104 protein-coding genes (1 of these 104 only partly in view) are annotated in these 114913 nt (G+C 74.2%); 46 read left to right on the top strand and 58 right to left on the bottom strand.

Annotated features, from left to right (window positions below; genetic code table 11):
- The first annotated feature begins 78 nt into the window (after positions 1–78).
- The 8 genes from ACLQ22_RS06900 (at position 79) to ACLQ22_RS06935 (ending at position 9149) form a co-directional block, all read left to right on the top strand.
- Positions 79–1227, top strand: coding sequence for an exonuclease SbcCD subunit D (locus ACLQ22_RS06900; protein WP_425691519.1), 1149 nt, complete (start codon positions 79–81; stop codon positions 1225–1227).
- Positions 1227–3701 carry an AAA family ATPase gene (locus tag ACLQ22_RS06905; RefSeq protein WP_425691520.1) on the top strand — a complete coding sequence of 825 codons (2475 nt, stop codon included), beginning with the start codon at positions 1227–1229 and terminating at the stop codon, positions 3699–3701. The genes ACLQ22_RS06900 and ACLQ22_RS06905 overlap by 1 nt, the downstream gene beginning before the upstream one ends.
- Before the next feature lie 37 nt (positions 3702–3738).
- Positions 3739–4701: a hypothetical protein gene (locus ACLQ22_RS06910; RefSeq protein ID WP_425691521.1), complete on the top strand. Its 963-nt coding sequence runs from the start codon at positions 3739–3741 to the stop codon at positions 4699–4701.
- Positions 4701–5558 (top strand): spermidine synthase, encoded by an 858-nt coding sequence (locus ACLQ22_RS06915; RefSeq protein WP_425691522.1) that lies wholly within the window; start codon positions 4701–4703, stop codon positions 5556–5558. Before ACLQ22_RS06910 ends, ACLQ22_RS06915 begins: the two co-directional genes overlap by 1 nt.
- A 178-nt stretch (positions 5559–5736) precedes the next feature.
- The gene (locus ACLQ22_RS06920) at positions 5737–6432 is read left to right on the top strand and encodes a sigma-70 family RNA polymerase sigma factor (protein WP_425691523.1); all 696 of its coding nucleotides are present in this window, start codon (positions 5737–5739) and stop codon (positions 6430–6432) included.
- Positions 6429–7208 carry an anti-sigma factor family protein gene (locus tag ACLQ22_RS06925; RefSeq protein WP_425691524.1) on the top strand — a complete coding sequence of 260 codons (780 nt, stop codon included), beginning with the start codon at positions 6429–6431 and terminating at the stop codon, positions 7206–7208. Before ACLQ22_RS06920 ends, ACLQ22_RS06925 begins: the two co-directional genes overlap by 4 nt.
- 221 nt (positions 7209–7429) lie before the next feature.
- Positions 7430–8059, top strand: coding sequence for a hypothetical protein (locus tag ACLQ22_RS06930; RefSeq protein WP_425691525.1), 630 nt, complete (start codon positions 7430–7432; stop codon positions 8057–8059).
- Between the two features lie 169 nt (positions 8060–8228).
- Positions 8229–9149, top strand: coding sequence for a DNA-3-methyladenine glycosylase family protein (locus ACLQ22_RS06935; protein WP_425691526.1), 921 nt, complete (start codon positions 8229–8231; stop codon positions 9147–9149).
- Positions 9150–9260: 111 nt separating this feature from the next.
- On the opposite strand, the gene ACLQ22_RS06940 is transcribed toward ACLQ22_RS06935, so the two are convergent.
- On the bottom strand, positions 9261–9764 hold the full coding sequence (locus ACLQ22_RS06940; protein WP_425691527.1) for a DUF1990 family protein: 504 nt from the start codon (positions 9762–9764) through the stop codon (positions 9261–9263).
- 85 nt (positions 9765–9849) lie between these two features.
- Between ACLQ22_RS06940 and ACLQ22_RS06945 the strand changes: the two genes are divergently transcribed.
- Positions 9850–10341, top strand: a complete 492-nt coding sequence (locus tag ACLQ22_RS06945; protein ID WP_425691528.1) for a GNAT family N-acetyltransferase — start codon at positions 9850–9852, stop codon at positions 10339–10341.
- Here ACLQ22_RS06945 and ACLQ22_RS06950 read toward each other — a convergent pair.
- A complete protein-coding gene (locus tag ACLQ22_RS06950; protein WP_425691529.1) occupies positions 10316–10738 on the bottom strand; it encodes an SRPBCC family protein in 423 nt (140 codons plus the stop codon). The two genes, ACLQ22_RS06945 and ACLQ22_RS06950, sit on opposite strands and share 26 nt — an antisense overlap.
- A 157-nt stretch (positions 10739–10895) precedes the next feature.
- Positions 10896–11108 carry a hypothetical protein gene (locus ACLQ22_RS06955; protein ID WP_121395905.1) on the bottom strand — a complete coding sequence of 71 codons (213 nt, stop codon included), beginning with the start codon at positions 11106–11108 and terminating at the stop codon, positions 10896–10898.
- A 135-nt stretch (positions 11109–11243) separates the two neighbouring features.
- Between ACLQ22_RS06955 and ACLQ22_RS06960 the strand changes: the two genes are divergently transcribed.
- A complete protein-coding gene (locus tag ACLQ22_RS06960; RefSeq protein ID WP_425691530.1) occupies positions 11244–12356 on the top strand; it encodes an ATP-dependent DNA ligase in 1113 nt (370 codons plus the stop codon).
- Positions 12357–12388: 32 nt separating this feature from the next.
- Positions 12389–13978 (top strand): alpha/beta hydrolase, encoded by a 1590-nt coding sequence (locus ACLQ22_RS06965; RefSeq protein WP_425691531.1) that lies wholly within the window; start codon positions 12389–12391, stop codon positions 13976–13978.
- Here ACLQ22_RS06965 and ACLQ22_RS06970 read toward each other — a convergent pair.
- A complete protein-coding gene (locus ACLQ22_RS06970) occupies positions 13905–14417 on the bottom strand; it encodes an ion channel (RefSeq protein WP_425691532.1) in 513 nt (170 codons plus the stop codon). The genes ACLQ22_RS06965 and ACLQ22_RS06970 overlap by 74 nt on opposite strands.
- Positions 14418–14491: 74 nt before the next feature.
- Between ACLQ22_RS06970 and ACLQ22_RS06975 the strand changes: the two genes are divergently transcribed.
- The gene (locus ACLQ22_RS06975) at positions 14492–14944 is read left to right on the top strand and encodes a GNAT family N-acetyltransferase (protein ID WP_425691533.1); all 453 of its coding nucleotides are present in this window, start codon (positions 14492–14494) and stop codon (positions 14942–14944) included.
- 556 nt (positions 14945–15500) lie between these two features.
- Here the strand turns inward: ACLQ22_RS06975 and ACLQ22_RS06980 are convergent.
- The 4 genes from ACLQ22_RS06980 to ACLQ22_RS06995 form a co-directional block, all read right to left on the bottom strand.
- A complete protein-coding gene (locus ACLQ22_RS06980; RefSeq protein ID WP_425691534.1) occupies positions 15501–16241 on the bottom strand; it encodes an ABC transporter ATP-binding protein in 741 nt (246 codons plus the stop codon).
- A 166-nt stretch (positions 16242–16407) separates the two neighbouring features.
- Complete coding sequence (locus ACLQ22_RS06985) at positions 16408–17406, bottom strand: ABC transporter ATP-binding protein (protein ID WP_425691535.1); 999 nt, start codon at positions 17404–17406, stop codon at positions 16408–16410.
- 2 nt (positions 17407–17408) lie between these two features.
- Positions 17409–20120, bottom strand: coding sequence for an FtsX-like permease family protein (locus tag ACLQ22_RS06990; RefSeq protein WP_425691536.1), 2712 nt, complete (start codon positions 20118–20120; stop codon positions 17409–17411).
- Between the two features lie 37 nt (positions 20121–20157).
- A complete protein-coding gene (locus ACLQ22_RS06995) occupies positions 20158–23352 on the bottom strand; it encodes an FtsX-like permease family protein (RefSeq protein ID WP_425691537.1) in 3195 nt (1064 codons plus the stop codon).
- A 171-nt stretch (positions 23353–23523) separates the two neighbouring features.
- Here ACLQ22_RS06995 and ACLQ22_RS07000 point away from each other — a divergent pair, with 171 nt between their 5' ends.
- A complete protein-coding gene (locus tag ACLQ22_RS07000) occupies positions 23524–23817 on the top strand; it encodes a hypothetical protein (RefSeq protein WP_425691538.1) in 294 nt (97 codons plus the stop codon).
- Positions 23818–23830: 13 nt separating this feature from the next.
- Here ACLQ22_RS07000 and ligD read toward each other — a convergent pair whose 3' ends face one another.
- Positions 23831–24856 carry a non-homologous end-joining DNA ligase gene (ligD, locus tag ACLQ22_RS07005; protein ID WP_425691539.1) on the bottom strand — a complete coding sequence of 342 codons (1026 nt, stop codon included), beginning with the start codon at positions 24854–24856 and terminating at the stop codon, positions 23831–23833.
- Positions 24857–24903: 47 nt separating this feature from the next.
- Here ligD and msrB point away from each other — a divergent pair, with 47 nt between their 5' ends.
- On the top strand, positions 24904–25317 hold the full coding sequence (msrB, locus tag ACLQ22_RS07010) for a peptide-methionine (R)-S-oxide reductase MsrB (protein WP_101414752.1): 414 nt from the start codon (positions 24904–24906) through the stop codon (positions 25315–25317).
- An 87-nt stretch (positions 25318–25404) separates the two neighbouring features.
- Here the strand turns inward: msrB and ACLQ22_RS07015 are convergent, their stop codons facing one another.
- The 3 genes from ACLQ22_RS07015 to ACLQ22_RS07025 all read right to left on the bottom strand — a co-directional run bounded on the left by ACLQ22_RS07015 (position 25405) and on the right by ACLQ22_RS07025 (position 27200).
- Positions 25405–25989 (bottom strand): DUF305 domain-containing protein, encoded by a 585-nt coding sequence (locus ACLQ22_RS07015; protein ID WP_425691540.1) that lies wholly within the window; start codon positions 25987–25989, stop codon positions 25405–25407.
- Positions 25990–26057: 68 nt separating this feature from the next.
- Positions 26058–26804 (bottom strand): lytic polysaccharide monooxygenase, encoded by a 747-nt coding sequence (locus tag ACLQ22_RS07020; protein WP_425691541.1) that lies wholly within the window; start codon positions 26802–26804, stop codon positions 26058–26060.
- A 120-nt stretch (positions 26805–26924) separates the two neighbouring features.
- On the bottom strand, positions 26925–27200 hold the full coding sequence (locus tag ACLQ22_RS07025) for an isoamylase early set domain-containing protein (RefSeq protein WP_366638651.1): 276 nt from the start codon (positions 27198–27200) through the stop codon (positions 26925–26927).
- A 162-nt stretch (positions 27201–27362) separates the two neighbouring features.
- Here ACLQ22_RS07025 and ACLQ22_RS07030 point away from each other — a divergent pair, with 162 nt between their 5' ends.
- The 3 genes from ACLQ22_RS07030 to ACLQ22_RS07040 all read left to right on the top strand — a co-directional run bounded on the left by ACLQ22_RS07030 (position 27363) and on the right by ACLQ22_RS07040 (position 29353).
- Positions 27363–27623, top strand: coding sequence for a Prokaryotic metallothionein (locus ACLQ22_RS07030; protein WP_425691542.1), 261 nt, complete (start codon positions 27363–27365; stop codon positions 27621–27623).
- A gap of 81 nt (positions 27624–27704) precedes the next feature.
- Entirely contained in the window at positions 27705–28154 is a 450-nt protein-coding gene (locus tag ACLQ22_RS07035; protein ID WP_425691786.1) for a GNAT family N-acetyltransferase, read from the top strand.
- A 110-nt stretch (positions 28155–28264) separates the two neighbouring features.
- Positions 28265–29353, top strand: a complete 1089-nt coding sequence (locus tag ACLQ22_RS07040; RefSeq protein ID WP_425691543.1) for a lytic polysaccharide monooxygenase auxiliary activity family 9 protein — start codon at positions 28265–28267, stop codon at positions 29351–29353.
- A 136-nt stretch (positions 29354–29489) separates the two neighbouring features.
- Here ACLQ22_RS07040 and hemQ read toward each other — a convergent pair whose 3' ends face one another.
- From hemQ to hemE, 3 genes are read right to left on the bottom strand one after another with little or no spacing between them, the layout of a single operon-like run.
- On the bottom strand, positions 29490–30191 hold the full coding sequence (gene hemQ / locus ACLQ22_RS07045; protein ID WP_425691544.1) for a hydrogen peroxide-dependent heme synthase: 702 nt from the start codon (positions 30189–30191) through the stop codon (positions 29490–29492).
- Positions 30188–31597 carry a protoporphyrinogen oxidase gene (gene hemG / locus ACLQ22_RS07050; RefSeq protein WP_425691545.1) on the bottom strand — a complete coding sequence of 470 codons (1410 nt, stop codon included), beginning with the start codon at positions 31595–31597 and terminating at the stop codon, positions 30188–30190. The genes hemQ and hemG overlap by 4 nt, the downstream gene beginning before the upstream one ends.
- Before the next feature lie 5 nt (positions 31598–31602).
- Positions 31603–32700 (bottom strand): uroporphyrinogen decarboxylase, encoded by a 1098-nt coding sequence (hemE, locus tag ACLQ22_RS07055; protein WP_425691546.1) that lies wholly within the window; start codon positions 32698–32700, stop codon positions 31603–31605.
- Between the two features lie 182 nt (positions 32701–32882).
- On the opposite strand from hemE, the gene ACLQ22_RS07060 reads away from it, so the two are divergent.
- The gene (locus tag ACLQ22_RS07060; protein WP_334605751.1) at positions 32883–33455 is read left to right on the top strand and encodes a DUF3000 domain-containing protein; all 573 of its coding nucleotides are present in this window, start codon (positions 32883–32885) and stop codon (positions 33453–33455) included.
- A gap of 17 nt (positions 33456–33472) precedes the next feature.
- Here ACLQ22_RS07060 and ACLQ22_RS07065 read toward each other — a convergent pair whose 3' ends face one another.
- Together ACLQ22_RS07065 and ACLQ22_RS07070 are read right to left on the bottom strand one after the other, a co-directional pair.
- Positions 33473–34345, bottom strand: coding sequence for a hypothetical protein (locus tag ACLQ22_RS07065; RefSeq protein ID WP_425691547.1), 873 nt, complete (start codon positions 34343–34345; stop codon positions 33473–33475).
- Positions 34346–34419: 74 nt separating this feature from the next.
- Complete coding sequence (locus ACLQ22_RS07070; RefSeq protein WP_425691548.1) at positions 34420–35649, bottom strand: S1C family serine protease; 1230 nt, start codon at positions 35647–35649, stop codon at positions 34420–34422.
- 209 nt (positions 35650–35858) lie between these two features.
- Here ACLQ22_RS07070 and ACLQ22_RS07075 point away from each other — a divergent pair, with 209 nt between their 5' ends.
- From ACLQ22_RS07075 to ACLQ22_RS07095, 5 genes are all read left to right on the top strand, one after another.
- Positions 35859–37187, top strand: a complete 1329-nt coding sequence (locus ACLQ22_RS07075; protein ID WP_425691549.1) for a ribonuclease D — start codon at positions 35859–35861, stop codon at positions 37185–37187.
- Positions 37188–37342: 155 nt separating this feature from the next.
- Positions 37343–38536: a thiolase family protein gene (locus ACLQ22_RS07080; RefSeq protein ID WP_416605325.1), complete on the top strand. Its 1194-nt coding sequence runs from the start codon at positions 37343–37345 to the stop codon at positions 38534–38536.
- Positions 38533–40602: a 3-hydroxyacyl-CoA dehydrogenase NAD-binding domain-containing protein gene (locus tag ACLQ22_RS07085; RefSeq protein ID WP_425691550.1), complete on the top strand. Its 2070-nt coding sequence runs from the start codon at positions 38533–38535 to the stop codon at positions 40600–40602. The genes ACLQ22_RS07080 and ACLQ22_RS07085 overlap by 4 nt, the downstream gene beginning before the upstream one ends.
- A gap of 159 nt (positions 40603–40761) precedes the next feature.
- The gene (locus tag ACLQ22_RS07090) at positions 40762–41868 is read left to right on the top strand and encodes a hypothetical protein (RefSeq protein ID WP_425691551.1); all 1107 of its coding nucleotides are present in this window, start codon (positions 40762–40764) and stop codon (positions 41866–41868) included.
- 101 nt (positions 41869–41969) lie between these two features.
- A complete protein-coding gene (locus ACLQ22_RS07095; protein WP_425691552.1) occupies positions 41970–42866 on the top strand; it encodes a hypothetical protein in 897 nt (298 codons plus the stop codon).
- Positions 42867–42920: 54 nt separating this feature from the next.
- Here ACLQ22_RS07095 and ACLQ22_RS07100 read toward each other — a convergent pair whose 3' ends face one another.
- From ACLQ22_RS07100 to ACLQ22_RS07115, 4 genes are all read right to left on the bottom strand, one after another.
- On the bottom strand, positions 42921–43307 hold the full coding sequence (locus ACLQ22_RS07100) for a VOC family protein (RefSeq protein WP_425691553.1): 387 nt from the start codon (positions 43305–43307) through the stop codon (positions 42921–42923).
- Positions 43304–43606: a hypothetical protein gene (locus ACLQ22_RS07105; RefSeq protein WP_425691554.1), complete on the bottom strand. Its 303-nt coding sequence runs from the start codon at positions 43604–43606 to the stop codon at positions 43304–43306. The genes ACLQ22_RS07100 and ACLQ22_RS07105 overlap by 4 nt, the downstream gene beginning before the upstream one ends.
- A gap of 169 nt (positions 43607–43775) precedes the next feature.
- A complete protein-coding gene (locus tag ACLQ22_RS07110; RefSeq protein WP_425691555.1) occupies positions 43776–44999 on the bottom strand; it encodes a sensor histidine kinase in 1224 nt (407 codons plus the stop codon).
- A gap of 79 nt (positions 45000–45078) precedes the next feature.
- Positions 45079–45747 carry a response regulator transcription factor gene (locus ACLQ22_RS07115; protein ID WP_425691556.1) on the bottom strand — a complete coding sequence of 223 codons (669 nt, stop codon included), beginning with the start codon at positions 45745–45747 and terminating at the stop codon, positions 45079–45081.
- Between the two features lie 149 nt (positions 45748–45896).
- Between ACLQ22_RS07115 and ACLQ22_RS07120 the strand changes: the two genes are divergently transcribed.
- Positions 45897–47192 (top strand): C39 family peptidase, encoded by a 1296-nt coding sequence (locus tag ACLQ22_RS07120; protein WP_425691557.1) that lies wholly within the window; start codon positions 45897–45899, stop codon positions 47190–47192.
- A 40-nt stretch (positions 47193–47232) separates the two neighbouring features.
- Here ACLQ22_RS07120 and ACLQ22_RS07125 read toward each other — a convergent pair whose 3' ends face one another.
- Genes ACLQ22_RS07125 through ACLQ22_RS07135 form a run of 3 tightly spaced genes read right to left on the bottom strand, consistent with a single transcriptional unit; the run spans position 47233 to position 49816 of the window.
- Entirely contained in the window at positions 47233–48015 is a 783-nt protein-coding gene (locus ACLQ22_RS07125; RefSeq protein ID WP_425691558.1) for a PQQ-binding-like beta-propeller repeat protein, read from the bottom strand.
- Positions 48015–48518, bottom strand: a complete 504-nt coding sequence (locus ACLQ22_RS07130) for a hypothetical protein (protein WP_425691559.1) — start codon at positions 48516–48518, stop codon at positions 48015–48017. The genes ACLQ22_RS07125 and ACLQ22_RS07130 overlap by 1 nt, the downstream gene beginning before the upstream one ends.
- Positions 48515–49816 carry a PQQ-binding-like beta-propeller repeat protein gene (locus ACLQ22_RS07135; protein WP_425691560.1) on the bottom strand — a complete coding sequence of 434 codons (1302 nt, stop codon included), beginning with the start codon at positions 49814–49816 and terminating at the stop codon, positions 48515–48517. Before ACLQ22_RS07135 ends, ACLQ22_RS07130 begins: the two co-directional genes overlap by 4 nt.
- A gap of 106 nt (positions 49817–49922) precedes the next feature.
- Between ACLQ22_RS07135 and ACLQ22_RS07140 the strand changes: the two genes are divergently transcribed.
- Positions 49923–51776 (top strand): hypothetical protein, encoded by a 1854-nt coding sequence (locus ACLQ22_RS07140; RefSeq protein WP_425691561.1) that lies wholly within the window; start codon positions 49923–49925, stop codon positions 51774–51776.
- Positions 51777–51858: 82 nt separating this feature from the next.
- Here ACLQ22_RS07140 and ACLQ22_RS07145 read toward each other — a convergent pair whose 3' ends face one another.
- Positions 51859–53649, bottom strand: a complete 1791-nt coding sequence (locus ACLQ22_RS07145; protein WP_425691562.1) for a hypothetical protein — start codon at positions 53647–53649, stop codon at positions 51859–51861.
- Entirely contained in the window at positions 53649–55616 is a 1968-nt protein-coding gene (locus tag ACLQ22_RS07150) for a hypothetical protein (protein WP_425691563.1), read from the bottom strand. The genes ACLQ22_RS07145 and ACLQ22_RS07150 overlap by 1 nt, the downstream gene beginning before the upstream one ends.
- Positions 55617–55805: 189 nt before the next feature.
- Here ACLQ22_RS07150 and ACLQ22_RS07155 point away from each other — a divergent pair, with 189 nt between their 5' ends.
- On the top strand, positions 55806–56999 hold the full coding sequence (locus ACLQ22_RS07155) for a hypothetical protein (protein WP_425691564.1): 1194 nt from the start codon (positions 55806–55808) through the stop codon (positions 56997–56999).
- Between the two features lie 68 nt (positions 57000–57067).
- Here the strand turns inward: ACLQ22_RS07155 and dxs are convergent, their stop codons facing one another.
- The 4 genes from dxs to ACLQ22_RS07175 all read right to left on the bottom strand — a co-directional run bounded on the left by dxs (position 57068) and on the right by ACLQ22_RS07175 (position 63651).
- Positions 57068–59020 carry a 1-deoxy-D-xylulose-5-phosphate synthase gene (dxs, locus tag ACLQ22_RS07160; RefSeq protein WP_416605343.1) on the bottom strand — a complete coding sequence of 651 codons (1953 nt, stop codon included), beginning with the start codon at positions 59018–59020 and terminating at the stop codon, positions 57068–57070.
- A gap of 126 nt (positions 59021–59146) precedes the next feature.
- Positions 59147–60316 (bottom strand): anhydro-N-acetylmuramic acid kinase, encoded by a 1170-nt coding sequence (locus ACLQ22_RS07165; RefSeq protein ID WP_425691565.1) that lies wholly within the window; start codon positions 60314–60316, stop codon positions 59147–59149.
- A gap of 9 nt (positions 60317–60325) precedes the next feature.
- A complete protein-coding gene (locus ACLQ22_RS07170) occupies positions 60326–61579 on the bottom strand; it encodes a class I SAM-dependent RNA methyltransferase (protein WP_425691566.1) in 1254 nt (417 codons plus the stop codon).
- Positions 61576–63651, bottom strand: a complete 2076-nt coding sequence (locus ACLQ22_RS07175; protein ID WP_425691567.1) for an APC family permease — start codon at positions 63649–63651, stop codon at positions 61576–61578. The genes ACLQ22_RS07170 and ACLQ22_RS07175 overlap by 4 nt, the downstream gene beginning before the upstream one ends.
- A gap of 163 nt (positions 63652–63814) precedes the next feature.
- Here ACLQ22_RS07175 and ACLQ22_RS07180 point away from each other — a divergent pair, with 163 nt between their 5' ends.
- Positions 63815–64480, top strand: a complete 666-nt coding sequence (locus ACLQ22_RS07180) for a potassium channel family protein (RefSeq protein WP_425691568.1) — start codon at positions 63815–63817, stop codon at positions 64478–64480.
- 2 nt (positions 64481–64482) lie between these two features.
- A complete protein-coding gene (locus tag ACLQ22_RS07185; protein WP_334563545.1) occupies positions 64483–65172 on the top strand; it encodes a potassium channel family protein in 690 nt (229 codons plus the stop codon).
- A gap of 64 nt (positions 65173–65236) precedes the next feature.
- On the opposite strand, the gene ACLQ22_RS07190 is transcribed toward ACLQ22_RS07185, so the two are convergent.
- From ACLQ22_RS07190 to dut, 4 genes are all read right to left on the bottom strand, one after another.
- A complete protein-coding gene (locus ACLQ22_RS07190; protein ID WP_425691569.1) occupies positions 65237–65920 on the bottom strand; it encodes a DUF3159 domain-containing protein in 684 nt (227 codons plus the stop codon).
- A gap of 31 nt (positions 65921–65951) precedes the next feature.
- Entirely contained in the window at positions 65952–66332 is a 381-nt protein-coding gene (locus ACLQ22_RS07195) for an OB-fold nucleic acid binding domain-containing protein (protein ID WP_121395948.1), read from the bottom strand.
- Between the two features lie 127 nt (positions 66333–66459).
- A complete protein-coding gene (locus tag ACLQ22_RS07200) occupies positions 66460–67128 on the bottom strand; it encodes a DUF3710 domain-containing protein (RefSeq protein WP_366638610.1) in 669 nt (222 codons plus the stop codon).
- Positions 67129–67153: 25 nt separating this feature from the next.
- Complete coding sequence (dut, locus tag ACLQ22_RS07205; protein ID WP_425691570.1) at positions 67154–67741, bottom strand: dUTP diphosphatase; 588 nt, start codon at positions 67739–67741, stop codon at positions 67154–67156.
- A 91-nt stretch (positions 67742–67832) separates the two neighbouring features.
- Between dut and ACLQ22_RS07210 the strand changes: the two genes are divergently transcribed.
- Positions 67833–68333, top strand: coding sequence for a DUF3093 domain-containing protein (locus ACLQ22_RS07210; protein WP_425691787.1), 501 nt, complete (start codon positions 67833–67835; stop codon positions 68331–68333).
- A gap of 46 nt (positions 68334–68379) precedes the next feature.
- Here the strand turns inward: ACLQ22_RS07210 and ACLQ22_RS07215 are convergent, their stop codons facing one another.
- On the bottom strand, positions 68380–69249 hold the full coding sequence (locus ACLQ22_RS07215) for a hypothetical protein (protein ID WP_425691571.1): 870 nt from the start codon (positions 69247–69249) through the stop codon (positions 68380–68382).
- 139 nt (positions 69250–69388) lie between these two features.
- A complete protein-coding gene (locus ACLQ22_RS07220) occupies positions 69389–69685 on the bottom strand; it encodes a DUF4193 domain-containing protein (RefSeq protein ID WP_013284790.1) in 297 nt (98 codons plus the stop codon).
- A 435-nt stretch (positions 69686–70120) separates the two neighbouring features.
- Between ACLQ22_RS07220 and ACLQ22_RS07225 the strand changes: the two genes are divergently transcribed.
- A complete protein-coding gene (locus tag ACLQ22_RS07225) occupies positions 70121–70636 on the top strand; it encodes a LytR C-terminal domain-containing protein (RefSeq protein WP_425691572.1) in 516 nt (171 codons plus the stop codon).
- Positions 70637–70680: 44 nt separating this feature from the next.
- Here the strand turns inward: ACLQ22_RS07225 and ACLQ22_RS07230 are convergent, their stop codons facing one another.
- Entirely contained in the window at positions 70681–71496 is an 816-nt protein-coding gene (locus ACLQ22_RS07230) for an inositol monophosphatase family protein (RefSeq protein ID WP_425691573.1), read from the bottom strand.
- Positions 71497–71783: 287 nt separating this feature from the next.
- Here ACLQ22_RS07230 and ACLQ22_RS07235 point away from each other — a divergent pair, with 287 nt between their 5' ends.
- Together ACLQ22_RS07235 and ACLQ22_RS07240 are read left to right on the top strand one after the other, a co-directional pair.
- Positions 71784–73394 (top strand): RNA polymerase sigma factor, encoded by a 1611-nt coding sequence (locus ACLQ22_RS07235; protein ID WP_366638602.1) that lies wholly within the window; start codon positions 71784–71786, stop codon positions 73392–73394.
- A gap of 244 nt (positions 73395–73638) precedes the next feature.
- A complete protein-coding gene (locus ACLQ22_RS07240; RefSeq protein WP_074474066.1) occupies positions 73639–73872 on the top strand; it encodes a DUF7455 domain-containing protein in 234 nt (77 codons plus the stop codon).
- A 116-nt stretch (positions 73873–73988) separates the two neighbouring features.
- Here the strand turns inward: ACLQ22_RS07240 and ACLQ22_RS07245 are convergent, their stop codons facing one another.
- The 3 genes from ACLQ22_RS07245 to ACLQ22_RS07255 form a co-directional block, all read right to left on the bottom strand.
- A complete protein-coding gene (locus ACLQ22_RS07245; RefSeq protein ID WP_425691574.1) occupies positions 73989–75719 on the bottom strand; it encodes a DEAD/DEAH box helicase in 1731 nt (576 codons plus the stop codon).
- 168 nt (positions 75720–75887) lie between these two features.
- Complete coding sequence (locus tag ACLQ22_RS07250; protein ID WP_121395954.1) at positions 75888–76538, bottom strand: trimeric intracellular cation channel family protein; 651 nt, start codon at positions 76536–76538, stop codon at positions 75888–75890.
- Between the two features lie 40 nt (positions 76539–76578).
- Positions 76579–76797: a DUF3039 domain-containing protein gene (locus tag ACLQ22_RS07255; protein WP_089001394.1), complete on the bottom strand. Its 219-nt coding sequence runs from the start codon at positions 76795–76797 to the stop codon at positions 76579–76581.
- An 86-nt stretch (positions 76798–76883) separates the two neighbouring features.
- Between ACLQ22_RS07255 and ACLQ22_RS07260 the strand changes: the two genes are divergently transcribed.
- Positions 76884–77813, top strand: a complete 930-nt coding sequence (locus ACLQ22_RS07260; RefSeq protein ID WP_425691575.1) for a pseudouridine-5'-phosphate glycosidase — start codon at positions 76884–76886, stop codon at positions 77811–77813.
- Positions 77810–78706 carry a carbohydrate kinase family protein gene (locus ACLQ22_RS07265; protein WP_425691576.1) on the top strand — a complete coding sequence of 299 codons (897 nt, stop codon included), beginning with the start codon at positions 77810–77812 and terminating at the stop codon, positions 78704–78706. Before ACLQ22_RS07260 ends, ACLQ22_RS07265 begins: the two co-directional genes overlap by 4 nt.
- Positions 78707–78725: 19 nt before the next feature.
- Here ACLQ22_RS07265 and ACLQ22_RS07270 read toward each other — a convergent pair whose 3' ends face one another.
- Positions 78726–79085, bottom strand: coding sequence for a DUF3099 domain-containing protein (locus tag ACLQ22_RS07270; protein ID WP_425691577.1), 360 nt, complete (start codon positions 79083–79085; stop codon positions 78726–78728).
- A 103-nt stretch (positions 79086–79188) separates the two neighbouring features.
- Between ACLQ22_RS07270 and ACLQ22_RS07275 the strand changes: the two genes are divergently transcribed.
- Both ACLQ22_RS07275 and ACLQ22_RS07280 read left to right on the top strand, forming a co-directional pair.
- The gene (locus tag ACLQ22_RS07275) at positions 79189–79476 is read left to right on the top strand and encodes a hypothetical protein (protein WP_225851882.1); all 288 of its coding nucleotides are present in this window, start codon (positions 79189–79191) and stop codon (positions 79474–79476) included.
- A gap of 13 nt (positions 79477–79489) precedes the next feature.
- Positions 79490–79801, top strand: coding sequence for a hypothetical protein (locus tag ACLQ22_RS07280; protein WP_121398970.1), 312 nt, complete (start codon positions 79490–79492; stop codon positions 79799–79801).
- Positions 79802–79810: 9 nt separating this feature from the next.
- Here the strand turns inward: ACLQ22_RS07280 and ACLQ22_RS07285 are convergent, their stop codons facing one another.
- Positions 79811–81049, bottom strand: coding sequence for a low temperature requirement protein A (locus tag ACLQ22_RS07285; protein ID WP_425691578.1), 1239 nt, complete (start codon positions 81047–81049; stop codon positions 79811–79813).
- A 56-nt stretch (positions 81050–81105) separates the two neighbouring features.
- Entirely contained in the window at positions 81106–81687 is a 582-nt protein-coding gene (locus ACLQ22_RS07290) for an HhH-GPD-type base excision DNA repair protein (protein ID WP_425691579.1), read from the bottom strand.
- Positions 81688–81819: 132 nt separating this feature from the next.
- Here ACLQ22_RS07290 and ACLQ22_RS07295 point away from each other — a divergent pair, with 132 nt between their 5' ends.
- The 4 genes from ACLQ22_RS07295 (at position 81820) to ACLQ22_RS07310 (ending at position 88634) form a co-directional block, all read left to right on the top strand.
- On the top strand, positions 81820–83304 hold the full coding sequence (locus ACLQ22_RS07295; RefSeq protein WP_425691580.1) for a DUF7059 domain-containing protein: 1485 nt from the start codon (positions 81820–81822) through the stop codon (positions 83302–83304).
- Positions 83304–83726 (top strand): D-aminoacyl-tRNA deacylase, encoded by a 423-nt coding sequence (dtd, locus tag ACLQ22_RS07300; protein ID WP_121395959.1) that lies wholly within the window; start codon positions 83304–83306, stop codon positions 83724–83726. The genes ACLQ22_RS07295 and dtd overlap by 1 nt, the downstream gene beginning before the upstream one ends.
- Positions 83727–83814: 88 nt before the next feature.
- Entirely contained in the window at positions 83815–87510 is a 3696-nt protein-coding gene (locus ACLQ22_RS07305) for a S8 family serine peptidase (protein ID WP_425691581.1), read from the top strand.
- Positions 87511–87647: 137 nt separating this feature from the next.
- Positions 87648–88634 (top strand): transcriptional regulator TrmB, encoded by a 987-nt coding sequence (locus tag ACLQ22_RS07310; RefSeq protein ID WP_425691582.1) that lies wholly within the window; start codon positions 87648–87650, stop codon positions 88632–88634.
- A gap of 19 nt (positions 88635–88653) precedes the next feature.
- Here the strand turns inward: ACLQ22_RS07310 and ACLQ22_RS07315 are convergent, their stop codons facing one another.
- Positions 88654–89442, bottom strand: coding sequence for a sporulation protein (locus tag ACLQ22_RS07315; protein ID WP_425691788.1), 789 nt, complete (start codon positions 89440–89442; stop codon positions 88654–88656).
- A 258-nt stretch (positions 89443–89700) separates the two neighbouring features.
- On the opposite strand from ACLQ22_RS07315, the gene sigB reads away from it, so the two are divergent.
- Together sigB and ACLQ22_RS07325 are read left to right on the top strand one after the other, a co-directional pair.
- Positions 89701–90717, top strand: a complete 1017-nt coding sequence (sigB, locus tag ACLQ22_RS07320; protein ID WP_425691583.1) for an RNA polymerase sigma factor SigB — start codon at positions 89701–89703, stop codon at positions 90715–90717.
- A 99-nt stretch (positions 90718–90816) separates the two neighbouring features.
- On the top strand, positions 90817–91224 hold the full coding sequence (locus tag ACLQ22_RS07325; RefSeq protein WP_425691584.1) for a VOC family protein: 408 nt from the start codon (positions 90817–90819) through the stop codon (positions 91222–91224).
- 52 nt (positions 91225–91276) lie between these two features.
- On the opposite strand, the gene ACLQ22_RS07330 is transcribed toward ACLQ22_RS07325, so the two are convergent.
- The 3 genes from ACLQ22_RS07330 to ACLQ22_RS07340 all read right to left on the bottom strand — a co-directional run bounded on the left by ACLQ22_RS07330 (position 91277) and on the right by ACLQ22_RS07340 (position 96040).
- Positions 91277–93832 (bottom strand): GNAT family N-acetyltransferase, encoded by a 2556-nt coding sequence (locus tag ACLQ22_RS07330; RefSeq protein ID WP_425691585.1) that lies wholly within the window; start codon positions 93830–93832, stop codon positions 91277–91279.
- Positions 93833–93858: 26 nt separating this feature from the next.
- On the bottom strand, positions 93859–95040 hold the full coding sequence (locus tag ACLQ22_RS07335; RefSeq protein ID WP_425691586.1) for an acetoin utilization protein AcuC: 1182 nt from the start codon (positions 95038–95040) through the stop codon (positions 93859–93861).
- Between the two features lie 142 nt (positions 95041–95182).
- Entirely contained in the window at positions 95183–96040 is an 858-nt protein-coding gene (locus ACLQ22_RS07340) for a sulfurtransferase (protein WP_425691587.1), read from the bottom strand.
- 97 nt (positions 96041–96137) lie between these two features.
- On the opposite strand from ACLQ22_RS07340, the gene ACLQ22_RS07345 reads away from it, so the two are divergent.
- Positions 96138–96824, top strand: a complete 687-nt coding sequence (locus ACLQ22_RS07345) for a metal-dependent transcriptional regulator (RefSeq protein WP_366638573.1) — start codon at positions 96138–96140, stop codon at positions 96822–96824.
- Between the two features lie 27 nt (positions 96825–96851).
- On the opposite strand, the gene ACLQ22_RS07350 is transcribed toward ACLQ22_RS07345, so the two are convergent.
- The 7 genes from ACLQ22_RS07350 to ACLQ22_RS07380 form a co-directional block, all read right to left on the bottom strand.
- Entirely contained in the window at positions 96852–97400 is a 549-nt protein-coding gene (locus tag ACLQ22_RS07350) for a hypothetical protein (protein ID WP_425691588.1), read from the bottom strand.
- A gap of 333 nt (positions 97401–97733) precedes the next feature.
- Positions 97734–99215 carry an ABC transporter substrate-binding protein gene (locus ACLQ22_RS07355; RefSeq protein WP_425691589.1) on the bottom strand — a complete coding sequence of 494 codons (1482 nt, stop codon included), beginning with the start codon at positions 99213–99215 and terminating at the stop codon, positions 97734–97736.
- A gap of 32 nt (positions 99216–99247) precedes the next feature.
- Positions 99248–100147, bottom strand: a complete 900-nt coding sequence (locus tag ACLQ22_RS07360; protein ID WP_358116984.1) for an ATP-binding cassette domain-containing protein — start codon at positions 100145–100147, stop codon at positions 99248–99250.
- On the bottom strand, positions 100144–101847 hold the full coding sequence (locus tag ACLQ22_RS07365) for a dipeptide/oligopeptide/nickel ABC transporter permease/ATP-binding protein (RefSeq protein WP_425691590.1): 1704 nt from the start codon (positions 101845–101847) through the stop codon (positions 100144–100146). Before ACLQ22_RS07365 ends, ACLQ22_RS07360 begins: the two co-directional genes overlap by 4 nt.
- Positions 101848–101887: 40 nt before the next feature.
- The gene (locus ACLQ22_RS07370) at positions 101888–102874 is read right to left on the bottom strand and encodes an ABC transporter permease (RefSeq protein WP_425691591.1); all 987 of its coding nucleotides are present in this window, start codon (positions 102872–102874) and stop codon (positions 101888–101890) included.
- Positions 102875–102925: 51 nt separating this feature from the next.
- A complete protein-coding gene (locus ACLQ22_RS07375) occupies positions 102926–104410 on the bottom strand; it encodes an ABC transporter substrate-binding protein (protein WP_425691592.1) in 1485 nt (494 codons plus the stop codon).
- 27 nt (positions 104411–104437) lie between these two features.
- A complete protein-coding gene (locus ACLQ22_RS07380) occupies positions 104438–106234 on the bottom strand; it encodes an ABC transporter family substrate-binding protein (RefSeq protein ID WP_425691593.1) in 1797 nt (598 codons plus the stop codon).
- Between the two features lie 253 nt (positions 106235–106487).
- Here ACLQ22_RS07380 and ACLQ22_RS07385 point away from each other — a divergent pair, with 253 nt between their 5' ends.
- On the top strand, positions 106488–107879 hold the full coding sequence (locus ACLQ22_RS07385) for an aminotransferase class I/II-fold pyridoxal phosphate-dependent enzyme (protein ID WP_425691594.1): 1392 nt from the start codon (positions 106488–106490) through the stop codon (positions 107877–107879).
- A gap of 40 nt (positions 107880–107919) precedes the next feature.
- Here the strand turns inward: ACLQ22_RS07385 and ACLQ22_RS07390 are convergent, their stop codons facing one another.
- Positions 107920–108162, bottom strand: a complete 243-nt coding sequence (locus tag ACLQ22_RS07390) for a DUF5522 domain-containing protein (protein WP_151452428.1) — start codon at positions 108160–108162, stop codon at positions 107920–107922.
- Positions 108163–108488: 326 nt separating this feature from the next.
- Between ACLQ22_RS07390 and ACLQ22_RS07395 the strand changes: the two genes are divergently transcribed.
- Together ACLQ22_RS07395 and ACLQ22_RS07400 are read left to right on the top strand one after the other, a co-directional pair.
- Entirely contained in the window at positions 108489–109760 is a 1272-nt protein-coding gene (locus tag ACLQ22_RS07395; RefSeq protein ID WP_425691595.1) for an MFS transporter, read from the top strand.
- A 414-nt stretch (positions 109761–110174) separates the two neighbouring features.
- On the top strand, positions 110175–110492 hold the full coding sequence (locus tag ACLQ22_RS07400; RefSeq protein ID WP_425691596.1) for a TraR/DksA family transcriptional regulator: 318 nt from the start codon (positions 110175–110177) through the stop codon (positions 110490–110492).
- Positions 110493–110539: 47 nt separating this feature from the next.
- On the opposite strand, the gene ACLQ22_RS07405 is transcribed toward ACLQ22_RS07400, so the two are convergent.
- The 3 genes from ACLQ22_RS07405 to nrdR all read right to left on the bottom strand — a co-directional run.
- Entirely contained in the window at positions 110540–111475 is a 936-nt protein-coding gene (locus ACLQ22_RS07405; protein ID WP_425691597.1) for a DUF2332 domain-containing protein, read from the bottom strand.
- A gap of 137 nt (positions 111476–111612) precedes the next feature.
- Positions 111613–114486 carry a vitamin B12-dependent ribonucleotide reductase gene (locus tag ACLQ22_RS07410; protein WP_425691598.1) on the bottom strand — a complete coding sequence of 958 codons (2874 nt, stop codon included), beginning with the start codon at positions 114484–114486 and terminating at the stop codon, positions 111613–111615.
- Positions 114487–114555: 69 nt separating this feature from the next.
- Positions 114556–114913 carry the 3' portion of a transcriptional regulator NrdR gene (gene nrdR, locus ACLQ22_RS07415; protein ID WP_121395973.1) on the bottom strand. Its footprint extends 143 nt past the window's final position, so 358 of the gene's 501 nt are visible here — the last part of the coding sequence; its start codon lies off the right edge, out of view; the stop codon is at positions 114556–114558.

The raw sequence follows: 114913 nt of genomic DNA on the forward strand, positions 1-114913 counted from the left end.
CGCGAACGAAAGGCTGGCACTGGTGAGCGCGAGGAGTGAGCTTGCGAGCCCCGCAGTCGCGAACGAAAGGCTGGCACCGTGAAGATCCTGCACACCTCCGACTGGCACGTCGGCAAGGTCCTCAAGGGGCAGTCGCGGGCCGAGGAGCACAAGCGGGTCCTGGCCGGCGTGATCGACGTCGCCCGCGCCGAGGCGCCCGACCTGGTCATCGTCGCCGGTGACCTCTACGACACCGCCGCCCCGACGCCCGAGGCCACCCGGCTGGTCACCCGGGCCCTGACCGCGCTGCGCCGCACCGGCGCCGACGTGGTGGCCATCGGCGGCAACCACGACAACGGCCAGGCCCTCGACGCGCTGCGGCCCTGGGCCGAGGCCGCCGGCATCACCCTGCGCGGCGGGGTCCGGGACAACCCGGACGAGCACGTCATCGACGGCACCACCGCCGGCGGTGAGCGCTGGCGGCTGGCCGCGCTGCCGTTCCTCTCCCAGCGCTACGCCATCCGCGCCGTGGAGATGTACGAGCTGACCGCCGCCGAGACCACCCAGACGTACGCCGACCACCTGGGCCGGGTGCTGGGCCGGCTGACCGAGAGCTTCACCGAACCGGACCGGGTGCACCTGGTCACCGCCCACCTGACCGTGGTGGGCGCGACCACCGGCGGCGGGGAGCGCGACGCGCACACCGTGCTGGGCTACGCGGTGCCGGCAACCGTGTTCCCGGGCACCGCGCACTACGTGGCGCTGGGTCACCTGCACCGCTCGCAGCGGGTGCAGGGCCCCTGCCCGATCCGCTACAGCGGCAGCCCGCTGGCGGTCGACTTCGGCGAGCAGGAGAACGTGCCGTCGGTGACCGTCGTCGAGGTCACCGCGACCACGGCGGCGCAGGTGCGGGAGGTGCCGGTGACCGCCGCCACCACGCTGCGCACGGTCCGGGGCACCCTGGCCCAGCTCGCCGAGATGCAGGTGCCGGACGCCTGGCTGCGGGTGTTCGTCCGGGAGCAGCCGCGCGCCGGGCTGCGCGAGGAGGTGCAGGAACTGCTCCCCGGAGCCCTGGAGATCCGGATCGACCCGGAGCTGGTGCCCGCCCCGGGCAGCGGCGCCCGGACGGCGCAGCGGGCGGGCCGCTCGCCCCGGCAGCTCTTCGCCGACTACCTGGACAGCCGGGGGCACACCGACGACGGGGTGCGGGATCTCTTCGACGAGCTCTTCGAGGAGGTCGATCACTGATGCGGCCGATGCGGCTGGACATGGCGGGCTTCACCGTCTTCCGCGACGAGACCACTGTCGACTTCACCGACGCCGACTTCTTCGCGCTGGTGGGGCCGACCGGCTCCGGCAAGTCGACGGTGCTGGACGCCATCTGTTTCGCCCTCTACGGCACGGTGCCCCGCTGGGGTGGGGCCCGGGGCCTGTCCAACGCCCTGGCCCCGTCGGCCACCGAGGCGCGGGTCCGGCTGGTCTTCGAGTCCGCCGGTTCCCGCTACGTGGCGACGCGGGTGGTCCGCCGGGACGGTCGGGGCAACGTCAAGACAGCCAACGCCGGGTTGCAGCTGATGCCGGCCGGCTTCGACGTGACCAAGCTCGACACCGGGTTGAGCCCGGACGACCTCGGCGAGGCGGTGGCCGGCACCCCCGCCGAGATGGAGCAGGCGGTGCTGGAGGCGGTCGGGCTGCCGTACGAGCAGTTCACCAGCTGCGTGGTGTTGCCGCAGGGGCAGTTCGCGGACTTCCTGCACGCCAAGCCGGCGACCCGGCAGCAGATCCTGGTCAACCTGCTCGGCCTCGGCGTCTACGAGGACGTGCAGAAGCGGGCGACCGCGCGGGCCGCGCAGGCCGAGGCGAAGCTGGAGGCGGTCGACCAGGCCCTCGCCGGGCTCACCGACGTCGACGACGCCGCACTGGAGGCGGCGACCGGGCGGGTCGACCGGATGCGGGAGCTGGCCGGGGCGGTGGCGAGCGCCGTACCGGAGCTGGAGGCGGCCCGGGCGACGGCGCGGGAGGCGGGCGCGGCCCTGGCGGCCCTCGACGCCGACCTGGCGGTGCTGGCCGCCGTGCGCGCGCCGGACGGGGTGGCGGAGGTGGCCCGGGCGGTCGCCTCGGCGCGGGCCGGCGCGGACGAGGCGGCGACGGCGGTGTCGCTGGCCGAGGAGCGGGAGGAGAAGCTGCGCGGCGAGCTGGCCGCCGCCGGCGACGAGAGCGCGCTGCGGCTGCTGCTGCGGGCGTACAACGATCGGGAGAAGCTGGCCGGCGAGGCGGCGGCGGTGCGCGCGGCGGTGACCGGGGCGCAGGCCGAACACGGCGCGGCGGTGGCGGCGCTGGCCGAGGCGCGGGCGGCGGCCGAGCGGGCCGAGGCGGAGCTGGAGGCGGCGTTCCGCGCCCACGAGGAGGCGAAGGCGACCGACCAGGCGGTGGCGTTGCGCGCGCACCTGCGCGACGGGGCCACCTGCCCGGTCTGCGAGCAGACCGTCGCGGCGGTGCCGGCGGTGCCGGCCGACTCGGCGGTGGCCGCCGCGACGGCGGCGGGACGGGCGGCGCGGGCCGCCAGCAAGGCCGCCCAGGCGGTGGTGCAGGAGCGCGACGGCGCGGCCCGGGAGCTGGAGCGGGTGCTGCTGCGCGCGCGGGCCCGACAGGACCAGGTGCAGGCCCGCCTGGCCGAGCTGGACGACCAGCTGGCCGGGGCGGCCGAGCCGGCGGTGCTGCGCCGCGAGCTGGACGAGCACGCGCGGCTGCGCCGGGCGCTGGAGGAGTCGGCGGCGGCGGTGCGGGCCGGCCGGGACGCCGCCCGGCGGGCCCGGGCGGCGGTGGACGCCGCCGAGGAGCGGCTGCGGGCGACCTGGCGGGCGTTCGACGCGGCCCGCGACGGGCTGGCCCGGTTCGGGCCGCCGTCGGCGGACCGGGAGGACCTGGGCGCCGCGTGGGCCGCCCTGACCGGGTGGGCCGGCGAGGAGGCGGCGCGCCGCCGCGCGGAGCGGGCCGGGCGGGCCGCGGCGGTGACGCAGGCCGAGGCGGTGGCCGCCGGCGTCGGCGAGCGCATCGCGGGCGTCCTCGCCACCGCCGGGCTGCCGCCCGCCGACGATCCGCTACGCGCCACCGACCGCGCCCTGGAGCGGGCCGAGGCCGACCTGCGCGAGCTGGAGCGGCGCCGGGAGCAGGCGGGTGACCTGCGCGAGCAGCGAGCCGGCTACGAGCGCGAGGCGCAGGTGGCGCGGGCCCTCGCGGGGCACCTGCGGGCCAACAACTTCGAGCGGTGGCTGCTCGCCGAGGCGTTGGACCTGCTGGTCGACGGCGCCTCGGGCATCCTGCGGGAGCTCTCCGGCGGGCAGTACGACCTGGTGCACGACAAGGGCGAGTTCTTCGTGGTCGACCACCACGACGCGGGGCTGCGCCGGGGCGTGCGCACCCTCTCGGGCGGCGAGACGTTCCAGGCGTCGCTGGCGCTGGCGCTGGCGCTCTCCGAGCAGCTCGCCGGAATGTCCACGACGGCGGCGAGCCTGGAGTCGATCGTGCTGGACGAGGGCTTCGGCACGCTCGACGCGGCCACCCTCGACACGGTGGCCGCCACGCTGGAGAACCTGGCCGCCCGGGGCGACCGGATGGTGGGGGTGGTCACCCACGTGCCGGCCCTGGCCGAACGCATCCCGGTCCGCTTCGAGGTCAGCAAGGACGCCCGGTCGGCGCGCGTGGAACGGACCGGCCGGTGAGCGGGGCCCCGGCGCGCGCGACGGGAGGTCCGCTGCGGTGACCGATCCCCGGTTCTTCGTCGACGCGTGGGATCCGGCGTACGGCGCCTCGTTCGAGGCGGCGGGCGGCGGCGGTCCCGCCGCGCCGAGCAGCGCCCAGGTCGACCCGGACGCCGAGCTGCCGGCGGTCGACTGGCGGGCGATCGGGCCGCGTCCCGGCGTACGGGCCCCCGACGTGGTGCTGCTCGTCGACGGGGTGCGCCGGATCGACGCGAGCGTGTGGACGGCGGAGGAGGACGGGGCGTCCTTCCCCGGCCTGGCCGCGTCGTACGCCGCGGGGGTGGTCCGGTGCGACCTGGAGCGCGGCGCGGCGCAGCTGGCCGGCGCGCGGGTCGGTCGGGGGCTGTTCACCGCCAGCCCCTCGGCGGTGGACGTGGTGGCCGGCAGCGTCCGCTACCCGGTGCACCGGGTCAGCGGCACGGGCGAGCTGAACAAGCTCCCGGCCGCCGTGCAGGGGCCGCTGACCGCGCTCGAGGTGGAGGTCTCGGGGGCGGCCCGCACGGACGGCGACCTGCTGGTGGTCGACGGCCCGCTGCGCAACCGGCGGCAGCTGCCGCGCACGGTCGGCTACATCAAGACGCAGCACAGCCAGTACCTGGACGCCCGGCTGACCGCCGTGGTCACCGGGTTGGCGGCCGGCGAGCGCTCCCCGGTGTTCAAGCTCGGCACGGCCTGGGGCGGCTGGTCGTGGTATCTGCGGCTGCCGGTGGCCCTCGGCGCGCCGTGGGCGGGCATCGTCCGGATGGAGTGCTCCGCCGAGCTGAGCGTGGACGAGGCGGTGGGTTTGGCCGACCTGTCGCTGGTCACGCTGCCCCGGTTCGCCTCCACCCCCTACAAGGACCCGCGCGCGCCGCAGAACCTGATCCCGATCGCCGGCCTGGAGCGCCGGCTGCGGGCGCTGCTCGGCGACGCGCGGCTGCTGCACCGGGTGCTCACCGCCGCCGCCCGGGGCAGGCGCTGATGGGCCGCAAGCGGGCGGCCGACACCGTGGCCGCGCGGGTGGACACCGGCCAGGCCGAGCTGGTGCCCGATCCGGACCGGCCGGGGTCGTGGACGCTGCTGCTGGACGGCGCCCCGCAGTCGCACGTGGACCTGGCCGATCCCACGCACCTGGAGTTCGAGTACGTCCGGCGGCTCGCCGCCGCGATCGACCTGGTGGCGCCGGCCGGCGCGCCGCTGCGGGTGCTGCACCTCGGCGGCGGCGCGCTGACCCTGCCCCGCTACGTGTCGGCCACCCGGCCCGGCTCCACCCAGCGCGTGGTCGAGGTGGACGGCGCGCTGGTGGAGCTGGTCCGGCAGGCCCTGCCGTGGCAGCCGGATCCCCGGCTCAAGGTACGGGTGGCCGACGCCCGCGCGGTGCTCGCCGCCAGCCGGGACGCCAGCTACGACGTCGTGGTGGCCGACGTCTTCGCCGGTGCCCGCACCCCGGCCCACCTGACCTCGGCGGAGTACGCCGCCGAGGTGGCCCGGGTGCTGCGGCCCACCGGGTTCCACCTGGCCAACGTGGCCGACGGCCCGCCGCTGCGCCACGCCCGGGGGCAGGTCGCCACGGTCCGGTCGGTGCTGCCCCGGGCCTGCCTGGTCGGCGACGCGGCGGTGCTGCGCGGGCGGCGGTACGGCAACCTGGTGCTGGTGGCCGGCCGCGTCGAGCCGCCGGTGCCGGAGCTGACCCGGCGCGCCGCCGGTGACTGGTTCCCCGGCCGGGTGCTGGCCGGCGAGGAACTCGACCGCTTCGCGAGCGGGGCACCGGTCGTCCGCGACGCCGACGCCACCGACTCGACCCCGCCGCCGCCCGGGATCTTCTCCGTGCGCCGTTGAACGGAGTCTCCTGCTCCGCGCGCCGTCGAACGGGGTAGGCGCGCCGGCGACCGGCGCGGCGGGTGCGGAAGCGGAATCTTTTCCGCGCGCCGTTGATCCGTTCGTCCGGGCGCTGCGTACCAACGGGCGGCCGTGCCCGTGGGAGGCGGCCGATGTCCTCGGACACCCGGAGGTCTGCATGCACGCGGTGGCGGCCGGTTGGCACGGCGACAGGGCGCGACCGGACTGGATGTCCGCGCGGTCCCAGTCCCGGCCGGGCGCGGCGGCACGCGGGGTCGACGCCCGCCAGACGCCTCGCCAGAATGGGCCGGTGACGCCGAAATCCGCCCCGGGGCGCCACCAGGCGGCACCGTCCACCGAGGCGGGTCACTCGGATCGGCTGATCCGGCTGCTCTACGCCGAGCACGCCGGGCCGCTGCTGGCGTTCGTCATGCGGCTCACCGGCGGCGACCGGCAGCGGGCGGAGGACATCGTCCAGGAGACGCTGCTGCGGGCGTGGCGCAACGCGCACCGGCTGGGTGTGCAGGGGCAGGGCTCGCTGCGACCGTGGCTGGTCACGGTGGCCCGGCGGATCGCCATCGACGAGCACCGCAGCGAGCAGGCCCGGCCGGCCGAGACGTACGACCGGGACCTGACCGCGTTCGCCGAGGCGGACAGCACCGACCGGGTGCTGCGCACGATGACGGTGGCGGACGCGCTGCGTACGCTGAGCCAGTCGCACCGGGAGATCCTGGTGGCCACGTACTTCCGGGGTCGGACGGTGCCGGAGGCGGCCGAGGAGCTGGGCCTTCCGCTCGGCACCGCCAAGTCGCGGGTCTACTACGCGCTGCGCGCGCTGCGCACGGCTCTGCAGGAACGGGGGGTGACGGAATGAGCCGGGCGGACCACATGGACGTCGCGGCGTACGCGCTCGGCGTGCTGGACGAGCGCGACACGGAACGGTTCGAGGAGCACCTCGCCACCTGCTGGGCGTGCGCCGCCGAGCTGGAGACGATGGTGCCGGTCGTGGGCCTGCTCTCCGACATCGACGGCGAGACGATGGCCGCGCTGGAGCAGACCCGCACCGACCCGGCCCTGCTGGACCGGACGCTGGTCGCGGTCCGCGCCCACCGGCGGCGCAACCGGTTCCGGCAGCTGCTCGCCACGGCGGCGGCGGTGCTGGTCCTCGGTGGCGCGACCGGGCTCGGCTTCGCCAGCATCGCCGGCGACAGCGCCCCCGAGGTGGTGGCCGAGCCGACCGCCACCGCGCCGGTCGTCCCGCCGACGGCCAGCCGTTCCAGCGATCCGAACGACCCGGACATCGGCGGGACGTTGCCGGAGGGCGACCCGGTCAACGTCGTCGACGCGACCACCGGCGTCGAGGCGACCTTCTTCGTCGTGTCGAAGGACTTCGGCACGGGTGTGGACTTCATCCTCGCCAAGCTGCCCGGGCCCCGGACGTGCCGGCTCGTCGTGGTGCGGAAGAACAACAGCACCGAGGTGATCTCCACGTGGTCGGTGCCCGGCACCGGGTACGGCACCAACGCCCGCCCCGACAAGCTGAGCCTGTCGGCGTCGACGTCGACGCGGCTCGATGACATCAAGCAGTTCCAGGTGCAGTCGGTGGACGCCGGCGGGGTGGCGAGCCCGCTGGTCACGGTGCAGATGTAGCACCCGCTGCGGGATCGGCGCCGGCCAGTACGACGACCGGCGCCGATCCCGTGTGCCGTTTCCGGAATCGTATCGGCGCAATTGCGTCTCGTCGCGGGAAACGGATTCCGGGCCCTTTCGGTTCAACGGTTTTCCGTGACATCGACCACGGTTACGAATTAAACCTTGACAACGCCCCCTCCGTATCAACCGGTGAACGACGCCATAAACGAGGAGGGCACGTGGCACAGATGAAGCGAACCGTCATCGTCGCGAGCGCGATGGTCGCGTTGACGGCCTGCGCTCCCGCGGGTTACGAGGGGGCGAACCCGGGCGCGGCCGAGCCGGTCGCCGTGACCGCCGCCGAGTCCACCGCGGCGCCCGGGCCGGAGGCCTCGCCGTCCCCGGCCGCGCCGCCCGCCGACGCGGACCTGACCGAGGAGCTGAACGGCCGGAGGGTCGCCCGGATGGGCAGCGTGGTCACCGACCAGGACGGGTGGATCCTCTACCGCTTCGACAAGGACACCAACGACCCGCCCTCGTCGAACTGTGTCGACAAGTGCGCGCAGGTGTGGCCCCCGGCGCTGACCGACGGCAACCCGGAGCTCAACGGCGTCTCCGACGACAAGGTCGGCACCGTCACCCGCCAGGACGGCAGGCGGCAGCTCACCCTCGACGGCTGGCCGCTCTACCGCTACGTCGGGGACAGGAAGCCCGGCCAGTGGAAGGGCCAGGGCGTCGGAGGCACCTGGTTCGTGGTGGCCCCGGACGGCAAGAAGAACCTCAGCTGCCTGCCGACGGGCACCCCGAAACCGGTCGCCCCGCCGTCCGACGAGAAGGCCGGGCAGGGCGACTCGAACTACTCGTACTGACCACCGGACCCGGTGGCCGGTCGTGACCGGGGAGGGCGCGGCCGGTGCCCGCTTCGTGACCGGCCCACGACGCCGGACCGGCCAGGACATCGGACCGGCGACACCGCCGGACCGCCCCGCGCCCGGCGGTGTCGCCGGTCACGGGGCGGGGACGTGACAGCATGTGCGGGTGACCGGGACCGAACCCACCGCGCGTCGGGAGCTGCGCCCGCCCGCCGGGTACCGGTTGGCCGCGTCGGTCCAGGCGTTGACCTTCAGCCCGTACGACCCCTGCGCGCGCGTCGCGGCCGGCACCTTCTGGTGGGCCGCCCGCACCCCGGACGGTCCGGCCACCCTCGCCCTGCGGCCGGCCGGCGGCGCCCTGCTCGCCGAGGGCTACGGTCCCGGGGCCGACCGGGTGGTGGAGTCGGCGGACGCGGTCGCCGGGCTCCGGGACGACGTGGGCGGGTTCGCGGCGCTCGCCGCCGCCCACCCCGTGGTGGCGCGGCTCGCGGCCCAGCACCGGGGGCTGCGCATGCCGGCCACCGGGCAGGTCTTCCCCCGGCTGCTGCGGGCGGTCTTCGAGCAGAAGGTGACCGGCAAGGAGGCGTACCGGGCGTACGCGGCGACGGTGCGGCACTTCGCCGAGGCGGCGCCCGGGCCGATGCAGCCGCTGCTGCTGCCGCCGGACCCGGCGGCGGTGGCCGCCACCCCGTACTGGGTGTTCCACCCGTTCGGCGTGGAGCAGCGCCGGGCCGAGACGCTGCGCCGCGCGGCGGCCGTCGCCGACCGGCTGGAGCGCTGCGCGGACTCCGCCGAGGCCACCCGCCGGCTGACCGCCGTCGCCGGCATCGGCCCGTGGACCGCCGCCGAGGTGGTGCGCGTCGCGTACGGGGACCCGGACGCGGTCAGCGTCGGCGACTTCCACGTGCCGAACACGGTGGCCTGGGCCCTGGCGGGCGAGCCGCGCGGCGACGACGCCCGGATGCTGGCCCTGCTGGAGCCGTTCCGGGGGCACCGGGGGCGGGTCTGCGTGCTGCTGGCGGCCGGTGGCGTGCAGGCGCCGAAGTACGGCCCGCGGATGCCGATCCGCTCCTTTGCCCGGTTCTGACCGGTCCCGCCCGTCGGGCTGCGCGCCGGGGTGCCGCCGCTGCACAACGCGGTGACGGCCGGCATGCGGGTCGTCGTGGCGGGCCGCGACGACGGCCGGCGACGGTGCGGGTCAGGGGCGCGCGCAGAGGCGGCGCAGGGTGCGGCCGAGCCACCGGGCGTACGCCCGCTGGAAGGCCCGGCCGGCGGGCCCGGCGGCGCGCATGACCCAGCGGTCCGGCCGGCTGAACGCGACCACCTCGAACCAGACGTGGCCGGCGGCGTCGCGGCTGACCACGAACGCCTCCTCGCCGCGCGCCGGGTGCCCGGGCAGCGTGCCGTACCCGAAGCCGGCCCGCCGCCCGTCGTCGACGGCCCAGACCACCTCGCAGGGCGCGGCCAGCCGCAGCGGGCCGACGCCCAGCCCGGAGACCACCCGGACCCCGGGCGCGGCCCGCTCGGCGGCGGCGTCGATCCGGATGCCGGCCGCCCGGTGCAGGCGCCAGCCGAGCACGGCGTCCCCGGCCGCCGGGAAGCAGGAGTCGGGCAGCCGGACCCGGTGCCGCACGTGCCGCCAGCCGGCCGGCAGCTCGCCGGTCTCGGTGGCGCCCACGTGCGGATAGGTCAGTGCCGGCACGGCGCACCCCCACGGCTCGACGGGACACCGCCAGCGTACGGGCGGTGCGGGCGGCCCGCCCGGCGGCCTGTGGTTGGCTGTCGGAGTGATCATCGAGCCGCGCATCGCCCCCGCCGTCGTCACGGACGCCGGCGAGATCCTCACCGTGCAGCGCGCCGCGTACGTCACCGAGGCCCAGCGCTACGCCGACCCGTTCCTGCCCCCGCTGACCGAGACGCTGGACGAGGTGCGGACCGCGCTGGCGGGCCCGGCGACGGTGCTCACCGCCCGGCTCGGCGACCGGCTGGTCGGCTCCGTGCGGGCACACGTCGACGGCGACACCGCGCACGTCGGCCGGCTCTCCGTCGCCCCGGACCAGCAGGGCCGGGGCGTCGGCGGGCGGCTGCTGCGCGCGGTGGAGGCGGCCTGCGCCGCCCGGGTGCGCCGCTTCGCGCTCTTCACGGGCGCCGACAGCGCGCAGAACCTGCGCCTGTACCAGCGGCACGGCTACCGGGTGGTCGGGCACCGGCCGGACCCGAACGGCATCCGGCTCGCCCTGCTGGAGAAGGCGGTCAGTCCCGCTCGCAGCGACGCCTGAGCCCGTCTGCCTCCAGCCGCAGGTAGCGACGCATCAGGTCGCCGTAGAGCCAGCCGACGGGCCCGGCGAGCGGCCCGGACTGCGTGAGGGCCAACTCGACGCGGCTGCGCCCGTCGGGCAGCGGCAGCACCCGGTGCTCGCCGAGCGTGCGCACCCCCGGGCTGCCCGACACCCACGAGAACGACCGGCCCTCGGTCAGCTCGGTGACCCGCCACACCGCCGGTCGCAGCTTCGGCTGCTCCAGCCGGGCGGTGGCGCCCAGCGCGAGCGGTCCCGCCTCCCCCCGTAGCGCCCGCCGCACCGAGGGCGTCCACTCCGGCCACCGCTCGACGTCGACCAGCACCGCCCAGACCCGTCCCGCCTCGGCGGCCACCTCCGTACCGGCCTCGAACCGCATCGCGCCCCCTCCCCGTGTCGGCGCCCGGCGGCGCCGCTGCCAGTCTCGACGACGCCGGCTGGGGAATCGTGACGGGGCGTCCGCCGGCCGGCCCGCCCCGTCGGCCCGGCGGGCCGACGGGCCGCCGGGGTGTCCGCCGGGCTCGGCCGCCGCCGGGTCAGGCGGCCTCGCGCAGGTCGGCCAGCCCGAGGGGGGTACGCCGGCGCAGCAGTTCCTCCAGCTCCGCCACCGTGCCGGCCTCGCCGAGCACGTCCTTGCCCCCGCCGAACTGGCGGGGATAGCGGCGCACCAGCCGGTACCGGTAGCGGCCCCGGATCAGCTCGACGCTCACCCGCCACCGCCCGCAGCACCCGCACACCCACTCCGACACCCCGCGAAGGTAGCTCTGACCTGGGCTTTTGTGATTCGCCCGGTGCGGCACGAGCGGCGCGCGGCCGGACACGCCGCCCGCTGGCGGAACGTGTTCTGCCTCACGACTGTCGGTGCGGTCTGGTTGACTGTCGCCGTGAAGCTGCCGATCAGTCCGCCGGTCGAGCCGATGCTGGCCAAGAGCGTCCCGCGGATCCCCACCGCGCCCGGGATGACCTACGAGCCGAAGTGGGACGGCTTCCGGTGCATCGTGTTCCGCGACGGCGACGAGGTGGAACTGGCCAGCCGCGGCGGCAAGTCGATGACCCGATACTTCCCCGAGGTGGTCGAGCAGGCCCGCCGCCAGCTGCCCGCGCGGTGCGCGGTCGACGGCGAGCTGATCGTGATCCGGCGCGACGGCCCGGGTGGGCAGCCCCGGCTCGACTTCGAGCTGCTCGCCCAGCGCATCCACCCGGCCGCGTCCCGGGTCAGGCTGCTGGCCGAGACGACCCCGGCCGACTTCGTCGCCTTCGACCTGCTCGCCCTCGACGACGAGACGCTGCTCGACGAGCCCTACCCCCGGCGTCGGGCCCGGCTGGAGTCGGCGCTGGCCGGGGTGCGCCCGCCGGTGCACGTCACCCAGGTGACCACCGACGTCGACACCGCACACCGCTGGTTCGACGTCTTCGAGGGCGCCGGCCTCGACGGCCTGATCGCCAAGCCGGCCGACCTGCCCTACGAGCCGGGCAAGCGGCTCATGTTCAAGGTCAAGCACGCCCGCACGGCCGACGTGGTGGTGGCGGGCTTCCGCTGGCACAAGTCCGGCCCGGTGGTCGGCTCGCTCCTGCTCGGCCTGCACGACGACGACGGGGTCCTGCACCACGTCGGGGTGAGCGCGTCGTTCACCATGGCCCGCCGCGCCGAGCTGCTGGAGGAGCTGGAGCCCTACCGTGACGTCGGCGCCGACCACCCGTGGGTGCACGGCGACCACGAACGCGGCCAGCGCCTCCCCGGCGGGGTGAGCCGCTGGACGGGCGCCCGCAACCTCGAGTGGGAGCCGCTGCGCCCCGAGCTGGTGGTCGAGGTCGGCTACGACGCCATGGAGGGCGACCGGTTCCGGCACACCGCCCGGTTCGTCCGCTGGCGGCCCGACCGTGATCCCCGCTCCTGCCGCTACGACCAGCTCGACCGGCCCGTACGGTTCGATGTGGACCAGGTGCTGCGCGGCGATCCCACGGTGACCGTGGGGTCCGCCAACGGTCCGGCGTAGCCTGGCCGTCGACCCGACACGGAGGCCCGCTCGTGACCCGCACCCCCGACCGGATCCGCCGGTTCCGGCTCACCCTCGCCGGGCTGGCCGCCGCCGCGCTGGTCGCCGCCGGCTGCACCATCCCGGCGATCGCCCCTCGGACGGAGGCCGGCGGCGAGGCCGCCGCCCCGGGCACGGCGCCCACCTGGCGGGCCTGCCCGGAGGTGGCCGAGGAGCTGGTCGGGCGCGGCGCGCCGAACATCCGCTACGAGTGCGCGCGGATCAAGGTGCCGCGCGACTGGGGCACGGGCCCGGGCGGCGGGGCCACCGCCGGGCCGGGCGCCGGGCAGACCTTCGAGATCGCGCTGCTGCGGGCCCGGTCGACCAAGCAGCGCGACCGGATCGGCTCGCTGGTGATCAACCCGGGCGGGCCGGGCGGCTCCGGCGTGGACACGGCCGTCTACCTCTCCTTCGGCCCGGCGTTCGGCGGCCTGCCCGCCTCGATCACCGACCGGTTCGACATCGTCGGCTTCGACCCGCGCGGGGTGTCCCGTTCCAGCCCGGTCAAGTGCATCCCCGACGCCGACCTGGACGCCAGCTTCGGCTACGACCCCGACCCGGAGAGCCAGGAGTCGTTCGACGGGTTCGTCGCGCTCAGCCAGCGGATCGGGCGCGGCTGCGGCGACCGCTACGGCGACCAACTGCCGCTCTACGGCACCGAGCAGGCCGCCCGGGACATGGACGCGGTCCGCGCCGCCGTCGGCGACGACAAGCTGACCTATCTCGGCTACTCCTACGGCACCCTGCTCGGGGCCACCTACGCCCAGCTCTTCCCGCAGCGGGTACGGGCCCTGGTCCTCGACGGCGCGGTCGACCCGAAGCAGGACCTGATCGCCGGCTCGGAGGGCCAGGCCAAGGGCTTCGAGCGGGCCTTCGGCAACTTCACCACGTGGTGCGCGGCCAACGCCGGGCGCTGCCCGATCGCCCCCGACGCCCGGGCGGCGGTCACCTCGGCGATCGAGAAGGCGCGGGTGTCCCCGGTGCGCGGCGACGACGGCCGGGAGGCGACCGCGGGCTGGGTCTTCTACGCGATCATCTCGTCGCTCTACACCGAGTCGGGGTGGCAGGAGCTGGCCCGCGCCATCGACAAGCTGGAGGGCGGCGACCCGGCAGACGTGTTCCGCCTCGCCGACGCGTACGCCGACCGGGACTCCGACGGGCACTACTCGAACATGTTCGACGCCAACCTGGCGGTCAACTGCGCCGACGAGGAGCAGAAGCCGAGCCGGGAACGCATCCGGCAGCTCCAGTCGCAGTGGCGGGCGAAGTACCCGCTGTTCGGGCCGGCCCTGGCCGTCGGCCTGCTCTCCTGCGCCGAGTGGCCCGGGGGGCGCGACCCGTACCCGACCGGCCCGGCCGCCGGGGCGCCGCCGATCCTGGTGGTGGGCACCACCGGCGACCCCGCGACGCCCTACGAGCAGACCCCGGCGCTGGCCGCGATGCTGGGCGTGGGCCGGGTGCTCACCTGGGAGGGCGAGGGGCACACCGCGTACCCGCAGACCTCCTGCGTCACCCGGGCGGTCGACGCCTACCTGATCGACCTGGTCGTGCCCAGGGAAGGGCTGCGCTGCCCGGCCCGCTGACCGGTCGCTCCGGCGGCAGGTCGGGCAGGTCGATGCCCTGCCGGGCCGCGATCTCCTCCAGCAGCGCCCGCATCCGGCGCACGTCGGCCTTGAGCTGCTCCTGCTCCTCGTGCTCGAAGGCGTCGTCGTCGACGATGAGCTGACTGGCGAAGTGCGCGGTGATCAGCGGGATGACCAGCAGCACCATGGTCGAGATGAGCAGCGCGGCCAGGGTACGGCCCTGCCAGCTCACCGGGGAGATGTCGCCGTAGCCGACGGTGGACGCAGTCACCACCGCCCACCAGACGGCGTCCGCCGGGCTGCGCTTCTCCACATGGCCGTAGATCACGCCGGCCACCACGATCATCAGCAGGTAGGAAATGATCAACGTACGGGGCGAGTTGGCGAACCAGACCAGCCCCCGGTAGATCAACCGGAACGGCAACAGCAGGACGTCCATGAACAGTCATGTTGCCCCCCGTACGCGAGCGCTGCCCGCCCATCGGTCCGGCTCACTGTGCCACGCTGAGCGGCATGAGTGACGTGATCTTCCGCGAGGCCGTCCGAGCCGACCTGCCCGCCGTGATCGCCCTGCTCGCCGACGACGTGCTCGGCAGGAACCGCGACTTCACGGAGGTCGACGCCCGGTACGAGAAGGCGTTCGCCGACATCGACGCCGACCCGCGCAACCAGCTGATCGTGGCCGACGCGGACGGTGAGCTGCTCGGTTGCATGCAGCTCACCTACATCCCCGGCCTGGGCCGGCACGGCGCGGAGCGGCAGCTGATCGAGGCGGTCCGGGTCCGCTCCGACCTACGCGGGCGGGGCCTCGGCCGGCAGATGATCACCTGGGCGGTCGACCAGGCGAAGCAGCGTGGCTGCGCCCTGGTCCAGCTCACCACCGACAAGACCCGCCACGACGCCCACCGCTTCTACCTCAACCTCGGCTTCCTCCCCTCCCACGAGGGCATGAAACTCCCCCTCTAACCCGCTCCCCGCTCCCCTCTCCCGCCCCGCCCAGCGCCATCCCTGTCGCCCCCACACACAGCCCGCCGCCCCACGGCCGCCGCCTTACGGCCGCCGCCTTACGGCCGCCGCCCACGGCCCGCAGCCCCACAGCCCGCCGCCCCACAGCCCACAGCCCACGGCCCACGGCCCCACAGCCCGCCGCCCCACAGCCCACGGCCCACGGCCCACAGCCCCACAGCCCGCCGCCCCACAGCCCACAGCCCACGGCCCCACAGCCCGCCGCCCCACAGCCCACGGCCCACAGCCCCACAGCCCGCCGCCCCACAGCCCACGGCCCACGGCCCACGGCCCGCCGCCCCACGGCCCGTCGATCACGCGGTTGTGGTGCTAGACAAAAGGGATGAAGTAGCGGGGAACTCCCACCACAACTGCATGATCGACGCAGACGGGGCCGGGGCGACGCGGGTGGGGCCGAGCGACGCGGACGGGGGCGGGCGGCGCGGGCAGGGCGGGCACGGCTGGGCTGGGCGGGCAGCGAGCGGGCGGAAGGCGTGGAGGGGTGGTGGGAGTGGTTTCAGGTGGGGAGGAGGTGGCCGTCGCGGAGGGTGAGGACGCGGTCGGCGAGGTCGATCAGGGCCGGATCGTGGGTGGCGACCAGCGCGGTCATGCCTCGGGCATGCACGACCGCCCGGAGCAGGTCCATGATCGACCGGCCGGTCTCGGAGTCGAGTTGACCGGTCGGCTCGTCGGCGATCAGCAGGTCCGGCTCGTTGGCCAGGGCCCGCGCCACCGCCACCCGCTGCTGCTGCCCGCCCGAGAGCTCGTACGGGCGCTGGCCCGCGTGCCCGCCGAGGCCCACCAGCTCGAGCAGCACCGCCACCCGCTCCTCCCGCTCGGCCGCGGGGACCCGCGCCAGCCGGAGCGGTACGCCGACGTTCTCGGCGGCGGACAGGATCGGCACCAGCCCGAAGGTCTGGAACACGAAGCCGACCGTGCCGCGGCGCAGCTCCAGCAGCTCCTTCTCACCGGCGCCGGTGACGTCGTGCCCGGCGACCACCACCCGGCCCGAGTCGGGCCGGTCCAGCCCGCCGACCAGGTTCAGCAGGGTCGTCTTGCCCGCACCGGAGCGACCCCGCACGGCCACCAGCTCGCCCCGCCCGGCCGAGAACGACACGTCCCGTACGGCGTGCACCGCGTGCTCGCCGCGACCGAACGTGCGGCTGACCCCCTCCACCCGGACCACCTCGTCGGTGACCGTGGCGCCCGCCACCGCCCCGCCCGACCGTCCGTCCCGCGTCACGTCGCGCTCGCTCATGATCCCGCCCCGCTGTGCTCGGCGCGGTCGACCGGGTCGACCACGCGGTACCGACTGATGCCCCACCCGCGCACGGCGACGGCCTTCCACCCGCCCACCGCACGGGCTTCCCGCCCGCCCGGCGCGGCAGCTTCCCGCCCGCTCACCGCCACGACGACCCGCCCACTCACTGCGGCGTCTCCCGCTCGTCCCGCGGCCGGTCGCCCGGGCGCACCTCCACGTGGTCCGGCTCCAGGTTGAGCCGCACCCGGTCGCGCAGCGACAACGCGTCCACGAACGGCGCCGGCAGCTGCATCCGGCCGCTGCGGTCGAGCACGGCGTACTCCTCGCTGACCAGTTCGGTGCTGCCGTCCGCGCCGATCCGCGCGGTCCGGCGTACCTCGGAGGCGGTCCGGCCGTCGCGGATCGCGACGGTCCGGCGGACCTGGTCGGCCACGGCGTGGTCGTGGGTGACCACCACGATGGTGACGCCGAGTTCGGCGTTGATGGTGCGCAGCGCCGCGAAGACGTCGGCTCCGGTCGCCTCGTCCAGCTCACCGGTCGGCTCGTCGGCGAAGAGGACCTCGGGATCGTTGGCCACCGCCACCGCCACCGCGCAGCGCTGCTGCTCGCCGCCGCTGAGCTGCCCGGGCCGCCGGTCGGCGCAGTGACTGACCCCGACCATGTCGAGCAGTTCCCGGGCCCGCTCGCGGTGGGCCCGGCGGCCGCCACGCCGCCCGGCGAGCCGCATGGGCAGCTCGACGTTCTCCAGCGCGGTCAGGTACGGCAGCAGGTTGCGGCCGGTCTGCTGCCAGACGAATCCGACCATGTTCCGCCGGTAGCTCAGTCGCCGCCGGGTGGAGAGGTTGAGCAGGTCGTACTCCCCCACGCGGGCGATGCCGGCGGTGGGCGTGTCCAGCCCGGAGAGGATGTTCAGCAGTGTCGACTTCCCGGAACCCGAGGCGCCGACGATCGCCACCAGCTCACCCCGGTCGATGACCAGGTCGAGCCCCTGCAACGCGACGACCTCCACCCCCTCGGTCTTGAAGATCCGGACCAGCCCGTCGCAGACGATGTGCCCGCGCAACCGGTCCCGGCCGCCGGCCCGCTCGGCCGCACGCTGGGCGGCCCGCTGTTGCAGGGCGGCCAGGTCCGGCACGGCGGTGGTCTCCGCGGTAGCGGTCATTGTCAGTTCTCCTCTCCGAGCCGGAGCACCTCGCCGAGGCGCATCCGGCGGTTGTTCAGGGCCTCGACGGCGACCGCGAAGCCGAGGGCGAGCGCACCGAGCGCGACGACCGCGGCCGCCAGGCCGGGCTCGAACGCGACCCGGACCTCGACGCCGTCGGTGAAGGCGGACAGTCCGAGCACCGGGGTGAGCAACAGCGGCAGGGCCGTGCCGACCAACGCACCGGTCACCACCGAGACGCCCACCAACGGAACCAGCTCCACCAGCAGCAGCCCGCGCCACTGGCGTCGCGACAGGCCGAGGGTGCGCAGCCGGGAGAGCACCTGGCCGCGCTCGCGGGCACCGGCGAGCACCGTGAAGGCGATCGCGAGCAGGCCGAGCGCCGTCCCGCCGGCCGCGCCGGCGGTGAAGCCGAAGGCGAGCACCCCGTTCGCGCCGCCCTCGCCCACCTGCCGGCGGGTGTCCGCGAAGGTCAGCACCTCCACGCCGCGCGGGCGCTCCCGGCCGGTGACCGCCCCGCCGGTCTGGAAGCGGGACTGCCCCGCGTCGCCGGCCCGGCGCAGCGCGTCGCCGTCCAGGTCGTCGCCCGCCACGAGGAAGCCGGTCGGCACGGCGGCGTAGTCCCGCCGGGGCAGGGACTGCCAGGGCAGGACGACGAACCGGCTGCTGTCGGCGCGCAGCAGCGGAAAGCTCTCCGCCTGCCCGGCGACCCGGAACTCGTACCGCTGGCCCTGGGCGCTGACGAAGGCGGAGCCGTCGAGGCCGGCGTCGGCCAGCTCGGCGGCGACCGTCGGGGAGACCACCGCGGGCAGCGGGCCGCCTCCCCCGGCGGGGGCGAGCAGCGCCGCCGGCACCGTCACGTCGACGCCGGACTCGCGGACGATCCGGGCCAGGGCCGGACCGTCGACCATGAGGACAGTCACCCCGCCGAGCCGGGTCTCGGTGCCGACCGCGTCCTTCGCCAGGCGTTGGCCCGCCTCGTACAGCACGGGGCTCGCGGCGCGGACCCCCGGCAGCCGCTCCAGCTCGGCGCCCGTGTCCGGGGCGATCCGGTCCCCCAGGATCAGGGCGTCGGCGGGGACCACCCGGCTGGCGGCCCGGTCCCGGCTCGCCTCGATCCCGGCGGCCGTCACCGCGCAGAACGCCGCGGTCGCGATGGCCAGCACGACGACCACCAGCGGCACGGCGACGACGGAGCGGCCGGCCCGGGCCGTGCCCAGGAAGGCGACGCTGCCCCGGGCCCGGGCCGCGAGCCGGCTGACCAGCCGCAGCGGCCACGGGTACAACCGCATCGCGACCACCGCCGCGGCGACGGCCAGCAGCACCGGCACCGAGACCAGCAGCGGGTCGACCTCCCCGGGGGTGAGGCCGCGGCGGCGCAGCAGCACGACCGCGAGGCCCGCGAGGACCAGCAGTCCCGCCTCCACCGTGAGGCGACGCGCGGAGGGGCGCGACCGGACCAGGTCGCGCCGACCGGCACCGCCCCTGGACGCGGCGAGGGTGGCCACCGGCAGCGCGAACGCCACCAGGACGGTCGCGGCGACGGCGAGCCACAGGGTCTCCCCCGCTGCCCCCGGGGCGAGGCCACCGACCAGCCAGCCGAGCGCGCCGGCGGGTGGCACCACCAGCAGCGCCTCGGTCAGGCTGCGGCCCGCGCTCGTGGTGGCCGCCCCGCCCCGGGCACGCAGCAGCGTGAACTCCGAGCGGCGGCGGCGCACCAGCAGCCCGGCGGCCAGCACGACGAGCCCGGTCAGCGTGGCCAGTACGCCCGCGGCGATGACCCCGAGCACCGTCCGCGCGCTGTCCACCTCGGCGGAGAACTGCCGCAGCGGGATGTCCAACCCCTGGACGAGGTTGCGGCCGCCCGCCTCCCGGGTCATCTGCTGGAGGCCGTCGATCACCTGGTCCAGCTCGCGGGCGTCGACGCCGTCGGCGCCCAGGCGGTAGCGCCAGCTGAACGTCAGCGGCCAGCCGGCGACGGCCTGGCGGTTCAGCGCGGCGCCGTCGACGACACCGACGGCGATGAAGGGTTGGCCGTCCCCCACCGGCTCGACGATGCGCAGCAGCGGCGGCAGCCCGTCCCAGAACCCGTCGGCGGCGTCACGGGGCTGGAAGAGGCCGACCACGGTGATCCGGGTGGGGGGCGGGGAGTCGGCGGTGAGCGGCTCCGGCGCGGCGAGGGTGAGCCGGCTGTTGAGCCGCAGGTTCAGCTTGCCGGCGACGTCCGCGGCCAGCGCCACCTGCACCGGCTGGTCCTTCGGCGTGTCGGCCGGCCAGCGCCCCTCGACCAGCGTGCCGGCCTCCTCGATCCCGGTCACGGACCGCAGGCCGAGGTGGACCAGGAGGTTCTTCGCCGCCAGGTCCGGGCCCCGCACCAGGCTGGCCGGGGTCTCCCCGGCGTACCACCGCTGCTCGACCATCCGCCGGACGACCGGCGGCATCGCGCCCTCGATCGCCGCCAGGTCGCCCTCGTGCGCGGCCACCACGGAGGTGCCGTTGTCCGCCGCGGCGAGCGGCCCGGACGAGTACGTCACGTCCCGCTGCTGCGGCGGCACGGCACCCAGGTGGGCCTCCAGGCCTTCCTGGGCGTGGCCGTTGACGATCCTGGGCACCCCGCTGATCACCAGCGTGGCGACCAGCGTCAGCGCCGCGAGGAGCAGGAACTGCCCGCCGTACGCCCGGACCCGGCGGACGACCGCCCCGATGCTCACCACGCCCCGTCTCCGCTCCTGGTCGTCCCTACGCTCCCGGTCACCGGTCTCCCCCGATCCGCAGCTGCGCCACGGCCACCCGCTGCCGGATGCCGAGGGCGATGAACGCGCTGAAGGCGAGTGCCGCCAGCAGCAGGCCGAGCGCGGTCAGGCCGATGGGCAGCCAGGGCAGCACGAAGGCGGCCTCCGGCACCGGCCGGCCCGCGGACGGCGTGAGGATGACCAGCGGGGCCATGGTCGCGCCGACCGCGGCGCCCAGCAGCAGCCCCACGCCGACGCCGATCCCGGCCAGGAAGGTCTGCTCGGCCAGCAGCGCCCGGGCCAGCAGCCGAGGGCTGGCGCCGAGCGTGTGCAGCACGGCGAACTCCCCCAGCCGGTGCCGGGCGGTCGCCCAGACGTCGACGATCAGGCCGACCAGGGCCAGCAGCACCGAGCCGAGCGCGGCGGCAAGCAACCCCGTGCGGGCCCCCTGCCAGTACGGGTCGTCGGCGGCCCGCGCGGCCACCTCCCGCCGGTCGAGCAGCGTGGTTCCGGTCAGGCCGGCCGCCGCGCGGGCCGCCTCGGCGTGGCCGCCGTCGTCGGTGCTCAGCCACCACTCCCCGACCGGTCGGACGCCGCCCCGGTCCCGGATCAGCCACTCCGCCGCCGCCGGCAGGTCCAGCAGCACGCCCTCGCCGGCGGTGGACGGCACCTCGTCCAACTCGCCGACCAGCGTGACCGGCACCGTCGCGCCGGACAGCACGAGATCGACCGTCTCACCGACCTTCAGGCTCAACGCGTCGCGCACGGCCGGGGTCATCAGCGCGGGCACCGGCCGGTCCTCGCCGGCCGGCACCACGGCGAACCGGCTCGGCGGCTGGAACGCGAACCGGCCGCCCGCCTGGTACTCGACCTCCCAGTCGACGCTCAGGCCGGCGGCCGTGACCGGCGCGCCGACCGGCTTGCCCTGGCCGTCGACGGCCACCCAGTCGCCGTCCAGCGACGCCGGCCGGGCCGTGCCGTCGGCGCCGACCAGCCGCAGGTCCGACACCTCCAGGCGGTACGCCCGCCCGCGCGCGCTCCCGCCGTCGGCCTCGAAGCCGGACAGTCGTACGGGGCCCTCCCCCGCGGGGACGGCGACGGTGAACGCCGCCGGCCGGCCGTCGCTGCCGGTGCTGCCCGCCGGCAGCCGGAAGACCAGCCCGTCCGCCCGGGTCAGCAGCACCCAGAGGCCGATCTGGTGCGGCGTGACGGCGTCGCGCACGGGGGTGCGTGCCGTGCCGGTGACCGAGCGGGTGCCGGCGGGCAGTTCCACCCCGGTCGGCGCGCCGCGCGCCCGGGTCAGCCGGTCGAGCAGTGCCGGCGCCGGCTCGTCGGTCAGCCTCTCGTTGAGTCGCAGCACGTCGGCCGCGGCCGCGGCGTCGAGGCTCACCACCGTCGTCGGCAGGTCGGCGCGGCCGAGGCGGATCTCGTCGCGCCAGGCCGGCAGCGCCTCGCCGACCCCGGGCAGCGCGGCGAGCTGACCGGCCCGGCCGTCGGGCGCCGAGCCGGTGCGCTCGATGACCCGCAGGTCGGCGCCGACGGTGTGGTCGGCCTGGTCGGCCTGCGACAACTCGCCCGTGGTGACCAGCGACCACGCCAGGGTGCTGCCGCCGACTGCGAGGGCGAGCAGCAGCACCGGGCCGGCGTGCGGGCGTCGCCCCGCCTGCCACATGCCGAACATGGTCGCGGTCCACGGTCTGCGGTCGACGAACCGCTCGGCGAACCGGGTCGCGGGCGGCAGCAGCCGCAGCGCCACGACCGCGCCGGCCAGCACGCCCAGCGTCGGCGCCGCGACCAGCAGCGGGTCCACCCCGAGCCGGCCGGCCGCCCCGGCGACCGGCGACGAGTACTGGCGCAGCTGGGTCCAGGCCAGCACCGCGAAGCCGACCAGCACCAGGTCGAGGCTGGCCCGCTGGACGCTCGCGGCGCGGGTGGGCCGGGACCGGGCCGCCATGTCGGCGACGTAGGTGCCGGCGCCCCGCAACGTCGGGACGACCATCGCGACGAGGCAGCCGGCGGCGGTGGCGGCCGCGGCGGCCCAGACCAGCGTGGTGTTACCGGCGGCGAGCGTCAGCGGGGTGGCGCCGCCGGTGCCCACGTGCCGCAGCGCCTCGCCGGCGATCAGGGGCCCCAGCACGCCGGCGGGCAGGACGACCAGGGCCGCCTCCCGGGCCGCCAGGCCGGCCAGTTGCCGCCGTGCGGCGCCCCGGGCCCTCAGCAGGGCGGTCTGGCCGCGCCGGTCCTCGTGCAGCAGGGCGGCGACGAGCACCAGCGCGTACCCGCCGAGGACGACGATCAGCAGCAGCGGGGTGGCCAGCGAGGAACGGCCCACCAGGTCGGCCCGGGTGACGCGGTCGAGGAGGCGGTCGATCGCCGTGACGGTCTGGCCGGAGGAGCCCAGCCCGGCCGCCTCGGGCACCTCGGCGAGGGCCGCGGTGAGCGCCTGCCGCACGTCGGGCAGGCGGCCCGCGCCGGCCGCCGCCGCGAGGTCCGGCTCGACGACCCAGGACGCCGACACCGAGCCCGGGTAGGTGGCGACGAAGTCCGCCGGGTCCAGCACGAACGGCCCGTACGAGGTGCCGGCGTCCGCGGCGCCGCCGGCCCCGACCCCGGGTGCCAGCCGCCAGTACGGGTCGGCCGGGTCGCGGGGCCGCCACGTGCCGACGAGCACCACGGTGCTGGCCTCGTCGGACCGGCGGTCCAGCATCGGCACCCGGTCGCCGACGGTCATCCCGAGCAGGCCGGCGACCTTCTCCGGCAGCGTGACCTGCAACGGGGAGGCTCCCGGGGAGGGCCAGGCGCCGCTGCTCAGCTCGGCGTGGCGGGGCAGGTCGTCGAGGGCCGCCAGGGTGGCGAAGACCGGGTCGTCGTCGTCGCGGACGACGGTGCCGAGGTCGCCGGTCAGCTCGCGGCCACCGCCGTAGCGGGCGGCGTCGACGGTGACCGGCGCGCCGCCGAGGCCGGCGGCGAACCCGTCCCGGATGGCCCGGTCCCGGGTGGCGAACTCGGCCGCGTCCCGGCCGGCCGTGCCGCTGACCAGGAGGCTGCGCTCCTCGAACGACGCCCCGCTGAGCAGGGCACGCTGGCCCGCCTCGACGGCCCGCCGGTTGTAGTCAGAAAGCCCGGTGACCAACGCGACCGCCACCAGGGCCGCGACCACCGCGGCGAGCAGCAGCCCACGCGCCTCGCGGGCCCGCCTCCACACCAGCTTCATCCGATGCCCTCCCCTGGCCCGCTGTCGGGCCGACGATCAGGGAGAGCGGCGACGTGCCGGGAAAGGTTCGCGCCCGTTACTTGATCGTTATCCGGAGGCGCCGGCCGGTCGCCGGGTCGCCGGCCCGTCGATCGGAGGGGCGCGGTGGCGCGGATGTGCTTCGATCACCGGATGGAGATCGCCCTCACCGCCCTGATGGTGGCCGTCGTCGCGCTGCTCGCCGCCCAGTTGCCGGGCAGGGCCGAGCAGGCGCGCACCGCGTACCGGCTCGCCGAGATCGAGCGCCGGCTCGGGCTGGTGATGGACCACCTGGGCGTGGTGGACGCCTCGCCCGTGCCGCCCGAGGTGGGACGGCACCTGGCCCGGGGCGACAAGATCAAGGCGATCGCCGCCTACCGGAAGGCGACCGGCGCGGACCTGCGCTCGGCCAAGGAGGCGGTGGAGGCGTACGGCGACCGGCGGTGACGGGGCGGGGCGGTCAGCGGGGGCGGTCGCGGTCCTTGGAGGGCTGCACGCGCTTCGGCTCGCCGGGCATCTTCGGGTGGTCCGGCGGGTAGGGCATGTCGCCCTGGCCGGCGGTGGCGTCCCGGTCGGCCCACTCCAGCAGCGGGGTGATGTCCCACGCGGTGTCGTCGATGCCGGCGTGCGGGTCGCCGCGCTCGGCCAGCCGGGCCGGGACGGTGCGCAGGTCGAAGTCGTCGGGGTCGACGTCGGGAAGCTCGTCCCAGGTCACCGGGGTGGACACGGTGGCCCGGGCGTTGGCCCGCAGCGAGTACGCGCAGGCGATCGTGCGGTCGCGGGCCATCTGGTTGTAGTCGACGAAGACGCGGGCGCCCCGCTGCTCCTTCCACCAGGCGGTGGTCACCAGCTCCGGCCGCCGCCGCTCCAGCTCGCGGGCCAGCGCGATGGTGGCCCGGCGCACCTCGGTGAACGTCCAACGGGGCGCGATCCGCAGGTAGACGTGCACGCCACGGCCGCCGGAGGTCTTCGGCCAGCCGGTGACGCCCAGCTCGTCGAGGAGCCCGCGCAGCTCGCCGGCGGCGGAGGCCGCGTCGGCGAAGTCGGTGCCGGGCTGCGGGTCGAGGTCGATGCGCAGCTCGTCGGGGCGGTCGACGTCGGCGCCACGCACCGGCCACGGGTGGAACACGATGGTGCCCATCTGGGCGGCCCACGCCACGTGGGCCAGGTCGGCCGGGCAGAGCTCGGCCGCGCTGCGCCCGCTCGGGAAGCTGATCGTGGCCGTCCGCACCCACGGCGGCACGCCCCGCGCGGGCACCCGCTTCTGGAAGAACGCCTCCCCCTCGACGCCCTCGGGGAAGCGCTGCAACGTGGTGGGACGCTCGCGCAGGGCGCGCATGATGCCGTCGCCCACCGCGAGGTAGTAGTGGAAGACATCGGCCTTGGTGAAGCCGCGCTGCGGGAAGATCACCCGGTCGGGACTGGTCAGCCGGACGTCGCGCCCGGCCACCTCGATCTGTTCGGCCGCGGCCTTCGTACCACCCATTGCGCGACCATATGCCACACCCCCGACGTCCGGCGTACCGTTGGCGGGTGAGTCTTGACGAGAGTGAACTGCCCCGTACCGAGGAAGAGTGGCGGGTCCGGCTCAGCCCGGAGGAGTTCCGGGTGCTGCGGGAGGCCGGCACCGAGCGCCCGTGGACCGGCGAGTACGTCGACACGAAGACGCCCGGGACCTACCACTGCCGGGCCTGCGGCGCGCAGCTCTACCCCAGCGACACGAAGTTCGACTCGCACTGCGGGTGGCCCAGCTTCGACGACGCGATCCCCGGCGCGGTCAAGGAGATCGAGGACCGCAGCCTGGGGATGAGCCGCACCGAGATCCGCTGCGCCCGGTGCGACAGCCACCTGGGTCACGTCTTCCGGGGCGAGGGTTTCACCCCGAAGGACACCCGGCACTGCGTCAACTCCGTGTCCATCCGGCTGGAGCCGCGCGCCGACGCCTGAGTCGCCCCGGCTCCGACGCCGGCGGCCGGTGGACCTCCGGGGCGCCGGCTCGCCGGGTCCCGGCCGACGCCGGCGCGCCCCGGAGGGTCAGGCCCGCCGGCCCGGCGCCAGGCCGGCCATCAGCGAGACCTCGGCCGTACGCGACCGCTCGACGCGCCCGGCGAAGTCGCGTACGCGTGGGTCGGCGCCGACCGTCTGGTGCGCCCGGGCCAGGTCGGCCGCCGCGTCCTGGTGCGGGGCGAGCAGGTCGAGCAGGACGCGGTCGACCTCGCCGTCCGGGGCGGCCCGCAGGCGTGCCATGTCCTCGGCGGCGGTCCCGTGGTGCCCGTGGTCGTGCCGGCGGGCGGCCTCCGCGGCGGCCGGTCCGGCGTCCGTCAGCCAGCCGCGCATGGTGGCGAGTTCGTCGGTCTCGGTGACCTCGATGGCGGCGACGAGGGTGCGCAGCTTCGGGTCGGTCACCCGGTCGCGGCTGAGCCGCACCAGCTCCAGCGTCTGCTCGGTGTGTGCCGCCAGCGTGGCCAGGAAGACCACGTCCAGGCCGTTCATCGCGGCCCCGCTGGTCGCGGCCGGCCCCGGCGGCACGGGGGCGGGCGACGCCGGGGTGGTCTGCGCGGCGCAGCCGGGGACGATCAGCAGGGCGGCGAGCAGGGCGACCGTGGGCAGCCGTCGCATGGCGTACTCCGATCCGGGGAGGGGTGACGGGTGCGGCGGACGCCGGGAGGCGGGCCGCACCCGTCCGGTCAGACCTGCGACCAGAGCGCCGGCACGTGCGGCGGCTCCCAGCCGGGGATCGCCGTGTGCGCCTGCCGGCAGCGGTACGTCAGCCCGCCGTAGGTGACCTGGTCGCCGACCTGGTAGGCCCGGCCCGCCGTCCAGCTGCCGCCCGGGGCGGGCGGGGTGGTCGGGGCGGCGGTGGGGGTCGGGGTCGGCGACGGGGCCGGCCGCGTCGGGCTCGGGGTGGGCGACGGGTTGCCACCCCCGCCGACCTGGAGGTCCACGCAGGAGTAGAACGCGTTGGCGGTGTCCGCGATGTTCCACACGGCGAGGACCTTCTGCCGTCCCGAATAGCCGCCCAGGTCGACCGTGTGCGAGACGGTGGCGCCGGGCTGCTGCCCGCCGCCGTTGAAGACGGCCACCCGGGTGCCGCCGATGAAGTACTCCCAGTTGCTGGTGGCGTGCCGGGCGGTGTTGGTCCAGGTGAAGGTGACGGAGCTGCCGACGGAGGTGGCGGGCCAGCCCCGGCTGTCGTCGTTCAGGACGGCGAACTGGGCGATCCCCGCGTGGCAGCTGCGCAGCCCCTTCGGCCCCTCGACGCTCTGCGGCTCGTACTTGATCTGCCCACAGTCGGGGACCCGGCCCTGGGCGCAGAGCGCCTGGCGGCTCGGCGGGCCGGAGACGTAGCCGTGGGCCTGGGCGGGCGCCGCGACGGCGAGTGCGGAGACGACGGCGCCCGTCGCCACGAGCGGGATCGTGATTCTTCGGCGCATGGTGGCAGCTCCTTCGGACTTCGGCCTGGTGAGGTGCCCTTCAACATAAATTAAAGCTTGTTAACAGTAAAGACTCCTGTCGATAAAAACATCGAGCGATCTGAGTACGCAGGGTGACCGTCAGAGCAGCAGCAGGCTGCCCCGCTCGTCCACCCGGTCGGCGGACTCGTCGTCCAGCCAGACGCCGCCGGTGGCGAGATAGCGGAAGCGGTACTCCCCCGGGCCGAGTCGCACGGTGACCGTCCGGGTGCCGTCGCGGCGCGGGACGAGTTCGTGCCGCCCCGGCTCCCAGCCGTTGAAGGAGCCGACCACGCTGACCGCGCCGGGCGGGGTGTCGCGGGGCAGGCTGAAGGTGACCCGTACCTGGTTGCCGAAGAGCTTGTTCCGCTTGATCATGTCGTGTTCCTCCGGGGTCGTGCGCGGTCACCGGGTACAACGCCCGACACGCCGGGGGCGACACGCCGCCACCCCGGAGTGACCCGGGCCGTTCCGCCCGCCCGGCACGGTTCGGCTGCCGCACGCTCGGGGAAACCGTGTCGGCGTTCGGGGGGTTCTGTCGTGGCGACGTGCGAGGTCTGCGGTAACGACTACTGGATGGCGTTCGAGGTGCGGACCGTCAGCGGCGAAGTGCACACCTTCGACTGCTTCGAGTGCGCCGCGCACAAGCTGGCGCCGATCTGCGAGCACTGCGAGGTCAAGATCGTCGGGCACGGGGTGGAGGTGTCCGGCCGCTTCTTCTGCTGCGCGCACTGCGCCCGCGCGGAGGAGGGCACCCGGGGCGCCGAGATCCGCGACGCGGTCGGCGCCCGCCCCGCCTGAGGCCGGCCACCGGACCGGACGCCCGGCGGGGCGAGGATCGGCGGGCCGACGGGCGCGGCCTACCATCGCGGGGTGCCGCAGATCCCCGTGACGAGGACCGCCTCGTTCGCCGACCTCGACGCCCGCACCTTCCATGACCTGCTCCGGCTCCGCATCGACGTGTTCGTGGTGGAGCAGGCGTGCCCGTACCCGGAACTCGACGGGCGCGACGTCGAGCCCGGCACCCGGCACCTCTGGCTCGACGACGGCGGCGCGCCCCTGGCGTACCTGCGGATCCTCGCCGACCCGGGCGGCGTGGCGCGGATCGGTCGGGTGGTGGTGGCGCCGAAGGCGCGCGGCGGCGGGCACGCGGGCCGGCTGATGGCCGCGGCGCTGGAGCTGGTCGGCGACCGCCCCTGCGTGCTGGAGGCCCAGTCCCACCTGGTCGGCCTCTACGCCCGCCACGGCTTCGCCGTCGCCGGTCCGGAGTACGTCGAGGACGGCATCCCGCACACCCCGATGCGCCGGGAAGGCATTGACGAGAGCCGATAAACGTGGCAGCCTCCGGGCAGAGCCGTCGCGGAAGCCACGCAGCGCGCACGGGAGGGGCAACTCCCGGGCCGTCCGGGCGTCGTCGTCCGACCTCTCCCCCCGGGGGCTCCATGTCCACTCAACTTCGATCTTCCCGCCTGGCATGGCTGCTCGCCGTCGCGGCGACCGCCGTGCTGCTGCTGACCACGGCCCTGGCCAACCCCGTGTCGGCGCACGGCTCCGTGGTGGACCCGGCGTCACGCAACTACGGCTGCTGGCAGCGCTGGGGCAGCGACTTCCAGAATCCCCGGATGGCCACCGAGGACCCGATGTGCTGGCAGGCCTGGCAGGCCAACCCCAACGCCATGTGGAACTGGAACGGCCTGTTCCGCGAGGGCGTCGCCGGCAACCACCAGGCCGCCATCCCGAACGGCCAGCTCTGCTCGGGTGGCCGGACCGAGGGCGGTCGCTACAACGCCCTCGACACGGTCGGCGCCTGGAAGACCGCCCCGGTCTCCAGCAACTTCCGGGTCCGCCTGTACGACCAGGCCAGTCACGGCGCGGACTACATCCGGGTGTACGTGACGAAGCAGGGGTTCGACGCGCTCACCGAGCCGTTGGGCTGGGACGACCTGGAACTGGTCGGCCAGATCGGCAACACCCCGGCGTCGGGGTGGAAGCCGGAGCCCACCGGCGTGTCCATCGAGATCCCGGCGAACGCGCCGGGGCGGACCGGGCGGCACGTCGTCTACACCATCTGGCAGGCCAGCCACCTGGACCAGTCGTACTACCTGTGCAGCGACGTCGACTTCTCCGGCGGGCCGACCAACCCGCCGCCGACGACGCCGCCGCCGACCACTCCCCCGCCCACGACCCCGCCGCCCCCGACGACCCCGCCGCCGACGACGCCGCCGGCCGGGGCCTGCACGGCCGCCTACCGGGTCACCGGGCAGTGGGGTGGAGGCTTCCAGGGTGAGGTGACGGTGACCGCTGGCGGCGGGGCCGTCAAGGGCTGGTCCGTGACCTGGACCTACGTCGACGGCCAGCAGGTCACATCGATGTGGAACGCGACCCTGACCACCAGCGGAACGCGGGTCGTCGCCCGCAACGCGGCCCACAACGGGGCGCTGGCCCCCGGGGCGAGCACCACGTTCGGCTTCCTCGGCTCGTGGTCCGGCACCAACAGCACGCCGACGCTCACCTGCACGACCGTCGTCTGATCCGCACCGGAACCCCGGCCGGGGTCGCGTCCCACTCCCTCCGGGGCGCGCCCCCGGCCGGCCCGCGCCTCGGCACCGTCACGTCGCTGTCGAGCTGCCCCACCGGTGGGACCACCACCGGGCGGGCGGCCGGGCGTCAGACGAGGCAGTTGACGATGTCGGCGACCGAGCGGCGACGACCGGTGTAGAACGGGATCTCCTCCCGTACGTGCCGGCGGGCGCCCGAGGCCCGCAGGTCGCGCATCAGGTCGACGATGCGGTGCAGCTCGTCGGCCTCGAACGCGAGCATCCACTCGTAGTCGCCGAGCGCGAACGAGGCGACCGTGTTGGCCCGCACGTCCGGGTAGCCGCGGGCCATCTTGCCGTGCTCGGCGAGCAGCTCGCGCCGCTCGGCGTCCGGCAGCAGGTACCACTCGTAGGAGCGGACGAACGGGTAGACGCAGACGTACGGGCGGGCCTCCTCGCCGGCCAGGAACGCCGGGATGTGGCTCTTGTTGAACTCCGCCGGCCGGTGCAGCGCCATCTGCGACCAGACCGGGGTGAGCGCCCGGCCCAGCGTGGTGCGGCGGAACCGCAGGTACGCGTCCTGGAGGTCGTCGCTGGAGGCGGAGTGCCACCAGATCATCAGGTCGGCGTCGGCGCGCAGCCCCGAGACGTCGTACGTGCCGCGGACGACCACGTCCTTGCCGGCCAGCTCCGCGAAGAGCGCCTCGACCTCGCCGGTGACGTTCTCGCGCAGCGACGGCAGCGGGCTGGTGGCCCGGTACACCGACCACATCGTGTAGCGGATGCTGTCGTTGAGCTCCCGCAGCCGGGCCGCGTTGGTCTGCTCGGTCATGTCCCCGATCCTCCCAGTGCTGTGATGATCTCCTCGGCCGCCGTCTCGCCGGAGCGGACGCAAACCGGGATGCCGACCCCGTCGTACCCGGCGCCGGCCAGGACCAGCGTCGGATGACTCGCCCGCAGGGCCGCCCGCGCGGCGGACACCCGGTCGGCGTGACCTGGGGTGTACTGCGGCAGTGACCCGCCCCAGCGCTGCACGTGGCCGGCGACCGGTGCGGGCAGCGGCACGCCGAGCACCGCCGACAGTTCCCGGTGCACGGTGGCGGCCAGGTCCTCGTCGGTGCGCTGCACCTGCCGTTCCTCGCCGTAGCGGCCCACGGAGGCGCGGACCAGCGCCAGCCCGTCGGTCCGGCCCAGGTGACCCCACTTGGTGGTGAAGAAGGTCGACGCCTTGATCAGCAGCCCCTCGGTGCTCGGCACCAGGAAGCCGGACAGCTCCGGCAGCTCCGGCTCGGGCAGCGCCAGGGTGACCAGCGCGACGCTGGCGTAGTCCAGCCCGCCGACGCCCTCGGCCGCCTGCGGGGCAGGGCCGGCGAGCAGCCGGGCCGCCGGGCGGGCCGGCACGGCCAGCACCACGGCGTCGACGTCGACCGACTCCGGATCCCGGGTGGGGCCGACGGTCAGCCGCCATCCGGCACCGGCCGGGGTCAGCTCCCGCACCGCCGCGCTGCGCCGGATCGTCGCCCCGCTGGCCGCCGCCGCGGCCTCGACCAGTGTGCTGAGCCCGCCGGCCAGGGTGCCGAAGACCGGCGCCCCCGGCGCGCGGGGGGCCGCGGCCTGCGCGGCGCGCACCGCGCCCACCAGGGTGTGCTCCACCCGGGCGGCCCGGGCCAGCGCGGGCATGGTGGTGGTCAGGGAGAGGTCGTCGGCCCGGCCGGCGTAGACGCCACCGAGCATCGGGTCGACCAGCCGGTCGACCACCTCGTCGCCGAAGCGGGCCCGGACCAGCGCGCCGACGGAGACGTCGTCGTCCGCGCCGAGCAGCGGACGGCCGGCGTCGACGTCGGCGTCCGCCGCCGGCCGCGCGACCGTGGCCACCCGCTCCAGGTCCCCGGGTACGCCGACCAGCGTGCCGCCGGGGATCGGGCGCAGCCCCCCGTCGACGACGAGCGCGGCCTGCCCGACGGTGGGGTGCACGATCCGCTCGCCCAGGCCGAGCCGGCGGACCAGGGCCACGGCGGCGGACTCACCCCCGGCCGGGTCGCGCATCAGGAACGACTCGGCGCCGAACTCCACCGCCGAGCCGGCCAGCTCCCCGGTGCGCAGCTTGCCGCCGAGCACGCCGGACTGCTCGTACACGGTGATCTCGGTGCCGGCGGGGGCGCGGTCGCGCAACCGGACCGCGGCGGCCAGCCCGGCGATCCCGCCGCCGACCACCGCCACCCGCCACGGCGCCCGCATGCCGCTCAGCCCCGGTCGGCCGGCTGGGCGGACAGCTCGTGCACCAGGGCCACCACCCGGGTCAGCACGTCGGGGTCGGTCTCCGGCAGCACGCCGTGCCCCAGGTTGAACACGTGCCCGGGCGCGGCTCGGCCCTGCTCCAGGATCCGCCGCACCTCGCCCTCGATCACCGGCCACGGCGCGAACAGCACGCACGGGTCGAGGTTGCCCTGCACCGCCCGGTCCGGCCCGATCCGCCGGGTCGCCGCGTCCAGCGGCGTACGCCAGTCGACGCCGACCACGTCGGCGCCGGCCTCGCCCATCGCGCCGAGCAGCTCGCCGGTGCCCACCCCGAAGTGGATCCGGGGCACGCCCGCGTCGGCCAGCCCGGCCAGCACGCCCGCCGAGTGCGGCAGCACGAAGCGGCGGTAGTCGGCCTCCGACAGCGCCCCGGCCCACGAGTCGAAGAGCTGCACCGCGGACACCCCGGCGGCCACCTGGACCCGCAGGAACGCGAGCGTCACCTCGGCCAGCCGGCCGCAGAGCGCGTGCCACAGCTCCGGCTGGCCGTACATCATCGCCTTGGTCTTCGCGTGGGTCCGCGACGGGCCACCCTCGACCAGGTAGCTGGCCAGGGTGAACGGCGCGCCGGCGAAGCCGATCAGCGGGGTGTCGCCCAGCTCGGCGACGAGCATCCGGACCGCCTCGTCCACATAGGAGACGTCGTCGCGGGTGATCGGCCGGATGCGTTCCACGTCGGTCAGGGTGCGTACGGGCTCGGCGACCACCGGGCCGGTGCCGGGCACGATGTCCAGGTCCACCCCGGCGGCGGCGACCGGCACCACGATGTCGCTGAACAGGATCGCGGCGTCCACCCCGTGCCGGCGTACCGGCTGGAGGGTGATCTCGGTGACCAGGTCGGGGCGGCGGCAGGACTCCAGCATCGCCACGTTGGCCCGGATCGCGCGGTACTCCGGCAGCGACCGGCCGGCCTGGCGCATGAACCAGACGGGGGTGTGCGGGCCGGGCTGACGCCGGCAGGCCCGGACGAAGGGCGAGTCGGCCGGTCCGCCGCGGCGGGGGTCTTCGTCTCGGGCGTCGGCGCCCGTCGTCGTGGTGGTCATCGCGGCCATCGTGCCACGCGGGACGCGGGCGGCAGCGGGCAGCGCCGCCTTTTGTGACCCGGTCGGCCCGGCGGGAGGCGGGCGCCCGCGGAGCGTCGTCCGGGGCCGTGGCACGGCCGCCGCGTGGCCGGCATCGGCGCGCCTCTCGGGCGGCCGGCCGGCCGGCGGCATAGGCTGCCGGCATGGCCCCCCCGATCGCGCTCCCGGAGACCTTCGCCCGCGCGGTCACCGGGCTGCGGTCCGCGGCGCCCCGGTCGGAGATCGTGCTGGAGGAGGTCGGCGCGCCGCAGCGACTCGCCCCGTACGCCTTCGCGCTCTCCGCCACCGTCCTGCGCGACGGCGAGGAGGTGGCCTCCGGGCGGCTGATCCTGCTGCACGACCCGGCCGGCCACGAGGCGTGGCAGGGCACCCTGCGGCTGGTCACCTACGTGACGGCGGAGCTGGAGGTCGACCTGGCCGCCGACCCGCTGCTGCCGGGGGTGGGCTGGACGTGGCTGACCGACGCGCTGGAGGCGCAGGACGCGGAGCACCGGGCGATCGGCGGCACGATCACCCAGACCATGTCGACCCGGTTCGGTGACCTGGCCGGGCCGCCCGCCGCCGCCGACATCGAGATCCGCGCCTCCTGGACGCCGGTCGACGACGACCTCGCCCCGCACCTGCTGGCCTGGTGCGCGCTGCTGGCCTCGACCGCCGGGCTTCCCCCGCCCGGGGTGACCGCGCTGCCGGAGCGTCGCCCCGCCGGCGCGGCCTGACCCCGCGACGGGTCACCTCACAGGTACTTCTCGGCCTCGTTGCAGACCTTGTCCATGCCCTGGATGGCCTTGTCGTAGGCCGCCTTGTTGCCGTTCGCCGCCGCGGCGAGCGCGGTGGTGAGCTTGTCGAGGCAGCTGGCGATGACCTTCTTCTGCCGGGCCTGCTCGTCCCGGTCGTTGCGGGTGCCGGTGAGGTCCTGCTCGGTGTCGCCGAGCTTGTCCCGGACCGCCTGGAGGTCGGTCTTGAGCTTCTCGATCTCCTTGCCGTTCGCCGCGATGGTGCCGTCGCGCTGGCTGACCTCGCTGGCCATCTTCTTCTCGGTCCGGTCCAGCTCGTTGGTGGTCGAGACGAACAGGCCGGTCATCACCCCGCCCAGGACGAAGAGCAGCCCGGCCACGACGGCCAGGATCAGCACCTTGTGGCTCTTGCCGGGGCCGCCCGGCGCGGGGGCGCCGAAGGGCGGGGCGGAGCCGGGCGGGGCGGACAACGGCTGCCCGTACGCCGGCCCGGAGGCCGGGGGCACGGACATCGGCTGCCCGAAGGCCGGCCCGGAGGCCGGGGGCACGGACATCGGCTGCCCGAAGGCCGGCCCGCCGGAGACCTGGCCGGCGTGCGGCGACGCGCTGCCGGGGGTGTAGCCGGGCGACGCGCTGCCCGGGGTGTAGCCGGGCGACGCCGGCGGGGCGGACTGGGGGTAGCCGCCGGACGGGGCCGGGTTGTACTGCTGCGGCGCCGGGGAGTACTGCTGGCCGGCGTCCGGCTGTTCGGGCGTGTACGGGCGCGGGCTGCCGTAGGTGGTGCCGTGCGGGGCGCCGCCCGACGGCGGCTGACCGGGCGCGGCCGGCGGGTACGGCGGGTAGCCCTCCGGCCCGGTCGGTGGCTGGGACATGTCGTTCTTCCTCCACGTGTACTGGTCCGCGCGGCATGCTCCGCCGGGCCGAGGGGGGTTGGGCGCTGACGGGGTCAGCAGATCTTGAAACCGTCGCAGGCGACCTTGATCGGTACGGCGAGCCCGATCCCCTCGGCGTTGCGGGCCTTGGCGGTGGCGATGCCGACGACCTGCTTGCTGCCGTTGATGACCGGGCCGCCCGAGTTGCCGGGGTTGATCGGGGCGTCGAACTGGATGACCGGGCCCTCGCCACCGCCGGCCTCGCGGAAGGCGCTCACCACGCCGGTGGTGACGCTGTCCTCCAGGCCGAGCGGCGCGCCGACGACCACGATCTGCTGCCCGGACTTCACGGCGGCGGGCGCGGCGACCAGGCCGGTGAACTTGCCGTTGGTCCGCAGGTGGGCGACGTCGTTGGCCTCGTCGACACGGACGATGGTCGCCGGGAAGCGCTGGTCGGTGCGCTCCAGGAAGACCTCCCGCTCACCGGTCTGCCAGAGCGCGTCCACGACGTGGTAGTTGGTGAACAGGTTGGTGCCCCCGCCCGCGGCCGGCTTGCCGATCGCGAACGCGGTGCCGGTGGAGCTGCCGGCCCGGACCCGGAACACGCTGGGCAGCACGGCGCTGGCCACGGCCTCCGGGTTGAACGCGGCGCCGGCCTGCTTTTCCAGCGCCCCCGCCCGGGACTCCAGGCCGTCGAGCCGGGTGCCGTCGGCCGCCTGCGCCGCCGCCATCCTGCTGTCGGTGTCGCCCAGCCGGTTCGAGAGCCGGTTGATCTGGTACGCCTGCACGCCCGTCACAACGGCCAGCAGGCCGGCGAGCACGAGCGCGGTGATGGTGAGCCCGCGCCCCTTCGTCGCCGGGGCGGGCCCGGCGGGGTACGGCTGGCCCGGGCCGGCGCCCTGCGGGTGGCCGTGGGCGGACGGCTGGCCGGGGACGCCCGGCGGCGTCGAGCCGGACGCGGGGGGCCAGCCGGGCCCAGGGGTGGCACCGGGCGGCGGCGTCGACGGGCCCGGGGCGGTGGACGGCGCGCCGCCGCGCCCCCAGCCACCGGCGGCGGGCGCGGCGGCCGGGGCCGGGGCCTTGGCGGGGGCCGCGCCCCACTGGCCCGGCTGCGCCGGCGGCGACCAGGCGGGCCGGGGGGACGGGGCGGGCGCGGGCTGCCCGGGGGCGCCCGGCGGGAGGTACGCGGAGCCGGCCGGCTCGATCCGGGGCGGCAGTGGCCCGGGACGGGCCGTCCCCGGCGGGAACCCGCCGTCGCCCGGTCCCGCCGGGCCCCTGTCCGCCGACCCGTAGCCAGCAGTCATGATCGCCTTGCCCTCCCCGTAGACGCCCCGCTCCGTTCACGGGACCCTGATGATGCCGTACCCGCGCAACGGCCCGATGGACCGTACCTGCGTCAACGGGCTTTGTCTTCCCCTATGTCCGGCCTCCGGAAGGACATCCGGCGGTCGCCCGGCGACACACACCGGACCGGCTTCACCCACCGCGTCGCGTCGCGCACTAGGGTTGTCAGGTGACCGACGAACCACCCCTGCGCCGTCGGCCCGCCGAAAGCCGTACGGGAAACGATGCGCACCACCCGCCGTCGGCCCGACCGGAGCCGGAGGCCGCGGGGACCGAACCGACCGCCGACGGGCCCGTTCCGCTGACCGCCCCGCGCGAGGGCACACCCCAGCCGGCGGCCACGCCCGGCGAGCTGGCCGACGTCGTGGCCCGCTTCGCCGCAGGCACCGGCCCCGTCGCCCTCGACGCCGAGCGCGCCTCGGGCTACCGCTACAGCCAGCGGGCCTACCTCGTGCAGCTGCGCCGGGCCGGTTCCGGCACAGCGCTGATCGACCCGCTGCCGCTGCCCGACCTGAGCGCCCTCGACACGGTGATCGGCGAGGCCGAGTGGGTGCTGCACGCCGCCAGCCAGGACCTGCCCTGCCTGGCCGAGCTGGGCCTGCGCCCGCGCCGGCTGTTCGACACCGAACTGGCCGCCCGGCTGGCCGGATTCGAGCGGGTCGGCCTGGCCGCGCTGACCGAGCAGGTACTCGGCTACAGCCTGGAGAAGCACCACTCGGCGGCCGACTGGTCGAGTCGCCCGCTGCCGGAGTCCTGGCTGACCTACGCCGCGCTCGACGTGGAGATGCTGGTCGACCTGCGCGACGCGCTCGACGAGGAGCTGACCCGGCAGGGCAAGTCCGCGTGGGCGGCGGAGGAGTTCGCCGCGCTGGTCCGCACCGGTGCCCGGCCGCCGAAGGCGCGTGCCGAGCCGTGGCGCCGCACCTCCGGCATCCACCGGGTGCGCGGGGCGCGGGCCCAGGCCCGCGTCCGTTCCCTCTGGTACGCGCGGGACCAGATCGCCGCCCGGCGGGACGCCGCACCGGGGCGGGTGCTGCCGGACTCGGCCATCGTCGCGGCGGCGGAGCTGGACCCGAAGGACGAGAAGACCCTGCTCACCCTGCCCGGCTTCGGTGGCCGCTCGGTGCGCCGGCTGGCCCGCACCTGGCTGGCCGCGCTCGACGACGCGCGGCAGCTGCCCGAGGACGCGCTGCCGGTCGCCCCGACGGTCGAGGGTCCCCCGCCGCCGCACCGCTGGGCGGAACGGGATCCGGTGGCGGCGGCCCGGCTGGCCCGCTGCCGGGAGGTGGTGGTCCGCATCGCCGGCGCGCACCAGCTGCCGCCGGAGAACCTGATCGCCCCCGACTCGATCCGCCGGCTGGCCTGGGTCCCTCCCGAGGAGGTCACGGAGGCGGCCGTCGCGGAGACCCTCCGGGGCTTCAACGCCCGCGAGTGGCAGATCACCCTGCTCCTGCCCGACCTCACGGAGGCCCTCACCGATCCAGCCCTCGCCCCCTGACCCGGCGGTGTGGGGTGGGCCACACGGGAGCGGGTGCCAGCGATGGTTACTGGCGAGTAGCATCCGGAGGAACACGCCCGTGCCGGCGACCTTCGTCCGGCCCGTAGTGCCGCCTGCCGGCGCCGAGGCCGGGTCAGGTCGAAGAGGAGGCTCAAGTGCCCCGTGAAGTTCGGGATGTCGTCTTCGTCGACGGCGTCCGTACCCCGTTCGGCAAGGCGGGTGGCATGTACGCCAACACCCGCGCCGACGACCTGGTGATCCGCTGCATCCGCGAGCTGCTGCGTCGTAACCCGCAGCTGCCGCCGGAGCGGGTCGAGGAGGTCGCCATCGCCGCCACCACCCAGATCGGCGACCAGGGCCTGACCATCGGCCGGACCGCCGCCCTGCTGGCGGGCCTGCCCAAGACCGTCCCCGGCTTCGCGATCGACCGGATGTGCGCCGGCGCCATGACCGCGGTGACCACCGTCGCCAGCGGCATCGCCATGGGCGCCTACGACGTCGCCATCGCCGGCGGCGTCGAGCACATGGGCCGCCACCCGATGGGCGAGGGCGTCGACCCCAACCCGCGGATCGTCGCCGAGAAGCTGGTCGACCCGTCCGCGCTGGTCATGGGCGCGACCGCGGAGAACCTGCACGACCGGGTCCCGCACATCACCAAGGAGCGCACCGACGCGTTCGCGCTCGCGTCGCAGCAGAAGACCGCCAAGGCGTACGCCAACGGCAAGCTCCAGGACGACCTGGTGTCCGTGGCGGTCCGCGACGAGGAGAACGCCTGGGGCCTGGCCACGGTCGACGAGGCCCCCCGGGACACCTCGCTGGAGAAGCTCGCCACCCTGAAGACCCCGTTCCGCCCGCACGGCAAGGTCACCGCGGGCAACGCGGCCGGCCTGAACGACGGCGCCACCGCCAGCCTGCTCGCCTCCGAGGACGTCGCCCGCGAGCTGGGCCTGCCGGTAGCCATGCGGCTGGTGTCGTTCGGCTTCGTCGGCGTCGAGCCCGAGGTGATGGGCGTCGGCCCGATCCCGTCGACCGAGAAGGCGCTGCGCCTCGCCGGCCTGACCATCGACGACATCGGCCTGTTCGAGCTGAACGAGGCGTTCGCCGTGCAGGTGCTCGCCTTCCTCGACCACTTCGGCATCGCCGACGACGACCCGCGGGTCAACCCGTGGGGCGGCGCGATCGCCATCGGTCACCCGCTCGCCTCCTCGGGCGTCCGGCTGATGACCCAGCTGGCCCGGCAGTTCGCCGAGCACCCCGAGGTCCGCTACGGCGTCACCGCCATGTGCATCGGCATCGGCATGGGCGGCACGGTCATCTGGGAGAACCCGCACTGGGAGGGAGACAAGTGAGCGCGCTCGCCGCACCGAACGAGGTCGTCACCAGGGCGCTGCTGCGCCAGGTGAACGTACCGGGGCTGGACCGGCCGGCCGCCCTGATCACCCTGGACAACGGCTTCGACCACACCAAGCCCAACAGCTTCGGCCCGGGCGGCCTGACCAGCCTGGACGAGGCGATCACCGCCGCGCTGGCGGCCGAGCCGGCCTTCGTCGCGGTCACCGGCAAGCCGTACGTCTTCTGCGTGGGCGCGGACATCACCAGCCTCCCGCAGCTCGCCGACCGCGAGCAGGCGCTGGAGATCGGGCGGCTCGGCCACCGGGTCTTCGCCCGGCTCAAGGACAGCGAGGTCCCGACCTTCGCCTTCGTCAACGGCGCGGCGATGGGCGGCGGCCTGGAGCTGGCGCTGCACTGCCACTACCGGACGCTCTCCGGCGGCGCGGCGGCGCTGGCGCTGCCCGAGGTCTTCCTCGGCCTGGTCCCCGGCTGGGGCGGCACCCAGCTGCTGCCGAACCTGATCGGCATCCCGGCGGCGACCCAGGTGATCATCCAGAACCCGCTCATGCAGAACAAGATGCTCAAGCCGAAGCAGGCCGCCGAGATGGGCATCGCGGACGTGCTGCTGGAGCCGGCGGACTTCCTGGAGCGGTCCCTGGAGTGGGCCGCCGGCGTCGTCCGGGGCGAGGTCACCGTGACCCGGCCCGAGGTCGACAGGGACATGTGGGCGGGCGTGCTCTACTTCGCCCGGCAGACCCTCGACCAGCGGTTGCACGGCGCGGTCCCGGCCGCGTACAAGGCGCTGGACCTGCTGGAGACCGCCAAGGACGCCGACTTCGCCACCGGCACCGCCGCCGAGGACGAGGCCCTCGCCGACCTGGTCTTCTCCGAGGAGCTGCGCAGCGGCCTCTACGCGTTCGACCTGGCGCAGCGGCGGGCCAAGCGGCCGGCCGGCGCGCCGGACAAGGGGCTGGCCCGCCCGGTCACCAAGGTGGGCATCGTCGGCGCCGGCCTGATGGCCAGCCAGCTCGCCCTGCTCTTCGCCCGCCGCCTCCAGGTGCCGGTCGTCATGACCGACCTGGACCAGGCCCGGGTGGACAAGGGCGTCGGCTACGTGCACACCCAGATCGAGAAGGCCGTCAGCAAGGGCCGGATGGACAAGGGCACGGCCGCCAAGCTGTACGGCCTGGTCAGCGGCTCGGTCGACAAGGGCGTCTTCGCCGACGCCGATTTCGTCATCGAGGCCGTCTTCGAGGACCTGGCCGTCAAGAAGCAGGTCTGGGCCGAGCTGGAGAAGATCGTCAAGCCGGAGGCGGTGCTGGCGACCAACACCTCCAGCCTGTCGATCACGGCGATGGCCGAGGAGCTGGAGCACCCCGAACGGGTGGTCGGCTTCCACTTCTTCAACCCCGTCGCGGTGCTGCCGCTGCTGGAGATCGTCCGGGGCGAGCGGACGGACGACGCCACGCTCGCCACCGCGTTCGCCGTCGGCAAGCAGCTGAAGAAGTCCTCCGTGCTGGTCTCCGACGCCCCGGCGTTCGTGGTCAACCGGCTGCTCACCCGCTTCCTCGGCACCGTCTTCGCCGCCGTCGACGCGGGCACCCCGCTGGACGTGGCGAACAGCGCGCTGGACCCGCTGGGCCTGCCGATGCGCCCGCTGGCCCTGCTCCAGCTCGTCGGGCCGGCCGTCGCGTACCACGTGGGCGGCACCCTGCACGCCGCGTTCCCGGACCGCTTCGGCGTCAGCGAGAACCTCAAGCGGATCGCCGACTCCGGTCAGCCGATCGTCGTCGACGACCAGGTCAACGACGAGGTGGCCAAGCTGCTCGTGGTCGGCGACCAGCCGCTCACCGCCGAGCAGGTGCGCCAGAACGCGCTCGACGCGCTGGCGCAGGAGATCCGGCTCATGCTCGACGAGGGCGTCGTCGCCGAGGCGCAGGACATCGACCTGTGCATGATCCTCGGCGCCGGTTGGCCGTTCCACCTGGGCGGCATCACGCCGTACCTGGACCGGACCGGCACCTCGGAGCGGGTCACCGGCCGGCGGTTCCTGCCGCACGGGGTGGCCAGCCTGCCCGCCTGATCCACACCGCCCCCCGCGTTCGCGGTGGTTGCCCCGTCCAGCTTGGATGGAGGTGGCCACCGCGTTCGTCGTTGCGGCCGATACGGTCGGGGTCGGGACAGCGGTACCGTGCCGTGGCTGGCTACGATCACCCGTTCGCACCCTCGCCTGGAGCTGATCATGTCCCAACCGCCGGTCGATCCCTGGTCCGGGCAGCCGGAGCACGACACGCACTACGACTTCCCCCCGCCACGGCCGGACGGCTACCCGGCACCGCCCGCCGACGGCTGGGGATCCCCGCCGGGCGGCCAGCCCCCGGCGGGCGGCGGCTGGCCCAGCACGCCGCACCCCGGCCCCCCGCAGGGCCAGCCGTACCCCGGCCCCACGTCGGCCCAGCCGTACCCCGGGCCGACGTCGGCCCAGCCGCACCCCGGGCCCCCGCAGGGCCAGCCGTACCCCGGGCCCACGTCGGCCCAGCCGCACCCCGGGCCCACGTCGGGCCAGCCGTACCCCACCCAGCCCTACGGCGGCTATCCCGTCACGCCGCAGGCCGGGTTCCCCACCAGCCCGTACGCCGGCTACCCGCCGTCCCCTCCCGGCGCGGGCCGACCGGCGAGGCCCCACCAGCTGGTGCTGACCCTGGGCCTGGTCGGGCTGCTGGTGCTCTGCCTCGGCGGGGGCGGCATCGCCTACCTCGCCTACGAAGGCGACCAGGGCGCCGACCCCCGACCCACCCCGACCGCGTCCCCGACCGGGGCGGCGTCGAGCGCCACGCCGAGCGCCCCCACGTCGTCCGAGCCCGCCCCGTCGCCGGAGTCCAGCGACGCCCCGCAGATCCGGGTCGTCACGCCGGAGAGCCTCGGCAGCCGCCCGAAGAGCACCGAGCCGACCCTGCGCAAGGCCGCCGACGACATGGTCCGCGAGCTGCGGTCCTCGGTGCGCGGCGAGACCGGCGTCGCCGGCGCCTTCTACGGCAGCGCCGAGGAGCGGAACATGGTCATGGTGATCGCCGCCTCCTCCTTCGTGCTCAACCCGGAAGGGGAGCTCGACGACGCGATCAAGGGCATCTCGAAGGACCTGGCGGTCAAGCGGCTGACCGCGATCGCCCCCGGACCGCAGGGCGGCCTGGCCAAGTGCGGCGACGGCGAGTCCGCCGGCGTGCCGCTGGGCGTGTGCGCGTGGGCCGACCACGGCAGCGTCGGGCTCATCGTGATGTTCTTCTCCTCGTCGGCAGCCGCGGCGGCGGAGTTCGTCGCCATCCGCGGCCAGATCGAGCAGAAGTACTGACCGGCATCCGCCCGTTGCGCGCCGCCGCCCACAGTGGACGCGGCGCGTCGGGCGGGGTCGCACGGACCACCAATCCCCTCGCGCAGACCCGGAGCTGACCGATGTCCTACCCACCCGCCAACTCCTACCCGCCGCCGGACGGCGGGGGCGGCCCGTACGGCTCGTACCCGCCCCCGCAACCCGGCGGGTACGGGCCACCGCCCCAGGCCGGCGGGTACGGGCCACCCCCGCAGGCCGGCGGGTACGGGCCACCGCCCCAGGCCGGCGGGTACGACCCGCTGCCCCCGCAGCCGGGCGGGTACGGACCGCCGCAGCAATCGGGCGCGTACGGGCCGCCGCCCCAGGCCGGTGGGTTCGCCCAGCCGCCGCCCGGGGGCGTTGCGGGGGCGCCCTACGGCGGCCCGCCGGTCGCGCGGAAGTCGAACGCCGGCAAGATAGTGCTGATCTCGCTCGCCGTGGTGCTGGTGCTCTGCCTGGGCGGCGCGGCGATCGCCGCCTTCGCCGTCAAGGACGAGGTCAAGGAGACCGTCGACGCCACCCGGATCCGGGTCGTCGCCCCGGCGACCCTCGCCGGGCGGCCCAAGGCGACCGACCCGGCCCTCCAGTCGGGCGCCCGGCAGCTCGAGGCGGAACTCAACAAGGCGATCCCCGAGGCCACCAGCACCGTCGGCGGGTTCTACGGCACCCCCGCCGACAAGGACCTCGTGATGATCGCCGCCGCGTCCGGCTTGAACCCGGACCCGGCAAGGACGCTCGAGGACACCATCAGGGGCGCGCGCACCAGCGACGTGCGGCTGGGCGAGATGAGCTCCGTGGACCCGGGCCCGCTCGGCGGCGAGGCCAAGTGCGGCGACGCCAAGGCGCAGGACGTGCCGCTCGGCGTCTGCGTGTGGAGCGACAAGGGCAGCGTCGGCATGGTCATCATCTACTTCAAGACGGGCCAGCAGGCCCACGCCGAGTTCGCCACCATCCGGGGGCAGGTCGAGCAGAAGTCCTGACCCGTACGGCAGCGGCGGGGGCCCGCCCACGACGGTGGACGGGCCCCTTTCGCGTCAGCCCGCCGTGGCGGCCCGCTCGGCGGCGCTGCGCAGCACGCAGAACTCGTTGCCCTCCGGGTCGGCGAGCACCACCCAGCCCGAGCCGTCGGCGCGGCGCTGGTCGGCGACCTGGGTGGCACCGAGGGCCACCAGACGCGCGACCTCCTCGTCCCGGGTCCGGTCCGTGGGCTCCAGGTCGAGGTGGAGGCGGTTCTTCACCTCCTTGCCCTCGGGCACCGCCACGAAGAGCACCTCCGGGCCACCCGGGGGCAGCAGCATGGCCTCCGGGTCGCCGGGGAAGTCGTCCGGCTGGCGGGAGCAGCCGAAGACCTGCCCCCAGAAGCCGGACAGCGCGTACGTGTCGCGGCAGTCGATGCTGATGTTGTGGATCCGTGCGCTCACGGGTGTACCTCCTCGATGGTCGTACCCGCCCGCTCCGCCGCGGCGGGGCCGAGCACCCGCGCGACCTCCCGCTCCCGGTTCCGGCCGGCCGGTCCGGGGCGGGCGGGCGCCCGGTCCCTGGCCGCCTCGGCCTCGGTCACCTGCGGGAAGAAGACGTTCGGGGTGGTACCGCCCGGCGGCGGCAGCACCGCCGGGTCGCCGGGGTCCTGCCGGGCGTGCCCGGGCACCGCCGGCCGGGAGCCGGAGCGGGCATGGGTGTCGTGACAGTCGGAACTGACGTGGTGGATCCGTGGATACACAGGTTCCTCCGCTGAGGATGGAGGCGCCCCGCGTACGGGAGAGTCAGCCGGCGAGACGGGGCGCGGAGATCATGACGGTGAACATCGACGCACCCCCCCTCCGGTCCTCGAGCTGACGCCATGATCCTTCCACCGGGCCCGCCCGGCCCGCAACCCCCGGGGTGGCCCGTCACCGCCGGGCGACCGGCTCCTGGGCGGTGACGGCCGGGGCGGCCTCCGCCGCCGGCAGGGTCACCGTGACCTCCAGCCCGCCACCGGGCTGGGCGATCACCTTCACGGTGCCGCCGTGCGCGTCGCAGACCGCCCGGACGATGGAGAGCCCGAGGCCCGAGCCCCGCGCGCCGGTACGCTCCCGGCCGCCGCGCCGGAACGGCTCGAACAGGCCGGGCACGTCGGCCTGGTCCACCTCGAAGCCGGTGTTGCCCACCACCAGCCACGACCGGCACCCGTCCGAACCGGTGCGCACCCAGAGCCGGCCGTGCAGGTGGTTGTAGCGGATCGCGTTCTCGATCAGGTTGCCGGCCAGCCGGTCGAGCAGCCCGGGATCGCCGACGACCGGCGCGGACTCCAGCGAGGTCTGCACCCGCAGCTTGATCCGCTCCACCTCCCGGCGTACCGCCGACAGGGCGTTGGCGGTGCCGGCGGCGAGGTCGCACTCGGTGCGGCGGCCCAGCCGGCGGCCCGCCTGGGCCTCGCTGCGGGCGAGCACCAGCAGGGCGTCGACCAGCCCGTTGGCCCGCTCGGAGGCGTCCCGGACCACGGTGGCCATCCGGCGGTACTCGGCGGCGTCCGCCTCGTCGTCGCTGAGCGTCACGTCGATCTCGGTACGCATCACCGCGAGGGGGGTCCGCAGCTCGTGCGAGGCGTTGGCCACGAAGCGCTTCTGCGCCTCGAACGCGGCGGCGATGCGGTCCAGCATCTCGTCGAAGGTCGCCGCCAGTTCGGCCACCTCGTCGTCGGCGCCCGAGTAGCCGATCCGCTGGTCCAGGGTGGTCTCCCCCAACCGGCGGGCGGTGGCGGTGACCTGGTGCAGCGGACGCAGCGCCCGGCCAGCGACCGCGTACGCCCCGGCCACCCCGACGACGCTGATCGCCAGCAGCGCCACCAGGCCCTTGGCCAGCAGCTCCGCGCTGGCGGCGTCGACCAGTTGGTGCTGCCACTGCGCGGCGTCCAGCGACCGGCCGTCGGCCAGCACCACCGTGGTGCCGGGCAGCAGCTCGTCGGTCGGGCGCAGCGCGTCCCGGACCAGCAGCCAGGCCAGCAGCACCAGGATCGCGCCCGCGCCGACCAGCAGCACCCCGTTGAGCAGGGTCAGCCGCAGTCGCAGCGTGGGCCGCAGCCGGGCCCGCCGGGTCGCGGCGCCGGCCGCCGTCCGCGACTGCGGGGCTCGCAAGACCGGCTCACTCCTCGCGCTCACCGTGCCACCTTCATTCGCGACTGCGGGGCTCGCAAGACCGGCTCACTCCTCGCGCTCATGCCGACGCCTCCGCCGTGCGGTAGCCCGCTCCGACCACCGTCTCGATCAGCGGCGGGTCGCCGAGCTTCTTGCGCAGCGTCATCACGGTGACCCGGACGATCGTGGTGAACGGGTCGGTGTTGGCGTCCCAGACCCGTTCCAGCAGCTCCTCGCTGGAGACCACCGCGCCGCGCGCCTTGAGCAGCTCGCAGAGCACACCGAACTCCTTGTTGGTCAGATCGACCGGCTGGCCGCCCCGGGTGGCCACCCGGCGGGCCGGGTCGAGGACCAGATCGGCGAGTTCGAGCACCGGCGGCGCGGCCGGGGTGGCCCGGCGGCCGAGCGCCTGCACCCGGGCGACCAGCTCGTCAAAGGCGAACGGCTTCGGCAGGTAGTCGTCCGCGCCGAGCTGCAACCCCTCCACCCGGTCGGCGACGGTGCCGCTGGCGGTCAGCATCAGCACCCGGGTGAGCGTGCCGGAGCCGGCCAGCTCGGCGCAGATCTGGTCACCGTGCATGCCGGGCAGGTCCCGGTCCAGCACCACCACGTCGTACCGGGTGACGAACGCCATCTCGTGGCCGCTGTCGCCGTCGTAGGCGACGTCCACCGCCATGCCCCGCTTGCGCAGCCCCCGCGCGATCGCGTCGGCGAGGTTGCGCTCGTCCTCGACCACCAGTACCCGCATCCCGGCCTCCTCGCGCCCCTGACCACCCACAACCTAGTGCCGGCGGCCAAACCGGGCCGCACCCGCCGTCCCGGTCCGACCCCGTTGCAGAAAACCTTCGTCGTACGCGATGCTTTTGGCGGCAACCTTCACGACGGACGGGAAGACGCATGACCGACGCGGCGCCGACGATCCGACGGGACGTCACCTACCGGGGCTTCCGCCTCCCCGGCGACGCCGGGCTGGGCAGCCTGTCCGGGCTGCGCGCGGGCGGACAGGGCCTCGAACTGGCCGACCCGGTCGACCGGCTCGACCACACCGACGCCGACGGCCGCACCCGCCGGTACGCGGCCGGCAGCTGGACGTCCCCGCCCGTGCCGGTCGACTTCGCCGTGCGCGACGTGGTGCCCTCGTGGAACGGGGACACCCCCGGCGACTGCTGGCTGCGGGTGGAGTTGCGGGGCTGGCGCGACGACGCACCGGCCACCGGGTGGTACGTCCTCGCCGACTGGGCGGCCGACGACCACGTGATCCGCCGGACCTCCGTGCCCGGGCAGCGCGACGCCGACGCCCGGGTGGACACGGACACGCTGGTGGTCACGGGCGCGACCGTCACCGGCTGGCAGGTCCGGGTCACCCTGCTCCGGCCGGAGGACGCCGACGCGTCCCCGGTGCTGCGCGCGGTCGGGGCGGTCGCCGCGGGCCCGCGCCCGACGGCCGCGACCGGGCCGTCCCGGCCCACCGGAGAGGGCGCCCCGCCGGTGGGGGCCGGGCCCGCCCCGGTCGCCGGGCCCGGGTCCCGCGCGCCGGCTCCGACGCCTGCCGGCGGCTCCGCCGCGACGATCCCGGCCGCCTGGGGCACGGTGCTGGAGGTGCCGCGGTACTCGCAGCGGCTGCACGCCGGCGCCCACCTGCAGTGGGGCGGCGGCGGGGACTCGTGGTGCAGCCCCACCTGCACCTCGATGGTGCTGGCCTTCTGGGACGCCGCCCCGGCCCCGGCCCGGTACGCCTGGGTGGACCCGGCCGGTCCCCGCCCGGTGGTGGTGCACGCCGCGCGGCACTGCTACGACCACGCCTTCGCCGGGGCCGGCAACTGGCCGTTCAACACCGCGTACGCGGGCCTGCACGGTGTGGACGCCTTCGTCACCCGGCTGCGGTCGCTGACCGAGGCGGAGGCGTTCGTGGCCGCCGGCATCCCGTTGATCGTCTCCGCCGCGTTCCGGGTGGGCGAGGTGCCCGGGTTGGACTACGACACCGCCGGGCACCTGATGGTGCTGGTGGGCTTCACCGCCACGGGCGCGCCGGTGCTCAACGACCCGTACGCCCCCGACGACGACGCGGTGCGCCGGACCGTCGACCGGGACCGGTTCGAGGCCGCCTGGCAGGGTGGCAGCGGCGGGGTGGCGTACGTGCTCCGGCCGCCCGGCGTGCCGCTTCCCCCGGCGCCGGAGCAGCCCAACTGGTGACCCCGGCGGCGCGCCCGGCACCGGTCGCCACGCGGCGGGCTCAGTCGCGGTAGCGCCACACGCCGAACTCGCCGGTGCGCAGCCGGCACACCACCGTGTCGGCCCGGCTGCGGCAGTCCCCGGAGACGTCGCGGAGCACGTCCAGCACCCGGGCCCGGCCCGCGGCGAGGTCCAACTCGGCCACCACCAGCCCGCCACCGGCGACGGCCGGTCGCACGGCCAGGAGCCGTTCGTCGGCGTACCAGGGCAGCAGCTGCCAGGTGCCCAGGTCGGCCACCTCCCGACCGGTCGCCGCGTCGAGCACGCCCAACCGTTCGCCGCCGCCACCGGGCGCGATCGCCAGGAGCCGGCCGCCCTGTGCCGACAGCGCCCCGAGCCACCGCTCGCCGACCCACCGGAGCGCGCCGGTCGCCGGGTCGAGCGCGACGAGCCTGTTCCCTCCGGGCACGCACAACAGCTCGCCGCACTCGTTGACGTGCTCCACCATGGGGACGCGCGCCTCCCACCGCCGCCGCAGCCCGTCCAGCCCGTAGGCGGTCACCGCGCCCGCGGGCGGCCGGACGACCAGCAACAGGTCCTGCGCCACCACCGCGTGCCCGGACGCCTCGCCGAGGCCCACGTCCGCCGCGTGCACCAGAGCGCCGGAGCGGGGGTCGCGCACCTCGACCCGCCCCTTCGCGGGGGCCAGCACGATCCACTCGACCCGCCCGTCGCGGAGGCTGTACGTCGCGGCCTCGGGCGACGTCGGCACCGACCAGAGCGCCCGCCCGGAGGCCGGGTCCACCGACCGCACGGCGCCACCCGCCACCCCGCCGGTCTGCATCAGCAGGTTCCCGGACGGGTCCCACCAGGGGTAGCCGGGCTGCCGCCAGCGTTCGCGGCCCGTCCGGCGTCGAGGGCGAGCGTCTGCCCGTCGTCCTGGTCCCCCGTGACCGAGAAGAGCACCGTCCCCGGCCCGGTCTGGACCTGCCAGAACCGGCCCTCCGCCACGATCCGGGCGCGCCACACGGGAGTGGGCGGGGCGTCGTCGGTCGGCGCCCGCTCGGGCAGGGCGTACGCCCGCACCTCGACGGTCCCCTCGGGCTCCCCCTCGGCCGGTTCGACGACGTAGAGCCGGTCGCCGTGCGGGAACGCCTCCGATCCGAGCCGGGCCGGCACGACGACCGCGATCCGTGCCGGCACCGGCGCGGCCGCCGCCACGGTGGCCACCAGGAACGCGAGCACCAGCGCGACCCGCAGCGGCCTGCCGACGGCGCGCGGCGGGCGGGGCGGCGGCGCCTCCCGACCCGGCTCGTCGCGCAGCTCGCCGAGGTCGATCAGCGTCACGCCCGCCCCTCCCGGTCCCGGTCGCCGGGCAGTTCCCAGACGCCCAACCCACCACCCTCGTGCCGGCACACGACGACCGACCCGTGGGCGCCGCACCCCCCCACCACGCCGCGCAGCGCCGCCAGCACCCGGACGCCCTCCCCGCGCTCGTCGATCCGGCCGACCAGGTACCGCCCGTCACGCTGCCGACGGTGCATGGTCGTGCCGTCGGCCGAGAGCATCCCCGGGGCGCCGGCCCGCCAGCGGCCCAGTTGCCGCACCGGCCGACCGGTCGCGGCGTCGAGCAGCACGTGCTCCGCGTCGCCGCCCGAGGAGCCCCGGACGGCCAGCAGCCGGCCCTCGACGGCAGCCGGCCACAGCGCCGCGTTCTCGGTCTGCCACCGCACGGCGCCGGTGGCGGGATCGAGCAGCCGGATGGCGGGCGACCCGTCCTCGATGCAGATCAGGACGCCGCAGTCGAACGCCTCCGGCTGGTCGGCCGGGCCACGGGGCACGCCCCACCGCCGGCGCAGGGTGGCGACCTCGTAGCCGCTGAGGGTGCCGCTGTCGTCGGTGAGCAGCACCAGTTCCTCCGTGACCGTCAGCATGCGGGAGCGGCCGGGCACGGCCGTCGCGGCGCGCACCGCGCCCGTGTCGGGGTCGCGCAGCTCCAGCCGGCCGCCGGCGAGCACCGTCAGCAGGCTCACCCGCTGGTCCCGCCGGGACAGGAGCGCGTCCTCGGAGGCCAGCGGCTGCGACCACCGGACGGCGCCGCCCGCGGGATCCACCGACCGCAGCACGGACGCGCCCGACCCGTCGGAGCCCCAGAGCAGCAGGTTCCCGGCCGGGGTGGCACCGCGCAACTGCCCCTCGACGCGCCAGCGCACCCCGCCGTCGCCGAGGGAGAGCCCGACGACCTGGGGCGTCGTCCGGTCCCCGGCCAGGCCGACCGCCAGCAGGTCGCCGACCCGAACGGCGTGGAACACCCGCCCCGGTGCGGGCATCGGCACCCGCCACAGGGGACGGCCGGAGGGCAGCCGGTGGGCGGCCAGTCGCGGCACCGGGTCCCCGTCGGGCACCGCGTCGGGGCCCGACGAGTCGGCCACCAGGAGCACCTCGTCGACGAACAGGGCGTGCGCGTCCGGGCTGGCCGGGACCGTGGCGCTCGGCGGCTGCGTGGGCCAGGGCGCGGCGGCGGCCGGCGTCAGCAGGCAGAGCAGGGCGACCAGGGCCGGAGCCCACCGGCGGAGAAGGCGGCCCGGGCCGGGGCCGGAGGGAAGCGCGGTGTCCCGCTGCTCGCCGAGGTCGATCAGCGTCACGTGGCGTCCTCCCCGTCACACCGTGGCCTCCGGCGGACCGGCAAATCGGCCGTGGGGGCACGGGCCCGGCAAAAGCGACGCCCGAGCGCCTGTACGATGGCGCGTCGTGGCTGTGCCGGTGGTAGACCCCTCGCTGAACTCCGTCTCCGAGCCCGTCGCGGCCGAGCCGACGCGCCGGCCCCGGCGCAGGCCCTCCCGCGCCGACGTACTGGCCATCGGAGCCTATGTCCTGCTCGGCGTTTTCGTGTGCCTGAACTACTGGGTGGACGTGCAGAACCGGGTGTCGTCGCACCTGCCCACCGACCACAGCTGGTTCGAGTGGCTCTTCTCGCACGGCGCGTACTCGGTGCGGCACCTGGAGAACCCGCTGTTCACCGAGCGGCAGAACGCCCCGGACGGGGTGAACATGATGGCGAACACCTCGCTGCTCGGGGTGACGCTGCCGCTGGCGCCGCTGACCATGCTCCTTGGCCCGCAGGTCATGTACGCGCTCTACCTGGGCGGCGCGCTGGCCGCGACCGCCGGCACGTCGTACTGGATGCTGTCGCGGCACCTGGTGCGCTCCCGCGCGGCGGCCTTCGTCGGCGGCGCGTTCCTCGGCTTCGCGCCGGGCATCGTGCACCACGCCAACGGCCAGCCCAACTTCGTCTCGAACTTCCTGCTGCCGCTGATCGTGGTGCGGGTGCTCCGGCTCGGCGAGCCCGGCCGGTGGCGGCGCAACGGCCTCGTGCTCGGCCTGCTGGTGGCGTACCAGATCTTCATCAACGAGGAGATGCTGCTGCTCACCGCGCTGGCCTGCCTGGTCGTCGTGCTCGCGTACGCGATCATGCGGCCGGCGCGGACGCGGGCGGTGGCCGGCACCTTCGCCGCCGCGCTCGGCGTCGGCGGCGGGTTGGCGCTGCTGCTGACGGCCTACCCGATCTGGTTCCAGTTCAACGGCCCGCAGTCCTACCGGGGGTTGCAGGGCGGGGTGTTCCACAGCTGGGGCGAGGACCTGGCCGCCTTCGTCACCTTCGCCCGCGACACCGTGGCCGGCGACGAGGCGGTGGAGAAGACCATCGGGCTGACCGAGCAGAACACCTGGTTCGGCTGGCCGCTGGTGCTGCTGTCGCTGGTGGCGCTGGTGCTGCTGGTCCGCCGCTCGCTCGCCGCCCGGATTCTCGCGGTGCTGGTGGTGGTCTTCACGGTGGCCTCGATCGGCCCGAAGGTGCGGATCAACGGGGTGGAGACGGAGACGGACGGCCCGTGGGCCTACGTCTCCGACGACCTGCCGCTGGTCGAGATGATGATGCCGACCCGGCTGGCCCTGGTGGTGGCGGCGGCGCTGGGCGTGCTGCTCGCCCTGGCCTGGGACACCGTCGCCGGCTACGGCCGCCCGCCGGTGCCGGCCCCCCGCGCCGGCGACGACGCCGTCGACGCCGCCGGGCCGCGCCGCCGATGGCTGCGGCCGGTCGGATACGCGGCCGTCGCGCTCGCCGTGCTGCCGCTGTTCCCGCGTCCGCTGCCCGCGCAGCCCGTCGACCCGCCGCCGCACTTCATCACCGCCGGCGGCTGGCGCCCGTACGTGCCGGAGGGCCGGACCCTGGTGCCGGTGCCGATCCCGAGCAACGTGCACGGCCTGCCCACGCTGCGTTGGAGCGCGCTGACGCAGCAGGCGTTCCCCGTCCCCGGCGGCTACTTCATCGGGCCGAACGAGCTGGGCGAGGGCGTCTTCGGCGCGCCGAACCGGCCAACCAGCACCCTCGTCTACTCCACGATGGACAAGAACGCGGTACCCGCGCTGACCGACGAGAACCGCCGCCAGGCGGTCGAGGACCTGCGCTTCTGGCGCGCGTCCGTGGTCGTCCTCGGCGCGCATCCCCGCGAGGCGGCCCTGCGCGAGCTGATGACCGCGCTGATCGGCCCGCCCCAGCGCGTCGACGACGTGTGGCTCTGGGACGTCCGGCCGCTCGTCGGCTGAGCCGTCGCCCGTCGCCCGACCGGCGGGCGGGGCTGAGCCGTCGCCCGGCGGGAGGCGCCGGCGGGCGCGCGAGGCCGGGACGTCAGCCGACCAGCGGGCGGACGTCCCAGACATGGGCGCCGGCCACCTCCCGGCCGGGCCCGAGCAGCGCGTCGACCGTACGGCGCACCGGGTCGCCGTGGTGCAGGCCGCCCTGGACCACCACGGCGGCGCGCCAGTGCCGCAGGTCCTCGACCGCCTGCCGGCGGTGCTCGTCGGTGACCACCGGCACCTCGCCGGTCTCGGCCACCCGGCGCAGCAGCGCGGCGGTGGGGCGGTCCGGGGCTCCCCACCGGGCGGCCGGATCGTCGGCGGCCCGGGGGCCGATGAAGTAGCCGCCCGGAGCCGGGAAGGCCAGCCCGGTGCGGGCCGACCAGAGCATCGCCGGGCTGACCCCGGCGCCGGTCACCGGCGGCACCGGAACCAGGGTCCGGCCCGGCGGGACGTGGGCCCGCCAGCCGCCCTCGGCCACGAACGCCGGCACGGGCCAAGCCGGCACGGTCCGGATCGGGGTGGGGGTCAGCGGCAGCAGCGCGGCGGCCACCGCCCCGCCCCACAGCAGCCGCACCGGCACGCCGCCCGCCCGCGCTCCGGCCGCCGGCTGGGGCCGCAGCCGGTCCAGGGACAGGGCCAGCAGGATGCCCAGCACCGGGACGCAGACCAGCGGGAAGCGCGCCGGCACCGCGTGGTCGAGCAGCGGCAGCTCGGCGACCAGCCGGTACGGCCCGGGGATGCCGGTGGACGTGCCGTCCAGGCGGACCTGCTCGCCCAGCGAGAGCAGCGCGAAGAGCAGCCCGCAGGCGGCCAGCGCGCGCACCAGCGGCCGGCGCCACAGCCAGATCACGATCACCACGGCGAGCACCAGCAGCCCCGGGCCGAAGAAGGAGTTCTCCTCGGTGGGGTTCGGCGCGAGCAGGCCGGGCAGGTGGTCGTCGCCGAGCACCGTCTGTCGCGCCGAGGCGGTGAACGACGCGGCGTCGAGCTGGTAGCCGTACGCGTGGAAGGGCATCCCCCGGTAGTGGCCCGGGCCGAAGAACTGGAACCACAGCGGGTACGCCAGCAGCGGCAGCGCCACCGCCACCCCGACCGCGAGCCGGCCGAGCAGTGCGGGCGCCAGCCGGCGCGCCGTCGCCCGGTCGGCCACGGCGTACGCCAGCACGAACGTCCCGGCGGCGAGGACCAGGAAGACCAGCACCTCCTCGCCGAGGAAGAGCTGGTACGCCACGAGCAGCCCGAGCAGCGTGCCGTGCCGCCACACCCGGCGCGGGTCCGGGTGGAACACCAGCGCCAGGATCACCGGCACCAGGAACTGCGCCGCCATGTGCAGGTGCGCCCCGGCCTGCGCGACCATGCCGGGGGCGAAGCCGCAGAAGAGCCCGCCGACGGCCGCCGCCGCGCGGGAGTCGACCAGCCGGCGGCGCAGCAGCGCGTACCAGGCGGTCGCGGTGCCGGCGAGGCAGCAGACCACCGCCACCAGGAACGCGACCTGCGAGCCGAAGATCAGGGTGACCGGCGTCAGCGGCACGCCCAGGCCCAGCACCGAGGTGTTGGCCATCAGGTTGACCCCGTCCGGGGCGTTCAGCTGCGCGCCGTACAGCGGGTTCTCCAGGCCCGTCACCGCCCGGGCCGCGCGGGCCAGCATCCACTCGAAGAGGATCTGGTCCCCCGCCTGGTGGAACAGCCGCCCCGGACGACCCCACTGGCCGCAGGTGAGCAGCACCGCCAGGCCGAGGTAGCCGGCGACGACCAGCGCGTCCGGCGTGCGTACCGGCAGCCGGCGGGACCGCCGGGCGGGTGCCGCCTCGGCGGTGCCGGTCGCCGCCGGTGCGGTCATCAGGTCGGCTGGTCGGTCAGCGCCCGGACGTCCCAGACCCAGACGTCCAGCTCCCGGCGGCCGGGACCGACCAGCTGCTCGACGGTGCGCCGCAGCTGCTCGGAGTGGTGCTGGCCGACCGGGAGCACCAGGATGGCCGCCCGCCAGTGCCGCAGCTCGTCGAGTGAGCGGCGGCGCTGCCGGTCGTCCAGCTTCGGGATGCGGCCGGTCGAGGCGACCTCCTCCAGCAGTCGCCCCACGCCGCTGGGCCGGCCGCCGAAGCGGCCGGGGTCGCCGGTGTTGCCGTTGCGCGGCGCCAGGAAGTAGCCGCCGGGGATCTTGAAGTCGAGGTTGGTGGAGGCGGCCCAGCGCATCCCGTGGGTGTGCCCCATGTTCGGCACCGGGATCGGCACCAGGGTCTGGTCCTCACCGACGTAGCCGCGCCACCGGTCGGCGGTGATGAAGTCCGGCACCGGCGGGCGGGAGGTCACCTTCAGCGGCATCGGCGCGATCGGCAGCAGCGCGAGGACGAGCCCGGCCACGGTGAGCGTACGCAGCGTCCGCCGCTCGACCGGCAGCGTCCGGGAGCGCTCGACGGCGAGCGCCAGCAGGATGCCCACCACCACGCTGGTGATCAGGCCGAACCGGGTGGGCACCACCGCGTCGAGCAGCGGCAGCCGGACCAGCCACTCCCAGGGCCCGGTGAACAGCTCGCGGTCCCACCAGGACACCCGCTCGCCGAGGGAGAGCACCGCGAAGAACGCCCCGGTCGCGGCGAGCGCCCGCACGAGCATCTCCCGGCGCAGCCAGGCCACGATGCCGACGGCGATCAGGGCGAGGCTCCAGCCGAAGAAGGCGTTCTCCTCCGAGTAGTTCGGCGCGAGGTTCACGTTCGCGCGTTCGTCGCCGCCGATCGTCGGCGAGCCGGGCGCGAAGAAGGCCGCGATGTCGTTGCCGTAGTCGCGCACCGCGTCGCTCAGGCCGTGGTACGCCATCGGCCCGGCGAACTGGACGTAGAGCGGGTACGCCAGCAGCGACCCGGCGAGCACCGTGCAGATCGCGAGGGCCTTGGCCAGCGGTCGCCACGCCGCCGACCAGAGCGCGGGCCGCTGGGCGAGCACGGCGAGCAGGAACACCCCGCAGGCGAGCGCCGTGAAGAGCAGGATCTCCTCGTTGATGAACGCCTGGGCGGTGACCATCAGGGCGAGCAGCACGCCGTCGCGCCACGGCCGTCGGGACCGGGTGATGACCAGCACCCGCCAGACGATGAACGGCAGCAGGAACTGCGAGATGATGTTGGGGTGCCAGTTGGCGTGCGACAGCATCGCCGGCGAGAACCCGCAGAACCAGCCGCCGACGGCCGCCGCCAGCGGGCTGCGCACGACGTGCCGGGAGAGCACGAAGTACCAGGCCGAGGCGGTGCCGGCGAGCGCGAGCGTGACCAGCACCACGAAGGTCACGGCCGGCCCGAAGAGCAGCGTCACCGGCACCATCGGGATGCCCAGCGCGAGGATGGCCGTGTTGGCCATCAGGTTGACCCCGTCGGGGTAGTTGAACTGCTCGGTGAAGAACGGGAACTCGCCGTGCAGCACCACGCGTACCGAGTGGGCGAGGAAGAACTGCACCTGGGCCGGGTCGCTGCTGTAGAGCGAGGCCACCCGGCCGGCCGGGTCCACCCAGATCTGGCTGGTGACCCACACCGCAGCGAGCAGGAACAAGCCGAAGACCGTGAGGTCCTGCCGTCGCCGGGTCCACCGCCGCGGCCGGGCCGCGCCGGCCGCCCCGCCGGCCTCGCCGGAGGGGGTGGCGTCGGTCGCTCCGGTGGCCACGGCCGCGCCGGGGGCGTCGGCCCCGTCGGCCGGGGCGGCCCCGCCCGGCGTACGGTCACCGGCGCCGTCGCCCACGGGCGGCGCCACGGGTTCGGACGCGGGGGCCGCGGCGGCGTCGGATTCCGACCAGGATTCGGCGCGGGTCTCGGCAGGCGTCACAGTCGGCGGAGTCTACCCGAGCGGGACATTCACCCTGAAACCACGGCAGTGTCCTCTGTGGTCGGCGTCGGTCACCGCCCGCCACCTGCGCACGGACGGTGGGCGAGGTGGCGCGTCCCGGTGATCCGACATCTCGTACTATGGCGCTTTCCGTTGAACGACGGCTGAGGCGATCGAGGGGGCGTACAGGTGGCTCCAGTCCGCCGGCGCGGCATCACGGCCACCGCTCTGCTGACCCTGCTGCTCACGGCGACCGCCTGCGGTCCGGTGGCCGACCGGCAGCCGGGCGACCTGCGGGTCGGCTACGACAGCCTGGACGGCGACCTGACGGTCTGGCCGCCACGCGGCACCCTGGCGGGCGACACCACCGTCAGGTCGGCCGTGACGGAGGCGGTCCGCGACTGGCGGTCACCGGCCGACGACCGGGTGCACCTGCCCACGTCCGGGATCCTCTGGTCCGGCGAGGTCGGCGGGGCGCCGCTGGCCCTGGTCGCCGCGGACGTGCCCGGCGAGAGCGCCTCCTGGCTGCTCCAGGTCACCGCCGAGGGCGGCCGGTACGCGGTCACCCGCGCCGCCGAATACACCGACCCCGGCTACCTCGTCTACTCCGACGTGCTCCCCGTGCACACCTCCGACGGGCGGCGCTACCTCACGTCGGGCCGGGTGCAGCGGCTGCTCGGGCCGGACGGCCGCGCCCTGCGGCACACCGACGGCCTCACCGAGCCGGTGGACGTGCCGGCCTGCCGGGCGGTGCCGGTGACCGCCACGCTCCGGGCCACCGAGGCGCTGCCCCGGGGCCGGGCCGCCGACCGGCTGCTGGACCTCGGCACCGGCACCACCGACCCGCGCTACCCCCTCGTACGCGACGAGAGCGGCTCCGGCAAGCGGGCCCTCACGGGGCTGGACACCTGCGCGCTCGCCGGCGAGGAGGGCCCGTTCGGCAGCGTCCCCCGGCGCATCGGCGACCGGGACGCGCCGCGCTCGGTGCCGTCGTCCTGGCCGATGACCAAGCTGACCGTACGCACCCTGGGCGAGGTCGCCCTCGGCGGCGGCGAGCCGGCGGAGCTGGAGCAGCTGAGCTGGGAGACGGCCGACGGCACGATGACCGCCGTGGTCTACCGCCCCGCCGACGGGGGCACGCCGGTGGTCTCCCCCGCCGACCGGGCCAACCCGTTGCAGACGTACACGCTGCCGGTGCCGGGGCAGCCGCTGGCCGTGCTGAGCTGGCGGCCGACCGCCGACAGCTCGCTGTCGACGCCGCCGGACACGCTCCGGCTGGTGGACCGGCCGGGGCTGGTCGTGGTGCCGATGCCGACCCGCTCGGAGACGTTCAGCCTCGCCGAGGCGGAGAAGACGCACTACCGCTCCCTCGGCGGTCGCTGACCGGCACGCGGGACGCCGACGGCGGGTGGCCCGGTCTCCCGGGGCACCCGCCGTCGGCGGTCGCAGGCTCAGTTCTGCGCGGTCGCGTCGTCGGCGGTGATCACCGGCTCGACGGGCTCGACGTCCAGCCGGGAGATCCAGCCGGTGACGTCGCGGGCCACGTCCTGCGCGGTCAGGCCGAGGTCGGCGAGGATCTGCGCGCGGGTGCCGTGCGGGTGCCAGTCGGCCGGTACGCCCAGGTCCTTCAGCGGCACCCGGACGTCGGCGTCCCGCATCGCCTGGGCGAGGGCGTCGCCGACGCCACCGACCCGGACGCCGTCCTCGACGGTGACCACGAGGCGGTGCCCGGCGGCCAGCTCGACCAGCTCGGCCGGGACCGGGCGGACCCAGCGCGGGTCGACCACGGTCACCCCGAAGCCCTGCCCGGCGACCCGGGTGGCGACCTCCATGCCCAGGTGCCCGAAGGAGCCGACCGCCACCAGCAGCACGTCCTTGCGCGCCGACTCGGCCAGCACGTCGACGGTGCCGACCCGGCGCACGGCCGGCAGGTCGGCGGCGACGGTGCCGGTCGGGAAGCGGACGATGGTGGGGCCGTCGTCGACGGCCACCGCCTCACGCAGCTCCTCGCGCAGGGTGGCGGCGTCGCGGGGCGCGGCGATCCGCAGGCCCGGCACGACCCCGAAGACGGACATGTCCCACATGCCGTAGTGGCTGGGCCCGTCGGGGCCGGTGATGCCGGCCCGGTCCAGCACGAAGGTCACCGGCAGCCGGTGCATGGCCACGTCCAGCAGGACCTGGTCGAAGGCGCGGTTGAGGAACGTCGCGTAGACCGCCACCACGGGGTGCAGCCCGCCGAGGGCCAGGCCGGCGGCCGAGGTGGCCGCGTGCTGCTCGGCGATGCCCACGTCGTAGACCCGGTTCGGGTGCTTGCGGGCCAGCTTGGCGATGCCGGTCGGCTCGGCCATCGCGGCGGTGATGCCCACCACGTCGGGCCGCTCGTCGGCGATCGCGACCAGCTCGTCGGCGAAGACGTGGGTCCACTTCACCGACGGCGCGGCGACCAGCTTGCCGGTCTCGATGTCGAAGGCGCTGCCCGGGCCGTGCAGGCAGTCGGCCTCGTCCTCCTCGGCCGGGCGGTAGCCGTAGCCCTTGCGGGTGACGGCGTGCACGATCACCGGGCCGCCGAAGTTCTTCGCCGCGCGCAGCGCCGACTCGACCGCGGTCACGTCGTGCCCGTCGACCGGGCCGACGTACTTGATGCCGAGGTCCTCGAACATCGCCTGCGGGGCGACCGCGTCCTTGATGCCCCGCTTGACCGCGTGCAGCACCTCGTACATCGGCCTGCCGACCAGCGGCGTCGAGCCGAGCGCCTCCTTGACGGTGTCGAGCACCTTCTCGTAGCCGGGGTTGAGCCGCAGCGACGAGAGGTGGTCGGCGAGGCCGCCGATGGTCGGCGCGTAGGACCGGCCGTTGTCGTTGACCACGATCACCAGCGGGTTGCGGGCGGTGGCGATGTTGTTCAGCGCCTCCCAGCACATGCCGCCGGTGAGCGCGCCGTCGCCCACCACGGCGACCACGCTGCGCTGCTCGCCCCGCAGCGCGTACGCCTTGGCCAGGCCGTCGGCGTAGGACAGGGCGGTGGAGGCGTGCGAGTTCTCGATCAGGTCGTGCTCGCTCTCGGCCTGGCTCGGGTAGCCCGAGAGGCCGCCGCGCTGGCGCAGCTTGTCGAAGCCGGTCTGCCGCCCGGTGAGGATCTTGTGCACGTACGCCTGGTGGCCGGTGTCGAACAGGAGCCGGTCGCGCGGGGAGTCGAAGACCCGGTGCATGGCCAGGGTGAGCTCGACCACGCCCAGGTTGGGACCGACGTGCCCGCCGGTGCGCGAGACCTTGGCGATCAGGAAGTCCCGGATCTCGGCGGCGAGGACGTCCAACTCCTCGGCGGACATCCGCTTGACGTCCTGCGGACCCCGGACGGTGGCCAGCAGCCCGGTGTGGTGGACCGTGCCCTCTTCAACGCTCATGACGCAAGAGTCTATCGGCCGCCCGGTACTCCGCAGCCCGGCCCGCACGCCCGCCCACCGGCCGGGGGTGCTGAGCGCCTGGTCAGCCCCCGGATGGATCGCGGCCGGTCGGGGCGCCTGCGGGAGTCAGGCCGCGACCCGCAGCCGCCGGGGCGCCGGGACGGCCGGGGCGCCCCGGTACGCCGGCCCGGACGGGGTCCAGGAGCCCAGCACGGCGGCCCGGGCGGCGCCGGTCACCGAGGGCAGCGCGCCGGGCAGCCCGTGCCAGGAGAGCCAGCCCAGCAGCGCGAACGCGTACGCCTCCTTGGCCTGCGCGGGCACCCCCAGCTCGTCGGTGGTGCGCAGCCGCCAGCGCCCCGCCCCGAGGGCGGCCAGCCGGGCGGTCAGCGTGGGGTTACGCACCCCGCCGCCGGCCACCACCACCTCCGCCACGCCGTGCCGGTCGCACTCGGCGGCCACCACCCGGGCGGTCAGCTCGGTCAGGGTGGCGAGCACGTCGTCGGCCGGCACCGGCTCGCCGAGGGCCGCCAGCCGGGCGTCCAGGTAGCCGGCGTGGAACAGCTCCTTGCCGGTCGACTTGGGCGGCGGCGCCGCGTAGTAGGGCTCGGCGAGCAGGGCGTCGAGCAGGCCGGGGTGCACCCGACCGGCCGCCGCGTGGGCGCCGTCGAGGTCGCAGGGCCGCCCCAGGAGGCGCCGGGCCGCCGCGTCGAGCAGCGCGTTGGCGGGCCCGACGTCGTACCCGAGCACCGGCGCGCCCGGCGCGAGGACCGTGAGGTTGGCGATGCCGCCCAGGTTGAGCGCGGCGCGCGGGGCCGCGCCGTCCGCCGGGTCGAGCAGCAGCGCGTCGAACGCCGGGACCAGGGGCGCGCCCTGCCCGCCGGCGGCGACGTCCGCCGAGCGCAGGTCGCTGAGCACGGGTACGCCCACCCGGGCGGCCACCCGGGCCACCGCGCCCAGTTGCAGGGTGCCCCGGGCGCGTCCGTCGGCGACCCAGTGGAAGACCGTCTGCCCGGGCGAGACCACCGCGTCGACCACGCCGCCGGCCAGCTCGACGCCGAGGGCCGCCGCCTCGGCGAAGACCTCGCCCAGGCGGTTGTCCAGCCGGCAGACCGCCTCGACGGTGGTGCTCCCGGGCGGCAGCAGCGCGCCGATCGCCTCGCGCAGCCCGTCGTCGTAGTCGAGGCCGCGGTGCCCCAGCGGGCGCAGCAGCAGCGTGTCCCCGTCGAGGGTGAACTCGGCGGCGGCCACGTCCACCCCGTCGTAGGAGGTCCCCGACATCAGCCCGACGATCTTCATGGCGTCAGGCTAGCGGGCGGCTCCGTCGGGCGGCAGGAGCAGACCGACCAGCTCGACGTGCTGGGTCATCGGGAACAGGTCGAAGCCGCGCAGCGCGGCCAGCCGCCAGCCCAGCCCGGCGAAGGTGCGCACGTCGCGGGCGAAGGCGGCCGGGTCGCAGGCCACGTACGCCACCGCGCGCGGCCCGGCGGCCGCCACGTCGCGCACCACCCGGGCGCCCGCGCCGGAGCGCGGCGGGTCGAGCACCACCACGTCGACCGGGCCGGTGATCCGGCGGCGGGCCAGCGCGGTCTCCACCCGGGCCGGCACGACCTCCACCCGGGGCAGGTCGCGCAGGTTCTCGCGGGCGGCGGCGACGCCCTGCGCCGCCGACTCGACCAGGGTGACGCGGCCCGCCTCGCCGACCCGGCCGGCGAGCGCGGCGGCGAAGAGCCCCGCCCCGCCGTAGAGGTCCCAGGCCCGTTCCCCCGGGCGCGGGTCGACCAGCTCCAGCACGGCGTCGACCAGTGTGTCGGCGGCGGCCGGATGGACCTGCCAGAACGACGACGCCGGCAGCGTCCACTCCCGGCCGGCCGCCACCTCGCGGACCCGCTCCGGGCCGCTCACCGTGCGGGGCACCCCCTCGGCGACGGCGGTCACGGCCACGTCCCCGCCGGTGGAGGCGACCGTCTCGACCGCGTCGGCGTCCGGCCAGCGCGTCCCGGTCGGGGCCAGCACGGGCAGTTCCCGGATCGCCGGGTGGGCGATCAGGCAGCGGTCGATCGGGACCACCTCGTGCGAGCGGTGCTTGAGCAGCCCTGCCCGGCCCGCCCCGTCGACGGCGTAGCGGACCCGGGAGCGCCAGCCCAGCGGCCCGCCGGGCAGCGCCTCGACCCGGACGCCGAGGGCGTCCAGCTCGGCGTCGGCGAGCCCGCCGAGGCGGGTGAGCTGCTCACGCACCACCGCCGCCTTCCAGTCGAGCTGGGCGGCCGGGGCGACGTGTTGCAGGTCGCACCCGCCGCACCGGCCCGGCTTCGCGTACGGGCACGGCTGCTCGACCCGGTCCGGCGCGGCCTCGAGCACGCTCACCGCGTCGGCCCGGACGAACCCCTTGTGCACCTCGGTGACCTCGGCGACCACCCGCTCGCCGGGCAGCGCGTGCCGGACGAAGACCACCTGGCCGTCCACCCGCGCGACGCAGTGCCCGCCGGGTGCCACCGCCCCGACGGTCAGCTCGACGCGCTCGGCCTCCTCCAGCCCCCGGCCGTTCCCGTGCGCGGTCACCGTTCACCTCCACCACTCGGGCCGCTCTCGCCGGGCGGCGCGGACACGACGGGCGGGACGCTCGGCGGCAGGGTGCCGCGCGGCGCGACCCGGGGGCCGCGTGCCGGGCCCCGGCTCAGGGTGGCGTCCAGCCGGTCCAGGTCCTTGCCGGCGGTCGAGGCGAGCTGCCACGGCACGCTGGTCACCATCACCCCTGGTTCGAAGAGCAGCCGGCCCTTCAGGCGCAGCGCGCTCTGGTTGTGCAGCAGGTTCTCCCACCAGCGCCCCACCACGTACTCCGGGATGAAGACCGTGACCACGTCGCGCGGCGACTCCCGGCGGACGCCGGCCACGAAGTCCAGGATGGGGCGGGTGATCTCCCGGTACGGCGAGTCGACCACGGTCAGCGGGACGGGCAGGTCCCGCCGCTCCCACTCCGCCTGCAACTCCCGGGTGTCCTTCTCGTCGACGTTGACGGTCACCGCGGTCAGCGTGTCCGGCCGGGTGGCCCGGGCGTACGCGATCGCCCGCAGCGTCGGCTTGTGCAGCTTGCTGACCAGCACGACGGCGTGGTTGCGGGCGGGCAGCACGGCGCGGCCCTCGTCCGGCGGGGTCAACTCCTCGGCGACCCGGTCGTAGTGCCGGCGGATGGCCAGCATCAGCACGTAGATCATCGCCATCGCGGCGATGGCGATCCACGCGCCGAGCAGGAACTTCGTGACGAGCACGACGATCAGCACCGCGCCGGTCATCGCCATGCCGAAGGTGTTGATCGCCCGGGAGCGGAGCATCCGCCGGCGCGCCTGCGGGTCCCGCGCGGTCTTCAGGTGCCGGTTCCAGTGCCGGATCATGCCGGCCTGGGAGAGCGTGAAGGAGACGAAGACGCCCACGATGTAGAGCTGGATGAGCTTGGTCACCTCGGCCTGGAAGCCGACGATCAGCACGATCGCGGCGACGGCCAGGAAGACGATGCCGTTGGAGAAGGCCAGCCGGTCGCCGCGGGTGTGCAGTTGCCGGGGCAGGTAGCGGTCCTGGGCGAGGATCGAGCCGAGCACCGGGAAGCCGTTGAACGCGGTGTTCGCGGCCAGGAAGAGGATCAGCGCGGTGACCCCGGCGAGCACGTAGAGCAGCACCGAGCCGGAGCCGAAGACCGTCTCCCCGAGCTGGGTGGTGACGGTCTTCTGCACGTACCCCTCGGGGCCGGAGATGATCTGGAGCCTCGGGTCCTCGACGAACTGCAGGCCGGTGAGGCGGGACAGCCAGATGATGCCGACCAGCATGGCCACCGAGATGGTGCCGAGCAGCAGCAGGGTGGTGGCCGCGTTGCGGCTCTTCGGGGCCTTGAACGCCGGCACCCCGTTGGAGATCGCCTCCACCCCGGTCAGCGCCGCGCAGCCCGAGGAGAAGGTGCGCAGCAGCAGGAAGACCAGGGCGAAGCCGGTGACGCTGTGCTCGGCCTGGATCTCCAGGCCGGCGCTGGGCGCGCGCAGGTCGTGGCCGAGCACGAAGACCCGGACCAGGCCGGTGAGCAGCATCCCGACCATCACGATGATGAAGCCGTACGTGGGGATGGCGAAGGCCGTGCCGGACTCCCGCAGGCCGCGCAGGTTCACCGCGGTGAGCAGCACCACCGCGGTGACCGCGATCAGCACCTTGTGGGTGGCCACGAACGGCACCACCGAGCCCAGGTTGGCCACCCCGGAGGAGACCGAGACGGCGACCGTGAGCACGTAGTCGACCAGAAGCGCGCTGGCCACCGCGACCCCCGCCCGGGGGCCGAGGTTGACCGTGGCCACCTCGTAGTCGCCGCCGCCGGAGGGGTAGGCGTGCACGTTCTGCCGGTAGCTGGCCACGACGGTGAGCATCACCACCACGACGGCCAGGGCGATCCACGGCGAGAAGAGGAACGCCGAGGCGCCGGCGATGGAGAGGGTCAGCAGGATCTCGTCGGGCGCGTACGCGACGCTGGAGAGCGCGTCGGACGCGAACACGGGCAGCGCGATGCGCTTGGGCAGAAGGGTGTGCTTGAGCCGGTCGGACCGGAACGGTCGACCGAGCAGCAGCCGCTTCAGCAGCGAGGTGGGTCTGGCCACAACCGCCAAGCGTACGACCACCCTGATGGACGTCGCGGGGTGGTCGATCGCGGCGGGGCGGACCGGCGGAGTACCGTCGGTCCGCGCCCGCGCCGGGAACGTGGCAGGCTCGCAGACGGCACGTTCACCGGGCCGGGCGTTGCGCACCTTGAGGAGGGACGCGGTGCATGTCGTGATCATGGGTTGTGGCCGGGTCGGCTCGACCCTCGCCTACAGCCTGGAGTCCCGGGGGCACTCGGTCGCGGTCATCGACCACGACGCCGACGCCTTCCGCCGGCTCGGCCCCGACTTCGCCGGGATCACCGTCACCGGCGCCGGCTTCGACGGCGAGGTGCTGCGGCAGGCCGGCATCGAGCGGGCGGACGCCTTCGCGGCCGTCTCCAGCGGCGACAACTCCAACATCATCTCTGCCCGGCTCGCCCGGGAGACGTTCGGCGTGTCCCGGGTGGCGGCGCGGATCTACGACCAGCGCCGCGCGCAGGTCTACGAGCGGCTCGGCATCCCCACCGTGGCCACCGTCCGGTGGACCGCCGACCGGATGCTGCGGCACCTGGTGCCCGAGGGGAACGTGGAGATCTTCCGGGACCCGACGAGCACCGTGTCGATCGTCGAGGTGCCGGTGCACAAGGACTGGGTCGCCCGGCCGTTGCGCGCCCTGGAGGAGGCCACCGGGGCCCGGGTCGCGTACCTGATCCGCTTCGGCATCGGCACGCTGCCCACCCCGTCCAGCGTCGTCCAGGAGGGCGACCAGCTCTTCATGCTGGTCACCGACGACATCGCGGCGACGGTCACGTCGGTGGCGGCGACGCCGCCGGAAGGAGGGCTCTGAGCATGCGCATCGCCATCGCTGGCGCGGGCAACGTGGGCCGCTCGATCGCGCAGGAGCTGATCGACAACGGCCACCAGGTGATGCTCATCGAGCGCCAGCCCAGGATGCTCCGGCCGGACCGGGTGCCGGCGGCCGACTGGGTGCTGGCCGACGCCTGCGAGCTGGCCAGCCTGGAGGAGGCCGACATCGCCGGCTGCGACGTGGTGGTCGCGGCCACCGGGGACGACAAGGTCAACCTGGTGGTCTCGCTGCTGGCCAAGACCGAGTTCGCGGTGCCCCGGGTGGTGGCCCGGGTCAACCGGGCCGAGAACGAGTGGCTCTTCACCGAGCAGTGGGGCGTCGACGTCGCGGTGAGCAAGCCGCGGGTGATGGCCGCCCTGGTCGAGGAGGCGGTCACCGTCGGCGACCTGGTCCGGCTGATGACCTTCCGGCAGGGCGAGGCGAACCTCGTGGAGATCACCCTGCCGCCGACCGCCCCGTACGTGGGCGAGCCGCTGCGCGCCGTCCCGCTGCCCCGCGACTCGGCGCTGGTGGCGATCCTGCGCGGCAAGCGGGTGCTGGTGCCCACCCCGGACGATTCGCTCGAGGCCGGCGACGAGCTGATCTTCGTGTGCACCGCGGAGGTCGAGGACGCGGTCCGCGCGGTGGTGCTCGGGGCGGACAGCGTCGAACGCACCCGCGAGCAGCGCTGAGCCTGCGGTTCAGTCGCCGGGTGGCGCTGGGGCGGCCTCAGCCGCCGGGTGGTGCTGAGGCGGCTCAGCCGCCGGGCAGCGCCTCGGGCTCCGACTCCCGGGTCACCCGCCGGACCGTCCAGACCGTGATCAGCAGCAGCAGCACGTACGGCGGGTAGCCCAGCACCAGCCGCGCCACGCCGAGCGCCGTGTCCTGGTGGGCGAGGTAGAGCCCGGCCTGCACGCCCACCTTGGCCAGCCACACCACGCCCCACAGCACGGTGAGCCCGGTGAAGGTCCGCACCAGGCGCGGGTCGTCGCGCCACTCCGAGCGGCCCTTGGCCACCAGCACCGACCAGATCCACCCCACCAGCGGCTGACGGACCGCCGCCGAGACGAGCAGGGCCAGCCCGTAGCCGATGCCGTAGAGGATGCCGGGGAGGTAGAAGTCACGTTCGTCGCCGGTGCGCCAGGCGATCGCGGCGCCGACGGCGACGCCGAAGAGCCCGTTGACCGCGTGCCGGACCGGCCGGCGCTGCGCCAGCCGCAGACCGGCGATCACGAGCGCCACCGCCACCGAGGCGATCACGGCGGGCCGCAGCTCGCCGATGATGTTGGCCAGCACGAAGACGACCACCGGGATGCTGGACTCGACCAGCCCCCGCCAGCCGCCGAGCTGGTCGGCCATCTGCTCGGCGAGGGTGGGCAGCGGCTCCTCGCCCTGCGGGTCGCTCTCCGGCTGTGCCGCCCGGTGCTGTCCCGTCGTCATCGCACGCCTTCCGTCCGCCGCGGCCACCGGGTCACTTCGGCGGTTCCAGCTCGTAGTACGGGTTGTAGATCACCTTGCGGTCGTCCCGCAGGGCCACCCGGCCGCGCGCGGTCAGGTGGCGACCGGGCTCGATCCCGGCGATGTGCCGCCGGCCGAGCCAGACCAGGGTGACCACGTCGCTGCCGTCGTAGAGGTCCGCCTCCAGCGTGGGCAGGTTGGTCCGCGGGGTGTAGACGACCGTACGCAGCCGCCCGGCCACCGAGACCAGCTGGCCCCGCATGCACTGCCCGGCCGGGACACCGCCGTGCTCGGCGCTCTCCCGACGCAGCTCCTGCGCCTCGATCTCCGCCTCGCTCGCGGTGAGCCGGCGCAGCATGCGGCGCAGCGGACCCCGGCCCTCGTCGGTCGACATGACCTCCGCGTCACCCTCTCCACGCTGAGCCGACGCGACGCCGGCACCCGGGACGGCCCCGGCGGCGCCGGAACCGTCCCGCCAGCGTACGCCGACGGGGCCGGTCCCGGCGCGTCGTGACGGACGGTCAGGCCTCGCGGGGCGCGGGCGCGGGGTTGCCGTCGGCCGGCGCCCCCTCGACCGCCTGGTCGGCCACCTCGCGGGGCAGCCGCAGCGGCAGCGGCTCGCGCACCGGCTTGGCCTCCTGGCCCCGGTCGACCACCAGGCCGTCGAGGCACTCGGCCAGCGGGCCGGCGGCGGCCGGGTTGGTGGCCACCTCGCCCTGGTAGACGCCGCGGACCATCCAGCGCGGCCCGTCGATGCCGACGAAGCGCAGGTCGGTCAGCCCGTCCGGGGTACGCACCCGGGCGTGCAGCTCGATGCCGTACTCGCCCTGGACCTCCTGGGCCGCCGCGCCGTCGTTGAACAGCGACTGGCGGATCTCCTCGCGCACCTCGTCCCAGATGCCCTCGGAGCGCGGCGCGGCGAAGACGCCGAGCTGGAGCGCGTTCGGACCGTGCACGAGCACGACCTGCTGGATCACGCCCTCCGGGTCGGCCTGCACCCGCACCTCGACGTCGCGCACCGCCGGGATGTGCAGGCTGCCCAGGTCGAGCCGCTGCACCCCCTCGGGCGCCTCGGAGATGTCGTACGGGCCGCGGGCCGGGGTCGACTCCTCGTGCGAGTCGAGGACCTCGGTCGTCCGCTCGTCACGGGCGTGCCGTCCGGCACTGTCCCGCTTCCGGGAGAAGATCACTGCGCCAACCCTCCGCTGTTCGGTCTCACCCTGCCACCTCTTCCGTCCGGCCGTCTGCCCGGTCCCGCTCTTCCCGTCGGGCGTCCGGCACGTCCGGCGCCCGCCGTCCGTCCGGTGCCTCCGGGGCCGCTGCCGGCCCGCCACCGGCGGGGGACGGCACCAGGCCGGCGTGGCCGCCCGTGGAGCCGTGCCCGCCGGTCCCGCGCCGGGACGCGGTCAGCTCGGCCGCCGGCCGGAAGTCCGCCCGCGCCACCCGCTGCACGACGAGCTGCGCGATCCGGTCGCCACGGGAGATCTTCGCCGGTGTCTCCCGATCATGGTTGATCAGGTTGACGAGGATCTCACCCCGGTAGCCGGCGTCGACCGTACCGGGCGCGTTGAGCACCGTCACGCCGAGTCTGGCCGCGAGCCCCGAACGGGGGTGGACGAGACCCACGTACCCCTCGGGCAACGCGATCGCCACGCCGGTCGGGACCAGGGCCCGGCCGCCGGGTGGCAGCTCGACGTCCGCCGCCGCCACCAGGTCTGCCCCGGCATCGCCGGGATGGGCGTACGCCGGCAGCGGCAGCTCGGGGTCAAGCTGCCGTACGGGCACGGGTACGACGTCGGTCACGGTTCCCCTCTTCCGTCCGTTTTGCTGGGGTGACCCTGCCATCCTGCCGGTTCGGCCGCCCGTCGTGCGCCGTACCCTCGCAGGAGTGAGCCTGTCACCATCCTCGCCGTCCCCGGCGCCGCCCGCCGCGGCGCCCCCGCAGCACGCCGAGCGGCTCGGCCTGCCCTGGTGGCTGTGGCTGGGCGGGCTGGGCGCGGCCGCCCTGCTCGCCGTGGAGGTCTGGATGGGCGCGCCCGGCGTCCGCGCCTGGCTGCCCTTCGTGGTGCTGCTGCCGGCGACCGTCGCCGGCCTGGCCTGGCTCGGCCGGATCCGGATCGCGGTACGCGACGACGAACTGCGGGTGGACGACGCCCGGCTGCCGGTCCGGTTCGTCGCCGACGTCGTCCCGTTGGACGCCGCCGGCCGGCGCGAGGTGCTCGGGGTCGGCGCCGACCCGCTGGCGTTCGTGGTGCAGAGACCCTGGATCCCCGGCGCCGTCCAGGTGGTCCTCGACGACCCGGCCGATCCCACCCCGTTCTGGGTGGTCAGCACCCGCCGCCCGGTCGAGCTGGCCGAGGCGCTCCTCGCCGCCCGCGACGCCGCCCGCCCCTGAGCCCGCCCGGCGCCCGGCCGCGCCGTCGCCTGCCCGGCACCACCCCTCAGCGGTCGCCGGGGAGGGCCGGCGGGGTGCCCGGCAGGGCCGGGCTCCGGCGCCGCAGGTCGCTGCGGAGCTGGTCCGCCATCGTCCGGGTGGCCCGGCGGTTGAGGTAGCTGGCCACCGCCGCCCCGGTGAGGAAGGGCCCGAGGGTGGTCAGGTTGCGGCCGAAGCGCTTGAGCAGCGTGTCCCGCAGCTCCCTGCGCGCGGCGGTGCCCAGCACGGCGCTTACCCCGACGCCGGGCATCATCGGGTTGATCCCCCGCTGGCCGGCCCAGGACTGCACCAGCGCGACCGCCCGCTGGGTGCCGCCGCTCGGCACCGGGGCCCCGTAGACCTCGTGCAGCTCGCCGATCAGCTTCAGCTCGACCGCCACCACGGCGACCGTCTCGGCGGCCAGCAGGACCGGCGCGGAGAGCAGGGTCGGGGCGACCGTCCACTCCACCGCCGCCACTCCACCGCCGGCGGCGCCGATGCCGGCCGTCGTCCGCGCGGCGTTGCGCACCAGCCGCTCGGCCAGCGCCTCGCCGTCCAGGCCGTCGAAGTGCCGACGCAGGGTGGCCAGGTCGCGTACGGGCACGTGCGGGGCGATCTCGGCGACCGTGTCGACCATCCAGCGCACCGCGCTCTTCGGCTTGAACAGGTCGCTCAGCCCACGCGCCCGCGCCTGCCCGACGAGGCGGCCGAGCAGTTGCCGCCGGCGGGCCGGCTCGATGTCGTCGGCGGTCAGGGCCGCCACGGTGGCGCCCAGCTCGTCCGCGCCGCGCGCGGGCACGGCGTGGACGTGGGCGTCCCGCGCGCCGGGGTCGCCCGCGCCGTCGACCCGGCCCGGGTCCGCGCCGCGCGTGCCGCTGGACTCGCTCCGCTCGCTCATGGTGCGACCTCCCGAATGGACCGACGTCGACATGACGGTCACCCGTCAACGAGTCAAGCAGGTCCCCCGGGTGGCCGCACGGCGACTCGGGCAGCGGCGGCCCCGACGAGGGAGCCGCCGCTGGTGCGGACGCACGGTGTCAGACGCACTCGCGGCAGATGAGGTCGCCGTTGCGCTCGACCGCCAACTGGCTGCGGTGGTGTACGAGGAAGCAGCGGGCGCACCGGAACTCGTCCTGCTGCATCGGCAGCACCTTGACCGTGAGTTCCTCGTCCGCCAGGTCGGCGCCGGGCAGCTCGAAGCTCTCGGCCACCTCGGCCTCGTCGACGTCCACGGCGCCCGATTGTGAGTCGACGCGTCGGGCCTTGAGCTCTTCCAGGCTGTCCTCGCCGAGGTCGACCTCGTCGCGACGCGGGGCGTCGTAGTCGGTGGCCATCGGTTTCACTCTCCCATATCGATGTTGTCGCTTCCGGTTGTAACGCCGGACGACGCTGTTTCGGTTCCGCTGGCCGGCCACCACTTGTGTCGGTCACCCGACCCGAAGACAGCACGGACGGAGGCATCCCGCAGGAACACCCGACGAGCGCGGAACCATACCCCCCCTTTAGGCGAGGCATGTATACCGCCCTCGTGGCTGAGATGTACGCCCCCGCACGCGAAGTTGTTCCCAATGTGACTCAGGCGACACGAAGATAGGGGTAGTACTACCCGGTTCCCGGATGGCGCGCCGGCATGTCCGGCTGTTTCCACGCGACGGCCGGACAACCGTTAACCTCAGCGGCGTACTCGACGGCCGGCGGGGCGGCCCGTCCACCGGCGGCCGCCACCACCCACCCACTGTCCGGGGAGCACCCTGATGAGCTTTGCGCGAGTGCGAGCACTCGTTGTCGTCGGCCTGCTGGCGGTGCTGGCCCTCGTCTTCGTGGTCGTCGCGCTGGTCCGCGACACCCAGAGCAGCGCCGGCCTCGCCGGAGGTTGCCCGGAGGGCTGGCCGATGGCCGACGTGACCCTGCGGGAATCCAAGGACGTCAAGATCAACGTCTACAACGCGACCGACGAGCCGGGTCGGGCCAGCACCGTCGCGGACGACTTCCGCAACCGCAAGTTCCAGGTCAAAAAGGTCGGCAACGAGAAGAAGCAGATCGACGACATCGCGGTCCTGCGCTACGGCCCGAAGGGAGTCGGCTCGGCGCACCTGCTGCGGGCGTACTTCCTCGACAACGCCGAGTGGGACTACGACCCCAAGCGCACCGACGACGTCGTGGACGTGGTGCTCGGCAGCGGCTTCCAGCAGCTCGCCACCACCACCGAGGTCAACCAGTCCCTGGGCGACCTCGGCGCGCCGGTCGCGCCGGCCGAGTCCTGCCCGATGTCCGAGGACGACTGACCGCGCCGTGCCCCCGGTCCCGCCGGGGGCACGGCACCGGCCGGTCAGGGACCGCCCGAGGCGTCCAGGTCGGCGAGGCGGTCGTGCAGCGGCTCGAACAGCGCCGCCGGCGCGGCGATCACCAGGTCCGGGCCGGCCGGCAACCCGCCCAGCCCGGCGACCAGCAGCCCGGCCTCCGTGGCCACCAGGGCGCCGGCGGCCTGGTCCCAGGCGGCGAGCCCCTTCTCGTAGTAGGCGTCCACCCGCCCCTCCGCGGCCAGGCAGAGGTCCAGCGCGGCGGCGCCGAAGCGGCGGATGTCCCGGATGTGCGGGATCAGCTCGGCGACCACCCGGGCCTGGTGCGCCCGGCGCCCCGGGTCGTAGCCGAACCCCGTGGCGACCAGCGCCTGGCCGAGATCGGTCTCCGTGGAGCAGCGCAGCCGCTCGCCGTCGCGCCAGGCGCCCCCGCCGACGGTGGCCGTCCACTCCTCGCCGGTGCTGACGTTGCGCACCACCCCGGCGACCACCTCGCCGTCGACCTCGGCGGCGAGCGACACCGCGCAGTGCGGGATCCCGTAGAGGTAGTTCACGGTCCCGTCGATCGGGTCCACGATCCAGCGGACGCCGCCGGGGGCGACCGGGCCGGTCTCCCCCGCCCCGTACTCCTCACCGAGGACCGCGTCGCCCGGCCGCAGCCGGCGCAGCGCGTCGATCACCTGCCGCTCGACCGCCCGGTCGGCGGCGGTCACCACGTCGGTGACCGTGCTCTTGGTGGCCGCCACCGACACGCCCTCGACCCGCATCCGGTGCGCCGTGGCGGCCGCGTCCCGGGCCACCTCGACCGCGATCTCCAGCAGTTCCGCCGGCGCCGAGCGATCCATCGTTCGTCCCCTTCCCGCACGGCCGGGGTGTTCCGGGTCACGCGCGGTACCATCCTTACAAAGTCCACATCTACGTCGAATCGGCGGTCCCCGCCGCCGGTCCGCCGTGCGGCGAGGGATGATCGCCGCAGACGGCGTTACAATTCACCCCTGCCCACGCTGCGACGGACCGCCACGACCGGCCGGCCCGGGACACGGGGGTCCCTCAACCACATCGCCCGGCAAGGTGCCCCGCTCTGCGTCGGACGACCCGGCCGTGCTCGCTCTTCGCCTCCGGAAGGTCATTCGTGACAGAACCCCGCCAGACCGGCGCCGACGTTCGCTCGCTCACCGACACTCTGATCGCCCACGCGCAGAGCGCCGGCGGCCAGCTCACGTCGGCTCAGCTCGCGCGCACCGTCGAGTCCGCCGAGGTGACTCCGGCCCAGGCCAAGAAGATCCTGCGGGCGCTCTCCGAGGCGGGAGTGACCGTGGTGGTCGACGGCTCGGCGAGCACCCGCCGCCGCGTCGCCGCCGCCCGATCGGCCACCCCCGCGTCCCGGGCCACCACCGCCAAGACCACCAAGAAGGCCGTCGCGCCCGCCCCGAAGCAGGCGCCCGCCGCGGACGAGGCCCCGGCGCCCGCCCCGCGCAAGGCCGCCCCGCGCAAGGCCACCGGCACCACCGCCGAGGTGGCCGCCAAGGCCGCCGCGCCCGCGAAGGCGACCAAGTCGACCCGGGCCACCAAGGCGACGGTCGCGGCGGCCGGCGCCAAGCCGGCCAAGGCCGGCGGCAAGGCCAAGGGCGAGGGCGCCGAGGGCGACATCGACCCGGAGGAGCTCGCCAAGGAGATCGAGGACGTGGTCGTCGAGGAGCCGGCGGAGCTGACCCGCGCCGCCGAGACCGACGCCGCCAACTCGGCCAGCGACAACGACTTCGAGTGGGACGACGAGGAGTCCGAGGCGCTCAAGCAGGCGCGTCGCGACGCCGAGCTGACCGCCTCCGCCGACTCGGTCCGGGCCTACCTCAAGCAGATCGGCAAGGTCCCGCTGCTCAACGCCGAGCAGGAGGTGGAGCTGGCCAAGCGGATCGAGGCCGGGCTCTACGCCGCCGAGCGGCTGCGCGCGGCCGAGGAGGGCGAGGAGAAGCTCACCCGCGAGATGCAGCGGGACCTGGGCTGGATCTCGCGGGACGGCGAGCGCGCCAAGAACCACCTGCTGGAGGCCAACCTCCGGCTGGTCGTCTCGCTGGCCAAGCGCTACACCGGCCGCGGCATGGCCTTCCTCGACCTGATCCAGGAGGGCAACCTCGGCCTGATCCGCGCGGTCGAGAAGTTCGACTACACCAAGGGCTACAAGTTCTCCACGTACGCCACCTGGTGGATCCGGCAGGCGATCACCCGGGCCATGGCCGACCAGGCCCGCACCATCCGCATCCCGGTGCACATGGTCGAGGTCATCAACAAGCTCGGCCGCATCCAGCGCGAGCTGCTCCAGGACCTGGGCCGCGAGCCCACCCCGGAGGAGCTCGCCAAGGAGATGGACATCACACCGGAGAAGGTGCTGGAGATCCAGCAGTACGCCCGGGAGCCCATCTCGCTGGACCAGACCATCGGCGACGAGGGCGACAGCCAGCTCGGTGACTTCATCGAGGACTCCGAGGCCGTGGTCGCGGTCGACGCGGTCTCGTTCTCGCTCCTGCAGGATCAGCTCCAGCAGGTGCTGCAGACGTTGTCCGAGCGTGAGGCGGGTGTGGTACGCCTGCGCTTCGGCCTGACCGACGGCCAGCCGCGCACGCTGGACGAGATCGGCCAGGTCTACGGGGTGACCCGGGAGCGCATCCGGCAGATCGAGTCCAAGACGATGTCCAAGTTGCGTCACCCGTCGCGTTCGCAGGTGCTCCGGGACTACCTGGACTGATCGCGATCGTCAACCGAACGTGTCGTTTTGACCACCTGGCGTGCAACGTCGGAAGGTGATCGTTCGGTTGCACGATTGTGATCGTTGACGTGGCACCCTTGGTGCACGGCACACTGTCCCTGCCATGTGTGACCTCGGTCCCCCGCGGGCACACAGGGAAGGCAGCGCCGGGACAGGGTGTTGCACGATAGGTGAGCAAAGACCGAAGAGAGTGTTCATCGGTGACGACCAGAGGAGGAAGGCGATGACCCCGACCCTCACGCCGCCGCCCGAGACGGTGGCTCCCCCAGCCGCCGATGAACGGTGCGACCGCTGCAATGCTGCCGGCAAGCTCCGGATCACTCTGGCGGGTGGGAGCGAGCTGGTGTTCTGTGGGCACCACGCGAACAAGTACGCGGAGGATCTCGTGAAGATCACCGTGCGGTTCGCGACGGACCCGGAGTTCAGCTGGCGTGGCGCCGATCTGATGGCGAACTGAGATCCGCAAACTCACGACATAGCCGGCCGGAGGCCCCCTGAGGGGGCCTCCGGCCGGCTTTCGGCGTCTGCCCGCCGTCGCCGCCCGATCCCGGGCACCGGCGACGGCGGGGGCCGTCAGAGGGTCTGCACGGTGGCGATGCGTTCCTCGAGCTGCTCGATGGTGGCCTGGGCGCTCGGCGGTCCGCCGCAGAGGCGACGCAGCTCCGCGTGGATCTTCCCGTGCGGCTGGCCCGTGCGGTGGTGCCGGGCGGCCACGAGGGCGTTCAGTTGGCGGCGTAGGGCGACCCGACGCTGGGCGGCACTCATCGGTGCCGGCGGCGCCGTGGGGGCCGCAGCGGCCGCCTCAGCCGGCCTGGCGGCCCGGCGGCGCTGGGCCGCGAGCTGCTCCTGCTGCCGCTTGGTCAGCAGCAGGGCCACCTGGTCGGCGGTGAGCAGCCCGGGCAGGCCCAAATACTCCTCCTCCTCGGGGGTGCCGGCCTGGGCGGCGGTGCCGAACGAGGCGCCGTCGAAGATCACCTGGTCCAGCTCGGCCGTCGCGGAGAGCGCGGCGAACCGCTTCTCCAGCTCGCCGCTGGCCTGGTCGTCGCGCTGGGCGCGCTCCAGCAGGTCGTCGTCGAAGCCCTCGCGGTCCTTGGGCTTGCCGAGCACGTGGTCCCGCTCGGCCTCCATCTCGCTGGCCAGCCCGAGCAGGTGCGGCACGCTGGGCAGGAAGACCGAGGCGGTCTCGCCGGGGCGGCGGGCACGGACGAACCGGCCAATCGCCTGCGCGAAGTAGAGCGGGGTGCTGGCGCTGGTCGCGTACACGCCGACCGCCAGCCGGGGGATGTCGACGCCTTCGGAGACCATCCGGACCGCCACCAGCCAGCGCTGCTCGGACGCCGCGAACGTCGCGATCCGCGCCGAGGCGCCCACGTCGTCGGAGAGCACCACCGCCGCGCGCTCGCCGGTCATCTGCGCGATGAGCTTCGCGTACGAGCGGGCGGTCTGCTGGTCGCTGGCGATGATCAGCCCGCCGGCGTCGGGCATCCCCGCGTTGCGCAGCACGGTCAGCCGGGCGTCGGCGGCCCGCAGCACCTGCGGCATCCAGTCGCCCGCCGGATCCAGCGCGGTACGCCACGCCTGCGCGACGAGGTCCTGGGTCATCGGCTCGCCGAGCCGCGCCGCCAGCTCCTCCCCCGCGTTGGTGCGCCACCGGGTCTCCCCCGAGTACGCCAGGAAGAGCACCGGCCGGACGACGCCGTCGCGCAGCGCGTCGGCGTAGCCGTAGACCGAGTCGGCGCGGGAGCGCAGCAGGCCGTCCCCGCCGCGCTCGTAGCTGACGAACGGGATCGGGTTGTCGTCGGAGCGGAACGGGGTCCCGGTGAGCATCAACCGGCGCTCGGCGCCCTCGAAGGCCGCCTTCACCCCGTCGCCCCAGGAGCGGCTGTCCCCCGCGTGGTGGATCTCGTCGAGGACGACCAGGGTGCGCCGGGTGAGGGTGCGCCGCTTGTGCACCTGCGGCGCCATGCCCACCTGCGCGTACGTCACGACGGCGCCGTGGAAGTCGGCGGAGGAGTGCAGGTCGGCGTTGCGGAAGGCGGCGTCGAGCTGGATGCCGACCCGGGCCGCCGCCTGCGCCCACTGGGTCTTCAGGTGCTCGGTCGGCGCCACCACCGTCACCGCCTCGACGGTGCCGTCGGCCAGCAGCTCGGCGGCGATCCGCAGGGCGAAGGTGGTCTTTCCGGCGCCGGGGGTGGCGACCGCCGTGAAGTCGGGGTCCCGCCGACGCAGGTACTCCACGAGTGCCTTGCGCTGCCATGCGCGCAGTGCCGGAAACGTCTCGATCGCCGGCAACCGGGCCGCCACGGGAAGCTCCTCTCCGACCGCCTGACGGCGGACCCCGGGCGAGGGCCACGGGTACCGCCGCCCATGAAAACGCCTCCGCGCAGATGGTGCCGCGAAGGCCGACTCAGCATAACCAGCGCGGGCCGTCCGACCCAGCCGACGCCACGCTGGTCACATCCGCCACGCGTGTCAGGGGTGCGTGCCGGGGGTTCCCGTACGCGGCGGACGCAGGGTGGCCACCGGCGCCGACCAGCGCCGCCGCAGCGCCACCAGGCGCAGCAGGAAGACCACCGCGGCCGCCGCGGTCAGCCAGGCGGCGTTGGCGTGCCCGAGGGCGTCCAGCAGCGCCACGAGGATCGAGCCGGCGAGCGCGGCGACGGCGTAGATCTCCCGCCGCAGCACCACCGGGATCTCGGCGGTGAGCAGGTCCCGCCCCAGGCCGCCGCCGATCGCGGTGAGCATGCCGATCACGCAGGCCCCCACCGCCGGCACCTGGGCGTCGAGGGCCTTGACCGTGCCGGTGACGGTGAACAGCGCCAGCCCGGCCGCGTCCAGCACCAGCACGGTGGTGCGCAGCCGGGCGAACTGCGGATGCAGCCAGAAGACGGCGGCGGCGGTGACGGCGGCCGTGGCGGCGTACCGCCAGTCGCCGAAGGCCAGCGGCGGCGCCTCGTCGATCGCCAGGTCCCGGAAGATCCCGCCACCGAGCGCGGCCACGAAGCCGACGAAGACGACGCCGAAGAGGTCAAGCCGTTTGGCCACCGCCGCGGAGGCCCCGGAGGCGGCGAAGACCGCCACCCCGGTGAGGTCGGCGAGGAGCAGGGCGGTGGAGGTGGTCACCGGCGAAGGTTACGTGCGCGACCGGGAGGGTCGCCCACGCTCACTCGCCCCAGGAGTCGTAGATCTCCTTGCACTTCGGGCAGACCGGCGAGCCGGGCTTGGCGGCCTTGGTGACCGGGAAGGTCTCCCCGCACAGCGCGACGACGAAGGTGCCCATGACGGCACTCTCGGCGATCTTCTCTTTGCGCACGTAGTGGAACATCTCGGGACCGGTGTCGGCGTCCTTCAGCTCCGGACGCTCGAGAACCTCTGTGCTCACTTCTGCACCTCCGACCGTCAAGTCTGGCAGGTCACCCCCGCTCGGTCCACTTCAGGTCGCCCGGCCGGGGGCCGTACGGTGGTGACGTGACTGACTTTCACATCCGCTACGGCAGCGAGGTTGCCGACGCCCTGCGCGACGGGCGGCCCGTCGTCGCCCTGGAGAGCACCATCGTCTCGCACGGCCTGCCCCGGCCGGACAACCTCCGGGTGGCCCGCGAGATCGAGCAGGCCGTCCGCGACGCGGGCGCGGTCCCGGCCACCATCGGCATGGTCGGCGGGCGGCTGGTGGTGGGCCTGGACGACGCGGAGCTGACCCGGCTCGCCACCGTCGACGGGGTCGCCAAGCTCTCCGTACGCGATCTCGCCCTCGCCGCCGCGACCGGCGCGGACGGTGCCACGACCGTGGCCGCGACCAGCGCGGTGGCCGCCGCCGCGGGGATTGCGGTGTTCGCCACCGGCGGCCTCGGCGGGGTGCACCGGGAGGCGGCGCAGACCTTCGACGAGTCGGCCGACCTGGTCACCCTGGCCCGTACGCCGATCGCGGTGGTCTGCGCCGGGGTCAAGTCGATCCTCGACGTGGGCGCGACCCTGGAGCGGCTGGAGACCCTCGGCGTCGGCGTGGTCGGCTTCCGGACCCGGCGCTTCCCCGGCTTCTTCATCACCGACGGCGGCTTCGACCTGGACTGGTCGCTGGACTCGGCCGAACAGGTCGCGGACGTGCTGGCGGCCCGGGAGCAGCAGCGCGTGCACCACGGCGGCCTGATCGTGGCCAACCCGCTGCCGACCGACGAGCAGCTCGACCCGGAGCTGCACGACCGGACTCTCGCCGACGGGCTGGCCCTGCTGGAGCGCGACGGGGTGACCGGCAAGGCCGTGACGCCCTACCTGCTCGCGCACTTCCACTCGGCGACCGAGGGGGCGAGCCTGGCGGTGAACGTCCGGATCATCCTGCGCAACGCCGACCTCGCGGCCCGGATCGCCGTCGCCGCGGCCGCCCGCCGCGCCGGGGCATGACCGCAGGCCGCGTCCTCGTCGTCGGTGACCTGATCACCGACGTGGTGGCGGTGCTGGCCGGGCCGATGGCCACCGGATCCGACACGCCGGCGGCGATCAGGTTCAGCGGTGGCGGGCAGGCCGCCAACACCGCGGCCTGGCTCGCCGCCCAGGGCGTACCGGTCACGCTGGTGGGTGCCGTCGGCGACGACGACGCCGGGCGGGACCGGGTGGCCGAGTTGGAGCGCGCGGGGGTCGACTGCGCGACGCGGGTGTGCCCGGACCGCGCCACCGGGACGGTGATCGTGCTGGCCACGGCCGGGGAGCGGTCGATGGTCACCGAGCGGGGCGCGAACCTGCGGCTGGCCCCGGCCGACGTCGACGCGGCGCTGGCGGCGACGCCGGACGCGCGGCACCTGCACCTGTCCGGGTACACCCTGCTGGACGACGAGTCCCGGCCGGCGGGGCTGCGGGCGTTGGCCGCCGCCCGCGAGCGCGGGCTGAGCACCAGCGTCGACGCGGCCTCCGCGGCCCCGCTGCGGCGGGTCGGCGCGGCGGCCTTCCTGTCCTGGGTACGCGGGGTCGACCTGCTCCTGGTCAACGCCGACGAGGCCACGGTGCTGGCCGGAGGGCTGGACCCGGCGGCGCAGGGGCGGGCGCTGTCGGCCTCCGCCCGACGGATCGTCGTCAAGCAGGGGGCGGCCGGGGCGGTCTGGGTGGACCGGGACGCCTCGGTGGCCGTGGCGCCGGCCCGCCGGGTGGCGGTGGTCGACGTCACGGGGGCCGGGGACGCGTTCGCGGCCGGGCTGCTGGCTGCCTGGCTCGACGGCGCGCCGCCGGCAGTGGCGCTGGGCCGCGCCGGCGACCTCGGCGCCCTCGCGGTCTCCCAGATCGGCGCCCGTCCCACCTCCTGACGGGAGGCGTCGGGTCGGGTCAGGGCTCGGCGTCGATGATCTTGTGGGGGCGCTCCTCGGCGGTGAGGCTCATCGGCGGGGTCTCGTCCCGGTGCCGCGGCTGGAACCGGTTGGCCAGCCGGTGCTTCTCCTTGGGCGGGCGGTCGTTGGCCAGCAGCACCGCCAGCCACGGGATGAGCACCATGCCCAGGGCCACCATCGGCAGCCAGAGCCAGAGCAGCGGGGCCTGCACGCCGACCAGGACGGCACCGACGATCACGCAGGCCACCCGGATGCCCATCATCAGCACGTAGCGCTTCTGGCGGCTGGTGAGCTGGTCGTCCTGACTGCGCGAGGCGTCGGTGATCAGGATCGGCTGGTACGCCTGACGCTTCACCATGGGCCTCCTCGAGGGGGTTACGCCCCATCCTGTCACCTGCGGCGCGTGATCAGCGAAAATCGCTCGACCCGGCCCCGTGTTACGTGCGTGGTACGCTCGCGCCGTGGGCAGCAGGTTCAGTTTCACCGACGAGGCGTTGGCCAACCTGAGGGTCTACGACGTCACGCCCGGGGAAGTCTGGGAGGCGCTGCACAGCACCCGCCGGGTGATCCGGCACCTCGGCGACGACGTGATGGTCGTCTACGCCGCCGCCCGCCGGGGGCGCCGGTTGGCCGTGCTGCTCGCCGAGGCCGACGGCACCGACAACGACTGGGACATCCTCTCCGCCCGTGAGCTGAGCGACGTCGAGGCGAAGCGCTACGACGAGGCCGTGCGGAGATCTCGCCGATGAGGAGGCGGTGACGATGAACCGTAACGACGCGACCAAGCAGTTCCACAGCGGCGGTGACCGGCTCGCGGAGCTGATCGACGCAAGCCAGCCGGTGGAGCTGCCCACCCCCGACACCGACAACCCCATGGTCAGCCGCTCGGTGCGCCTGCCGCTGGAGACGTACGAGCGGGTCCGGGCCGCCGCCGACGCGCGCGGCATCGGGGTCACCACGCTCATGCGGCAGTGGATCGAGGCCGGCCTGGCCGACCTGGACGACTCGGCCACGGTCTCCCTCGCCGACGTCCGGCGGGCGCTGGCCGCCCTCTCCCGGCCGACCGCCGCCTGACCCGCCCGGTCACGGCGCGGGGAACTCGCCCCCGCCGGTCCCGCCGTGCCCGAGCGGCGACGCGGCCGTCTCCGGCGGGCGGCCCCTGCTGCGCCACGCGTCGGCGGACGCCACCCCCGCCAGCACCAGGGCGACCAGCGCCAGCGCCAGCATGGGCGGCCCCAGGGTGAGCGCCGGCGACAGCAGGAGCAGCACCAGCAGGCCCGCGACCCGCGACCGGGACACCCGGCCGAAGATCTCGTACTCGAAGCGGGCCCGGGCCGCCAGGAAGATCGCCGGGCCGCCGACGACGAAGACCAGCCAGGTCGGGTCGGTGCGCCCGTGCGGGTGCGCGATCACCAGTTCGTAACCGACGGCGGTGCTCAGCACGCCGATCACGATGACCAGGTGGGTGCTGCTGGCGGAGGCGCCCAGCCGCCCGGGCGACCGGGCCACCCGCAGCGCCTCGGCGAGCAGGTGACCCGCCCGGTGGAAGTAGATCCGCCAGAGCAGCGCCGTGGTGGCGAAGGCGGTCGCGAAGGCGCCGGCCCGGTCGGCGGTGAACTCCGCGCCGCTGTAGGTCAGCCCGATGACCAGGATGGTCTCCCCCAGCGAGATGAGGAAGATCTGCTGGTACCGGTCAGCCAGGTGCTCACCGGCGATCAGCCAGCCGGCGGTGCGCGCCGGCCCCAGCCGGGGCAACGGCCAGCCGAGCAGCAGGCCGGCGTAGTCGACGACCACGGCGAGCGTCCAGAGCGGCAGGCGCAGCTGCTCCGGCCCGAACGCCCCGGCCAGCCACGGCACGGCCCCCGCGACGGCCCAGGCGAAGAGCCGCAGCGGGACCGTGCGGCGCGGATGGTGGCGCAGGGCCGCGGCGATGACCATCGGGCGGACGAGCATCACCGCCAGGTACGCCAACACGAACGAGGGCGCCCGGTCCTCGAACGCCCGGGGCAGCGCCACGGCCATCACCATGGCGCCGAACATCGTCCCGACCACGACGAACTGGATCACCGGCTGCTCCGGCTCGTACCGGCTGGTGACCCAGGTGGTGATCGACCAGAGCAGCCACAGGGCCAGGAAGAGCACGCCCGTGCGCCCGACCTCGGCGAGCAGCGTCCCGACGGAGCCTCCGGTGCCGTCGACCAGGCGCAGCGAGACCCGGGTCAGCGCGAAGACAAAGACCAGGTCGAAGAAGAGCTCCAGGAAGGTGGCCCGGGGCGAGCTGTCCTCCGGCCGCAGCAACCGCCCGCCGCGTTCGTCCGTCATCGGCTGCCCGTCGTCGCCATCCTGGCTACAACGACCGCCCCGACGGTGCGGTTGCGTCAGCCCCCGGCGGCCTTCGCCTTCGCCGCCGCCTTCATCTGCTGCTTGTACTCGCGCACGAGGCGCAGCGAGTCCGCGTCGGTGACGTCGGCCACCGACCGGTGGGCGTCCGGGTCGCCGTAGCCGCCGGCGGCCTCCCGCCAGCCCGCCGGCGTGACCCCGAACCGCTTGCCGAGCAGCGCGAGGAAGATCTGCGCCTTCTGCGCGCCGAAGCCGGGCAGCTCGCCGATGCGGCGCAGCAGCTCCCGGCCGTCGGCCGCGTCGGACCAGAGCCGGGCGGCGTCGCCGTCGTACCGGTCGACGAGGGCCCGGCACACCTCCTGCACCCGGGCCGCCATCGCCTTCGGGAACCGGTGCAGCGCCGGCGGCCGGGCGAACAGGGCGACCAGGTCCTCCGGGTCGTGGTCGGCCAGCTCCCGGGCGTCCAGGTCGCGCCCGAGTCGCTGCGCCAGCACGTACGGCGAGGAGAACGCCTTCTCCATCGGCACCTGCTGGTCGAGCACCATGCCGAGGAGCAGCGCCAGCGGGCTGCGCTCCAGCAGCCGGTTGGCCTCGGGGTCGATGGGCAGTGCGAGCGTCATGGCGACAATGCTGTCACCACCCGGGCCGGCGGGCACCGGGACACGCGCATCGGTCCCGGTACGGCGACACCCGCGCCGGACGTTCGCCCGGGTGGCCGCATGCCGGCGCCGGGCACCAGGCAGGATGGCGACGTGGACGGACACGACATGTTGCTCTCCCCCGCCGGCGTCGAGGCGCTGCGGACCGCGCTGACCCAGGCCGGGTTCACCTCGAACGGCATCGCCACCCGGCTCGGCCCGCAGGCCACCGGCGGAGTGGCCCGCAACGACTTCCGGGCCGCGCTGCGCGCCACCGAGGACCGCGACCCGCTCGGCACCCTGATCCGGGTGTTCATCTGCGAGCAGACCGAGCCGGAGGCCGCCGTGGCCGCCGCGCTGGCACCGTTGTCGCTGGACGAGGCGCTCGCCGGTGGCCTGGTCGAGCGGCACGGCGACGGGCTGCGGATGGGCGTGGACCTGGAGCCGTACGGGGACGACTGGTGGGTGCTCGCCGACGTGCCCGCCAGCGCCCGGCCCGGCCATCCGCTGCACTCCGAGCACGTGCTCGGCATCGGCGGGGCCACGCAGACGCTGATCGGCGCGACCGTCCGCCGGCCCGTCGAGGCCGCGCTGGACCTGGGCACCGGATCCGGCGTGCAGGCCCTGCACCTGGCCGGCCACGCGCGGCGGGTCACCGCCACCGACCTCTCGGCGCGGGCGCTGCGCTTCGCCGCCACCACCGCCGCGCTCAACGGCCAGGACTGGGAGCTGCTCCGCGGCGACATGGTGGCCCCCGTGGCCGGGCGGCGCTTCGACCTGGTGGTGAGCAACCCGCCGTTCGTGGTCGGCCCCGGCACCACCACGCACGTCTACCGCGACTCGGGGCGGGTGGGCGACGCGATCGGCGCGGAGCTGGCCGCCGCCGCGCCCGGCCTGCTCACCGAGGGCGGCACCATGCAGTACCTGGCCAACTGGGTGCACGTCGCCGGGGAGGACTGGGGCGAGCGGGTGACCGGCTGGTTCGCCGGCACAGGGCTGGACGCCTGGGTCATCCAGCGCGAGGTGGCCGACCCGATGGCGTACGTCAACCTGTGGCTCACCGACGTCGGCGAGGCGGCCGACCCGCGCCGGATGGCGGACTGGCTGGACTGGTTCGACGCGCACAAGGTGGAGGCGGTCGGCTTCGGCATCGTCTCACTGCGCCGCTCCGGCCACGACGACCCGGTCGTGCGGGTGGAGGACCTGCGCCAGCGGGTGGAGGCGCCGCTCGGCGACCGGGTCGGCGCGTGGTTCGACCGCCAGGACTGGCTCCGCGCCCGCGACACCGACGGGCTGCTCGCCGCCCGCTTCCGGGCCGCCGACGGCCTCCAGCTGCGGCAGGAAGCCACCATGGGCGACGAGGGCTGGGCGGTGGACCGGCAGGTGCTGGCCATGCCGCACGGCCTGCGCTGGACCGAGGAGATCGACCCGCTCGTCCTGGCCCTGATCGGCGGTGCCGACGGGCGGCTGCCGCTGCGCGACCAGCTCGCCCTGCTCGCCGCCGCGCACGACGTGGCCCCCGGCGAGCTGGCCGAGGCGGCCGGGCCGATCGTCGCGCACCTCGTCGAGCGCGGCTTCATCGAGCCGGTCGCCGACTGATGCGGGCCGTGGTGCAGACCGTCGGCCGGGCCGCCGTGACGGTCGACGGCGAGGTGGTCGGCGCGATCGACGACGGGCTGCTGGTGCTGCTCGGGGTGACGCACACCGACACCGTCGAGACCGCCCGCACGATGGCCCGCAAGGTGCACGAGCTGCGGATCCTCGACGAGGAGCGGTCCGCGGCGGACACCGGCGCGCCGGTCCTGGTGGTCAGCCAGTTCACCCTCTACGGCGACGCCCGCAAGGGTCGCCGTCCGAGCTGGACGGCGGCCGCCCCGGCCGAGGTCGCGGAGCCCCTGGTGACGGCGGTCGTGGAGGCGCTGCGCGCCCGGGGCGCGAAGGTCGAGACCGGCCGCTTCCGCGCCCACATGCTGGTCGAGAGCGTCAACGTCGGCCCCCGCACGGTGCTGCTCGAACTCTGACCGGCGCCGGTGGCGGAGTCGCGCCGTGGCGCAACCCCGCCGACGTCAACTGTTCCCGGGGGCGGAACGACGACGGTAGAACCATCGCATGCCAACCCCCTCACAGCCCTTCACCTGGGGTCGCGCGAGACGGCGGCTCACCGCCGCCGCGGCGGCGACCGGAATGGTCGCGGCCGGCCTCGCCGCGATCCAGGCGCCGGCGACGGCGGCAGCCCCGTCCCCCGCCGCCCAGGCCGCCACCCGGGACACCCACACCGTCACCCTGATCACGGGCGACGTGGTCACCGTGACCACCTTCGCCGACGGCAAGGCCACCGCCGAGGTCGACCGGCCCGACAACGCCACCGGCGGCGTGCGCGTCCGGCAGAGCGGCGACGACCTGTACGTCCTGCCCGACGAGGCCCTGCCGCTGCTGGACGGCGACAAGCTCGACCGGCGGCTGTTCAACGTCACCGACCTCATCGAGATGGGGTACGACGACGCGAAGACCCCGACGCTGCCGCTGATCGCGGCGTACACCCCGGCGAAGGCGCGGTCGGGCAAGCCGACGGCACCGCGCGGGGCGAAGCTGGTCCGCGACCTACCCAGCATCCGGGGCGCGGCACTGGCCACCGAGAAGAAGCAGGCCCGGGCCTTCTGGTCCACCATCGCGCCCGCCTCGGCCACGGCGCCGGCCAGGGCCCTCGGCGGCGGGGTGGCGAAGCTCTGGCTCGACGGCCGGGTGACGGCGGCGCTGAAGGAGAGCGTGCCCCAGGTCGGCGCGCCCGCCGCGTGGGCCGCCGGGTACGACGGCAGCGGGGTGACGGTCGCGGTGCTCGACACCGGGATCGACCCCGGCCACCCCGACCTGGCCGGCCAGATCGACGACAAGGCCAGCTTCGTGCCGGGCGAGGACACCTCGGACGTCAACGGGCACGGCACCCACGTCGCCTCCACGATCGCCGGCACCGGCGCGGCCTCGGGCGGCGAGCACCGCGGCGTCGCCCCGGGCGCGGACCTGATCGTCGGCAAGGTGCTCGACAACGACGGGTACGGCCTGGACTCCTGGATCATCGCCGGCATGCAGTGGGCGGCCGAGTCCGGGGCCGACGTGGTCAGCATGAGCCTCGGCGACGGCTCGCTGACCGACGGCACCGACCCGATGGCTGCCGCCGTGGAGACGCTGTCCGCGCGGCACGGCACGCTCTTCGTCGTCGCCTCCGGCAACTCCGGCCCGCAGACCATCGGGTCGCCCGGCACCGCGCCCAGCGCGTTGACGGTCGGCGCGGTCGACAAGCAGGACGCGCTGGCGGGCTTCTCCAGCACCGGCCCGCTGGCGCGCACCGGCGCGCTCAAGCCGGACCTCGCCGCGCCCGGCGTCGGGATCGTCGCGGCCCGCTCGCAGCAGTCCGCCGGCGAGGGCGCGTACCAGAGCATGGACGGCACCTCGATGGCCACGCCGCACGTGTCCGGGGCCGCCGCGATCCTCGCCCAGAGACACCCCGACTGGTCCGGGCAACAGCTCAAGGACACCCTGATGAGCAGCGCGAAGGGGCTGGCCGACGAGTACCGGCCGTACCAGGTGGGCACCGGCCGGCTGGACGTGGCGGCGGCGGTACGCGCCACCGTACGGGCCACCGGCTCGGCGTTCTTCGGCAACTTCGACTGGCCGCACGAGCCGACCGACGCCCCGGTCACCCGGTCGGTGACCTTCACCAACTCCGGCACCACCGCGGTGACCCTCGGCCTCGCCCTGACCGGCGGCGGCCCGTTCGCGCTGGGCGCCTCCTCGGTGACCGTGCCGGCGGGCGGCAGCGCCGACGTCGCGGTGACGGGCGACCCGCGCGGCGCCGCCCACGGTGAGTTGACCGGCTACCTGGTCGGCAGCGACGCCACCGGCGCGGCGGTCACCCGTACCGCGCTGGGCCTGCTCAAGGAGCCCGAGCGGCACGACCTGACGATCAAGCTGGTGGGCCGGGACGGCAAGCCGGCCAGCGCGACGGTCCTGGTGAACCGGGCCGGCGACCTCAACCCCGGGCAGTACCCGGTCGCCGGCGAGCGGGCGCTGCGGCTGCCGCCGGGGACCTACACGGTGGAGGCGGTACTCGACGTGCCCGGCGAGCGGCCCGACCGCCTCGGGTTCGCCCTGCTGGTGGACCCGGAGACCGTGCTGGACCGCGACGCGGAGGTGGTGCTGGACGCGCGCCGGGCACGCCTGCTCGACACCGCCACCCCGGAGCGGACCGAGGACCGGCAGCGCCGGCTGGACTACACGGTCGGGTACGACGAGGGCAACGACTTCCGCGCGGCGTACCAGCTGCCGGTGCGCTACGACGACCTGTACGTCCTGCCCACCGAGCCGGTCCGCAAGGGCTCGTTCACCATGGCGGCGCGGTGGCGCAAGGGCGAGCCGATGCTGAGCCTGCGCGTCCCCGGCCGGCCCCCGATCGACGCCACGGTCCAGCCTGGCAGCACCGTCACCGCCGGCACGGAGACGCTGCGCCCGGTCCACGCGGGCACCGGCACCCCGGGCGAGTACGCCGGCCTCGACGTCAAGGGCCGGGCCGTGGTGGTGACCCGCAGCGACGCGGTGAGCCCGCCGGAGCGCGCCGCCGCCGCGGCGGCGGCCGGGGCGAAGCTGCTGCTGGTCGTCAACGACGGCACCGGCATCCTCAACGAGTACGTCGGCGAGTCCCCCATCCCGGTCGCCACGGTGCACCGCGACGCCGGCAGGCAGCTGATCGCCGCGACCCGGGGCGGGCCGCGGAAGCTGACCGTCACCCGGGTCCCGTACGCCGGTCACGTCTACGACCTGGCCCGGGTCTGGCCCGGACAGGTGCCGGACCGGCCGCTCGTCTACCACCCCCGGCAGCGGGACCTGGGCCGCATCGACGCCCGCTACCACGCGGCCGTCGACTCCCCCGGCTCCGGCTACCGGTACGACATGGTCTTCAGCCCCTCCTTCGGCTTCCAGGAGCCCGAGTCGCACCCGGGCACGCGCACCGAGTGGGTCACGCCCGACGTGGTCTGGCACGAGGTGCACGACCAGGGCGGCTGGACCGACACGGCCTACCTGAACACGTACGCCAGGGGCACCACGACCAGGCTGGACTGGTTCGCGCCGGCCGTCCGGCCGGCCTTCAGCCGGGCGTTCGGGGTGCGCAACAGCCGCTACCGGGACAACATGACCCTCAACGTGCAGGCCTGGAGCCCGTCGGACGACGTGCTGGAGCACGGCGGCAACCTGGAATGGGGCTCGGTGCCGACCAACCTCAAGCTCTACCAGGGCGACAAGCTGGTGGGCGAGAACAAGTGGAACGCCGACCTCCAGTGGACGCCGGTGCCCGCCGGCACGCTGCCGTACCGCCTGGTGCTGGACGCCTCGCGGCCGGCCGGGCAGTGGCGGCTCTCCACCCGCACGCACACCGAGTGGGACTTCGTCTCCGGCTCGAACGACGCCGACACCTTCATCCCGTTCGCGCTGCTCCAGCTCGACTACGCGCTGGAGACCGACCTGCGTGGCGACGTCAGGGCGGGCACCACCCAGCGGATCAGCGTCAAGGCCGGGCCGCAGCCGGGCGGCACCGGAACCGGCACGGTGACGTCGGTCACGCTGGACGTCTCCTACGACGACGGCGCCACCTGGCGGAAGGTCACCCTGCGTAAGGGCGCGGGCGACCGCTGGGACGGCTCGCTCACGCTGCCGAAGCAGCCGGGCGGCTTCGTGTCGGTGCGTGCCAGCGCCACGACGGACGCCGGCTTCGGCATCCGGCAGGAACTCATCCGGGCCTACGGCCTGCGGTGAAGTGGTTGGCGGGGCCCCGGGACACAGAGCGTCCCGGGGCCCTTCCCGACGACCGGCCGGGCCTTTCGGGCTGGTCGGGACCGGCGGGCATGTCCCATACTCTCCGTGCCGCGGCGGGCAGAGGGAGGCAGCCACCGATGCTGGGCGCGTTGGGCCTGAGCCCCGAGGACGAGGCGGTCTACGGCCTGCTGGTCCGGCGGGCCCAGGCCGGGCCGGCCGAGCTGGGCGACGCCCTGCGGATGCCCGCGGCGACGGTCGAGGCGGCGCTGTCGCAGCTGACGGCGTACGGGCTGGTGAAGTGCGGCCCGGACGGGCAGTTCTCCGTGGCGCCGCCCGCGGTCGCGCTCGGGGCGCTGATCAGCGAGCAGCGGGGCGCTCTGCGCAGCGCGGAACTCGCGCTGGTCACGCTCGCCGAGGAGTACCGGTCGTCGATCGCGGGACGCACGATCGACGAGCTGATCGAGGTGGTCAGCGGCGTCGACGCCGTCCGGCACCGGTTCGCGCAGGTGCAGCACGCCGCCCGCACGGAGGTGCGCAGCTTCGTCACCACCCCGTTCATCGCCGTACCGCCGGGCACCAACGCGGTGGAGTCGGCGGTGGTCAACCAGGGGGTGCGCTTCCGGGTGGTGATCGACCGGCCGACGCTGGCCGAACCGGGGGTGGTGGCCGAGACGCTGGAGTCGCTGCGCGACGGCGTCCAGGTGCGGGTGGTCGACCACCTGCCGATCAAGCTGATCCTGGCCGACGCGGAGCTGGCCCTGGTGCCGTTGACCGCCACGCCCGGTGGCGAGCCCGGCGCGGTGCTGCTGCACCGCACCGGGCTGCTGGCGGCGATGGACGCGCTGTTCGAGATCGTGTGGCGGCACGCCCACCCGCTCGACTCGGCGGCGCTGACCGACCCCGCCGACGACCGGACCGCCGCGCAGGCGGCCGACGGCCCGACCGAGCTGGACCGGAGGATCCTGGCGCTGCTGCTGGCCGGGCTCACCGACCCGGTCGTCGCCGCCCAGCTCGACCTGTCGTTGCGGACCCTCCAGCGGCGCCTGCGCCACCTGATGGACCTCGCGGGGGTGGAGACCCGGATGCAGCTCGGCTGGCACGCCGCGCGCCACGGCTGGGCCTGACCGCCCGGCGCGCGTCGCGTCAGGAGAAGAGGCCGCGGCGCTGGAGCGACTGGCGGATCCAGCCGTCGAGCTGGGGGGTGAAGTCGGTGCGCTCGGCGGTGGCGTGGTCGACGGTGAAGCGGCCGAAGGCGTCCCGGCCCTCGGTGAACACACCGCCGCGCTTGTCCAGCTCCAGCACCACCTGGATCTGCTGGGGGTCGGTGACGAGGGTGACCTCCAGCTGGTTGATCGCCCCGGCGTACTGCGGGGCCGGGTAGAACTCGATCTCCTGGTAGAACGGCAGGCTCTGCCGCACGCCGTAGATGTGGCCCCGCTCCACGTCGGCCCGGGCGAACCGGAAGCCCAGCCGCAGGAACGCCTCCAGGATCTTCTGCTGGGACGGCAGCGGGTGCACCGCCACCGCGTCCAGGTCGCCCTTGTCGACCGCGCGGGCCACCTCCAGCTCCGTACGCAGCCCCATCGTCATCCCGTGCAGGTGCTGCCCGTACAGCTCGGTGAGCGGCGTCTCCCACGGCACGGCGAAGCGGAACGGGACGTCGTGGCGCTGCCCCGGGTCGAGCCGGAACGCGCCGGTCGCGGCCTGCCGGTGGAACTCCTGCGTGGTCTCGTAGTCGTTGTCGCCGCTCTCGACCTCGACCCGGGTGACCAGGCCCAGGGCGACGTACGACACGTCGACGGGGTGGTCGCCGCCGGCCACGTGGATGACGCCCTCCAGCTGGCCGCCGGGGCGGCAGTTCGGATTCGTCAGCACGGTTTCCACGGACGGGCCACCCACACCCATCGCCTGCATGAGCCGCTTGAAGACCACGACACCCTCCACAACCTGTTCGGTACGCCGACGTCGCCGGCGGGCCGGCCGTGCGGGCCGACCGCTGGCACGGTAACCGCCTGCGGCAACCAGCGCTCGGCAACGAGTCGGCCACGCTGAGCAGGGCATCGACGGAATTCGTGTCGGGTCCCCGATCGCCTCACTCCCGTTTCACGCCCCGCCCGCCAAGCTGTGTGTCACACCGGCACCACTGGGCCGGATCCAACGGCACAGACGTGGACACGGGGAGAAACTGAGATGGCCCTGCAGATGACGGAGCACCGGACGCGCCCGGCCGGCACCACCGAGGCCGCGAACGCCACCGACACCCTGACCGACCTCGACGCCACCGACGAGCGCGGCGTCTCCACGGACCTGGTCCGGGCATACCTGAACGGGATCGGCCGGACGAAGCTGCTGACCGCCGCCCAGGAGGTCGACCTCGCCAAGCGGATCGAGGCCGGCCTGTTCGCCGAGGAGAAACTGGCGACCTGCACCCCCGTCTCGACGGAGCTGCGGGCCGACCTGGAGCTGATCGTCGCGCAGGGCCGCGCCGCGAAGGACCACCTGCTGGAGGCGAACCTGCGCCTGGTCGTGAGCATCGCCAAGCGGTACACCGGTCGCGGCATGGCCTTCCTCGACCTGATCCAGGAGGGCAACCTCGGCCTGATCCGCGCGGTCGAGAAGTTCGACTACGCCAAGGGCTACAAGTTCTCCACGTACGCCACCTGGTGGATCCGACAGGCGATCACCCGGGCCATGGCCGACCAGGCCCGCACCATCCGCATCCCGGTGCACATGGTCGAGCAGGTCAACCGCATGGTCCGGGCCCGCCGCGAGCTCTCCGTCTCGCTGGGCCGCGAGCCCACCGTCGCCGAGGTCGCCCGGGCCATGGACATCCCGGAGTTCCAGGTCATCGAGCTGATCTCGTACGACCGGGAGCCGGTGAGCCTCGACCAGGCGGTCGGTGAGGACGGCGAGAGCGCGCTCGGCGACTTCGTCGCCGCCGTCGACCCGAGCGCCGAGCCGGGCGACGCCGCCGCGCAGGGCGAGCTGCGCAACGAGGTGAGCATCGTGCTCTCCACCCTCTCCCAGCGGGAGCAGGCCGTGATCCGGCTCCGCTTCGGCCTCGACGACGGCCGGCAGCGCACCCTCGACGAGGTCGGTCGGGAGTTCGGCCTGTCCCGGGAGCGGATCCGGCAGATCGAGAAGGTGACCCTGCTGAAGCTGCGTGACCCGGAGCGGGCGCAGCGCCTGGAGGCGTACGCCTGCTGACCTTTCCTGGACACGCGGGGCCCCGGCGGTTCGCCGGGGCCCCGCGTCCGTCCGGGCCGTGGTCCTTGACCCGGGGCGCCCGACGGGCTACCAACGGGTGTGAACTGGACCCTGGAAGTGGTGATCGTGCCGGTCTCCGACGTGGACCGGGCCAAGTCGTTCTACGCCGACCAGCTCGGCTTCGTCGTCGACCACGACACGGTGATCAACGACGACGCGCGGATCGTGCAGCTGACCCCGCCCGGCTCCGGCTGCTCGATCGTGATCGGCAAGGGTGTGGTGCCGGACATGCCGCCCGGCTCCCTCAAGGGCCTCCAGCTGGTCGTGCCCGACCTGCGCCGGGCGCGGGCGGAGCTGGTCGGGCGCGGCGTCGACGTCAGCGAGATCCAGGTGGTCGGCGAGAATCCTCGCCCGGTGCCGGACCCGCTGGACAACGTCGGCTTCGTCCACTTCGCCGACCCCGACGGCAACGCCTGGGCCGTGCAGCAGATCTCCGACCGGGCCTGACCGCTCCGCGGCCGGGAGGGTGCCTCCGCCGGCCGTGCGGAGGGTGGCCTTCTCACAGCCGGCGGGGGCCGGTGTCGGGGCGGGCCGCGGCGGAACCGACCCGGACGGTGGCGTGCAGCACCGAGATGCCGTCGGGGCGGGCGAGCACCGGGTTGAGGGTCAGCGCGCGGACCCGGGGCTGCTCGTCGGCGAGCCGGCCGACCCGCAGCAGCAGGTCCGCCAGGGCCGCCCGGTCCACCGGCGCCGCGCCCCGGTGCCCGCGCAGCAGCGGCGCCGCCCGGGGCTCGTCGACCAGCTCGGCCGCGTCCAGGTCGGTCAGCGGCACCGCCCGCCAGGCCCGGTCGCCGAGCAGCTCGGTGGCGACGCCGCCGAGCCCGAAGCCGACCACCGGGCCGAACGCCGGGTCCTCCACCAGCTCGACCACGCAGGCCACCCCGGGTGGGACCATCGGCTGCACCAGAACGTCCGCGCCGAAGACCGCCGACAACTCCGCGTACGCGCGGTGGACCGCGGCCGCGTCGGGCAGGTCGAGCCGGACCGCGCCGAGGTCGAGCCGGTGCCGCAGGCCGGGGGCGGCGGCCTTGAGGGCCACCGGGAGACCCAGCCGGGTCGCCGCGTCGACGGCCTCCGCGGCGGAGCGCGCCGGCACCGACTCGACCACGTCGATGCCGTACGCCGCGAGCAGTCCCGCCTGGTCGAGGGCCTCCGGGCGCAGGGCGGCGTGCGCCGCCTCCCGGTCCACCCGGGGCAGCTCCGGCGGCACCCCGGCGGGCCGGCGCAGCCAGTCGGCGTACGCGGTGACCCGGGCGAGGGCGCGGACGGCCTCCTCCACGCTCGGATAGGCGGGCACCCCGGCGGGCGTCCGGCCGGCCAGGAACGTCGCCACGGCCGGCTTGCCGGCGGCGAACGCGCTCGGCAGCGCGGTGGTGAAGTCCGCCTCCGTGTCGGCGAGCTGGCCGGGCAGCGGCGGGGCGAACACCACCACCAGCGCGTCCACCTCGTCGTCGGCGCCCGTCCCGGCGAGCGCGGCGGCGAACTCGGCCGCGCCGCCGCGCGGGCCGACGTCGCGCGGGTAGCCGCGGGCGACGGTGAGTCCCTGCGCGACGCAGGCGGTGGCCGCCAGCCCGGTCAGCGCCGACGAGTTGCCAACCACGCCGACCCGCGGCCCGGCCGGCAGCGGCTGGTGGGCCAGCAGCACCCCGACGTCGAGCAGTTCGGCGACGGTGTCCACCCGGATCACGCCCGAGTGGGCGAACAGCGCGGCGACCGCCACCTCGTCCGGGCCGGCGGAGTCGCCCACCCCCGGCGGGCGGGCCGGCGAGGCCAGCGCCACGACGGGCTTGTCCCGGCCGATCCGGCGGGCCAGCCGGGCGAACTTGCGCGGGTTGCCGAAGGTCTCCAGGTACAACATGATCACGTCGGTGCCGGGGTCGTCCTGCCAGTACTGGAGCAGGTCGTTGCCGGAGACGTCGGCCCGGTTGCCCGCCGAGACGAAGCTGGACAGGCCCAGCCCGCGCCGGTCGGCCTCGGCCAGCAGCGCCACCCCGAACGCGCCGGACTGGCTGAAGATGCCCACCCGGCCCGGCACCGGCAGCCGTGGGGCGAGGGTGGCGTTGAGGCGTACCGCCGGGTCGGTGTTCGCCACCCCCAGGCAGTTCGGGCCGACCACCCGCATGCCCGCCGCGTGCGCCGCGCGGACCAGCGCCCGCTGCGCGGCCGCGCCCTCGCCGCCGGCCTCGGCGAAGCCCGCCGAGATGACCACCAGGCCGTGCGCGCCCGCGGCGGCCGCGTCGGCGACCACCTCCGTCACCGCCGCCGGCGGGACCGCCACCACGGCCAGGTCGACCGGCACGCCGGCGTCGACCGCCGAGGAGTACGCGCACAGCCCCGCCACCGTCGCCGCGCTCGGGTGCACCGGGACCACCGCACCGGGGTAGCCACCGTCGCGCAGGTGACCGAGCACCGCTGCGCCGACACCCTGCCCGGAGGCGCTGGCGCCGTAGAGGGCGACGCCGCGCGGGGCGAGCAGCCGGGCGATGGAGCGGGCCTCGGTGCGGTGCTCCCGGCCGCGCTGCACCTCCAGCGTGGCGTCGGTGGGGGCGATCGGGAAGGTCAGGTGCACCACGCCGTCGGCGAACTGCCGCTGGACCTGGTAGCCGAAGTCGGAGAAGACCCGCAGCATCGTGCCGTTGGCCGGGAGCACCTCCGCCACGAAGTTGGCGATGTCGTTGCGGCGGGCCGCGTCGGCCAGGTGCTCCAGCAGCACCGAGCCGATGCCCCGGCCCTGGTAGGCGTCCTCGACGACGAACGCCACCTCGGCCTCGGGCGCCTGCGGGCCGAGCCGCTCGTAGCGGCCGACGGCGACGATCCGGTCGCCGACCAGCACCACGAACGCCTCCCGGTCGCGGTGGTCGACGTTGACGAAGCGTTGCAGGTCCCGCTCGGGGATACGCGGGTACGGCGAGAAGTAGCGCAGGTAACGGGTGCGCTCGGAGAAGCGCGAGTGCATCGCCACGATGCCCGGCGCGTCCGACGGACGGATCGGGCGCAGCTGCACGGTGGTGCCGTCGCTGAGCAGCACGTCCACCGGTTGTTCCACCGTGGTCACCTGTGCGGTCCCCTCCGCCCGCCGGATCAGTCGCGCGGGTCGTGCGGGTCGAGCCCGAACAGCGGGAAGGCGGTCTTGCGGGCCGCCGCGATCGCCCGGTCCACGGCACTCGGCTCGCCGGTCGGCTGCCACGGCTCGTACGCCGGGTCGACGTCGTCGGTCATCCGCAGCGGGATCTGCCGGCCCGGCCGGCGCGCGGCGGCCAGCTCCCGCCACGCCGGCGGGGTCAGCGTCGCCGGGTCGATCGGCTCCCCGGCCGCCACCGCGAGCAGGTGCGTCCAGGCCCGGGGCACCACCTCGACCAGCGCGTACCCGCCGCCGCCGGTGGCCACCCAGCGGCCCTCGCAGAGCTCGTCGGCGAGCGCCCGCAGGGCCAGGTAGGTGGCGCGCTGCCCGTCCACGGAGAGGTTCAGGTCGGCGAGCGGGTCGAGCCGGTGCCCGTCGGCGCCGCACTGGGTCACCAGCACCTGCGGCCGGAACGCGCGCAGCACCGACGGCACGACCGCGTGGAAGGCCCGCTGCCAGCCGGCGTCGTTCACCCCGGGCGGCAGCGGGACGTTGACGGCGCTGCCCTCGGCGCCCGGCCCGCCCGTCTCGTCGGGGAAGCCGGTGCCCGGGAAGAGCGCCAGCGGCGTCTCGTGCACGCTGACCGTCAGCACCCGGGGGTCGTTCCAGAAGACCTGCTGCACCCCGTCGCCGTGGTGCACGTCCACGTCCACGTACGCGACCCGCTCGGCGCCCAGGTCGAGCAGGCGGGCGATGGCCACCGCGGGGTCGTTGTAGACGCAGAACCCGGCGGCGCGGGCCGGCATGGCGTGGTGCAGGCCGCCGGCCACGTTGACCGCCCGCCGGGCCTCGCCCCGCCAGACCGCCTCGGCCGCCGCCACCGTGGCGCCGGCCACCAGCGCGCTCGACTCGTGCATGCCGTCGAAGACCGGGTTGTCGGAGGTGCCCAGCCCGAAGCCGGCGAAGAGCGGATCGCGGGGGGCGGCCCGCACCGCGGCCAGGTAGCGCGGGTCGTGCACCCGGCTCAGCAGCGCGTCGTCGGCCGGCTCCGGCTTCACCAGCCGCACCCCGGGACGCGCCAGGACACCCAGCTCCCGGGCGAGGGCGAAGGTCAGCTCCACCCGTACCGGGTCGAGGGGATGGTCCCCCATGTCGTAGGCGAGCAGCGACTCGTCCCACACCACCACCGTGTCGTCGGACATTGCCCCATCGTCGCACGCGCACCCCGGCACGCCCACGCACGCGCTGCTCAGCCGCCGGGTGTCGCCCGGTACCCGTTCCCGCTCAGCCGCCGGGTGTCGCCCGGTACCCCTTCCCGCCCGGCCGCCGGTCCACGTTCCCCGCTCAGCCGGCCGGGGTCGGCCCGCTGGCCACCGGGCGGGCCGGGTCCGCGACCCAGTTGCTCCACGAGCCGACGTAGAGGGCGGCGTCCGGGCGGCCGGCCAGGTGCAGCGCGAACACGGCCTGCGCGGCGGTCACCCCCGACCCGCAGTACGCCCCGACGGGACGTTCGTCACCCACCCCCGCGGCGGCGAAGCGCTCGCGCAGCGCCTCGGCGGCGGGGAACCGGCCCTCGGCGACGTACTCGCCGGCGGGCAGGTTCACCGCTCCGGGGACGTGGCCCGCGACCGGGTCGATCGGCTCGGTCTCGCCCCGGTAGCGGGGCGCGGCGCGCACGTCGAGCAGGACACCCTCGCCGCCCGCGGCCAGCCGGGCCGCCTCCCCCGCGTCGAGCACCGGCAGCGCGCCGGGGCGCACCTCGACGTCGCCCGGTGGCGGGTCCGGCGCCGTCGTGCTGGTGGGCAGCCCGGCCGCCAGCCACGCCGGGAAGCCGCCGTGCAGCAGCCGTACCGGCCGGTGGCCCGCCCAGCGCAGGGTCCACCAGGCGCGGGCGGCGGCCATGCCGTCGCCGCCGTCGTACACCACGACGGGATGACCGGCGCGCACGCCGGCGGCCCGCAGCGCGGCCCGGAGCGCGACGGGGTCGGGCAGCGGGTGCCGGCCGGCGGGGCCGGGCGGCCCGCAGAGCGCGGTGTCCAGGTCGACGAAGACCGCGCCGGGCAGGTGGCCGGCGGCGTAGTCGTCCCGGCCGGGCGGGCCGGCGAGCCGCCAGCGGACGTCGAGCAGCGTCGGCGGGTCGGCCTGGCCGAGTTCGACCGCGAGCCGCTCGGCCTCCACCAACAGATCCTCGGTTGCGGACATGGCGTCCAGTCAACACCATCCCGGCACCGACCTGGCGGTTCGCCGTGGGTCGTTCGGTGAACGCCGAGGTAGCATCGTTGGCCGGAGGTCCGCTGACGTGAAGCATGATCTGGTCGACACGACCGAGATGTACCTCAAGACCATCCTCGAGCTGGAGGAGGAGGGGGTGCCGCCCCTGCGTGCCCGCATCGCCGAGCGGTTGGGGCAGAGCGGGCCGACCGTCAGCCAGACCGTCGCCCGGATGGAGCGCGACGGCCTGTTGACCGTCGAGGGTGACCGCCACCTGGCGCTCACCGCGCACGGCCGCAGCAACGCGGTCTCCGTGATGCGCAAGCACCGGCTCGCCGAGCTGCTGCTGGTCAACGTCATCGGGATGCCCTACGAGGAGGCCCACGAGGAGGCCTGCCGCTGGGAGCACGTGATGAGCGACGCCGTCGAGAAGCGGGTCTACGACCTGCTCAACCGGCCGACCCGCTCCCCCTACGGCAACCCGATCCCGGGGCTGGAGGAGCTGGGCAAGCCGGAGCAGACGGCCGCCGCCCCTATCGAGGGCGAGCGCAACCTGGCGTTCCCCGGGCTGTCGGGGCCGGTCGTGGTGCGACGCATCTGCGAGAGCGTGCAGACCGACTCGGACGTCCTGCGGCAGCTGCACGCCGCCGGCGTGGACCCGGGCGCGACCGTGCTGGTGGCGCAGGAGCGCGACGGGGTCTCGATCGACCGCTCTGGCGAGCGGATCAGGCTGCCCCGCGAGATCGCCTCCCGCGTCTTCGTCGCCGCCCACTGACCCGCCAGCCCTCGCGTGCGGGCGGGGTCAGACGGCGCGGGTGTCGAGCTGTCGGGCCAGGGCGACCAGGGCGGTGGTGAGCTTCTCGGCCTCGGCCCTGTCGGCGTCGCGCGGGGTGGCGTAGCGCAAGGTGGCGAGGCGTCCCTCGGCGGCCAGCCAGCCCACCTCGGCGACCGGGCCGAGGGCGCCCTTGGCCGAGGTGGTCCGCCGGTACGCCCGCTGGCCGAGCCCGGAGACCTTGGCCGCCTTCTCCGGCACCACGTCCGAGGTGAAGCTCGCCGCGTCGATCGACGTCCGGGTGACGGTCAGCGTCAACTCCGGCAGGGCCTCGCGACCGGCGCGCACCACGCAGGTGTGGCTGTCGCCCGTCGCGCTGGCCGCCGCGACGTCGAAGCGGACGCCCGCGTGCTGCTCGATAACGCCGAAGTCCAGCAGCCGGCACGCCCCGCCGGAGGATGCGGCGGCCACGTCGACCGTGACCGGCGCGGGCGGCGGTACGGCCACCGGTTCCGCCTCCCCGCCACACCCCGTCACCAGCAGCAGGGTCACCCCGGCGCCCACCATTCGCCCGCGCACGATCACTCCTCCGCTGTCTCACCCCGACGTGCCCGCCGGACACCGTATGGCCCGCCAGAGCCACTTGTGAAGACCGAAGGAGCACAGGGGTCCGACATTGGGCGAGGACGCGGCGCGAACCACGCCTTCACCGGCAGAGGCAACAAGCCCCGCCCTGCTGGCCGCGATCACCGGCCGCCTGCCGGCGGCGAGCAGCGCGTACACCGATACCGAACGGCCGCAGCGGCTACCGTGGCACCCGCACGAGCTGTGCGGACCCACTGGTGTCGACGGCCCGAGCACGGTGCGGCTCTCGGCAGTCGTGACCGCCGAGAGCCGGGACCGGGTGAGGGCTCAGGCGACCGGACGCATCCGGCCCCAGTGCCACCAGGGGATGGAGAAGCCGAGTTGGTCGGCCCAGCCGAAGAACTTCTCGCTGCGCGGGTAGTACGTGCCGTACCAGAACAACGGCACCCACTCGGTGTCCCGCGCCCACACCTTCTGGAGCTCCCGGTAGTGCTCACGACGCTCGGCGCGTGTCCCGGCGTTGCGCGCGGCCAGGTAGGCGGCGTCCACGTCGGCGTTGCGGTGCATGCACATGTTGTTCTGCCCGCCGGTGGAGTACTTCGTCGCCGTGATCTCCGGGTCCGGCGCCATCGAGCCGCCGACGATGATCAGGTCGAAGTCGTGCTGGTCGCGGACCTGCCGCGCCCAGTCCACCGAGGACAAACCGGCGAAGGTCGTCTCGAACCCGACCGCGCCCAACTGGCGGCTGATCATCTCAGCGATCGGCTTGTGACCGTGGAACGTGTCCATGTAGAACATGGACAGCCGGCCCCGGACACCCGAGGAGTCTGCGGTGACACCCGCCTCGTCCAGCAGCGTGCGGGCCCGCTCCGGGTCGAAACGGGGGGCCTTGGCGTCGGCGTCGAACGCCCATGATGAGCCGATCAGGTAGTGGTCCCAGGCCTGGGACACCCCGGGGTCGCCCAGTTCGGCGATCTCGTCCCGGTTCACCGCGTGCGCGATGGCTTCCCGTACCCGCTGGTTCTGCCACAGCTCGCGCCCGTGGTTGAAGTCCAGCAACGCCATGCCGGGGCCCCGCCGCTTGAGGACCTCGATCCCGGGCACGCCCTCCACCAGGCCCAGCCGGTCCCGGGTGACGGTGTCCTGCGGCGCGAAGTGGGCCTCGCCCCGGGCGATCATCCGGGCGCACTCGTCGCGGTCCGCGACGATCTTCAGGATGATCCGGTCGATCTCCGGCTGCGGACCCCAGTGGTTCTTCACCGCCTCCAGAATGATGTGCTCACCCGGAATCCACTCGGCCAGTCGGAACGGCCCCGAACCCACCGGGTCCAGGTTGTGCGGGTTCGTCGCCCAGTCCGTTCCCTCGTACAGGTGCCGGGGCAGGATGTGCGCGAAGATGAAATTCCCCAGGAGCACGAGGAATCCGGCGTTCGGGGTGTGCAGGTGGTAGTCGACGGTGTGGTCGTCGACCGCGACGATCGTCTCCACGTCCCGCAGGAACATCCCACCCTGGTAGCCCATCTTCTTGGCGTGCAGATGGGTGTAGACGATGTCGTGCGCGGTCAGCGGGGTGCCGTCCTGCCAGCGGGCGGCCTTGTTGAGGTGGAAGCGCCAGCGACGCGACCCGTCCAACTGCTCCCAGTGGGTCGCCAGATCCGGGAACGGGTTCACCTCGTACCACTCGTTCAGCACGACGCGGTTGTAGATGTTGTTGCAAGCCAGATAGCCGGCGCTGCCTGTCACGTTCCGGTATACGTCATTGAACTCCACCGCGTCGTGCGGAGTAGCCACCACGAAATCTACGGACATGCGTGCCTCTCTGTTCTGTTGTTCGGTGACGGCTACAGGGCGTCGCCGTGCGGGCACGGCGGCAGGCCGTCGGTCTCCGTCGGCCACCGGCGTTGCAGCATTCGCGGCTTGGCCCGCTCGATCCGGGGGTCCGGCACCGGCACCGCGGCCAGGAGTTCCCGGGTGTACGGGTGCGCCGGCTCGCCGATCACCTGTCCGGTCGGGCCGAGCTCGACGAGCTGACCGCCGTACATCACCCCCACCCGGTGGGAGATGTCGGCAACCACGGCAAGGTCGTGGGCCACGAACAGGTAGGAGACCTGCCGTTCCCGCTGCAACTCCTTGAGCAGGCTCAACACCTCCGCCTGGACCGACACGTCCAGCGCCGACACCGGCTCGTCGAGCACGATCAGCTTCGGATTCAGGGCCAGTGCGCGGGCGATGGCGATGCGCTGACGCTGGCCGCCGGAGAACTCGTGCGGGAACTTCCGCAGGCTGGCGGCGGGCAGGCGTACCTGGTCGAGGAGCGTCCGGGCCCGCGCGCCGTCCACCGGCAGCCGGTGGATCCGCATCGGCTCCGCGAGCAGGTCCGCCACCGTCATCCGAGGATCCAACGAGGTGTACGGGTCCTGGAACACCACCGAGATCTCCTGCTGCAACGCGCGGGCGGTGGCGCCCTTGCGCTGGGAGACATCCTGGCCCAGGAACAGCACCTGACCCGAGGTCGGCTGCTGCAACCCGAGGATGGTCCGCAGCAGCGTGGTCTTACCCGACCCCGATTCCCCGACGATGCCGAGCGTCTCCGCCGGGCCGACCGAGAACGAGGCGGAGCAGAGGGCGTGCACGATGGCCTGCCCGCGTCGTCGGGCCGCCCGGGGAGCCCGGAAGTGCTTCACCAGGTCCGTGACCCGCAACAGCTCGGCGGACCCGCCGATGGGCGTCTGCGCGCTCATTGCCCCTCCCCCGCCTGACTGGTGATCCGGGGTGCCAACGACAGCAGCTTCCTGGTGTAGTCCGACTCCGGGTTGTCGAAGATGGCGAAGACGTCCCGCTGCTCGACGATCTCGCCCTGGTACATCACGGCGACACGGTCCGCGATGCCGGCGACGAGGGCCAGGTCGTGGGTGATGAAGAGCATCGCCGCGCCGGTACGTTCCCGGGCCAACGCCAGCGTCGCCATCACCTGGGCCTGCACGGTGACGTCCAGGGCAGTGGTCGGCTCGTCGGCGATGATGAGATCCGGATCGTGCACCATGGCCAACGCGATCGCGATCCGTTGGCGCATTCCGCCGGAAAGCTGGTGCGGATACTGGTCGAGCCGAGCCTCCGCGTCCTTGATCGCCACGCTCTCCATCAGCTCGATCGCGCGCCGTCGCGCCTCGGCCCGTTTGACCGTGCCGGCCAGTGCCATCGAGTCCGCGAACTGGGCACCGATGGTGAGCACCGGGTTGAGGGTGGTCGACGGGTCCTGGAGGATCATCGCGATCCGCCGACCCCGGTATTCGCGCCACTGCGCGAAGCTCAGGCCACTGAGCTCGGCGCCGTCGAAGTTGATCGACCCGCTGCCCACCGCGTTGCTGGGCAGCAGCCCCACCACGGACAGCGCGGTGAGTGACTTTCCGGACCCGGACTCACCGACGAGGGCCACCACCTCACCCGGCCTGACCTCCAGGTTGACGGCGTCCACCGCGATGTGTCCACCGAACCGTACGGAGAGGTCCGACACCTTGAGCAGCGGCTTCTGCGATGGTGCCGGATCGCCGGACACCGGATGCGGCTTGCGCCTGCGCAGCCGGCGAGGTGTCGCCAGCGGGTTGGTGGGCGAGGACTTCGGGTTGAAGGCGTCCCGCAACCCCTCCCCGACGTAGTTGACCGACAGCACGATCGTGACGATCAGCAGACCCGGGAAGTAGAACAGCCACGGGCGGGTCAGCACCGCCGACTGTGCGTTGGCGACCAGCAGACCCAGGGAGGTGTCCGGGGGCTGCACACCGAATCCGAGGAAGGACAGGCTGCTCTCGGCGAGGATGGCCACGCCGAACATGAGCGTTCCCGACACCACGATGTGGTCTGACGCGTTGGGCACCAGGTGCCGGAACATGATGCGGATCGGACTCGCCCCCATCACCCGGGCCGCGTCGATGAAGGCCAACTCGCGCATTCCGAGCACGACACCTCGGACGAGGCGGGCGACCGACGTCCACATCAGCGCGCCGAGGACCATGGCCAGGCCGAGCCAGGAGACTCCCTTACCCGCGACGAGCGAGCCCAGGAACGCGGCGAGCGCGATGGTGGGCAGGGTGAGCACGAGGTCGACCGTGCGCATCACGGCCGCGTCGACGAACCGTCCGAAGTAGCCGGCCGCGACACCCATGACGACGCCGATGACACAGGCGATGATCGTGACCGAGCCCGCGATGAGCAGCGACTGCTGCATGCCCCGCAGCACCAGCGCGAACAGGTCACGGCCCAGGGTGTCCGTGCCCATCGGGTGTTGCAGGGACGGGGACTGCGACAGTTCGGGGGTGATGTCGGTGTGGTCGTAGGGCCACAGCGGCGGCACGATGACCGCCGCGAGGATGACGATGAGCAGGACGGCGAGTGCACCCATGCCCACCTTGTGCCGGACGAACCGTCGGAAGGTGACGGCCATCTTCGACGTCCCGGCCGTTGGCGCGAGATCGTTGGCCAGCTCAGGACTTTGCATAGCGCACCCGAGGATCCACAAGGCCGTACAGGATGTCGGCGATCAGGTTGAATACGACCACTGCGGTGGCGGCGATGAGCAACCACGCGAGTACGGCGTTGGTGTCGCGGATCGCGATCGACTCCAGCAGGAAGCCGCCCATTCCGCGCCACTGGAAGACCGTCTCGGTGATCACCGCGCCGGAGAAGACGACCGGAAGGTCCAACGCGACGATGGTCACGATCGGGATGAGCGCGGGACGGACCACGTACGACCTGACGATCCGGCCTCGGCTGAGGCCCTTGAGCACGGCGAACCGGACGTGGTCACCGGCCAGTCCCTCGGCGACCGCCGCACGTTGGTAGCGGCTCCAGGTCGCGAAGTGGACCAGGGCCAGCACCAGCGTCGGCAGGATCAGGTGCCCGGCGATGTCCGCGATCCGGGCGCCCATCGCCTCCGGTTGTGGCACGGAGACCGCACCCACCGTGTAGAAGAGCTGATAGCCGGTCGCGTCGTTGAGCCCGATCGCCCACTGCTTGAACAGCACGGCCAGCCAGAACGACGGCAGCGCGAGGAGCACGAACGCGGTGGGAGTCATGATCAGGTCCGGCCAGCGGCGCTGGTGCAGTGCCGAGACCGTGCCGGCGATCAGGGAGAGGACGAGTGCGAGCACGATGGCCAGCACCACGAGCCGCAGCGTGACACCGACCCGGGTGCCCAACTCGGCCCCGATGTCCCGGGTCGCGATGGTCGACGGGCCGAAGTCACCGGTGAGCACCCCGCCGAGCCAGTTCAGGTAGCGCACGGGGAGAGGCTTGTTCAGCCCCAGACGCTCTTCCTCAGCGGTGATCACCGACTCCGGGACCGGCGGCTGCCGGTCCCGGAGCTCAGCCAACGGGTCTCCCGAGACCGAGATCACAGTGAAGATCACGACGGAGGCGAGCAGCAACACCAGGACGGCGCTGGCGAGCCGTCTAAGGATCAGCCGAAGCATGGCTTCGCTCCTCCTTCCCTCGGGAAGATCTGCATGTTGGGTACCGGGTCCCTAGACGGCGCGGATTCTGCCCCAGTGCCACCACGGCACCGAGTAGCCGACCTGGTCGGACCAGCCGAAGAAGTCCCGGCTCCGGGCGAAGTAGGTGCCGTACCAGAACAGCGGCACCCACTCGGTGTCCCGGGCCCAGATCTCCTGAAGCCGGCGGTAGTGCTCACCACGCTCGGCGAGCGTGCCCGCGGTGCGCGCGGCCAGGTAGGCGGCGTCCACGTCGGGGTTGCGGTGCTGGGCCATGTTGTTCTCGCCCCCGGTGGAGTACTTCGGGGCGGTGATCTCCGGGTCCGGTGCCATCGAGCCACCGACGATGATCAGGTCGAAGTCGTGCTCGCGGCCGACTCGACGTGCCCAGTCCACCGACGAAAGGCCCTCGAAGTCCACCTCGAAGCCGATCGCGCCCAGCTGGCGTTTGATCAGCTCGGCCAGCGGCTTGTGGCCATGGAAGCTGTCCATGTAGAACAGTGACAACCGGGCCCGTACGCCGGAGGCGTCGGCCTTCATGCCCGCCTCGTCCAGCAGCGTCCGCGCGCGATCCGCGTCATGGGCCGGCGCCTTGGCGTCCGGGTTGAACGACCACTCCACCGAACCGAGCAGGTAGTGGTCCCAGGCCTGGGACACCCCGGGGTCACCGAGTTCGGCGATCTCCGCCCGGTTCACCGCGTGGGCGACCGCTTCCCGTACCCGCTTGTCCTGCCAGATCTCGCGGCCGTGGTTGAAGTCCAGCAGCGCCATGCCCGGCCCCGGGTCCTTCAGCAGCTCGATGTTGGCCGTGGCCCCGTCGAGCAGGTGCAGCCGGTCCTTGGTCAGGGTGTCCTGCGGGAAGTAGTGCGCCTCACCCCGGGCGACCATCCGGACGCACTCGTCGCGGTCCTCGACGATCTTCAGGATCAGCCGGTCGATCTCCGGCTGCGGGCCCCAGTGGTCCTTGACCGCTTCCATGATGACGTGCTCGCCCGGAATCCACTCCGCCAGTCGGAACGGACCGGAGCCCACCGGCTTGAGGTTGTGCGGGTTCGTGGCCCAGTCGGTTCCCTCGTACAGGTGCCGGGGCAGGATGTGGGTGAAGATGAAATTGCCCAGCAGGACGAGGAATCCGGCGTTGGCGGTGTGCAGGTGGTAGTCGACGGTGTGGTCGTTGACCGCCACGATCGTCTCGACATCCTTCATGAACCGCCCGCCGGTGTAGCCCATCTCCTTGGCGTGGAGGTGGGTGTACACGACGTCGTGCGCGGTCAGGGGCGTGCCGTCCTGCCACCGGGCGGCCTTGTTGAGGTGGAAGCGCCACCGGCGCGACCCGTCCAACTGCTCCCAGTGCGTCGCCAGATCGGGGAACGGGTTGATGTCATACCACTCGTTGAGCACAACCCGGTTGTAGATGTTGTTGCAGGCGATGTAGCCGGCACTTGCGGTGGTGTTGCGGTAGACGTCGTTGAACTCAATCGCGTCGTGTGGGGTCGCCACCACAAAGTCGATCGTCATCCGGTTCCTCTCTCGCGGAGCGGAGAACTACTTACGAAGTCCCCACTGCTCGATGTTCATCGTGGTTCCGTACTTGCTGGGATTGATGAAGATGTTGCCGAACTTGCTGGGATACGCGGCCATCTGCGGACTGGCGAACAGCGGCAGCACCACACCGTCGGACATGAGCGTCCGGTCGATCTCATTCATCAGATCGATCTGCTTCTGCGGGTCCAGCTCCGTCGCGGCTGCCGCGAAGAGTCGATCCGCCTCCGGCGACGAGTAGCCGAACGAGCGGGCGGCCTTGGTGCCGTACCACTGCTGGAGGGAGAGCGAGCCCAGGTCGAGGGCGGTGCCGGTGGCCATGATGTCGAAGCTGCCCGCCCGCAGCGCGGGAGAGTAGCGGGCGCCGTCGGCGGCGTCGATGGTCACGGTGATGCCCAGCGGCTTGAGCTGCGACTGGGTGATCTGCGCGAGTTCCATGCGAAGGACATCGGTGGACAGGGTCAGCATCTTCAGGTCACGCAGCGGCTTGCCGTCCGGGAGGATCAGCTTGCCGTCGGTGATCTTGTATCCAGCCTTCTGAAGGATGTCGAGAGCAGCCTTGGTGTCGCCCTTGCCGATGTTGAGCTCATCGGTGTTCTCGCGGTAGGCGGGGATGCCACCCACCTTCTGCCCGGGCACGTACACACTGCTCTTCGAGGTCGGCTGATCCGGGGCGAACTGGCCCACGGTGCGCTTGCGCATGTCGTCCAGGTTGAGCCCGGTGGAAATGGCCTTGCGTAGCGCCGGGTCGCTCATCACGTCGCCGGTGGTCTTCATGCCGAGGTGGAAGTAGGTGAGCGTCGAACCGAGCAGGACGGTCATGTTGTTCATGGCCTTCACCTGGTTGACGGTGTCGACCGTCGGGTTCTGGTACGCGAGGTCGATCTCACCGTTCTGCAGCGCGGTGATCTGTGCGCCCTGACCGGCGATGTAACGGGTGTTGATGGTGTCCAGGTGCGCCGGCTCGCCGTACCACTTGGGGTTCTTGACCATCGTCATCGAAACGCCGTCCTGGTATTCCTTCACCAGGTACGGGCCGCCCGAGAACTTCGGCACGTTCTTGCCGAAACCGTCGTTGAACGAGGTCGCCAGGTTCCCGTACGACGCGGCCACGTGCGCCGGCAGGATGTAGTTGAACAGCGCCTGCCACTGGGCGAACGGCTGCGAGTAGGTCATCGTCACCGTCTTGCCGTCCGCGCTGGTGTCGACGGACGTGATCAGCGAGTAGCCCTCGGTGAAGGCGGCCTTGCACTCGGCGCACTTCTTCGGGTCCTGCACGGCCTGCGTGTACTCGAAGTCCTTGCCGGTGATGGGTGTGCCATCGGACCAGACGGCCTTCGGTTGGATCTTGTATTCGACCTTCATCGGGTCGGTGCTGACCACCTCTGCCGATTCCAGGAGTGCCTTGTTGAGCACCACGGTGGTGTCCGGGTTGGTCAGGAACGGGTGTGGATAGAACGGCCACTGCTGCTGGCGCTGTCCGGTGGTGTCACCGGCGGCCGACAGCGGGTTCCAGTCCACGGGGGCGCTGGCAGCGGCGATGGTGAGCGTCCCGCCGTCCGTGACCTCGGTCGAAGAGGTCGGAGCGTTGGGCTTGTCGTCGGCGATCTTGGTGCAGCCGGCCATCCCGGCGAGCGCGGCAAGCGCGACAACGGCCACGAGGCGTCGAGAGGTTTTCACTGGCACACGTCCTCTGAGCTGAGTGAGTGGTATGCGGCTTTCGCTGAATGCGACGCGACTCAGGCGGCGGCTGCCAGGGTGGCTGGACTCCGCAGCAAGAACCCCGAAGTGCGAGGTCAACGCACATGAAGCTAAGTTCGGGTTATGTTCTGGTCAACAGAGAAATGTCCATGGACATATTAGCCGGCGGGTTGCTTGACCAGCCACGACGTGTTCCTCGGCTGACTCCGACCCGCCCCTGCCCCCGGAAGGACCCACAGCGGGCGAGTGCTCCGCCCCGGTCCGACCCCCACCTGAGGCACTACAGTCAGCACCGGCATGCCCTTTCGCCCGAATCGCTTCCGGCACACACCGTCATCAGAGGACACAAACCGTGACACCACCGGCGCCGCTGGACAGCGAGGAATGCCTGCGGCTCATTCAGTCACAGCTCACGCTGCGTACGGCCAACGCGCTGGCTCGCGCGATCATCGACATGATCGCCTCGGGCGCACTGCCGGCACAGTCCCAGCTGCCCACGGTGCGGGATCTGGCGACCCAGTTGGGGATGAGCCGATCGGCCGTGGCGCAGGCATGGAAGACCCTCAGCTTGCGGTACGTGATCGAGACCCGGCGTCGGGGTGGCACCTTCGTCCTGGGGCCACCGCAACCCCCACGGGCCCGACGGTTCGACAGCATGGTCCGCACCTCGTCAACGATGCCGATCGACCTGGGAAACCTGCGCAGCGACGACCTGACGCCGCCGGATCTGGCCCCGGCTCTCGAGTACGCGCTCAGCAGCCGCGCCCTGCACAACACCTTTGCCGATCCCATCACGCCCGAACTGGCGGCATCCGTCCGGCCGTACTGGCCGTCCGAGACCAGTCACTTCCTTGCCACTCACGGCCCCATTGATGCCCTCGAACTGGCGCTCACCTCGGTGGCTCGCCCCGGCGACCGGGTGATCATCGAGTCGCCCAGCCAGGCGCGGGTGCTCGACATCCTTGAGTCCATCGGCGCCACCGCCGTCCCGATCCGGTACCGGCCGAACGGCCCCGACCTGGACCAGTTGCGGGTGGCGTTGATCAGTAAGCCGGTCGCGATGATCTACCAGCCGAATGGGAGCGCCCCCTCGGGCCGGACCGTGGACGACAACTGGATCGAGGCTGCTGCGGCGTTGCTCCGCGACGAGTCGTTTCCGATCTTTGAGCTGTCACTGACTCCGCTGATGCGGTCTCGACAGCGATCCCTGGCGAACCACCTGCCGAGCCGGGTCGTCCACATGCAGAGTTACAACTTCTTCTTCGGCGCCGACCTGCGCGTCGCCGTGGTCGGCGGCGGCCCGGAATACATCGAGATGATGTGGATGCGGCTCACCTACTCATCGCGATGGGTCAGTCGGATTCTCCAGCTCGCGTTGGCATTCCAATTGACCGACGCCAGAGCGAAACGCCACACGAGTAAATTCGTCATCGAGTGCAGGCGGCGACATGCCGCATTCAGCCAGGCCCTCGCCAGCTACGGGTTCGACGTTGAGACGACTGACGGACCGCACATCTGGCTGCCCGTTCCCGACGAGCATTCGGTCTGTACACGACTCAGCCGGCACGGCGTCGTCGTACACCCCGGCAGCTTCTTCGAAGCGGAACCGGTCCTGCAGCAGCACGTGCACATAAACGGCACCGCACTGGGCCGCGACATGGACCCCACGGCCCGGTTGATCGCCGAGGCGTGTCAGTTACCCGCGAAGGTCGGCGAGATCTCCTCAGTCTCGATCCACCGGTGAGTGTCGGGTTGTCGGTGGATCAGCTTGCCGTTCTGCCGTGTCAGTCGTCGACGTACGGGCAGTGCCGGCAGCCGCGACCGCAGCAGGTGCCGCGCCGGGCCAGGAAACCCGCGCTGAGCACGAAGAGGCCACTGGTCGGGTCAAGGTAGCCGGCCTCGCCGGCGGTCAGGGCTGCGGCGTGCGCGGCCAGGATCCGCTCCCGTTCCGGGTGCTCCGGCGGCAGCCGGGACGGGTGGGGCTCGGTCAGCGGCCGGTCCGCCAGCGGTCGCCGCTCTCCGGTCACCGGCGCAGTCTAGCCACGCGTTCGTCGCCCCTGTTCCAGGCCGGTCGACGCGTCGGCACGGACCGGCTCGGGGGCCGGGAGGACACGCCGCGCCTCCCGTCCGCCGCCACCGGCGCCGCACCGGCCGTACGCCGCGTGCCGTTGGCAGCATCGGCGGCTCGCAGACGGTACCGCCCGGGGTCGGATAACCGGTGGCGTCGGTCCGGGCGGGGCCGGCAGGCTGACCCGATGGACCATCGCCGGGCCGGGCGCCCGCGACGCGCGTCAACCCCCGGGGCGTCGCCGACCTCAGCACGGCCTTCGCCGACGCGGGCCGGGGAGCCGACGTGACGCAGCAGGCGACCACGCCCGTCGGGGGTGCCGACCCGAAACGGCCCTCGCTGCTGCGCAGCCGCAACTTCGGGCTGCTCCTGGCCGGGCAGACGGTCAGCGAACTGGGCACCCGGGTCTCCAACGTGGCGGTGCCGCTGCTCGCCGTCGGCACGCTCGACGCCAGCGTCTTCCAGGTCGCGCTGCTGACCGCGCTCGCCTGGGTGCCGTACCTGATCTTCTCGCTGCCGGCCGGGATCCTCGCCGACCGGCTCGACCAACGGCGGCTGATGGTCGTCTGCGACCTGGGTCGGGCGGCGCTGCTGCTGTCGGTGCCGGTGGTCGCCCTGGCCGGTCGGCTCACCCTCGGCTTCCTGTACGCGGTGGTCGGGCTCTCCGGCGTGCTCACCGTCATGTTCACGGTGGCCTACAAGAGCATGCTGCCGAGGCTGGTGCCGCCGGACCGCCTCGTGGACGCCAACGCGAAGCTCACCGTCGGCCAGGACTCCGCCGAACTCGTCGGCCCGACGATCGGCGGCGTGCTGGTCGGGCTGGTCGGCGCCGCGAGGACGTTCGTCGTCACCGCCGTCGCCTTCGCCGTCAGCGGGTTGACCCTGCTGCTGATCCGGGAGGCGCCGGCCGAGCCCGCGCCACGCCGCGAGCGGGCGCCGCTGCGGGTGGAGATGACCGAGGGGCTGGGCTTCATCCGCCGCCAGCCGATCCTGCGCAGCATCCTCGCCTGCACCACCACCTCGAACTTCTTCGTCATGGCGTCCGGCTCGATCGAGGTGGTCTTCCTCCTTCAGGAGCTGCACGCGCCGCCGGCGCTGGTCGGGCTGGTCTTCTCGGTCAGCGCCGTGGGCGGCCTCGTCGTCGGCGCGTTCGCCGGTCGGTTGACCGCGTGGCTCGGCTCGGCCCGGGTGATCTGGGTGGCGATGGCCGCCCCGGGCCCGCTCTACCTGCTGATGCCCCTGGCGCAGCCCGGCTGGGGGGTGCTGCTCTACGGCATCGGCATGGCCGCGTTCTCCGCCAACGCGGTGCTCTACAACGTGGCCGCCATGACGTACCGGCAGCGGATCACCCCGCCCGCCCTGCTCGGCCGGGTGAACGCGGCGTTCCTCTGGGTCTGCTTCGGCGTGATCCCGTTGGGCGCGCTCACCGGCGGCACGCTCGCCAGCCAGCTCGGGCTGCGGCCGGCGCTGTGGATCTGCGTGCTCGGCACGTGGAGCGCCTCGCTCTTCGTCGTCCTCTCCCCGCTGCGGCGGATGCGGGACATGCCGGCGACCTGACCGGCCGACGTCAGAACTGGCCCCCCGACGGGGCCCGTCGGCGGCCGACCAGGCCGCACGTCCCGGCCGGGTGACCCCGGGCACCGGGCCGGCCCCGTGCGCACGGAAGCACGTTGGCTTTCCGCTCCGCCCGGCCTATGGTGGCTGCATGTGTTCGACCGGTCAGCAGAACAGCACCGCCGTCGTGGTGACGGCGGCGCCCGCTGCTGCCTGCCGGTGTGCCCTGCGGGTGAACGTGGCGACCCGGGTGGTGCGATCCGCGGTCGCGCCGTCGTGCGCCGGCTCGGTCGCCTCCCGACTGCCGAGCCCCGCCGGACGTGGCCCTCCGTGAACCGGTTGCAACTCTTGCGAACGGCCACCAGGGCGAAGCTATCCAGCTTCGGCCCTTTTTCTTTTTCCCGAAGGAGCTACGCCATGACCACGCCCACCCAGTCCAGCGAGCAGAAGTGGCTCGACGACCTGCGTACGACACTGACCAACGACTTCGAGGCGCAGACCGTCCGGCTGACGCAGCTCACCGCCGACACCGGCGACCCGGGCGAGGCGCACACCCAGAGCGCGCTGATCGCCGCGACCCGTCGGAGCATCGAGCAGATCAGCGGGGCGCTGCGCCGCCTCGCCGAGGGCCGCTACGGCGTCTGCGAGCGCTGCTCCGCCGCGATCCCCAGGGAGCGCCTGGAGGTGCTGCCGCACGCCCGCTTCTGCGTGCCCTGCCAGCAGAAGCAGCACTGACGTACGCAGGGCTGCCGTGCCGGGGGACGGCACGGCAGCCCGTCGGGTCAGCCGAACCAGGTCATCGCCTGCCCGTGCGAGCGCGTCCAGGCGAGTGGCCGGCCGTCCAGCGCGAGCACGTTGTACAGCGCCTCGTCCGGCGGCTCCGGCAGCGCGTCGTGGGGCAGCACGTCCGGGGACTCGTTGGAGATCCAGTGGCCGGGCAGTCGGCGTACCACGTCGGCGAACGCCGCCCGGCGCGGTGCCGGCACCTGGTAGAGCACGGAGGTGTGGAACACCACCAGCGTCGCGCCCGCCGGCGCCCGCGCGGCCAGCGCGGGCAGGTCGTCCACCAGGTCGCCACGCACGAGCAGCGGTGGGTCGGACGCGGCGACGGCCGCGGCGGCCCGCAGCCGGGCGCGGCGGTGCGTGTGCTCCGGCCAGATGAGAGCGTCGAGCCAAGCGACGTCCGCCGGATCGGTCACCCGCAGCGGATTCAGGTCCAGGCCGGCCCGCCACACCACCTCCGGTAGCCGGTCCGGCGGGGCCAGGCCGGTGGCCGCGCATCCGAGGACCGGCTCGCCCGCGCCGAGCGCGTGGTCGCCGTAGCGGTAGGCGTACCGGTCGGGGTAGAGGCAGAGCCCGGCGGACGCGCCGACCTCCAGCAGCGCCAGCGGCTGCGGCAACGCGGCGAGCACCGGCAGCAGTACGGCACACCGCCCGGGCTCGTTCGTCTGGGTCGCGCGGGTGCGCAGTTCCGCCTCGATCGCCGGCCAGTTCGCCAGCGCGAAGTCGCGGAAGGCCGCCGGGTCGTCGACCGGCCCGCCGAGCAGCCGTACGACGCCGAACAGCAGGTTCGGCTGCCGCCGGGCCGGCGGTAGCGCGGCGAGGAGGGTCAGCAGCTCGTCGTCGCGGGAGACGGCGAGGGAGAGTCGCTCGTACGTCGGCGACACGCCGCGCGCCTCCCGGATGCCGAACTCGGCGTACGTCCCGGCGATAGTCATCTCCCCATGATCGCGGCTCGACGTGCGGACCTACGAAACCGCGTCCTCCGGGCCGGGCCGGCGAGACCCGTATCCCTGGGCCAGACATGCGACGAGCCCCGGGCGTCGGAACACCCGGGGCTCGTCGCAGTCGTACGTCAGCTGCAACCGCTGGTGGAGCCGCAGCCCTCGCAGACGTAGCAGCTACCCGCCGGGCGCATCTTCGTACCGCAGGTGAAGCAGAGCGGCGCGTCGGCGGCCTTGCCGATCACGGCCTCCAGCAGTTCGGTGCTGGAACCCACGGACGGCGCCGGCTTGGCGGCGGCCACGTCGGCGGTCTCCTGCGCCGGCTGGGCGACCGGTCCGGTCTTCGGCTCGGTCGGCGCCTCGACCGGGGCGGAGGCGGCCATCGCGGTGAGGTCCGCACCGCTCGCCTCCGCCTCCGCCTCGGCCCGCAGCTGGGCCGCCCGCTCGCTGGCGGTGAAGATGCCCAGCTCCGCGCGGCGCTCGTACGGCAGGAAGTCCAGCGCCAGGCGACGGAAGATGTAATCCATCACCGAGGCGGCCATCCGCACGTCCGGGTCGTCGGTCATGCCGGCCGGCTCGAAGCGCATGTTGGTGAACTTGCTGACGTACGTCTCCAGCGGGACGCCGTACTGGAGACCGATGGAGATGGCCACCGAGAAGGCGTCCATCACGCCGGCCAGGGTCGAGCCCTGCTTCGACATCTTGAGGAAGACCTCGCCGAGGCCGTCGTCCGGGTAGGACGAGGCGGTGAGGTAGCCCTCGGCGCCGCCGACGGAGAAGCTGACCGTCTGGGACGGGCGCTTCTTCGGCAGGCGCTTGCGCACCGGGCGGTACTCGACGACCTTCTCGACGACCTTCTCCACCTCGGCGGGGGCGGCCTCGGTGGCCTTGTTGGACTTCGCCACCGACAGCGGCTGGCCGACCTTGCAGTTGTCGCGGTAGATCGCCAGCGCCTTGAGGCCCAGCTTCCAGCCCTCGAAGTAGATCTTCTCGACGTCCTCGACGGTCGCCTGCTCCGGCATGTTGACCGTCTTGGAGATGGCGCCGGAGACGAACGGCTGGACGGCCGCCATCATCCGCACGTGACCCATCGGGGCGATGGACCGCTCGCCCATCGCGCAGTCGAAGACCGGGTAGTGCTCCGGCTTCAGGCCCGGGGCGTCGACCACGTGGCCCTGGTCGGCGATGTGCTCGACGATCGCCTCGACCTGCTCCTCGGGGTAGCCGAGACTGCGCAGGGCGCGCGGCACGGTCTGGTTGACGATCTGCATCGAGCCGCCGCCGACCAGCTTCTTGAACTTGACCAGCGCCAGGTCCGGCTCCACGCCGGTCGTGTCGCAGTCCATCATGAAGCCGATGGTGCCGGTCGGCGCGAGGACGCTCGCCTGTGCGTTGCGCCAGCCGAACTTGTCACCGAGCTTGTTGCCCTGGGTCCACTGCTTCGTAGCCTCGCGGACGATCGCGGTGGCCACGGTGCCCGAGGGCTTGATCTCGTCGTTGGCGGCGGCGTGCTTGCGCATGACCCGCTTGTGCGGCTCGGCGTTGCGGGCGTAGCCGTCGTACGGGCCGACCACGCCGGCCAGCTCGGCCGAGCGGCGGTAGGCGGTGCCGGTCATCAGCGAGGTGATCGCCGCGGCGACCGAGCGGCCCTGCTCCGAGTCGTAGGGCAGGCCGGAGGCCATCAGCAGGGCGCCCAGGTTGGCGTAGCCGATGCCCAGCTGCCGGTAGGCGCGGGACGTCTCACCGATCTTCTCGGTCGGGAAGTCGGCGAAGCAGATCGAGATGTCCATCGCGGTGATGACGAACTCGACGGACCGGACGAACTTCTCCACCTCGAAGCCACCGTCGGCGCGGAGGAACTTCATCAGGTTGAGCGAGGCGAGGTTGCACGAGGAGTTGTCCAGGTGCAGGTACTCCGAGCACGGGTTCGACGCGGTGATCCGCCCGGTCTCCGGGCAGGTGTGCCAGTCGTTGATGGTGTCGTCGTACTGCAGGCCGGGGTCGGCGCACTCCCAGGCGGCCTGGGAGATGGCGCGGAACAGGTTCTTGGCGTCGATGGTCTCGATCACCGCGCCGTCGAGCCGGCCGCGCAGGTCGAAGCCGCCGCCGTTCTCCACTGCGGTCATGAACTCGTCGGAGACCCGGACGGAGTTGTTGGCGTTCTGGTACTGCACGCTGACGATGTCGGCGCCGCCGAGGTCCATGTCGAACCCGGCGTCACGCAGCGCGCGGATCTTGTCCTCCTCGCGCGCCTTGGTGACCACGAACTCCTGGATGTCCGGGTGGTCCACGTCGAGGATGACCATCTTCGCCGCGCGCCGGGTGGCGCCGCCGGACTTGATGGTGCCGGCGGAGGCGTCCGCGCCGCGCATGAAGCTGACCGGGCCGGAGGCGTTGCCGCCGGAGGAGAGCAGCTCGCGGGAGGAACGGATCCGGGACAGGTTCACGCCGGAGCCGGAGCCGCCCTTGAAGATCAGCCCCTCCTCCTTGTACCAGTCCAGGATGGAGTCCATCGAGTCGTCGACGGCCAGGATGAAGCAGGCGCTGACCTGCTGCGGCGAGGGCGTGCCGACGTTGAACCAGACCGGCGAGTTGAAGCTGAACACCTGGTGCAGCAGCATCCAGGTCAGCTCGTGGGCGAAGATCTCGGCGTCTGCCGGGCCGGCGAAGTAGCCGTACTCCTCACCCGCCGTGCGGTAGGTGGTCACCACCCGGTCGATCAACTGCCGCAGCGACCACTCCCGCTCCGGGGTGCCCACGGCGCCCCGGAAGTACTTGGTGGTCACGATGTTCGCCGCGTTGACGCTCCACGACTCCGGGAACTCGACACCGCGCTGCTCGAAGTTGACCGAGCCGTCCCGCCAGTTCGTCATGACGATGTCGCGGCGCTCCCAGGCGACCTCGTCGTAGGGGTGCACCCCCTCGGTCGTCCAGACCCGCTCGATCTTGAGCCCCGCGCCGGCCTTGTTGCGTGCCCTGCTGGTTGTCACACCGTCCCCCGACATCTCATCCGCCCCCTCGTCCGCACGGCCACCCGCCGCCCGATCCGACTGTCATCACCTGCAAGAGAAACTTCAACTGGTACGGCCGGCGGCCTCGGCCGCGTCGGCCCCGGCGCCCTCCCGGGCGCGCGCGGCGGCCCGCAGCGTCTCGATCTCGCGCTCGAAGTCGGCGAGCGAGTCGAACGACCGGTAGACGCTGGCGAACCGCATGTAGGCGACCTCGTCCAGGTCCCGCAACGGGCCCAGGATGGCCAGCCCCACCTCGTGGCTGGGGATCTCGGCGGCCCCCTTGGCCCGGACGGTCTCCTCGACCTTCTGCGCGAGCAGCGCGATCGAGTCGTCGTCCACGGGCCGGCCCTGGCACGCCTTGCGCACCCCGCCGATGATTTTCGTACGGCTGAACGGCTCGGTCACCCCGCTGCGCTTGACG

It is taken from the genome of Micromonospora sp. DT178 (genome assembly GCF_049841695.1).
Classification (GTDB): Bacteria; Actinomycetota; Actinomycetes; order Mycobacteriales; family Micromonosporaceae; genus Micromonospora.

Excerpts from the sequence above, each read along its gene's own strand:
- ACLQ22_RS06905 (WP_425691520.1), top strand. The coding sequence starts at position 1,227 with ATGCGGCCGATGCGGCTGGACATGGCGGGCTTCACCGTCTTCCGCGAC.
- ACLQ22_RS06915 (WP_425691522.1), top strand. The coding sequence starts at position 4,701 with ATGGGCCGCAAGCGGGCGGCCGACACCGTGGCCGCGCGGGTGGACACC.
- ACLQ22_RS06920 (WP_425691523.1), top strand. The coding sequence starts at position 5,737 with ATGCACGCGGTGGCGGCCGGTTGGCACGGCGACAGGGCGCGACCGGAC.
- ACLQ22_RS06925 (WP_425691524.1), top strand. The coding sequence starts at position 6,429 with ATGAGCCGGGCGGACCACATGGACGTCGCGGCGTACGCGCTCGGCGTG.
- ACLQ22_RS06950 (WP_425691529.1), bottom strand. The coding sequence starts at position 10,738 with ATGCGGTTCGAGGCCGGTACGGAGGTGGCCGCCGAGGCGGGACGGGTC.
- ACLQ22_RS06970 (WP_425691532.1), bottom strand. The coding sequence starts at position 14,417 with ATGGACGTCCTGCTGTTGCCGTTCCGGTTGATCTACCGGGGGCTGGTC.
- ACLQ22_RS06975 (WP_425691533.1), top strand. The coding sequence starts at position 14,492 with ATGAGTGACGTGATCTTCCGCGAGGCCGTCCGAGCCGACCTGCCCGCC.
- ACLQ22_RS06980 (WP_425691534.1), bottom strand. The coding sequence starts at position 16,241 with ATGAGCGAGCGCGACGTGACGCGGGACGGACGGTCGGGCGGGGCGGTG.
- ACLQ22_RS06985 (WP_425691535.1), bottom strand. The coding sequence starts at position 17,406 with ATGACCGCTACCGCGGAGACCACCGCCGTGCCGGACCTGGCCGCCCTG.
- ACLQ22_RS06995 (WP_425691537.1), bottom strand. The coding sequence starts at position 23,352 with ATGAAGCTGGTGTGGAGGCGGGCCCGCGAGGCGCGTGGGCTGCTGCTC.
- ACLQ22_RS07000 (WP_425691538.1), top strand. The coding sequence starts at position 23,524 with ATGGAGATCGCCCTCACCGCCCTGATGGTGGCCGTCGTCGCGCTGCTC.
- ligD (WP_425691539.1), bottom strand. The coding sequence starts at position 24,856 with ATGGGTGGTACGAAGGCCGCGGCCGAACAGATCGAGGTGGCCGGGCGC.
- ACLQ22_RS07015 (WP_425691540.1), bottom strand. The coding sequence starts at position 25,989 with ATGCGACGGCTGCCCACGGTCGCCCTGCTCGCCGCCCTGCTGATCGTC.
- ACLQ22_RS07020 (WP_425691541.1), bottom strand. The coding sequence starts at position 26,804 with ATGCGCCGAAGAATCACGATCCCGCTCGTGGCGACGGGCGCCGTCGTC.
- ACLQ22_RS07025 (WP_366638651.1), bottom strand. The coding sequence starts at position 27,200 with ATGATCAAGCGGAACAAGCTCTTCGGCAACCAGGTACGGGTCACCTTC.
- ACLQ22_RS07040 (WP_425691543.1), top strand. The coding sequence starts at position 28,265 with ATGTCCACTCAACTTCGATCTTCCCGCCTGGCATGGCTGCTCGCCGTC.
- hemQ (WP_425691544.1), bottom strand. The coding sequence starts at position 30,191 with ATGACCGAGCAGACCAACGCGGCCCGGCTGCGGGAGCTCAACGACAGC.
- hemG (WP_425691545.1), bottom strand. The coding sequence starts at position 31,597 with ATGCGGGCGCCGTGGCGGGTGGCGGTGGTCGGCGGCGGGATCGCCGGG.
- hemE (WP_425691546.1), bottom strand. The coding sequence starts at position 32,700 with ATGACCACCACGACGACGGGCGCCGACGCCCGAGACGAAGACCCCCGC.
- ACLQ22_RS07060 (WP_334605751.1), top strand. The coding sequence starts at position 32,883 with ATGGCCCCCCCGATCGCGCTCCCGGAGACCTTCGCCCGCGCGGTCACC.
- ACLQ22_RS07065 (WP_425691547.1), bottom strand. The coding sequence starts at position 34,345 with ATGTCCCAGCCACCGACCGGGCCGGAGGGCTACCCGCCGTACCCGCCG.
- ACLQ22_RS07070 (WP_425691548.1), bottom strand. The coding sequence starts at position 35,649 with ATGACTGCTGGCTACGGGTCGGCGGACAGGGGCCCGGCGGGACCGGGC.
- ACLQ22_RS07090 (WP_425691551.1), top strand. The coding sequence starts at position 40,762 with ATGTCCCAACCGCCGGTCGATCCCTGGTCCGGGCAGCCGGAGCACGAC.
- ACLQ22_RS07095 (WP_425691552.1), top strand. The coding sequence starts at position 41,970 with ATGTCCTACCCACCCGCCAACTCCTACCCGCCGCCGGACGGCGGGGGC.
- ACLQ22_RS07115 (WP_425691556.1), bottom strand. The coding sequence starts at position 45,747 with ATGCGGGTACTGGTGGTCGAGGACGAGCGCAACCTCGCCGACGCGATC.
- ACLQ22_RS07120 (WP_425691557.1), top strand. The coding sequence starts at position 45,897 with ATGACCGACGCGGCGCCGACGATCCGACGGGACGTCACCTACCGGGGC.
- ACLQ22_RS07125 (WP_425691558.1), bottom strand. The coding sequence starts at position 48,015 with ATGCAGACCGGCGGGGTGGCGGGTGGCGCCGTGCGGTCGGTGGACCCG.
- ACLQ22_RS07145 (WP_425691562.1), bottom strand. The coding sequence starts at position 53,649 with ATGACCGCACCGGCGGCGACCGGCACCGCCGAGGCGGCACCCGCCCGG.
- dxs (WP_416605343.1), bottom strand. The coding sequence starts at position 59,020 with ATGAGCGTTGAAGAGGGCACGGTCCACCACACCGGGCTGCTGGCCACC.
- ACLQ22_RS07165 (WP_425691565.1), bottom strand. The coding sequence starts at position 60,316 with ATGAAGATCGTCGGGCTGATGTCGGGGACCTCCTACGACGGGGTGGAC.
- ACLQ22_RS07185 (WP_334563545.1), top strand. The coding sequence starts at position 64,483 with ATGCGCATCGCCATCGCTGGCGCGGGCAACGTGGGCCGCTCGATCGCG.
- ACLQ22_RS07190 (WP_425691569.1), bottom strand. The coding sequence starts at position 65,920 with ATGACGACGGGACAGCACCGGGCGGCACAGCCGGAGAGCGACCCGCAG.
- ACLQ22_RS07195 (WP_121395948.1), bottom strand. The coding sequence starts at position 66,332 with ATGTCGACCGACGAGGGCCGGGGTCCGCTGCGCCGCATGCTGCGCCGG.
- ACLQ22_RS07215 (WP_425691571.1), bottom strand. The coding sequence starts at position 69,249 with ATGAGCGAGCGGAGCGAGTCCAGCGGCACGCGCGGCGCGGACCCGGGC.
- ACLQ22_RS07220 (WP_013284790.1), bottom strand. The coding sequence starts at position 69,685 with ATGGCCACCGACTACGACGCCCCGCGTCGCGACGAGGTCGACCTCGGC.
- ACLQ22_RS07230 (WP_425691573.1), bottom strand. The coding sequence starts at position 71,496 with ATGGATCGCTCGGCGCCGGCGGAACTGCTGGAGATCGCGGTCGAGGTG.
- ACLQ22_RS07240 (WP_074474066.1), top strand. The coding sequence starts at position 73,639 with ATGACCCCGACCCTCACGCCGCCGCCCGAGACGGTGGCTCCCCCAGCC.
- ACLQ22_RS07265 (WP_425691576.1), top strand. The coding sequence starts at position 77,810 with ATGACCGCAGGCCGCGTCCTCGTCGTCGGTGACCTGATCACCGACGTG.
- ACLQ22_RS07270 (WP_425691577.1), bottom strand. The coding sequence starts at position 79,085 with ATGGTGAAGCGTCAGGCGTACCAGCCGATCCTGATCACCGACGCCTCG.
- ACLQ22_RS07280 (WP_121398970.1), top strand. The coding sequence starts at position 79,490 with ATGAACCGTAACGACGCGACCAAGCAGTTCCACAGCGGCGGTGACCGG.
- ACLQ22_RS07285 (WP_425691578.1), bottom strand. The coding sequence starts at position 81,049 with ATGACGGACGAACGCGGCGGGCGGTTGCTGCGGCCGGAGGACAGCTCG.
- ACLQ22_RS07290 (WP_425691579.1), bottom strand. The coding sequence starts at position 81,687 with ATGACGCTCGCACTGCCCATCGACCCCGAGGCCAACCGGCTGCTGGAG.
- dtd (WP_121395959.1), top strand. The coding sequence starts at position 83,304 with ATGCGGGCCGTGGTGCAGACCGTCGGCCGGGCCGCCGTGACGGTCGAC.
- ACLQ22_RS07305 (WP_425691581.1), top strand. The coding sequence starts at position 83,815 with ATGCCAACCCCCTCACAGCCCTTCACCTGGGGTCGCGCGAGACGGCGG.
- ACLQ22_RS07310 (WP_425691582.1), top strand. The coding sequence starts at position 87,648 with ATGCTGGGCGCGTTGGGCCTGAGCCCCGAGGACGAGGCGGTCTACGGC.
- sigB (WP_425691583.1), top strand. The coding sequence starts at position 89,701 with ATGGCCCTGCAGATGACGGAGCACCGGACGCGCCCGGCCGGCACCACC.
- ACLQ22_RS07335 (WP_425691586.1), bottom strand. The coding sequence starts at position 95,040 with ATGTCCGACGACACGGTGGTGGTGTGGGACGAGTCGCTGCTCGCCTAC.
- ACLQ22_RS07340 (WP_425691587.1), bottom strand. The coding sequence starts at position 96,040 with ATGTCCGCAACCGAGGATCTGTTGGTGGAGGCCGAGCGGCTCGCGGTC.
- ACLQ22_RS07355 (WP_425691589.1), bottom strand. The coding sequence starts at position 99,215 with ATGTCCGTAGATTTCGTGGTGGCTACTCCGCACGACGCGGTGGAGTTC.
- ACLQ22_RS07360 (WP_358116984.1), bottom strand. The coding sequence starts at position 100,147 with ATGAGCGCGCAGACGCCCATCGGCGGGTCCGCCGAGCTGTTGCGGGTC.
- ACLQ22_RS07365 (WP_425691590.1), bottom strand. The coding sequence starts at position 101,847 with ATGGCCGTCACCTTCCGACGGTTCGTCCGGCACAAGGTGGGCATGGGT.
- ACLQ22_RS07370 (WP_425691591.1), bottom strand. The coding sequence starts at position 102,874 with ATGCTTCGGCTGATCCTTAGACGGCTCGCCAGCGCCGTCCTGGTGTTG.
- ACLQ22_RS07375 (WP_425691592.1), bottom strand. The coding sequence starts at position 104,410 with ATGACGATCGACTTTGTGGTGGCGACCCCACACGACGCGATTGAGTTC.
- ACLQ22_RS07400 (WP_425691596.1), top strand. The coding sequence starts at position 110,175 with ATGACCACGCCCACCCAGTCCAGCGAGCAGAAGTGGCTCGACGACCTG.
- ACLQ22_RS07405 (WP_425691597.1), bottom strand. The coding sequence starts at position 111,475 with ATGACTATCGCCGGGACGTACGCCGAGTTCGGCATCCGGGAGGCGCGC.
- ACLQ22_RS07410 (WP_425691598.1), bottom strand. The coding sequence starts at position 114,486 with ATGTCGGGGGACGGTGTGACAACCAGCAGGGCACGCAACAAGGCCGGC.